Raw genomic sequence first — 113,841 nt, 5'->3', positions numbered from 1 at the left:
AGTGTCTTCGATGAGGTGTCCATGGGTAGCTCGGCTGGTGTTGATGCGGGACGAAGACAGCACGCATGCTGCTCCGGAAGGCGTGATGGATCCCGGTCGCGTCTCCACCATGCGAGCCCATGCTAAGTGCGGCGCTCATCGCCTTCTTGTCCAGAAACGCCAACCTCTGTGCGAGGAGCGCCAAGGCAGGCCGACGCCAACGCGTCGGAGAGCGAGCAGAAACGGGTGATGGACGCGGCGAGCCGCGAGCAGCCGATCAGTGAGGGCTGCGGACCAGCGTATGCGGCTGAACCCCGAATGCCTTTTTGAAGCTTCGACTGAAGTGGGAAAAGTCACTGAAGCCGAAAGACAAGGCTGCCTCCGCCACCTGCCGCACCTGCCCTTCGGTCAACGCCTTGTGGCTTGCGGCAAGGCGCTGCTGCCACAACCAGCGAATTGCCGTCGTGCCGTCGGCGGCAAACAGTCGATTCAGGGTTCGAGGGGCGATATGGTGCGCTTCAGCGATGGCTGTGACATCCAGTTGCGCATCCGCCAAGTGTTCCAACATGTAGCTTTTCACGCGTTGGAGAAGTTGGGCGTGACGGCCCGTCAGAGGCTCAGAGCCCAGCAGTTCGACCTCCAATGCCAGCGCGAGTATGTCGGCCAGGGAAGTAGACAGGCGATGCGTGACCTGACCCCCAGCCATGTCGCCGAGCGCCGCAGCCTCCCGGATCATGCTGGACGCCAGCGCACCGAGCCGGGCGTCACCGGGCAGCAGCCGCGCCGACAACCTTTCAGGAGCCGCGAGCCGAGTGGCCAGCAAAGCTCGCGGCAACTTCACGACAAGCGCGCGATAGTCTGAAGGAAAGTCGAGCTCGAAAGGACGCGACGCATCGTAGAGACCCATGTCACCGGGCTTGAGGCTCGCTTGCCGGCCAGCCTGCCTGACATGCAGCGCGCCTTCCAGCATCAGGCAGAACTGCAGATCGTCACACGAGTCCAGGCGGATGTCGTCTGCCATGCGCGCATAGCTCATGGCGGACGACTCGATTCGGCTCAGTTGGCTGAGTCCCAGCTCCTGCACCTTGAGATGCGCGGAAAAGGGGCGCTCCACTGATCTGACGCACCGAACTGGGACGTACGTACGGCAGACCGTGTCCTCCCAAGCGGAGAACCCATGCGATTCACCTTGAGCGGCGCTGGTGGAGAAAGTGCTGAGCATGATGTCGTCCCAGTAAGACGAGTGAGGAAAGCACTATCTATGCCGGCTGGGATGTCCCTCGAGCACGTAAGTTAGCAGCCCGGTTGAGCTCGAAACCAGACTGGCGTGCACGGGCAACATGATGGCGCATGGAAGCCGACGCTGTACCGAGGTTCTCCCTAACCTCGAGGCATCTTCAAACTTCGGACCGCAGCGTCATGCACACCATCGGATTTTTGTTCAGCCGGCACCCCGACATGTCGCTGGATGAGTTTCACCGGCACTACCGTGATGTTCACGGACCCATTGCCCGCCAGCTGCCGGGCCTGATCGAGTACCGCCAACACCCCGTCCGCGAGACGGGTGTGGGCGACGTGCACTCTCACTCGGGTTGCGGATTCGATGCCCTCTCCATCTTCGTATTCGAGAGCGCCGAGGCCGCCGAGGCCGCATGGAACTCCCCGCAGAACGGGCCGGTGCAAGAGGACACGGTGAAGATGATCAACCTCGACACGATGATCACGCTCCCGATCGTGCTTCGGCCCGTGCTGACCGCGCTGGAGGTTCCGCGGTGACCCGAGCATTCGCTGTTGGGGGCAGCAGCAGGACCCAGCAGACGTCAAGCTCCTCGAGCACAGACACGGCTCGCTATGTGACCCACCGTACGGAGCGAGCATGACCGCAGCACTTCTAGCGAAAGGCTTGTCGAAGCGTTACGGCGGCACCCAGGCGCTGGACGACGTGGGATTCGAGTTGCAGATCGGCGAGGTCCATGGACTCTGCGGAGAAAACGGGGCGGGCAAAAGCACGCTGGTGAAGGTACTCGGCGGATATGTCGTGCCGGACAGCGGCAAGATCGAGATCGGCGGAAAAACCATAAAACTGGGTCAGCGACCGGATCCGTCGCAGATCTCGATCGTTCATCAGGAACTGTCGATCGTTCCACATCTGACCGTCCTCGACAACGTGATGATGGGCGCGCCCGAGGTGGGAACGCTCTACGTGCGTTCTCGGTACCGCGCGGCAGTGCGCAAACAACTCGACGCGGTCGGGCTCACCCACATCGACGTCGACAGGGTGGCATCGACGCTGAGCCTCGCCGAGCAGCAGTTGGTGGAAATCGCACGTGGCGTTGCCCGCGGCGCACGGGTTCTTCTGCTAGACGAACCGACCGCAACCTTGTCCGACGCCGAAATCTCCAAGGTCTTCAAGGTCGTGCGTGCGCTCAAGGAAGGCGGTGCCACCATCGTCATCATCAGCCACCGACTGGACGAGATTTTTGCGCTCACGGACCGAGTCACCGTTTTTCGCAGCGGCCGTCATATCTGGACGCGAAACACGAAGGATGTGGATCCTCCCGAACTCGTCAGGGCGATGATCGGTCGGGACGTCGTGCGGGGCGGGATGCATGCCGCGTCCGGCGCTTCAGCTCGCAAGACGCAGCTGCAGATTCGGGACTGGAGTCTGCGCCGACAGTTTGGATCCTTCAACATGGCGTTCGGTGAGGGCGAAACCGTCGCCATAGTCGGGCAGCTCGGTTCGGGTGCGGACAGCCTGGTCGAATCGCTCGCCGGGTTGCATCCCAGCAGCACTGGGCGCCTGAGCGTGGGAGGCGAACCCTTCCAGCTCCGTACCATCAACGACGCCTACCGCGCCGGCATTGCCTACGTCTCCGAGGATCGTGCCGGAAAGGGAATCTTTCTCGATGCGACGATCGAGGTCAACATCACGGCCCAGGTACTGGATCAACTGAGCCCCGCGGGCGTGATCTCGATCCGGGCCGCACGTGACCGCGCCGCTGAACTTGCCAAAGACTTTCAGATCGATGCGCACCGTCTGTCGCACGACGCGTCAACCCTGTCCGGCGGCAACCAGCAAAAGGTGTCCCTGGCGAAAGCCGTCGCTCTCAAACCCAGGGTCTTGCTGCTCAACGAGCCAACTCGGGGTGTGGACATCGGCGCGCGCAGTGAAATTTACTCACGGCTTCATGCCATGACGGCAGCAGGGATGACACTCATCTTCTACTCGACCGACCTCGAGGAGGTCATGGAGGTCGCGGACCGGGTGATCACCGTCTACAGAGGGGAACTGGTCAACGACCGCCCACGTTCCGGCATCACTGCGGACGACGTGCTGCACGACATTCTTCACGGTCCGGAACGGAGCGCCGCATGAACACCTCAACCTCGCGCACGGTAGCCGCAGCTGTCACCCCGTCATGGCGTCACTGGTTCGGTCCCGCGCATGTCCACGCCAACGCGGTTCGCGCCCTCTGCATCGCATTGTTCGTCGCCGCATGCCTGTGGGTCCCGAACTTTGCGTCCACTTCGAACATCGCTGCCATCCTCTATGCAGCAGCTGCGGTGGGCATGGCCGCGGTCGGACTTGCCGCTGTCACCTTGAGCGGCAATCTTTTCTCACTTTCTCTGGGTGCCACCGCAGCATTTGCGTCGATCGTCTTCGCCGAGGCGCTGGGCTTGGGACCACTGCCGGCGGCGCTGCTCGGGGTTGCCCTCGGGGCGGTCACCGGGGCGATCCAGGGCTTCGTGGTGGGTGTCCTGCGCTGCAATCCCATCATCACTTCGATCGCGATCGCCTCCATGGTGACCGGGGCTGCGTCACTCTGGTCGGGCGGGCGCACCATCATGGGCAACGGGGATGCCTCCTGGCTCGGCAGCGGCGCCCTGTGGCCCGGCCTTCCGTATCAGGCCCTGTTGGTACTGGTCGCTGTGCTGATTCTTGACTACGGCGTGCAGCGCACCCGAATCGGACGTGAGCTGAGGCTCGTCGGCACCAATCGTGCGGCAGCGGAACTGGCTGGTCTGCGCACCCGAACTGCCGTCGTCATGGCCTATGTCCTGTCCGGCGTCACGGCGGCGGCGGCCGGGGTCTTGATCGGCTCGCAATCCGGCACCGGCAATCTGCTGGTGGGGGCCGATCTCGACTTCAGTGCCATCGCCGCGGTCCTGGTCGGGGGGGTGGCGATCAACGGCGGACGAGGACGCGTGGTCGATGCAGCCGTCGGGGCAATCTTCCTGGCGCTTCTGGAAAACATCCTGTTGGTCAACGGCTTCTCCTACGAGGTCCAGCTGATGGTCAAGGGCGCGGCGGTGTTGATCGCTGTCGCATTCAGTGCACTTGCGACGCGCCGTCGCAAATGAAAGCAACCATGAAATCCTTCAGTTCCTCATTCCTGCTGCGGGTCGGCCTCCTGGTGGGCATGACCATCGTATTCAGCATCGCCAGCGAGAGCTTCCTGACATTGGGCAACATGTACGCGCTCGCCCAGGGCTTTGCCCTGCTCGGGCTCGTGACGCTCGGCCTCGCCTTGACGATGATCGCGGGCGAATTCGACTTGAGTGTCGGCGCCGTGGTCGCCGTGGCGGGCCTCGTCATGGTCAAGACTGGGGAGGCCCAGCCACTGCTGGGCATCGCGCTCGCCGTGGGCGCGGGCGTGCTTGTTGGAATCGCGAACAGCATCCTGACGCTGAAGCTTTCGGTGTCCTCGCTGGTCACGACGTTGGGCGTGATGATTCTCCTGCGCGGCGTCGCCGTCTGGATCGAAGGCGGCCAGGTGGTGTCCTATGCCAATTTCGACGCCTCGGACCTGCTTGATTCGAAGATCGCGCAGGTGCTGTCGCCGCGCAGCCTGATCACCTGCGCCGCCTTCGTCGCTTTGGCGGTCCTGCTGCGCTTCACCCGGTTCGGTCGCGACATCTACGCGACCGGTAGTCGTCGAAAGGCTGCTGTGATGAGCGGCGCACGGGTGCCTGCATCCGTGTACATCGTGTTCGGCCTTTCCGGCGGCTTTGCGGCACTCGCAGGCGCGCTCATGTCGATCAGCCTGGCAACCGCTTCAGCTCAGTTCGGCTCAAACCTCCTTCTCCAGGCGGCGACCGCGGCCATCCTGGGCGGCGTCGCCCTGAGCGGAGGCGTAGGAAAGCCAGGCGCTATTGCCGGCGGCGTACTTGTGCTGAGCGTGCTGAACAACGGACTCAGTCTGGTCGGCGCGGCGTCGCCCACGGTCCTGCTCCTGAACGGCGCAGTCCTGCTGCTGGTGGTCCTGATCGACGGCGATCTTCGCAAACTCATCGGCAGCGCCTTGCAGGGTCATCGCGCGCGCCAATCTTCCATCTAGTTTTCATTTACCAGGAGTATTTCCATGAAGTTCAATTCCCCCCTTCGTCTGCTGAGTGCCTTGTTGTGCGCGTCTGGCCTCATTGCGTCCGCGCATGCGGGTGCCAGCGGAAGCAAGGTCATCCTGCTCGGCGCCGACGACGTCTGCGAGTACTGTGCCGTCTACAACGACGCCGCACGCAAGTTCGCGAAGGAAGCAGGCATCGAGCTCGAGGTGGTCACGAACAAGTTCGACCCCGCTCAACAAGCCTCGCAGGTCGATCAGGCCATCGCCAAGAAGCCGGCGGCCATACTGCTGTGGGCCATCGACGGCTCGGCCTTGATTCCCTCCATGCGCAAGATCAAGGCGGCGAAGATCCCGCTTCTTTTGACGGACGTAGAACCCGACAAGAAGTTCCAGGACCTTTGGGTCCACTACAGCGGCGGGGACTACGCCGGCGAGGGTCGCAGCGCAGCCAAGCTGATGGTGGAAGCCTTCAAGGCGAAGGGTCTCGGCACCAGTGGCGACATCGTCATGATCACCGGCATCCTGGGCCAATCGCAATCCATCGATCGCGCGCGCGGCTTCAAGGAAGAACTGGCCAAGATTGCCCCAGGCATCAAGGTGGTCGGAGAGCAACCGGGCAACTGGGACCAGGGCGTCTCCACCACCGCCGCCGCCGGTTTGCTCACCAAGTTTGCGGGCAAGGTCAAGGGCGTGTACGCGCACGAGGACGCCATGATGGCGGGCGCAGTCGTCGCAGCGGAACGCGCCAATCTGAACCCGAGCACGATGGCCATGGTCGGGGTCGGCTGCGAGCCCATCGGCGTGTCCCTGATCAAGAGCGGAAAGATGTACGGGACGGTGAAGCAGTCCCCCATCGACGAGGCCCGCTACGCGATCGATAGCGCCGTCGCACTGCTCGATGGCAAGACGCTTGAGAAGACTCGCTACACCCCCATGCCCGCTGTCACGAGTGCGAACGTCGAGAAGGAATGCCAGCCTTGGCCCGCCCGATAGTTTGGGCTGGGTAACTCGCTCCCTTCCAGAGACGCGCAGCCCCGACTGGGTGGAGGTCTTTCGGGGCCGCGATCTGGTCTAATCGAAGCATGAAAGTGAAGTCACGTCATCGCGAGTTGCTTCGATCGCTGCTGCGAGTTCGGGAGGCGTTGTTGGGACAGTTCTCGGACCTCATGCGAGAGGCCGGCTTGACCGCTCAGCAACTGCGCATTCTGGCTTCGCTCGACAGCGAGGGTGAAATGGAACAGCGTCTTCTGAGTCAGACTTGCGTCATTCCAGGCCCCAGCATGGTGATCATCCTTCGGGGAATGATCAAACAGGACCTGGTCTACAAGAGAGACTTCGACGGTGATCAGCGACGCACGTTGGTCGGCCTTACCGAGAACGGCCGCGCGTTGATGAAAACTGTCAATCCGAAGATGGACGAAGTCTATGCGGCGGTCGGCAAACAAATCCCGCTGAAGAAGCTGCACGAAGCCACTGTCCTCATGGACGAGATCTACGAGCACATCAAGGGTTGACCCGCGCGAACGCGCACGACGGCCCGTTCGTGAATGCGAAGGGACACGACCTGACTATTGGTTGCTCCAGGTTCGACGAACAGTTGAGCAGTCGCCTGTCCGATGCCCGATGAGCTACCGGTCGCGAGCCGCACCGGATGGCTAAACGTTGTTCCAGGCCATCAACTCGACCTTGACGCTCAACCAGTTCCCCTTCACGAAGCTTCCGCCAGCTTCGAACGAACGGTCTGGTCGCCTCCCGCCAAGGGTCGGGAACGACGGTGATGCCACCACAGCCCAGCACCCCGTTCAACGTGCACCGTGTGGCGTCGATCGACGAACTAATCGCCTATGCGGCGGCGAGTCGCTATGTGGTCGAGAAGACGTGTCGGAGGAAGGACTCGAGCTTCCGCAGAAACAGCGTTGGTTGCACCTGCAGGGCTTCCGGCTGAGCGACGAACCCGCGGTGGCCCCGATCTGCTGGACCGAAGTCTACGTGGCCGCCGAATGCGCCGGGGTGGAACGCATGATGGACCGTCAACGCGGGCCGATCTGGCGGCTCATCGAGGACATCTACGGCGAACGGCTGGTCGAAGTCGGGCAGACTCTGCGCGTGCGCGTGGTACCCGCGGCCCTGACAGAAGGCCTGCAGGTCGAACCTGCCTCGAGCGTCGTCGAGGTTCGACGAACCTACAAGACCACTTCCGACAAGGTCGCTGAGGTGTCGGTCAACTTGTACCCCGCCGACAAGTTCAGGTTCAATGCGGCCGATGGCGTCGGCCAGCGGGCTCAGCAGGCGTGCCGCCTGCGCCACCCGGTCCGCCAGGGTCGAGCGCTGCAGCTCCACGCCTTCGCGTGCATAGATCTGGCACAGCCGGTACAGGGGCGTGTGGTCGCAATACTTGTTGACCAGAACGTGTGCGAACAGGCCGCTGCCAGCCACGCATCGATCGATGGGTCGGGTCGGCTCGGCGCAGGCGCCTGTGCTCGAACACGCGCAGCTCGAGCTTGTCGGTGGGCAGCTCGCGCAGCCGGCGGTGGCCCCAGCGGTGCCGGGCGAGGAAGCCGCTGATGGCGAGCATCATTCCAACGTCACGTCCCTCGAGCAGGCTCGCAAGAAGCGCAGGGCGCAACAGCGCACTGGCGTGCGGGAACTGCCGGACCACCTGCCGCGGCGCACCGTGGTGCACACGCCGCACAGCGGTTGTGACTGCGAAGCCTGTGGTCGCGGCCTGCGCGAGATTGGCCAGGACGTCTCGGAGGTGCTGGACTACGAGCCCGGCACCGTGCTGCAAGCCGCGCAAGCGAGCTTGGGACGAACGTGGCGCACGACAGGCACATGCCATCGCCGTCGCTCCATAGCAACTTGACCAGGTCGCCGCGGCGGCCGCGGAAGACGAAGACGTGGCCGGAGTACGGGTCCTCGGTGAGCGCGGTCTGCACCTTGGCTGCCAGCGTGTCCATGCCGCAGCGCATATCGGTCACGCCGCCGGCCAGCCATACCCGGGTGCCAGCGCGCGGGCCGATCATGTGCTCTGGCGCATCGCGCGCAGGACGCTGCACAGGCTGTCTTCGTCGACAGCACCACGCAGGCGCAATTGCGCGCCGGCGAATTCCAGCTCAATGACGCCGCAGCGCGGCGTCGGTCTCGACGGCGGCGGCGTTGGCCCGGTTGAAGTGGCCATCGTCATGACCTCGGCGGCCGGCGCGATCTGCACCGGCGACAGCACCGCCGCCGTCGTGCCGCATGCAGCTCGAATGTGCTCCCTGCGCCACTTGAACAGCATGTTGGCGTTGATGCCGTTGCGCATCGCGATCGCCGACACGGATGCACCCGGCTCCAAGCTCTGTTGCACCAGCTCCTGCTTGAACGCCCGGTCGTGATGCCGCCGGCTTGCATTCTGCGAGTCCTGCTCCCTCTTCATGGTGTGCACCGTCCTGTGAACTGACCCCCAAAACCTGGACGAATCTAGGGAAATGGGATGATCAGGTACACAGACAAACAGAAGCTCGACGCAGTCAAGGCCTATAGGAAGGGAAGTGGCGGCTTGCTCGCGACGGCAGCAGCCTGCGCTCGAAAACATGGCTTCTGGGACTTTCGCACTCTATTTGGTGACACCAGCCAGTGGTGCGAGCAAATACAGTGCCAGAACGCAGAAATAGAGTGCCGAACTGGATTGACTGATCTCCTCGACGCTCGAGGCCGTTGATTTGTCGACTGCAGATTAGGCGCGAGCCGTGCGGTCGCCGCAGGAAGGCCGCCTTGGCTTCCTTCGGGTTCACTTCGAGGAACTTCGTCAGGAGCTGGTAATGTGGACGGCCAGACGTGATCAGCACGTACAAGTCCGGGGGCACCCTTCGGATCCCAGGGAGTTCATCGGGCCGGCTTTGGCAGCCGTTCCGCCGGCCTTTCCGCATTGGCCGAGGCTGTCCAGCGCGTACGCGTCGAAATCGGCGCCGACCGCCTGCTGCACATTTCGCCGCTGAGCGCTCTGCCCGATGACATCGAGCCGCGCAAGACCCGGTAGGCCGTGTTCCAGCGCATCGGCGACGTGCAGCTGCCCGGTATCCTGATGGAAGTCGATGTGGCCACCCAATTCAGCGAAGCGGTCCTCGCCCGCCGTACCGACTCCACCGACGAACTTTTCGCCTTGTACGGCGCACGCCTAGCGCACGGCACCGACAACGACGCCAAGGGCGTCAGCACCATGATTCCCGGGATCGCACCGAAGATGCGATCATCACAACGCGGCCGTTGGCGCGACGAGATGCTGGCGATATCCGGCTCGCACGGACCGCTGACGACATCGTGCTGGCTTGGAACAGGTCCGCGTCGCCGCCTGAAATCCGAGGACGAGGAGCCTGGGCGGCGAGTGAACGCCGCAAGAGGCCTGCGGCTCGAACTTGACGCCCAGTCAGCTGGATTCGAGATAACGCCGCACCAGCGGCACCACGGAGGCCGAGATGGCATGGAATGGGATGTCGGACAGTCCATGCGCACACACGACCTTCATCCGCGACAGCCACGCCGAGAAATGCACGTCGGCCTCCTCTTTGCTCTTCGCCCCCAGATCCACGAATTGGCATAGCTCTCCGACCTCGGCGGGATCCAGTCCGACGCGGGCAAGTTCATTCCTCAGGGAAAGAAGATCACCCGCACGCACTTGGCTCCTTGCAAGAACAGGTGGATTTGGAATCGAGCCGACGGACGTCTCGGAGCTTCCAGATGCCGGTTTCGTCATGAGACCTCCAGAATCTTGTTCATCGCGGCAAGTCTGCTGCCAATTGGCACAACAGTGAACCGGTGCCGACCCTAGCGGTCAGCGCGACCGCCACGTCCGCCGAAATGCTTCGACAACGCCGCGGCCAGCTCGCCCACGATTCCGCGCCGGAACATCAGGACGCACACCATGAAGACGCAGCCCATGACGACCGTGCTCCAGGCGCCGGCACCAGAAAGGTATTTCTGCAACGCCACGACCACGGTCGCGCCCACCACCGGGCCAAGGAGCGTTCCCACGCCGCCGAGCAGCGTCATCAGGATCACCTCGCCCGACGCATGCCAATGGACATCGCCCAGCGTCGCGACCTGGAAGACCAGCGCCTTCGTCGAACCCGCCAGGCCCGACAGCGCGGCGGACAGGACAAAGGCCAGCAGCTTGTAGCGATTGACTTGATACCCCAGCGACATGGCTCGGGCTTCGTTCTCCCGGATCGCGCGCAGCACCTCGCCGAAGGGCGAATGAATGGCTCGATGGATCAAGGCGAAGCCGCCCACCGACACGCACAGCACCAAGTAGTACATGGCGGTATCGCTGGCAAGGTCGATGATGCCGAATAGCTTGCCCCTGGGCACGTTCTGCATGCCATCCTCGCCCCCAGTGTAGGGGGACTGCAGCGCCACGAAGTAGACCAGCTGCGCCAGGGCCAGCGTGACCATCGCGAAGTAGATCCCCTGCCGGCGGATTGCCAGGCCGCCCATCAGGGCGCCCAGCACGGCTGCAGCCAGCACTCCCGCGGCGATCCCCGTTGCCGGGCCCAGGCCAATCGCGCTGCAAAGGTAGGCCGTGACATAGGACGCGCTGCCAAAGAAGGCCGCATGCCCGAAGGACAGCAGCCCGCCGAACCCGAGGAGCAGGTTGAAGGCCGAGGCGAACAGCGCATAGCAGAGCACCTTCATCACAAAGACGGGATAGACGGTTGTCTGGAAGGGCACCGCGAGCGCAAGGAGAACCGCGAACGCCAAAATGAACCAGACCGGCCGGATCGAGGAAGCCGATGCGACGTCGAGCGCGTCCAAGGGCCGATCGACAAGGAGGGACGTCTTCATGTTCATCACGCCGTCTTTCCAAAAAGTCCCGCCGGACGCCACATGAGCACGATGACCATGATGACGAAAATCGTAATGGCCGAGGCCTGCGGGTAGACAATCTTGCCCAGCGCCTCGATCATTCCCAGACCCAGCCCGGTCAACACCGCGCCGCCGATGGAGCCCATGCCGCCGATCACAACGACCGCGAAGACGACGATGATCAGATTTGATCCCATCAAGGGACTGACCTGGAACACCGGGGCCGCCAGCACGCCGGCAAAGCCTGCCAACAGCACGCCGTAACCGTAAGTCAGCGTGATCATCAGGGGCACGTTCACCCCGAAGGCCTTGAGCAGCTTGGGGTTCTCCGTCCCCGCCCGTAGGTAGGCGCCGAGCTTCGTCCTTTCGATGCCCCACCAGGTCAATGCGCACAGACCGAGCGAGGCGAAGACCACCCAGATCCGGTACTTGGGCAGCACCATCCGCAGCTCATCGATGCGCATCGGGCCGGAAAGCGCCTCCGGCACGGCATAGCTTTGGCCGGCCGTGCCATACCACTGGCTAAACAGCCCTTCCAAGACCAGTGCCAAGCCAAAGGTGAACAACAGGCCGTACAGGTGGTCGAGCTTGTACAAGCGGCGCAGCATGCTGGTCTCGACCAGAATGCCGAAAGCGGCCACGACGACTGGCGCGAGCAACAGCGCGAGCCAGTAGTTGATCTGCAGATCCGGCTGACCGATCCAGCCGCCAAGCTGCGTCATGGCGATCCATGCAACGAAGGCGCCGAGCATGTAGAGCGCCCCGTGCGCGAAGTTGATGACGTTCAGCAGGCCAAAGATGATGGCCAGCCCCAGGCTCAACAAGGCGTAGAACGATCCGTTGATCAGTCCCAGCGTGAGTTGGGCCGCCAGAGCCTGAGGGCTCATGCTTATGAGTGCATCCATGGGAAGATTTCTCCGTTCAAGTATTGGTCGGCAGGTGCACTCAGACCGCCAGTAGCGAACCCAGCAGTTCCTGCTTCTCGTCTAGCTCTGCGCGTTGGATCACCTCGATCACCCGCCCCCCCTCGATCACATAGTGCCGGTCGGCGAGCGGCGCTGCGAAGGTGAAGTTCTGCTCCACCAGGACGATCGTGTAGCCCTTGGCTCGCAGATCCACGATCACGTCGGCAAGGCGATCGACGATGACGGGCGCCAATCCTTCGGTGATCTCGTCCAGCAGCAGCAGTCGGGCGCCGGTCAGGAGGATGCGGGCCAGCGCGAGCATCTGCTGCTCACCCCCCGAAAGCCTCGAGGCCGGACTCCTGGCGCGCTCCTTGAGATTGGGAAACATCCGATAGATATCGTCCAGGTGCATGCCACCGTCGCGGATGCGCGGCAGCAACGTCAGGTTCTCTTCGGTGCTGAGGCCGGCGAAGATGCCCCGCTCCTCCGGGCAGTAGCCGATCCCCAGGTGGGCGACGCGATGGTCCGCCTCGGCCATGGCGTCGCGGCCGCCGATCTCGACGATTCCCGCGCGCCTGTCCGTCATGCCGAGGATGGCGCGCAAGGTGGTGGTGCGGCCCGCGCCGTTGCGGCCAAGCAGGGTCACAACCTCGCCTTGCGCAACGTCGAAGTCGATGCCATGCAGCACATGCGATTCCCCATACCAGGCGTTCAGACCGCGGACCTTCAGCATCGCCGGTTTCGAGTGGTTTTCCATGGTGACTCCTAGCGCGCGGACTTGCCCATGTAGGCTTCGACGACCCGCGGATCGCCGGAGACCGCCTGGTAGCTTCCCTCGGCCAGCACCGCGCCGCGCTGCAGGACCGTGATGCGGTCGGCAATGCGGGACACCACGTTCATGTTGTGCTCAACCATGAGGATGGTCCGGTTCTCTGAAACCCGCTTGATCAGGTCCATCACGCGGCCGACGTCTTCGTGGCCCATGCCCTGCGTCGGTTCGTCCAGCAGCAGGAGTTCCGGCTCCAGCGCGAGGGTGGTGGCGATCTCTAGCGCGCGCTTTCTTCCGTACGGCAGCGAGACGGTCTGCGAATCGGCAAACTTCTCGAGGCCCACGTCCTCAAGAAGTTGCATGGCACGCCCGTTGAGCGCGTCGAGGCTTCGGCGCGAGCGCCAGAAACAGAAGGACGAACCCAAACGGCGCTGCAGGGCGATCCGCACGTTCTGCAGCACGGTCATGTGAGGAAACACGGCCGAGATCTGGAACGAGCGCACGATGCCCAGGCGGGCGGTGGCGGCCGGATCGGCGCGCGTGATGTCCTGCCCCTTGAACAGCACCGCCCCCCCCGAGGGGGCCAGAAACTTCGTGAGCAGGTTGAACATGGTGGTCTTGCCGGCGCCGTTCGGCCCGATCAAGGCATGGATGTCCCCGCGCCGAACTTGCAGCGACACTCCGTCCACCGCCACGAAACCCTTGAACTCCTTGCGGAGGCCCCGGGTTTCCAGCAACACTTCGACAGCGGCGGCGGCCATTAGAGCCCCCCCATGCACAGGTACTTGATCTCGAGGTAGTCCTCTATCCCGTACCGCGATCCCTCGCGGCCCAAGCCGCTCTCCTTGATGCCGCCGAAGGGCGCGACCTCGGTCGATATGAGGCCTTCGTTGATCCCCACCATGCCGTATTCGAGCGCCTCTGCCACGCGCCATACCCGCCCGATGTCGCGACCGTAGAAATAGGAGGCCAGGCCGAACTCGGTGTCGTTGGCCATCGCCACCACTTCCTCTTCGGTGCGGAATCGAAAGAGCGGTGCCACGGGGCCGAAGGTCTCTTCCCGGAAGATCTGCATGTCGGGGGTTGCATTGGCGATCACGGTCGGCTCGTAGAAGTTGCCGCCCAGCGCGTGCAGCTTGCCGCCGATCAGCACGCGGCCGCCCTTGCGAGTGGCATCGTCCACATGCTCCTGCACCTTCGCGACCGCCTTGTGGTCGATCAGCGGTCCGATCTGCGTTTTCACATTGGTGCCAGGGCCGACGTGCAGGTCCGCCACGGCCGCCGAGAGCTTTGCCGCAAAGGTCTCGTAGACGCCCTCCTGCACGAACAGGCGGTTGGCGCACACGCATGTCTGGCCGGCGTTGCGAAACTTGGAGACGATCGCCCCCTTCACGGCGGCGTCGAGATCGGCGTCGTCGAAGACGATGAAGGGTGCGTTGCCGCCCAACTCCATTGAGGTCTTCTTCACGGTCTTCGCGCACTGGGCGAGCAGCATCTTGCCGATCTCGGTGGAACCGGTGAAGCTGAGCTTCCGCACGACCGGGTTGGACGTGAGCTCCCCCCCGATCGCGCTGGCTTCCCCAGTGACGCACGAAAGCACGCCCGCGGGCACGCCGGCGCGCTCTGCGAGCACGCACATGGCGAGCGCCGTGAATGGCGTCTGGCTGGCGGGCTTGATGACCATAGTGCAACCGGCGGCGAGCGCCGGTCCGGCCTTGCGCGTGATCATCGCGGCGGGGAAGTTCCAGGGCGTGATCGCCGCGCACACGCCGATCGGTTGCTTGATGACCACGATCCGCTTGTCGGCGGCATGCGCGGGGATGGTGTCGCCGTAGACGCGCTTGCCCTCTTCCGCGAACCATTCGATGAAGGACGCAGCATAGGCGATTTCGCCGCGGCTCTCCACCAGGGGCTTGCCCTGCTCCGCCGTCATCAACGCGGCCAGGTCTTCCTGGTGCGCGATGAGCAATTCGAACCAGCGGCGTAGGATGGCCGCGCGCTCCTTGCCAGTGCGGGCGCTCCACGCGGGTCCGGCGGCCTGCGCGGCATCGATGGCGCGGCGCGTTTCCGCTGCCCCCATCCGGGGCACGCTGCCGAGGGTGCCCCCCGTGGCCGGGTCCGTCACGGCGATGGTCTTGCCATTGTCTGCCGGGGCCCATGCGCCGCCCACGAAGGCTTGCTCGCGCCAGAGGGAAGCGTCTTTCAGTTTCAAGGTCGTCATGTCTTGTTCGGTCGTTTGTGTAAAGGCAGGGCGGCGGATGCGGATCAGGTCGCGGCGCCGGACGCGAGGGCGTCACGCAGCTTGAAGCGCATGATCTTTCCGGAACCGGTGCGCGGGATCGCCTGCACGAATTCGATGGTCTGCGGCACCTTGTAGGCGGACAGCAGTTGCGCGCAGTGCGCGCGGATCGCCTCGGCGTCCGCCGCCTGTCCGTCCCTGAGGACGACACAGGCCACGGGCACTTCGCCCAAGTGCGGATGCGGCATGCCGACCGCCGCGCAGTCGAGCACCGCCGGGTGCGACAAGACCGCGTCTTCCACCTCCGCGGGCGCGATGTTCTGCCCCCCGCGGATGATCAGTTCCTTCAGCCGGCCGGTAATGGTGATGAATCCGTTTTCATCGCTTTCCGCCAAGTCGCCCGTGTGATACCAGCCGTTGGCCAGCGCCTGCGCCGTCTCCATGGGCTTGTTGAAATAGCCCTGCATGACGTTGGGGCCGCGCACGATCAGTTGGCCTTCCGAGCCAAAAGGAACGTCTTTTCCTTCCTGGTCGACGATGCGGGTCGCCAGCCCGGGCAATGGAACGCCACAGGACCCCATCCTGCGCGTGGCGCCGGGACAGTTCAAGGTGACCATGGTCGAGGTCTCGGTGATGCCGTATCCGTCGAGCAGCGGCGTCCCGAAGAAGGCCTCGAAGTCACGGTTGAGCGCCGCAGGCAGGATGGCGCCAGCCGACAGGAAATGGCGAACGCCCTCGACACGCGCCGCACCGCCGGACCGGGCGCCTTCCAGCAGATAGTGGAACATCGTCGGCACGCCCGGCATCAACGTATAGCGTGCGCTCGCCAAGCGCTTCATGACCTCCTGCGTGGAGAACTTCTCCATCAGGAATTCGGTCGCGCCGACCGCCAACACGCCCAACACGCAGAGGTTGAGCGCGTAGGAGTGGAACAGGGGAAGCGGCGAGAGCAGAACGTCGTTCTCATGAAGCCCGGCGATCGGCGCCCACGAGGCCGCCACAACCCACAGCATGCTGTGCTGCGACAGCATCACGCCCTTGGCGCGTCCCGTCGTCCCCGAGGTGTAGACGAGGAAGGCCGTCGCATGGACGTCTTCAGGGTCCCGCGGGTTCGACCGCGCAGCGCTCTGCGCGAGCAGCGCCAGCGACAACTGGTCGGTTGGGTCGTCGCTTCCGGCGACGATGACCCGCGTCAGCGCGGGCAGTTCGCCGCGCAGCCGCTCGATCAGTGGCAGATGGCGGACGCCGACGATGATGGCCTTGCAGCCGGCGTCCTGGAGCCGGTAGCGCACCTCCGCCTCCGCGGCCTCGTGGCTGATGGGCACGCTCACCGCGCCCGCTCGCGCGATGGCCACGCAGGCTAGCACCCAGTCGACTGAGTTGGGCAGCATGATGGCCACCGTGTCACCGGCTTCGATCCCCCTGTCCTGAAGATGGCCTGCGACCGCGGCGCTCTGAGACGCCAGTTGCCCGTACGTCAAGGAAGCGCCAAAAGAATCCTCGAACGCAAGTTTGGTGGGCTGCCGCTCGCCGTGCCGGCGAATCAATGCGCCAATGGGCGCAATCAGATCGGTACGAATCATTGCTGTCTCCTGCCTCGGTCGCTGGTCACTCTCAACTGGGCTTCAGACCATGCTGAAGCCGCCGCTCACGCTAACGACCTGCCCGGTGATCCATCCGCCTTCTTCGGAAGCTAGGAGCACGGCAAGCGGTGCCACATCCTTGGGCTGACCCAGGCGGCGCAGTGGGTAGAGTTTTGTCAGCTTGTCGCGGTTGGCCGTGATGAATTCGGGATCGTGCGCCGTTTCAATCAGGCCAAGGGCCAGGGTGTTCGCCGTCAGCCCAGCGCGGGTCTCTCGCGCAACGGACTTCATCAAGGCAATGTTGCCCGCGCGTGCAGCGGCCGCGATCGCCAATCCCGACTCACCAACGCGAGAAGAATCGCCAACGATCGTGATGATTCGCCCGGCACCGCTTTTCGCCTCGAGGTGCGGCAAAGCCGCGTGGGTGCAATTGATCGTGCCGTAGAGGCAGACGTCGATCTGTCGCTTCCACTCCTCAGGGGTCGAGTCACCGAATCTCTTGCGGATCACCAGGCCCGCATTGTTCACGAGGATGTGGAGTCCACCGAACTCTTCCACCGTCTGGGCGACCATGGCCCTGACGGCCTCGATGTTGGAGATATCACATCCGATGGCAAGTGCCTTGCCCCCCCGCTCGCGGATCTCGGCGACCACCGACTCCGCCCCAGCCTTGGAGCCATGGTAGTTCACCACGACTGCGGCGCCCTCCGCAGCCAGACCCACCGCGATTTCCCGGCCGACGTCGCGCGCACCGCCAGTGACGAGTGCGACCTTGTCTTGAAGTCCCAGTTTCATATTCATTCCTTCGTTGAAGTTGCGAGCGAATCGGCGTGGACGAGCCGGTAGATCCGCTCAGGGGTGATGGGAAGTTCGACGATGTCGACGCCCAAGTGTGAAAGTGCATCCGCGACCGCATTGGCGATCGCGGCCGGCGAGCCGATGGTTCCGCCCTCGCCCATGCCGCGGAAGCCGCCGAGGGTGTTCGGCGCGACGGTGGGCAGGTGGATCAGGTCCAGGTTGGGGACCTCGGGCGCTGACGGAACGAGGTAGTCCACCAAGCTGGCGGTGAGCAGCTGCCCGTCGCCGTCGTAGACCACTTCCTCCAGCAGCGCCGCACCGACGCCCTGGGCCAGCGCGCCACGCGTCTGCCCGGTCACGATCATCGGGTTGATGACGCGGCCGCAGTCCTCGGCGATCACGTAGCGCTGGATGTGGACGGCGTAGGTCTCAGGATCGATCTCGACCTGGACCATATGCGTGGCCGAACTCGTCGTTCCGGTCACGGGGTCGTACATGCGCGTGACGCACAGCTCCTCGCGCGCCTCGGGCGGCAGGCGGCCCATCTGTGAGTAGAGCGCATGCGCCAGTTCCTTGAAGGTCAGCGACGAATCGGAGAGGCGGATGCGGATGACGCCCTCCACGATCTCCAGGTCCTGCGGCGCGGCGTTGAGCAGATGACCGGCCACGCGTAGCATCCGCTCCCGCAGTTCCCGCGCGGCGAGGATGCCGGCGCCGCTGCTGATGACCGCGGTGCGGCTTGCATAGCTCCCGGTCCCGTGAGGCACGGCGGCGCTGTTGCCCGTTACCACCCGTACGTGCTCAATGCGTGCGCCAAGTTCGTCAGCCAGGACCTGCGCCAGCGTGGTTTCGTGCCCCTGCCCATGCGAAGAACATCCGAAGGCCGCGGTAACCGCCCCCGTGGAATCGAGTTGGATGACGCAGGTGTCCGTGCCGGTGTTGATCGGCATTCCGGGCGAGGCGGCAATCCGCGAGCCGATGCCCGACAACTCGGCATAGCAGGCCACGCCGATGCCGACCCAGCGCCCTTCGGCACGGGCCTTAGCCTGCCGCGCGCGTGTCTGCGCATAGTCGAAGCGATCGACGGCCGCCTCCAGGCCTTCCATAAAAGCGGATTGGTCCCACACGATGCCGACCACCGTCCGGTACGGAAACTCTTCTGGCTTCACGAGGTTGCGCCGGCGCATCTCGACGGGATCCAGGCCCGCCTTCGCGGCGGCCATGTCCATGAGCCGCTCCATCACGAAGGTCGACGTGGGCCGCCCGACGCCCCGGTAGGGCCCGCTCGTGGACTTGGGCGTCGTGACGCCGCGCACATGACCTGCGTAGCACGGTACTCGGTAGGGGCCGGGCAGGAAGCTGATCACCTGCACCGGCTCGATGCCGGCCGTCCACGGATAGATGGAGTAGGCCCCGACGTCGCCGATCACCTCCGCGCGCAGGCCGCATATCTGGCCCTCCTCGTCGAAGGCGAGTTCCGCGGCAACCCGTTCGTCGAAGGCTTGGCTGGTCGACAGCAGATCCTCGAGCCGATCGCCGGTCCACTTCACGGCCCGCCCGACCTGCCGCGCAAGCGCGCTGACCAGCATCTCTTCCTGGTAGAGCGAGGTCTTGCCGCCGAAGCCGCCGCCGACGTCCGGCGCGATCACCGTCAGTCGGTTGCCCGGCATGTCTAGCAGGTCCGCCAGAGCGTCGCGGATGATGCCGGGCACCTGGCTGGAGGTATAGAGCGTCAGCGCGTCACGTCCCCGATCGTATTCGGCCAGGTAGCTACGCGGCTCCATCGCCATCGAGGTCTTGCGGTGGAAGCGGAAACGGGCCGACACGCGCATCGGCGCATCGCGGAACGCCGCATCCACCTCGCCCTTGGCGAAGGTCCGCTCCACCAGCACGTTGCTCACCAAGCCAGCATGGAGCAGCGGCGCGCCGGGTTTGCAGGCCTCCTCGGGGTCGGTGCAGGCCGGCAGAGGCTCGTAGTCGACCTCGATCGCGTCTCGGGCATCCTCGGCGAGGTAGCGACTATCGGCCAGCACGGCCACTATCGGTTCGCCGACAAAGCGCACCACCTCGTTCGCGAGGGCATGGATGGGTGTGGGTTGGTAGCCGGCCATCCGCGACGTAGCCAGTGCCGGCTTGACGCCTGCGGCAATGTCACGCCAGACATAGATGCCGCGTACCCCCGGCATGGTCCGCGCCGCCTCGGCGCGCACGGCCAGGATGCGTGCGTGCGGCTGGTCGCTGCGTAGCAGCGCCAAGTGCAGCGCATGGGCATGCGGCAAGTCGTCGACATAGCGCCCGGCGCCGGTGAGCAGGCGGGCGTCCTCGACGCGTCGCACGGGCTTGCCGACGAGCTTGTCACCCGCCTGCGGGCTCAGCCTCGTCTCTGCGTGGTCCGGGCTGGCCAGATCACTCATAGCACTTCGCCCCCTTGCGCAATTCGTCCCACTGTTGCGCATCGTGGCCGAACAAGACCGTCGCGCCCGCAGCCTGGATCTTCCTGATTTCCTGCAGCGACTGGGTGGCCGCGTCCGGGTCCCAGGTGTTGCGCGGCATGATCTCTTGGTCGAGGTTCGCGCGCAGCGCGACCGCGTCGGCGGTCAACAGGAAGCTTCCGTCCCGGTCGAGCCCGACCATAGCGCCGAGCGTACCCGGCGTATGCCCCGGCAGCGGCAACAGCACCAGGCGCCCATCCCCGAACACGTCGCGCTGCGCCTCGATGGCGTCGGTGGGCATCGGGTGCTGCCAGTCTGCCGGGATGTAGCCGCGCTGCACCGCATCCGCGCCCTGCGCCGCCTCCAGTTCCTTCGCGTGGCAGATAACGCTCGCGCTTCGGAAGAACTCGTTGCAGCCGCAGTGGTCTGAATGGAAGTGGGAGTTGACGACCACATCCACGTCATCGGGCGCAAGGCCCAGTTCCGCCAGCCCGGAAATCACGTTCTCGTGGGGCGCACCGATCGGCACCATGGCCTTGGCCATCGTGCCCCATCGCGATGCGGCGTCCTCGACGGTGCTGGGGTGACAGCCCGTGTCGAACAGGACGTTGCCCTGCGCATGGCGCAGCAGAACGCAGGACACCGGCAGGTCGATAGTCTCGGCGCGATCGGCGGCGGGAAGGTAGACGCTCTTGCGCATTCGCAGGCGGCCGCCGTTCAATATGTGCATCTTCATGGGGTTGTCTCCTCGGTGCCCAGTGCGCCATCGGCGGCTGCAGTGCGCAGGGCGTTTCTTGCGGTCACGCAGACCTTGACGGCTTCTACGATGCCTTGGTAGCCGGTGCAGCGACAGAGGTTTCCAGACAGCGCGTCACGAATCTCCTGCTCGGTGTCGAGTGCACACTTCTGCAGGGCGTCCGCGCAGGTGGCCAGCATTCCCGGCGTGCAGAAACCGCACTGCAAGCCGTGGTGTTCGCGAAAAGCCTCCTGCAGCGGGCTCAGCGCGTCGATGGAGCCCATGCTCTCGACAGTACGGATCTCGGTGCCGTTTGCCCGCACAGCCAGCATCAGGCAAGAGCGCACGCTATCGCCGTCGACCATGACGGTGCAGGCGCCGCACACGCCGTGCTCGCAGCCCACGTGGGTGCCCGTCAGGCCGAGCCGCTGACGCAGGAAATCGGACAGCAGCATGCGCGGTTCGACCTCATGTTCTTCCACCTTGCCGTTGACGAGCATCCATACTGGATGCAGCTTCACGCCACGTTCGTTCATGCCAACCTCCTTTCGGTGCGGCCCCGGGCCTTCTGGATACAGCGCCTGACCAGTACCGACGCCAGGTGGCGGCGGAATGCCGGCGACGCATGCAGGTCCTCGCTCGGCTCCAGGCCGCTGCAAGCGGCTTGCACGGCACGCTCCACCACGTCGTCGCCCAGATCGCTTCCCTTGAGCACGTCTTCGGCCTCGTGAGAACGCAGCGGCGTATCCCCCACGCCCATCATCGCTACGCGCGCGTCGCGCACCTTGCCATCGGACACATCGAGCAGCACGCCGGCCGCAGCCAAAGCGAAGTCGCCCGCACGCCGAGAGAATTCCTCGAAGCCCCAGCCGTTGTGGCGCATGCCAGGCAATTCGATGCGCACCACCAGTTCGTCCTCGTCCAACACCGTGGACAAAGGGCCGATGAAGAAGTCGTGCGCCGACACGGATCGCTCGCCGCGCGCCGAACTGATTGCGATCTGTGCGTCCAGCAACCTGACGAGCATCGGCAGCTCTGCCGCGGGATCGGCGTGCGACAGGCTGCCGCCGATGGTTCCGCGATTGCGGATCGCCAGGTGCGCGACATGCCGCATCGTCTCCGGGATCACCGGGAAGCGAGCCGCCACCAGCGCGGAGGTCTCCAACTCGCGATGCCGGGTCAGCGCGCCGATTGACAGGCCGCCATCCTTGCGCTGGCGCACGTAGTCCAGTTCCAGCAGCCGGCTGACGTCGACGATCAGCGCCGGCCGCACCACGCGGAAGTTCAGCATGGGACCCAGGCTCTGGCCGCCGGCCATCACCTTCGCCTCGCCCTTGTTAGCGGCGAGCACCTCGACGGCCTCGGCCACCGAGTCGGGACAACAGTAATCAAAGGGAGCGGGCTTCATATCGATGCCTGCATCTCAGCGGCCCTGGAACCGGGGTGCGCGCTTGTCCGCGAAGGCGGCCCGGCCTTCGCGGTAGTCATCGCTACCAGCGGCTGCCTCGATCTGGCGCTCGGCATGCGCGAGGTCCAACGCCCCGGTGCCCATGGCCATACCGTTGAGCAGCGCCTTGGCGCCGGCGATGCTGAGCGGCGCGTTGCCGGCCAGCGACCTGGCGAAGTCGCGTGCGGCGGCCATCGGGTCGACGGGCACGGAGGGGGAGGCTTCAGCGCCGCGCAGCCGTTGCCACCAACTGGCTGCCTTTGCGCTGCTGCCGCTCACCTGATCCACGAAGCCGTTGAGCAATGCTTCGTCAGCGCTGAAGCGCTGCGCGCCGAAGAGGATTTTCTTGGCCATGGGCAGGCCGACCAGGGACAGGAGTTTTCGCGTACCGCGCACCCCGTAGACTATCGAGAGCCGCGCCGCAGGAATGCCGAAGATCGCCCCCGCGGATGCGTAGCGGAAGTCGCAAGACATGGCTAGGTGCGCGCCGCCGCCCAGGCAATATCCCCGCAGCACCGCGATGGTCGGCTTGCCGATGTCGGCGATGGCGTCGCAGCAGGCGTCCACGGCTACTTCGTAGGCCGTGGCCTGAGCTGCGTCGCCACGCACCTTCTCGAACTCGGGGATGTCTGCACCCGAACAGAAATCATCGCCGGCGCCAGTGAGGATGATTGCGCGCACTTTCGGGTTGCGCGCCAGCGACCCCATGATGGCGGGGAAGGCCTTCCACATGTCATAGGTCATGGCATTGCGACTGCCCGGGCGGTTCAGGGTGACCACCGCGATCTCGTCCGAGATCCAGACCTTCACCTGCTCCGAGGTCAGCACGTCCATGACGGCATCGTTGTGTGCCTCGGTCGACGCGGCGGCTGGTGCGTGGCTGGCCACCGGAACTGGCGCAGCAACCTGCGCCGGACCTGGCTCAGGGGCCACCTGCGCCACCGACGCAGCAGACGGCGCTGCAAGCTCCAGCATGTCCAGGCCACTGCCGGCAGACGCTTGAGATCCATCACCTTTCCGGCCATTGACCTGTTTCGCGAAGAGGTCGAAGAACTCGTCGGCCGACTTCCTGGCGGCCGCATCGATCATTCGCGAGCCCAGTTGCGCGAGTTTGCCGCCCAGGTTGGCCTTCACCGTGTATCTCAGCAGCGTCAGTTGCGGCTCGAACGCCTCCAGAGAAACGCTGATGTCGGCCTTCGCGAAGCCGGCCGCTCCACCAGACCCCTCGCCCGTCAAGGTGTAGCTGCGTGGCGCCTGGATGTCGGACAGCGTCACCTTGCCGGTAAACCGCGCCTTGATCGGCCCTACCTTGCTCACCACCGTCGCGCTGAACGCATTGTCGGCAGTGCGCTCCAGCGCTTCGCACCCGGGAATGCTCGCCTGCAGAACCATGGGATCGTTCAACGCATCCCAGACGGTCTCACGCGAGGCCTTGATCCGCGCTTCGCCTAACATCTCCATGTGACTACCTCGTACCTAGCAAATAGTTCAAGTGGCTCATCCCGCGATGGCCTGAAGGACCGCGCGGACTTCGTCCGGAATGGGAACCGGTCGACTGGTTGCGCGGTCGACATAGACGTGAACGAACTGGCCGACCGCCGACGCTTGGTCCGCCTCGTTGCGGAACAGCGCGATCTCGTACCGCACGCTGCTGCGACCCAGTTGCGCGACCTTTATGCCCACGTGGACGTCGTCGGGAAAACCGATAGAGGAAAAGAAGGTGCATTGGGTCTCTATGACCAGTCCGACGATCTCGCTCTTCGCAATGTCGAGCACCCCGTTCGCAATGAGATGACGATTGACGGCACTGTCGAAGAACGCGTAGTACACGACGTTGTTCATGTGCCCGTAGGAATCGTTGTCGCCCCACCTCGTGGGCATACAGGCAAGACTTCGATATGCAGCCCGAGACGTCGGGGCCTTCTTCTCGCTCACAGGACCTCCGAATAGATGGCAGCGGCATCACGCTCGGTGAGTTCCCGCGGATTGTTGACAAGAAGCCGCGTCTGCTTCATCGCATCCGATGCGAGCGCGCCAACGTGTTCCGACCTGATGCCGACGTCGCGAAGCGTGACGGGCAAGCCAACCGACGCCGCCAGTGCGCCGACATAGTCAACAAACGCTTCGGCTTTCTGTGCCTCGCTTCCCTGGACGCCTGGCCGAACGATCTCGACGAGATCGGCATACTGCTTTTGCGCGGCCGGCAGATTGAACCTGGCCACCGCCGGGAGCACCAGTGCGTTCGACAGACCGTGAGGCACATGGAACTGCGCGCCGATCGGGTAGGCCAGCGCGTGCACGGCGGCGACTGGCGCATTGGCGAAGGCAATGCCGGCCAAGCAAGCGCCCAGAAGCATGTCTTCTCTAGCCTGCAAGTCCTTGCCGTCCTCGCACGCCTTGTGCAGTGAGCGAGAGAGCAGCCGCAGCGCGTCCTTAGCCAAGCAGTCGGAAATCGGATTCTTCAATCGCTTGCTCGTGTACGCCTCGATGGCATGGACCATGGCGTCGATGCCCGTGGCTGCCGTGACGTGAGGCGGCAAACCCAGCGTCAATTCAGCATCGAGCAACGCCAGGTCGGGCAACAGAACAGGAGAGACAACGCCCTTTTTCTCACCTTTCCCGGTTGTCACGATGGAAATAGGGGTCACTTCGGAGCCGGTGCCTGCGGTCGTCGGCACCAGGATCAGCCGCAGCCGCGGTCCCTTTGCCAGGCCGATACCGTAGACCTCGGAAAGACTCTCGCCACTGGACGCTAGAAGCGCGGCGAGCTTCGCCACATCCATCGAGCTACCCCCTCCAAATCCGATGACGCAATCGGCGTTCGCCGATCTGGCCGCGGCAGCCGTTGCGTGGATCACGGTCTCCGGCGGATCGGCCTGCACGTCGCAGAACAGCGCGGCCGGAATGCCCGCCTTGTCGAATCCGTTCAGCGTCGGCTGAAGGATTCCTGACCGCAGCAGACCTGCGTCGGTAACGATCAGGACGGACCGGCATTCCATTGCCGCCACCTTGTCAGCAAGCCTGACGGCGCCGCCGCGGGAGACGCTAAGCGTCCGACCTGTTGAGAACTCAAAATCTTGCATAGTGCGCTGCCCTCTCGTTCCTTGCATTATTAGACCGACTAGCCGATCATGCAAGCACAATTTGCCGACCGACCGTCTTCTGAGCGACACAGGTAGACTGTCATGACGCCCTCTTCAACTGCTGGATGCTTCTCGCCACCTCATGGCTCCATCGACCGCTCTCAAACCAACCAAGCGCCCCGCCCGTCACGCACAGCGAGCTACTTCTCGTGTGAGGGCCAGTCCAACGGAACGCAATTGTTCTGTTGGTCGCACTATTGATGTCATTGGCGATGGGTGGAGCTTCATGGTTCTGCGGGAGTGCTATTTCGGTGTGAAGCGCTTCGAACAATTCAAGGACATCCTCGGACTTCCGCGTACTACGCTCTCCGACCGGCTTCGCAAGCTCACAGCCATGGGCTTGTTGCGGCAAGTGCAGTACACGGACAAGCCTCCGCGCTTCGAGTACCACCTCACGCGGGTCGGCATAGATCTGTATCCGGTCATGCTGGCGTTGATGAGTTTTGGCGACAAGTGGCTCGGTGGGCGCAAGAAAAAGCCACTCCAGCTGATCCATCGCACTTGCGAACATCCCTGCAGTGCAATCGTCGTCTGCTCGGAATGCCGAGTGGAGATACTTCCAAGCCGGGTCAGTTATCGAGACGGGCCCGGCGCTGGAACAAGCACCATCCGAGTGGAACGCAAGAGCCGTCGTTCGGCCGACCCAACTGCGCTCGAGCGCCGGCGTCCAAGTTCGGTGGCCCGCGCGCTTCAAGTAATCGGCGATCGCTGGAGCTTTATGATCATTCGTGAGGCCTTCTTCCGCGTCCGCCGCTTCGACGATCTGCAAAGCGGCCTCGGGATCGCGCCCAACATCCTCACCGATCGTCTCAATCGCTTGGTGGCAGACGGCGTCTTTCGACGGGTCCAGTATCAAATCGGCCCCGATCGTTACGAGTATCGGTTTACGGAGAAGGGCCGGGATCTCTTCGGATCCATGATCGCCATGCTCCACTGGGGCGACCGATGGCTGTCCGGCGGGAAGCCGCCCCTGATCCTCACGCATCTCGACTGCGGAAAGGACTTCGATCCGACGGTCGCCTGCGATCAGTGTCGCGAGGCGATCAACGCCCACAGCATGCGCTATGCGATGAACTACCAAGACCCGAAGCCCCCGGAATGAAAAGGCTTGGATCTTGCCCGCCCCATGCACAACCGGCAGCGGGTGAGGGCAATCGGATCACTTCTTAACGAACGGACAGGTGCTTTCCGCCAGCGGACGGAACGCCGTGTCCGCGGGGATCGTCGCGACGAGCTTGTAGTAGTCCCAAGCGTACTTCGATTCGGAAGGCTTCTTGACCTGATAGACGTACATGTCGTGAACCATCCGGCCATCTTCCCTGATCCGACCGTTAGTGGCGAAGAAGTCGTTGATTGGCATTTCCTTCATCTTCGCCATTACGGCAGTTGCCTCGTCCGTGCCCGCGGCCTGGATTGCGTTCAGGTAGTGGATGGTCGAAGAATAGTCGCCCGCATCGCCCATGTTCGGCATGCGCTTCATTCGATCGAAGAAGCGCTTGGCAAACGCGCGAGTCTTCTCATCACGGTCCCAATAGAATGCCGTCGTCAGGAGCATGCCCTGTGCGGTGTTCAAGCCCAGCGCGTTCACGTCTGTGATCCAGACCAGCAGGCCGGCAATCGTCTGGTTGCCGGTTCCCAAGCCGAATTCGTGCGCGGACTTCACGGCATTGACGAATGTCGTACCCGAGCCAGCAATTGCAACTACCTTTGCCTTGGAGTCCTGCGCACGCAGCAGGAAGGACGAGTGGTCGCTGGTGTCGACTGGATAGCGCACGCTGCCGAGTACCTTTCCGTTGCGACCCTTCACCACCGCGGACGCGTCTGCTTCCAGGGCATGGCCAAAGGCATAGTCCGCTGTAAGGAAGTACCATGAGTCCGCGCCCTTGTCCATCAAAGCGCGCGCAGTTCCATTGGCAAGCGCATACGTGTCATAGGAATAGTGGATGCTGTTGGGCGTGCATCCGTCGCCTGTCAGCCGCGAGGAGCCGGAGCCATTGATGATTGCAATGCGGTTGCGTTCCTTCGCGACGTTGGCCACGCCCAGCGCGATCGCCGAGTTGATCAGGTTGTTGACCATGTCCACCTTCTGCGTGTCGAACCATTCGCGGGCCTTGGAAAGGGCCACGTCGGGCTTGTTCAGATGGTCGGCGGAAATCACTTCGACCGGTTTGCCGAGGACTTTGCCGCCGAAGTCCTCCACAGCCATCTGAACCGCCGTGACTGACCCCTTTCCTCCTTCATGGGAGAACTGGCCCGACATATCGGTCAAAACGCCGATGCGCACGACGTCATCGGAAATCTTGCCTTGCGCGTGAGCGCCGCTGAAGAGCATCCCGCCGAACGCGGTCAGGCTGCACGCCAATAGTGTGGAAACTTTCATGTTCACCTCAGGGTTTGCGATTTGGGGGAAGGCCCGTTGAGGAGCCCTAGTGCATCCAGCTATGCAACTTACTATGTTAGTCCAGTTATGCAAGTAAGCATTGGTGATTTCCCGAGTTGCAAGGCACCGCACCCCGTTGCGCCATTCGGACAGCTCAGGCGAAGGTGCCCCAGATTGGCTTGACGATCCCGGGACGCAGAAAGGTCAGATGGAAATGAACGCATCGACCTCCACGCTCCCGCCGCGCGGCAGCCGCGGCATCCAGGGAGCTCAGATTTGGGAAGCGGCAGACGCGCTGCTGGTGCACCAGGGCCTACGCCCGACCACCGAGCGCGTGCGCGAGAAGACTAATGGGTGACCCACCGGGTCAAAGTTCAACCGGTGCCGACACGTAGAGGTTGCTCATGCGAGGGGTGCGCGAGAGTGGTGGAGCGATGCGTCCGGAGGCGACGGCGCATTGTCGCTGGAGGGAGGTCGCTCACCGCGCCCTGCCTGTCCATTCGCAGCGCTTCTGCGGCAACTTGCCGCGGAAGCTCTCACCGGGGTCGATTTGATTTCGGTGTCAAAACTGACGGTTCGCATCTCCAGCAACGGCGCGGGGTCGGTTTGCTAAGTCGTTGATTTCGCGAGCATTGCTGTTCACTTCTTTGCGGCGTATCGTCTGCGCCCCTAAATCACGAAGGAGCGCCGCGATGCAAGGCTGGCAGTCGTCCTACCTGGGCCTGCGCGACATGCCCGGTGAGCTCAGCGAGTTCGAGCTGCAGACGTTCTTCAGCTTCAGCCGTACTGAGCTCGACTTGATTGCTCGTCGGCGCAGCGACAGCCTCAAGCTGGGCTTGGCGCTGCACATCGGCTTCGCCCGCATGACCGGACGGCCGCTGAACAGCGTACGTATCGTGCCCCCTGCCCTGCTTCGCCACCTTGGCCGAGAGCTGGACATCGCCGCCCCGGATTTGGTATCTCTGCGCGCGCTGTACGCCCGCGGACGCACCTTGTTCGACCACCAGCACCAAGCTTGCGAGTGCCTGGGATTCAAGTGGATGACCGAGCACCAGCGCCGAGCCTTGGTGCGGGTCCTGCGAGACGAGGTCGCGCATTGCTCGGACCGCGAGCGGCTCCTGGTCCTTTCCAGGCAGTGGCTCTACGACCATCGCCTGCTCATCGTGCACGACCGCGTGATCCGCGCCATGGTGGCGGCCGCCCTGGTCGAACTCGAAGCATCGACTGGCGAGGCCATCATGACAACAGTGCCCGCCGAGAATCGCAAGCGCTGGACCTCGGCATTGAACACGCCGCGTCCGGACGGCGAGCACTGCCAGAGCTGGCTGTGGAGCACGCCGGCAAGGCATTCCACGCGCCAGATCACCGAGGTCCTGGAAAGGATCGCGTTCCTGACCGACCTCGGCGTCGATCGACATCTGGGCGATCTCAACGACGTTCTGGTGCGCCGCTACGCCAGGCGCATGGCCGGGCGGCCCCCATCGGTCAGTGCCAGGATCAAGGAGCCGGCCCGCACGCTGGAGCTCAGCTGCTTCCTGCGCTACTGCCTGCTCACGGCGACCGACCAGATCATCTTCATGTTCCAGCGTCGAGTGGCCGACCTGTGGCACCACTGTGCCGACGGTGTCGCGTCCGTGGATTGGGCGCGTCAGTACCAGGAATTGCTGCAGGAGCTCTCCGAGCTCGCGGACCATGACGCCGTGCCAGATACCGAACTGCGTTCACGCCTGCGCGAAATCGTCGCTGCCAAGTGCGCTCAGCGCCCGCCGAGTCGAGCATCGGTCATACGGCAACTCCTGATCGATGCCATCGCGCCGGTGCGTTCGCTGCTGGTGGGGGTCAGCCGCTTGCCTTGGCAGGCCACCGGCGAGCACCCGGCACTTGATGCGCTGAACACGCTTCGAGCCGGGTACGCCGCCGGCATCAAGCGACTTCCAAGCGAAGTCACGGCCCTACGACTGGGAGCCGCCTGGCGCGCGAGTATCGCCGACCCTGACCGCGAGCGTGCCTTCAGGGCGCTAGAGGTCGCCACCCTGCTCGCTTTGCGTCGGGCGGTGCGAAACGGCTCGGTCTGGATCGAACACTCGCTGAGCTTTCGCGGCCGCGAACGGCTGTTCCTGTCCGAGGAGCGTTGGCAGGCCGAAGCGCCGCGTCACTACGCCAGGCTGCAACTGCCGGCCAAAGCCAGCGAGTTTCTCGTACCGCTACTTGCCCGTATGCTCATTGGTATCGACGCGGTTGCGGCCGCCGCGCGTTCGGGTGATCTGCGAGTCGACGACGAGCTGCATCTGGCGTCGTTGGCTGCCGACGAAGATGACCCCCAAGTGGTAAGACTGCGCACCCAGCTCGACCAGCGCATCGGTGAGTCGCAGTTGCCCGAGGTCATCCTGGCCGTGGACGCCCAGGTGCGCTTCAGCTGGATCATGCTCGGGCGCGAGCCGAGAACGGCGCAGGAACTGCTGATGACCTATGCCGGCATCCTCGCACACGGCACCAGCCTCACGGCAGCCGAGTGCGCGCGCATGATCCCGCAGTTGTCGGCCACCAGCATTCGCCAAGCCATGCGCTGGGCCGGCGACGAGCGTCGACTGGCACGGGCCTGCCAGGCGGTGCTGGAGTTCATGCAGCGCCACCCCATCGCGGCGACCTGGGGCCGAACCGACCTGGCCTCCTCGGACATGATGAGCCTGGAGACCAGTCGGCGCGTGTGGCAGGCACGCCAGGACCCGCGGCGCCAGGTGGCGTCCATTGGCGTGTACAGCTACGTGCAGGACCGATGGGGAATCTTCCATGCGCAGCCGATCGTGCTCAATGAACGCCAGGCGGGCGCCGCCATCGAAGGCGTCATTCGACAGGAACGGATCGAGACGTCTCAGCTCGCTGTTGACACGCACGGTTTCACCGACTTCGCGATGGCGCTGTCCCGACTTCTGGGCTTCGACCTGTGTCCAAGGCTCAGGGAAATCAAGCAACGGCATCTCTTCGTCCCGCGGGGTACGAAGGTTCCGCGCGAGATTGCCGCCGTGTGTCAGGCCAGTGTGGACACCACGCTCATTGAAGCCCATTGGGACGGCCTGGTGCACCTGGCCGCCTCGGTGATGCTGGGCCATGCCAGCGCAGTGACCGCGTTGGCAAGATTCGGCTCGGCAGCCCGAGGAGACCCGATCTATGACGCCGGCGTGCAACTGGGCAAGCTGCTCAGGACGGTGTTTCTGGCCGACTACTTTGTCAACGCCGCCTTCCGGCGCGAGCTGCGACGGGTGCTCAACCGCGGCGAGTCGGTCAACGCGCTCAAGCGCGCGATCTATGTCGGCCGCGTCACGCCGGCACAGGCCCGGCGCACTGACGAGATGCAAGCCGTGGCCGACGCACTTAGCCTGTTGGCCAACATCGTGATGGCCTGGAACACGGCGCAGATGCAGGCGGTGGTGGACCGCTGGGCCAACCGGCGTCAGATCGTGCCGCCCGAACTGATGGGACGCATCGCGCCCACGCGTCTGGAGGGCATCAATCTGCGAGGCGTGTTCCGCTTCCCCGTCGAGCGCTACGCCGCGCAGCTCCTACCGTCACAAAGTGCAGGCAAAACAAGGGCCAGTGGCTGAATTCGGCCGCTGAACGATGCGCTTTGCGGGGCGATTCGAGGGGTAGCAGAAAGTTGTGCAGTGACAAGCACTTGCGAGCGCCAGCACCTCGGAACCCGCGCCAATGCTGGTCGGTCGATGCGTCACTTTTTGCACTGAAATCAAATCGACCCCAGGTGGGGCCGTCGATCCAGTCAGCGCGCATCCGGGGCCTGGCCGCAAAGTTTTTCGGCGCCAACGCGGCGGATTGGATCGGGCTTCGCCAGCGGGGCCGGGCACGGGACCGGCTCGATGCCTTCTACCGGGCAAACAGCGTCGCGACGCCGGAATGGGCAACGAAGCTCGATCGGGCGATCACATGAGAGCCGACGTACGTCTACCGCGGCCGGTACAGCGGCTGGGGATTCGCGCGTCTCAGCCGAGCCTCCTCGAAGGCGTCGAGGATCTGTCGAGTCTCCGGGGAGGCCTGGATCGGGTCGTTCGAGCGAAGGATCCGCAGCGCCATGTTGAGGTCTGTGTACCCATCGTCGAAATACACGGTCGGTTTGCCCGCGGCAAAGGAGCCGAATTCGTCCAGCGTCCGGTAGGCCTGGATGTTCCACCTCAGTCTGATCAGTTCCCTGCCCACGAAGTTCTCCGCGATCGAGGCGGCGTTGGCCGGCTTCGTGTTGGCTCGCCGACGCGGGAGTCCGGCGGCGCGCCGTTCGTCGGCCTTCTCCTTGCTGGCGTCGACCTTGAGCTGGATCATTTCGCGGTCCTTGAATGCAGCGGCCGCAGTGCCCGGCTGGACGTGGCCGGCCTCGTGAAGCAACACGGAGGTCAGGAAGTAGTCGCGATCGATCGTCAGGCGCGCCGTGCCCGTCGAGTTGAGTGCCACCCAAGCGGCGAGGAACCTCGGATCCACGAAGGCACAGTAGCAAGCCGCGGGCACCGCAGGCGGCGCGGCGGCGGCCTCCAACACGGACTGGCGGACTCGACCAGGTAGAGGGTCACGGTGTCTGAACCGCCCTATTCGAGGAGAATTCCTCGTCGATCTGGTGGACCGCTCCAGCCGACCACGCGACTTCGAATGAGACTTTTCACGTGCAGGGTACCCAGTAGAAAAATCATGCCGCTTCCACACGAGCCGTTCCGGAACTCGAATGCACCGTGTAGCGCCAGGACCGCCTCCTCGTCGCATTCAATCGCATCGTTCCTTGTTCAACTCGATGCGCGGCTTGCATCGTGACTCCTGATTGGGATCAAGCGCCGAGGCGCTTTTTCTCCCCGTGGTCGAGGGGTACGTGTGCGAGCAGAGCGACGTGCGATGACGGTGGTTCGGCGACGGATTCTGCGTGATGGCCAAGCAGCGCATCACTGCAATCGGCCGGGCATCGATTTCCCGATGCAGCTGCGAAGCAGCCACATTCTCTCGGCTCTAAATACACGCGGGCGTAGCGCAAGAGTCGGTTATGGTACGCCCCGTTTGTGACCAGAACGGAGAGCAACGACCCGTGATTTTTCATGCATCCAACGGGCTCACTTTCGGCAGCACGCCGACGTCATTGACCGACGCGCCGCACCTGGCACAAACGCATTGCGAGCGGTCGTTTCGAAATGTGCTGTGAGACATCGCTAGATAACTGGCTCAAGTGCCATCGCCGTGCCGTCCGCCGGCGAGCCGTCCCGCGCTTTTTGCATTCCAAAGAAAGAGCTTCTACATCATGTTCCGTACCCTGCTCAAGTCCAAGATCCACCGTGTTGCCGTCACCGACTGCGAACTGCACTACGAGGGCTCCTGTGCCATCGACGAAGACCTGCTCGACGCGGCTGGCATGGCCGAGAACGAGCAGGTCCACATCTGGAACATCAACAACGGCGAGCGCTTCATCACCTACGCGATCCGCGGCGAGCGCGGCACCGGCATCATCTCGGTCAACGGCTCGGCCGCGCGGCGGGCGGCCGTGGGCGACCTGATCATCATCGCGGCCTTCGGCCTCGTGCCCGAGGCGCAGGTGGCGGCGCATCGGCCGAAGCTGGTCTTCGTCGACCACGCCAACCGCATCCAGGAAGAGCGCACGCACATCCCCGTGCAGGCGGCCTCCGGCGAAGCCGTCGCGGCCTGATGCCGAGCGCAGCGGGCCTCGGCATGACATCGCCAACCCCGGCCGATGCGGCCACCTACGGCACCCAGCCAGCCCCCGGCCTCGCCGCCGGCAACGCACGCGGCCGATCGATAACTTCCAAATCCGGTCAGGGAAGAGAGGAACTGCACCCCGATGAATCGCCCACATGCGCACAACGTCGGCGCCAATGAAGCCTGGCAGCAGCGCAGCCTGCGCAGCGTCTGGCACCCCTGCACCCAGATGCAGCGCGCCGCGACGGTCCCGCCGCTGCCGATCGCGCGTGGCGAGGGCCCATGGCTCATCGACCATGAAGGGCATCGCTACTTCGACGCTACCAGTTCGTGGTGGGTCAATCTGTTCGGCCATGCGGATGCGCGCATCAACGCAGCCTTGAAGGACCAGCTCGACCGCTTGCCGCACGTGATGTTGGCCGGCTGCACCCACGCTCCGGCGGTGGAGCTGGCCGAGCGGCTGTCGGCTCTGACCGGCGGTGTGCTCGGCCATTGCTTCTTTGCCAGCGACGGCGCCTCGGCGGTCGAGATCGCGCTCAAGATGAGTTTCCACCACTGGCGCAACCTTGGGCGTTCGGACAAGCGGGAGTTCGTCTGCCTGCGCCAGGGCTACCACGGCGAGACGCTGGGCGCCCTGGCGGTCACCGACGTGGCGGTGTTCCGCGATGCCTACGATCCGCTGCTCATGCGGGCGCACCAGGTGATGTCGCCCGACGCCCGCCAGGCCGGGCCCGGCGAGACAGCGGCAGACGTGGCCACGCGGGCCGCCGCTGAGTTGGAGGCGCTGTTCGAGGCTCGCCACGAACACATCGCCGCTCTGATCATCGAACCGCTGGTACAGGGCGCTGCCGGCATGGCCATGCACGACCCGGCCTATCTGCGCACGGTGCGAGCGCTATGCGACCGCTACGAAGTGAGCCTGATCGCCGACGAGATCGCGGTGGGCTGCGGGCGCACCGGGACCTTCTTCGCCTGCGAGCAGGCCGGGATCTGGCCCGATTTCGTGTGCCTGTCCAAGGGGATCAGCGGCGGCATGCTGCCGTTGTCGCTGGTGATGACGCGCGACCATATCTACGAGGCCTTTCTCGACGACGACGTGGCGCGCGGTTTCCTGCACTCGCACTCCTACACCGGCAATGCGCTGGCCTGCCGGGCGGCGCTGGCGGTGCTCGACCGCTTCGAAGAGGACGCCGTCCTGCAGCGCAACCACCAGCGCGCCGTGGCATTGACTTCGGCGCTCGCGCCTCTGCAGAACGATCCGCGCGTCGAGCACTTCCGCCAGCGCGGGATGATCTGGGCCTTCGATGTGCGGGAGAGTTTCGTCGGTGAGCGATTTGCCGAGCGTTTCCACCTCGCCGGCCGCGCGCGCGAGCTGCTGATCCGCCCGATCGGCCGTACCGTCTACCTGATGCCGCCCTACGTGCTGGACGATGAGCTGGCAGCCTGGCTCGCGCAACGCGTGATGGCCACGCTGGACGCCACGGCCGACATCGAGAATGCCCATGCTGATCGAACACCTGAACCACCAACTGCGTGAGCGCGAGGCCCAGGCGCTGCGAAGGCAGCGCCGCACGACCGAGTCGCCCTGCGCGCCGCACCAGCGGGTTTCCGGACGCGACATGCTGGCCTTCTGCAGCAACGACTACCTGGGGCTGGCGAACCATCCGGCCCTGATCGAGGCGCTGGCCGAAGGCGCGCGCCGCTATGGAGCCGGTAGCGGCGCGTCGCATTTGATCAGCGGTCATTCACGCGCCCATGTGTTGCTCGAGGACGAACTCGCGCGATGGCTTTCGCCCTGCATCCCAGAGGCGCGCGCGCTGAGCTTCTGCACCGGCTACATGGCGAACCTGGCGCTACTCACCGCCTTGGGCGATGCGAGCGCGACGATCTTCGCCGACAAGCTCAACCATGCTTCGCTGGTCGACGGCGCGCTGCTGGCCAAGGCGCCGCTGCAGCGCTTCCCCCACGGCCGGCTCGACCTGCTCGCCAACCAGCTCGGGCGCTGCAGCACGCCGATCAAGCTGATCGTGACCGATGCCGTGTTCAGCATGGACGGCGACCTGGCCGACCTGCCGGCCCTTTTGGCGCTGGCCGAGGCGCACGACGCCTGGCTGGTCATCGACGATGCGCATGGCTTCGGCGTGCTGGGCAACGACGGCAGCGGCAGCCTGTCGCACTTCGGCCTGCGCAGCGAGCGCCTCATCTGCATGGGCACGCTGGGCAAGGCCGTGGGCCTGGGCGGGGCCTTCGTGGCCGCCCACCCGAGCGTGATCGACTGGCTGGTGCAGTCGGCGCGCAGCTACGTCTACACCACGGCGGCGCCACCGGCGATCGCGCATGCCGTGCTCACCAGTCTGCGTTTGATTGCTGGCAACGAGGGCGAAGCGCGGCGCGCCCGATTGGCGCAATCGATCGCCATGCTGCGCGATGGCCTCACGACATTGGTGCAGCAATACCCCGGTCTCGGCTGGCGCTTGACAGATTCCGCCACCGCAATCCAGCCGCTGATCGTTGGCGACAACGCCGCGGCGTTGGACCTCGCGGCAGGGCTCGACGCGCAGGGCCTGTGGGTGCCGGCGATCCGCCCACCGACGGTGCCCGTGGGCACCGCCCGACTGCGTATCACGCTGAGCGCCGCGCACACGCCGAAGGATGTGCAGGCGCTCCTCGATGGCTTGGCGCAGGCCGCTGGGACGCTGCAATGAGTTCCGCTGCGATGCGGGGTTGCTTCGTGACCGGCACCGACACCGAGGTCGGCAAGACACGCGTCAGTGCCGCGCTGCTACACTGGCTCGGCGCGCAGGGGCTGCGCTGTGCCGGCTACAAGCCCGTGGCGGCCGGCACCGAGGTGATCGGTGGCGAAGACGTCAACGACGACGTGCGCGCGCTGCGCGATGCGAGCTCGGTGGCGTTGACCGATGCCGACGTCGGGCCCCTCCAGTTCAAGGCTGCTTGCGCACCGCACATCGCGGCAGCGCTCGAAGGCCGCACCATCGAGCGTGCCTTTCTGCTGCGAGGTGCCCTGGCGCTCGCGACGCGCGCCGAGCAACTGGTCGTCGAGGGCGTGGGCGGCTTCTGTGTGCCGCTTGGGCCGAATTTCGACAGCGCCGACTTCGCCATGGACCTGGACTTTCCGGTCGTGCTGGTGGTCGGCTTGCGGCTCGGCTGCATCAACCATGCGCTGCTCACGGCCGAGGCCATCCATGCACGCGGTTTGAGACTGGCAGGCTGGGTCGCAAACACGGTCGATCCGGCGATGCTGTACCGCGCCGACAACCTCGCCACCCTTCGCCAAGAACTGCGACGGCGCCACCAGGCGCCTTGCCTGGGCATGGTCCCCAGGCTGACCGGCCCTGACCCTGCGGCCGTGGCGGTCCACCTCGACGATGCGGCGCTGCGAACGCTGTTCGAGCTGCCCTGAGAGCAAGTGTGAGCATGGCGCGATCTGCAACCACGATGGCCACCCTTGTGACCGGTGGCTGGCTATTCTGGCTCGAAGAGACCCTCCCTGAAAGACGACATGATCACCACATCCACTTCCACGACAACATCCACCGTTTCCCTGTCATCGTTGCGTGGCGCGACGTCGCGCAACGCGCCGCGCATCGATCAGCGATGGCTTGTCGCAGACATCGAGGCGCTCTACGCATTGCCGTTCATGGATCTGCTGTTTCGTGCGCAGCAGGTTCATCGCGAACACTTCGATGCCAATGAGGTGCAGCTGTCAACCCTGCTGTCGATCAAGACCGGTGGCTGCGCGGAGGACTGCGGCTACTGCCCGCAGTCCGCGCACTTCGACACCGGCGTCGAGGCCAGCAAGCTGATGCCTCTGGCGGAGGTGGTCGAAGCGGCGCAGGCCGCTAAAGCGCAAGGGGCCACGCGCTTCTGCATGGGCGCGGCCTGGCGCAGTCCGAAGGCGCGTGACATGGAAAAGGTGACCGACATGGTGCGCGAGGTGCGCGCGCTGGGCCTGGAGACCTGCATGACGCTCGGCATGCTCGAAGCGGAACAGGCCCAGGCCCTGAAGGATGCGGGGCTCGACTACTACAACCACAACCTGGACAGCGCCCCCGAGTTCTACGGCAACGTCATCAGCACCCGCACCTACCAGGACCGGCTCGATACGCTGGCCCGCGTGCGCGACGTGGGCATCAACGTCTGCTGCGGCGGCATCGTGGGCATGGGCGAGAGCCGCGCCCAGCGCGCCGGTCTGATCGCCCAATTGGCCAATCTCGAGCCCTATCCCGAGTCGGTGCCGATCAACAACCTGGTGCAGGTAGAGGGCACACCGCTGGCCGGCACCGAGCCACTCGACCCCTTCGAATTCGTGCGCACGATCGCCGTGTCGCGCATCACGATGCCGACCACGATGGTGCGGCTGTCGGCCGGGCGCGAGCAGATGGACGAGGCGCTGCAGGCGCTGTGCTTTGCCGCCGGCGCCAATTCGATCTTCTACGGCGACAAGCTGCTGACCACGAGCAACCCGCAGGCCGAGCGCGACCGGGCGCTGTTCGACCGGCTGGGGCTGAAGGCCCAGGGCCAACGATGAGCGCGGTGCTGGCGCCCCCGCCGAGCCCGCTCGGCCGCCCGATCATCGACGCGGCGTTCCGCGCCGATCCCTATCCGACCTACGCCGCGCTGCGCGAGGCCGGGCCGATCCACTGGAGCGACGAGTTCTTCGGCGGCGCGTGGCTTCTGACCCGCCATGCCGATGTCGAGACGGTGCTTCGCGACGCCGTGCGGTTCTCGGCCCAGCGCACCGGCGGCTGGGTGATGCAAAGCCTGGCCGCGCGCGGCGAGTTGAAGGATTTCCAGCAGCTCTTCGCGCGGGCGATGCTGTTCGTCGACGCGCCGGACCATACGCGCATCCGCGGCGTGCTCAATGCAGGCTTTCGCAGCGACGTCCTGCAACAGTTCGCGCCGGCCATCGAGCGCCGCGTCGATGCCCTGCTCGACGCCGTGGATGCCGACGCGGGCTTCGACTTCATGCAGGCACTGGCGCGGCCGCTGCCGGCCGAGGTGATGGCGATGCTGATGGACATCCCCGCGGCCGATCACGGCGACTTCATCGCCTGGTCCGACGATCTGGCGACCTTCATCGGTGCGCCCCTGCCCTCGCTCGAGCAAGCCCGGCGCGCTCGCACCAGCCTGCTGGCGATGACCGGCTACTTCGAACACCTCGTGCCGCAGCGCCGGCGCACCCCGGGCGACGATCTCGTGCGCCGGTTGCTGCGGGCCGAGGCGGCCGGCGACATCCAGCCCGGCGCCGAGCTGCTCGCCCAATGCGCGATGCTGCTGTTCGCCGGCCACGAGACCACGCGCAACCTGCTGGGCAACGGGCTCCAGGCGCTGCTCGCCAATCCCGACCAATGGCAGCGCCTGCAGCACGAGTCCGCGTTGCTGCCGGGTGCGGTGCGCGAACTGCTTCGCTTCGACAGCCCGGTGCAGTACACCGGCCGCCGCGTGGCGGCCGATCTGGTGCTGCACGGTCGACAGCTGCGCCGCGGCGACCTGGTGGTCGCGCTCATCGCCTCTGCCAACCGCGATCGGGTGCGCTACCCAGAAGCCGATCGCCTGGACATCGCGCGCCGCCCCGGCGGCTTGTTGTCGTTCGGCGCCGGACCGCATGTGTGCATCGGCGCCAGCCTGACGCTGATGGAGGCTCAGATCGTCTTTGATCGCCTGCTGCATCGGTTCCCGCATCTGCGCCTGGTCGACGCGCAGCCGCGCTGGAGCGGCAATGCGGTGTACCGAGGGCTCAGCGCGCTGCCGGTACGTCAGTCTCCGGCCACCGGTCTGCGCATCAGCATGCCGCGCCGATAGGTCTCGGCAATGAGCATGCGCGGGCCCTCGGGTGTCACGATGCAGTACGTGCGCGACGCGTCGGAGTCAGGGAGTCCACCGACCGCGCCCCAGAGCCGTTCGTACAGCACCGGCGCCGCATCGAGGAACGAGCGGCGCACCCACAGGCGCGACAGCAGATGACCGATCGGCATCGCGCCGGCCTCGAGGTCGCGCCGCACATCCTCCGGCAGGCCCTCGAGTGCGATGTACGACAGGTTGTCCATCAACACCTGGCCATGAGCAGCGAGGCAGGTGATCCGCTCGATAAAGCTCGCGCCCGGAAGCACTGCACGCACTTCGGCGGGCACCGCCTGCACGATGCGCTGCTCCAGCACATGCAGCGAAACCGGACCGCCGGCGATGGTTTCGCACAGCCGGGTGGTCGATCCGTCCTGCGCCAGCAGCAGGCGCAGCATGTCGCGGGCGTGTTCTGCCCGCGCGGGCGCATCGGATGGTTGGTGAAAGCGTAGACGCTCAAGCGCTTGGTATTCGAATGAAGACATGATCGAAATTGAAGTGACGATTCGCCCCGTGGCACTGCCGGACGGCCCACGCGGCACGATGGCGCGGTTGCGCGGCGAGGGACGTTTCGCGCTGCTCGAAAGCGCGCTGCCCATGCCGCGCCAGGCCCACTGGTCCTACATCGCCGGACCGGCGCTGGCCACACTGTACACAGACGAGACCACGACCCGGCTCGAACGCGACGGCCGCGAGATTGCGTGCTGGGCCGATCCCTTCGAAGCGCTGGCGGCGGTCGCCGCTGGGGAACCCGACAGCGTCCGCCTCGAGGGCGACTGTCCCGAAGGCATGGACTTCGTCGGTGGCTGGGTAGGCGTGCTGGGCTACGACCTCGCACGCCATGTCGAGCGGCTGCCTGAACAGGCCCTGCAGGACCCGGTCCTGCCCCGGCAATGGTGGATTGCGGTGGACCAGGTGCTGGGGTTCCACCATCCGAGCGGGCAGTGGTGGGAGGCCACGGTCCGCGGCCCCGCGGAGCGTTGGCCCTGGACCCGCGCCGGGCGGGCAGAGGCCTGGGCGCGGACCATCGAGTGCGCAAGCGGGCCGCTGCCCGAACGCGGTCAGTGGAAGGCCGGATCGCTCAGTCTGCGCACATCGCGCGCGCAGTTCGAACGCGGCGTGGAAACCATCCGCGAGGCCATCGTCCGCGGCGAAGTGCTTCAGGTCAACCTGACGCGGCGCGAAGATCGGGCCTTCGAGGGCGACACCTGGGCCCTGTACGAAGATCTGGTGTCTGCGCATCCGGCGCCCTTCGCGGCCTACCTCGAAGGGCCGGGCTTCGTGATCGCGAGTTGCTCGCCCGAGCGATTCCTTCACCGGAGGGGCGACCGGCTCGAGGCGCGTCCGATCAAGGGAACTGCAGCGCGAGGTATCGGAGGGACCGAGGACGCCGCTCGACGTCAGCAACTGGCGGCGAGCGTCAAGGATCGCGCGGAGAACGTGATGATCGTCGACCTGATGCGCAACGATCTCGGGCGCGTGGCCGTGACCGGCAGCGTCGAGGTGCCCGAGTTATTCGCCCTGGAGCCTTATGCCAGCGTGTGGCAGATGGTGTCGACCGTGCGTGCGCGACTGCGCCCCGACTGCGACGTGGCGCAACTGCTGCGCGCCTGCTGGCCGCCTGGGTCGATGACCGGTGCGCCGAAGATTAAGGCGATGGAGATCATCGAGGGGCTCGAGACCCTGCGCCGCGGTTGGTATGCCGGCTCCATTGGCTATCTGGACTGCCGCGGCAACATGGACCTGTCGGTCGTCATCCGCACGGCGATTGTTGCCGGCGGGCGCGTGATGGTGCAGTTGGGCGGAGGCATCGTCGCGGACTCCGAACCCGCGGCCGAATGGGCGGAGACGGTGGGCAAGGGGCTTCGCATCGTCGAGACGCTGGAACGGGGCTCTGAAGCAGCAGGTACAGGATGAGTCCACATCGCAGAACGACTCTGTGCGACTTCACATGAAGGACACAGCAGCGTCTCCAGGCGTGGCAGGAAGCAGAAGTCGGTGCCGTCGTTGGGAAGGTGGCCTTCGCCTTCCGGATGCAGAACGCCGTCGAAGTCGAGGAAGAGCAGCATCAACGCGGCCCCCTTCCTTCGACGAGTGGCCAGGCCAGATGGGAGCCCATGTCCACGCCGAAGGCCCGGAAGGGTGCGCCCGCCGGCATCAGGCCGTCGCGCACGTAATCGATTGCGCGGTGGTGGTGCCCATGGACAGCAAGCGTTGCCCCTATGGCGGTCGCTAGGTCGCTGATCGCCGCAAAGCCGTTGTGACGCATGGACGGCGCCGCCGCCGGCGCCTCATGCGACACGAGAACATCGGCCTTCAAACCGATCATCGCCTTGTATTCGTCGAGAAAGATGGTGGAATGGTGCTTGCGAGCGATGCCGCCGCGCCATGGGCCCTCCGCGGTTCCTCCTCGTGTCACATAGTGCAGCATGTCCGCGCGGGAGCGGAACGGCGCGTTCGCCTCTGGCTCGTCCGGATTCCAGACCTTGCCCCGGAAGACCCCGCCCAGGCCCGCGACTCGGTACCCGGCGATCGCGACCACTCGGCCGTGCAGGTTCCGATCAGCCAGCTCCGAGCCCCACAGGTTGTCGTAGTCGACGTCCGAGTCGGTGTCGTGATTGCCGTGAATGAACCAGATCTGCGTGAGATCGCGGATCGACTGGAGCTCGATCTGGAGGGGACGGCGCGCCTGGACGTCGCCGAGCAGCACGATCGCTTCGGGGCGATACCGCTGCACCGCAGCGATGATGGGCTTGAAGTCCCCATGCGGATCCCCGAAGAACATCAGCTTCGGCGATGCGATTCTGGAACTGGCCTGGTGAAGGGACTGTTGCGAACGGGACATCTGGGCTCCTGGATGGAGCCGAAATGATCAGCTCCTCAAGACTGGGGATGGGGGAGTGACGACGTTGCGGTCGCTATCTCGTGCGGTGATGTCGGAGTCGAGGCAGACCCCCACACGCGCGCGCCTGTGCCGGTTGCGACACATTGGATGGCCTGCGAAAGACTGCTGCTGGCCCGATCTGTGCCATCGGCTTCAAGCGCACCGCCTCATCGCGAGCTGCAATTGCCCGCGTGGCGTTCTACGGCGACAAGGCGAGCATCTGCCGGCCGGTGACCAAGGCACAACTACGCCTGTAGCGCATACACCCCATCCGGCCACTGGTCCGCCTGAGCGCGATCCAGTACGTTGCCGATCCGGCTTGCCAGTTCGAGGGTCCTGTGGCCGGTGTCAGCTTCACTTTCCGAAGCGAGACTTTCGGCCGTCAGCGTTGCCAAGCCCTTGGTGAGGTCGATCGACCCCGACGTCCCGACTTCCTGCGCAGCCAACAACCAGAGGAACACGCGCACCACTTCACCCTCTTCGAAAGCCGCACCGACGCCCAGTTGGAGCCAGTCAACGACGCTGGGGCTCAGTCCCATTCCGAGCAGCGCGCCGTAAGTTTGGGGCCACTCACCCCGATCGTGAATCAGGAGCCACTCCTTCACGCCCGCCGGCGTCCACCCACGGTCATCCTTTGCGGATGACCAGTACATCGGATTGCGACGCAGCTCGACCAGTTTGAGCTTCGCAATTTTCTTGGCGTCGAGTGGAGGAGGGATCTTTTCGCGGTCCTCGCTGGCCGAGCCGGGCCCGGCCGCCCTCCTCAGGAACGTCGGAATCTCGAAGTCGTCCATGCGATCGGACACGGCCCGGGCCGCAACGACGCGGTTGGTGCGCCAGATGGAGGGCACCGACATAGACTCGTACGACATCGAAGCCGAGGACCTGTCCATCGGCGCAGAGATCGACCTTGCTACACTGAGCTTTGCGGATCCCACCCCGCCCCACCCGGCCGGCACCATCTGCCGCACCTTGTTCAGTTCCGGCATGTCGAGAGCCTTTTCATCTACGGCGCGCTCATGCACCAGCAAGAAGTTCGTCTGGGCCGAGATCAATTGATAGCGCACCGCCAAGTCGGTCATCTCAGCTCGGTGCGCGACTTCGTCTTTCGCTTCCAGCGCCTTGATGCGCTCCGCCGCGACCACGCGCCCGAGCAATCCGTCGTCAGCGAATGGTTGGCTCAGACTGACTTGTCCAATCTCCTGAGTGACACCGTCCGCGCGCGTTCCACGCAATGTCGCCTGGCCCGTCGTTCCAGTCGGCAGCAGCGCAAACACACTCACCGTGTCTGCATCAAATACGGCATTGTTGAGCGGTGACACCCACGCTGGGATCACGCCACTCGGCCATTCGATCTGCACCCCCGTCAGCCGCGGCGAACGCAGCCGGGCAAACATGCGCATCACCGCAGGCTCCACTGCCTCGCCCGCAGCCACGAAGTCGCACGCCCCACCAGTCGCCTCGGCGAGCCGACGCAAATGACTCTCCGCAGAACTGCTGCCCACTCCCACCACGAACAACCGATGCCCGGAAACCCGGGCCGCCTCGATCGTGCCGTCAATGTCGCTGATCTGCCCATCGGTCACCAGCAACACATCCGCCCCAGCTGCAGATTTCAATTGGAAGGTTGACGCCAGCGCGCTCTCCATCTCCGTCCCCCCCAGGTCAGCCTCCAGGAAACCAACCCACCGCTGCGCTGCCAGCCTGGTAGCCTCGGTCACAGGCCACAGCCCTCGTGAACGATGAGACACCGTGCTTCCAAAGCGCGACAGCGAGAACTTGTCCTCGGGTGACAGCTGCGACACCACGGCCTGTAACGCCTGCTTCGCCGCCTCGATGCTGTCCCCAGCCATGGAGCCTGAACAATCCACGAGCATCTTGGCCGTCACTTGACGAGGTGCATCCGCCTCGATCCGAGCATCAAAGCTCGCCAGCACCGCCACCATGTCCGGCTGCCTCCCGTCCAGCGCCTGCAGACCCACCGCGTCATGGGCAAGGCGATCCACCACCAGCACGAAGTCGCGATCCAGGGCCCCTTTTCGAGCAAGCGCCACGGTCAGGACGCCGTCGTCGATGGACATGGCCGTCGGATGGCTGGGTGATGCCACGCGTCCCTTGGCCAGATCTCCATGCAGGCGCAGATGGATCTCGAAGGGATACTCAGCCGAGATGTCGGTGTCAGGCACCTGATGCGGGCGAAGTCGACCGTGTTTGACCGGATCGCCATAGCGAGGCGCGATCACCGTGGGCACCAGCACGCGCAGCGCGCGCTGCTCATAGGAGAGCACCTGCGTGTAGCGTAGCGTGACCACGCAAGCCTCTTTGGCGGCCAGGTTGCCCAGGTTCAGGCTGTAGCTGTGTTCCTCGTTTCTCTCGAGCATGATCGCCGCGTCGCCTTCCGACAGCGCTGCCTCGTACTTCGCCTCGGCGTTCTTCTTCTCCACGACGGAGCCGGCCAGAAGCTTGTCCCCCAGCATCACATCGACGCCCAGAAGTACCGCACCCCACGGCAGCGGAAAGCTGTACACGACTTCCAGATTCGAATCCGTCGGATTTCTGAACCGCTGCTCGACCTTCATCTCCAGCAGCACCCCGCGCAGGTCCCCCTCTGCGCGCACCCCCTCGAGTGCGACCGGTTCACCTCCGAAGCTCTGCAGGCATGCTGTCGCCACGTTCTTCATTCGACCTCTCGTCATGACTTGTTCTCTTTCCGATCGCTGTGGGTGATCCGCGCATAGAGCGCCATCACCCCTTTCACAAAGCCGCGCACCTGTTCAGGCGACAGTTCTGCCCTGCCGGGCTCGATCACCACTTCCACCCCATCCGCCACGGTGAGATGGCTCATCACCTCGATCGCGCCTGCGACGCGCGGCCGCGGCGCCACTGGCGCCTCGTCGCCTTTCAGGAGCTCCCGGATACGGTCCAAGGACACGCCCGACGCGGTCCATTTCTTTATGAGCAGGAGCTGTTCGAGATGCCGCGCGCCATATCGGGCGGCTCGCGTTTCGCCTTCGGGCCGATCCACTAGCCCCAGCTGGACGTAGTAGCGAACCGTCCGCGGCGGCAGATCGACCAGCACGCACAACTGCGCCAGGGAGTATTCCGGCGATGTCCCTATGTCACTCATGCTTCGCACCGAAGATGGCTTGGCAACGCGCCAACCGTTCTTCCCGAGTGTTCGGCGTGCGTCACGTGCGCTAAGAGTGGATCTGCAACCCAGGATCGTTCGCCATACCAGGTCCCCTCCTGATGGCGATTCGCGGCCAGCAAGGGCGCAGAACGCCGCTGATACGGCGTAGGCGTGCAGAGCCGGACCTGGTCTCTGACAGACCCTGCGCGCGGCAAGTTGTCCCCGCAGGAATCGCTCTCGAACCGGCACGCCATGACCGCCTCGTCGTTCATTGTTGTCATTGCAAGTGCTCCAGTTGCTGGATCCGGACAGCCCTGGTCGACCTCTTCGAGATCGCGGCGGGCTTGCATGGAGATTATTATAACACTATGACTGTCTTAATGAAGTGTAGCAATACACAGCCTCATACGCACCTGCCAGCTGGATCGTCGGTCTGGGCGGACTGGCGTTGAAGCGGCGGCGGTCGGTGGCGTAGAAGCAGGGTCGGTCAACGCTTGCTGGCCTTTTCGCGTTTTGATGTCTGTATCACGTTGGATGCTGAAGGACTTCGGACTATGGGCACACTCGGCTGGATGGCGTTGGCGCTAGGCTTGGGCGGCGGCATCGCTTTCTTGCGTCATTGGATCGGCAAGGAGATCGATCGCGGCAGCGTCGTTCACTAGGCCGGCGACTCGCGGATCGCGCGGAGGGGTTCTTCGCAACAAGCCGGTCTGGCCGCACGGATCGATCAAAGGACAACGAGGCACGCGGCGCGTTTGCTTCGACAGCGCCAAATGGCCTGGATCGGTGGCGACCATTCCATCACGCGCTCGCCTTGATACGGGCGTACAAAGCATGGCTGGGTCAGCCTCTTGATGTGCTGGTAGCTGTGCACGCCTTCGGCGATGGCGCGCGCGCAGGCGCTGTCCACCAGGCGGCGTGGGTAGCGTTCGGCCAGCCCGACGATACCCTGGAGCTTGCGCTGCCCTACCCGCCCCTCCATGGCGAACAGCATCTCGCACAGCCGCTTGGCGTCGGGGCCGATGGCTTTAGCCCGCCCGAGGATGCGGCGCGTCTCGCGTGACGGGTTGAAGACTCGTTCCTCCAGCGGCAGCACGACCGTGGACGGCTACGCTGCCTCGCATCGCGCGGTGCGGGAGTTGCCTGGGCACAACCCACGCTGGAAGGACACTCGGCTGCGATCGTCTTGATACTTAGGCAATATGGTCGAGCAGGAAATTCATCGCAACCCGACCGGCCCGCTCCTGCCAGAATGCCTTCATGCCCTCCCCGAATACAGCCCCCGCCCCGCTGAATCGGCAAGACCCGCGTCCGATACAGGACGCGACCAGATTCGGTCGCGAATCATCGGATCAGGAACGCGAGCCTGCCAGCCGTTTCGGCGCGGCGGCCAACATCATCGATCGCCTTGACCTCCGGCCGCTGCACTTGCGGCAGCGTCGGCCGTGGTGGAGGTTCTGGTAGTCGCAGCGCTGGCGTCACGCCAGCCGACCTCACCATTGTCAAGCACCACGGTCGAGATGTAACGGGCGCGTGCAGTTCTTCGGTGCCGTCAACGCATACAAATGGCGTATTGATGTGGCTACGCCGATGCGTGAGAATTTTCCGATGCACTCCCTGGACAACGATGAACTGGCAGCCATGGCTCTCGCGTGGCGCGCTCGAGCATGCCAAGGGGAGCCTGGCGCCTGCGACGTAGCGCAGCGGATGGAGGTCGAGTTGGCGCGCCGCCTTGGCGCGACGACGACCCTAGCGATGCCACTCGAGTTCGAGCCACCGCCAATTCGGCAATGGTGGCGCCGCTGGTAGTCGGCAGGGCGTTCTCTTGCTGGCACTTGCGCATCGCAGAGATTCAGACTGAGTCCTTGATCAGATAGAGGTTTCACCTGGCTCTCCTTGACGCCCGCAGGGCCTCTCGATGTTGCTCCGACGGCAACCCAATGGCGCAACAACCTCAGTTCGCGATCATGCCAATGTGCCGATGAAAAGTATGTCCCTTGGGATTGAGCGCGACGCGGAGCATCCAAAGAAACGCGGCTTGCGCCGCGCGGTCAAAGTAGATCGGCAGGTGGATAAACTCCAGGCCAGCGAATGAGAAGATGCTTTCTGATCGATTCATCTTCAGACGACTTTGTCGCCAACTTTCATGATGCCAAGCGATAAACTCCCTCAACTTCAAAGGTTCAAGACTCAATGACGAAGTCCTACGTGCAACTCAAATCCGCCATCGCCAAACTCGAAAAAGAAGCGGCTGTGCTCCGTGAAGCAGAGACGACAAAGGTAGTTGCGCAAATCAAGGAGTCGATTGCCACGTTTGGCCTGACGGTCGAGCAGCTCTTTGGCCGTGGCGCCAAGGCATCGAAGCCAGCCTCCAGCAAGGCCCTCGGCGGTAGCAAGGCAGTGCGCAAGGGCGCAGGTGTCCCCAAGTATCGCCACCCCAAATCGGGCAAGACCTGGACGGGCTTTGGCAAGGCTCCCGGATGGATTGCCACGGCTCGCAACCGTGACAAGTTTCTCATCGACCAATCTGGCCTCGTTGGAGCACCTTCGGCCGAAAAGGCCGTGGCGCCTGTCGCTGCAGTGGCAGAAAAAGCCCCGTGAGGCCCGCATAGCAGTGAAGACATCGAGGCGCGCCAAGAAGGGTGCTGCCGCTTCCGTCGCAGTTGCCGAAACGAAGGCCGAAAAGCCGGCCGTGAAGAAGGCTGCAACCAGGAAGAGCGCTCCTTCGAAAAAGGCCGCGCCATCAAAGAAGGCGGCGGCCGCCCCCAAGGCTGCAAAGGGTGCCTCGAAGGCGACCAAGCCACAAGCTGCTGCCAAGACCCGCAGCCCGCGCACGTCCACGAACGCGACGGCGCCTGTGGTGACCTCCGCCACGGCGGAGACTGCCGCAGTCTCGAGCTGATCACGCCATTGGCCTTCTTCGGCCGAAGAAACCACACGAATGGGGCGCTCTGCGGCCCATTCGCCTTTTGGTGCACCATTGCGCTGAGCGAAGACTGAAGAACCTCGCATCCGGCTCGCGCCAGGCCGTGACCTGACTGCTGCGATCCGGCTTGAGCGGCGGGCGGCATTGGACCAATTTCCCTTTGTCAAAATATGAAGGTGCGTGTATCCGGCCTGGCGCTCGACCCGCGGTCAAGTTGATCTGGTCGCGATCTTGGCTGGCAGAAAGTTGCGGCAACGAAGCTACCCCGCGCCTGCCGACGGAGTGAGGATGCGCTGTGCGACAGTCAGGCTCTTCGCGACTTCGTAGCCATCGACCTGTCGCGCGAGTCGGTGGCATCGCGTGATTGGCCTTCGCGAAGAGACGCACGAGCCTGCCGCAACAAATTTCGCGTGAAACTTTGCGATTCTCGATCGTCGAGATAACATCTCGCTTTCACTTTCTTCGCGACGTCCTTGGACTTGTCGCCGCACGGCATCCGCCGTTTATCAAGCTCTCCCGGTTCGTATTGGTGCGCCCCTCGCGCGCCGCCGGCGTGTGCTTTGGAAAACGCGATGGATGCAACACACCTCACCCACGTCTGGAATAGATCGCAACGGGCGGATTCTGAAACCGACGGGCGACTGACCGGCGACCCACTGGATCCAGACACGATCCGACCCCCTCCCCCGACCAAGCCCGCATCTCAGATGCAGGACCTCTTCGATGTCTCCGTTCTGGACGGCGAACAGCACCGCCGCCAGATCACCGTCTTTCGACAGAAGGACCTCGACGGTCTCGCCGCCAGCGCGGGCGCAACGACCTCTGGGGACGACCATTCGACGCGGCTGAAGGCGACCCTGCGACACTTGCGGTCCACAGGCGGAAAGCGCCCGCTTGCCGATCCCCCCGATCATTGGGAAGTCAAGGTCGCGGACCTGCTTCAGCGGTTCCCTAACTTTCGACAAGTGATCGAAGAAGCCATCGCGCCTTCCCTCGCCATCGCGAGCCAAGGCGGCTACGTGCGTCCGCCGCCTGTTCTGCTCGTGGGCCCACCCGGCTGCGGCAAAAGCTACTTTGCCCAGACCGTCGCGAACATGCTCGGGGTGCCCCTTGTCAAACAGGACATGTCCACTGCGACCACGTCCTGTGTCTTGAGCGGTTTGGCGCCGTACTGGGGCAACTCGTCGCCCGGCGAAGTCTTCAAGACCTTGGCCTTCGGCCGGGGAGGCACGGCAGCCGTGGCCAATCCCTGCTTCTTCCTCGACGAGATCGACAAGGTCGCCGGGGATCATCGGTACGACCCGCTTGCGCCCTTGTATTCGCTTCTCGAGATCGAGTCCGCGACGCAGTATGAAGATGAGGCACTGCCGGGCCTACGCATGGACGCCTCGCACATTCGCTGGCTGCTGACGGCCAACGACGCCTCTGCCATCCCCGGACCGATCCTGAGCCGCCTCCTGGTGTTTCGGATCCAGATGCCAGACGCCCACGAATTGCGGGTCCTGAATCGAAGGATCTTCGAAGCCTTCGTCGAGAGTTCGGGACTGCCGAGTTTCAGTTCAAGGCTACCCCGTGGTTTGGACGCGCAATTCCTGGGACTCGGTCCCCGGGAATTCAAGACCCGTTGCGCGATGGCAATCGGCAAGGCCATCCGAGCGGGGCGGCAAGCGGTCTTCGCGCAAGACTTTGCCATGCCTGTGGCGCAGGCCAAGAAACGTATCGGATTCGTGTGAGGCAAGTGGGCCCCACATTGCGCCGACTCGATACCGCCATTTCCATGCCGACATCCTCTGGCCCAGATGATCGATCTGCGCCACCCGCTGGCGATGCTGGCCAAGCAAGCCGTGGAGCCTGCCATTGGGCACCTCAAGCACGACAACGGCATGGACCGGTGCTGGCTGAAGGGGGTATCGTCCGCGACGAGTTCAAAGGCGTAGGCCGTCGGGCGGCAAGCTCGGGAACGACCCCTCTGATCGACGTAGATTTGAGGGTTCGTTGGCTGGCGGTGCCCTGGCGCCGGCCTGGCACGGCGAATGGCATGCGCGAAAATTCGGGTGCAATAGCCGAAGAGTCGGCGGACGGCCCCTCCGTTGAACGACCCCACTGGGAGCCAAGCCCCAGACTACCCACAACGTTCAGATCGCGCGGCAGTCCTTGAACTTCACCACAAGTGCCGGGGGCGCATCGTCGTAGGCCTCGTTGCCTGCGTACTTCCCGATCAACTTCCCGCTGTTGTATTTGCCGGTGCCGGTCAGACATTCAGCAAAAAGCCCTTTCTTGCGATCGACATCCATGAAACCGGTCTGTTTGCGTGGTGCCTTTGCCTTGAACGCAACCTCTCGGCCAATGAATGCATCCTCCTCTCCGTCGCCCTTCATGATGATTTTCACGAGCGGCTGAAACTCCATGGGGGCAGCAGATTTTGCCTTCGGTGTTGGAGGAATCTCGGGCGTCAGCGCGGGCACCGGACCCGACGTCACAAAAGGCCGAGGGGGCGTGGATTGAGCGTTCGTTGCCGGCGGCATGACACACCCGCCGATGATCGCCGTGGCAGGGAGCAAAATGGCGAAGCCAATCGAGCGAATGGCCGAAATGCCGCGGAAGTTTTTCTTCATTTGCTTCACGTTTGTGCGTAGTTGGGATGGACGGAGTTTCTCCAATCGATGCCAATGCACAAAATATCGGGAAGAAAAGCGCTTCGCAGGATCTGCGGTGGCCTGACGCGCGGCCAGGAGGATCCCGCTGCCGCAGATGAAATGCAGTCTGACCACTCGGGCGGCCAGGTGGGCCCGAACGATGCCCGAGACTGAGCGTTCGTCGGTCGAGGGCTGTGTAATGCTTGGCTCACAGGTGCGTGCCGACGGCTCGGCCGTTTCCCGCGATGTTGCGGATCTGGGCTATTTGCGCAAGCGCACCATGCACATGGTGCTCCGACGTTTGCGCGCACGTCTCCACCCTCGCGGTGTCTGGATGGACACAATCAATGTGTGCACCAGAGCCCAATGGCGTACGTCGCAACGATTCCTTTGCAAAGGACGCCGTCGCTTCTTACGTCAGTTCCTTGATCGTGGACAGTGGAAGGAACAGCGTAGCGGGCGTGCTTGGCATCACCATGAATCCATGGTGCCGGTAGAAGGCAGCGGCAGCGTCATCTTTCGCGTCCACCACCAAGGCATAGGCGGCGATCTCTGCGCGCGCTGCCCGCCTCAGCGCATCGGCCAGCAGGGCAGCCCCTAAGCCCGCGCCTTTCCACTTTGTTGCGACAGCCAGTCTCCCCATGCGCACGACGGGTACAGACGGATAGCGGGGCAGCTTCTTTCCTGTGGCCGCAGGAAGGTCTTCGAGAAGGACGCTTGAAGACGCTAAGGTGTAGTAGCCCGCGATGCGTTGATCTTCGTCACTGGCTACCGCCACGAAGCAGGCGGTAATGCGACGGCGAACGTCCTGTGTAGCCTGCTGCCGAAGATAGCGATTCAGTGCCTCCGAATCGCTGTCGAAGCTGGCGCGGTCATGCGAAGAATCCAGCAATGCCACGCGAAATGGCGCAGCTTTGCTCATTCGTCACGCAGTAGCTTGCGATGGCGGGTGAACGCGCGCTTCATGGCAGGGGCAGCCTTCGGAGGAGACAGCAACGCCTGGGCAAAGCATTTCTGGTCGGCCATCGAAAGGCGGATCACCTCGGCTTGGGTGATGGCGTTCTGTGCGGCATCCTGCACTGCGGCGACCACGAAGTCTGTCATGGTGCGCCCTTGCAGTTCGGACGCGCGCTTGAGCATGGCATGCAGGTCGGTGCTGATGCGGGCTTCCAGGCGGGCGGTAGTGGCGGATGTCATGGCGGTTTCCCAGTGCGGATGCCGATTGTACGGCATATTGCCGGAAGACATCTCCGGGCCTACGTCCGGTGTGCAGCGGGCTGAGGCCGCCCTGCCTTGATCAGCGACGAAGCTCAGCTGCGCGGACGAACGCGGCGGGGCTGTCCTTCGAGCAATTTCTCCGCTTAGGCGGCAGGAGATACACCGCCGCGAACAATAATATACTAACGGACTAGAAGTTCACGAATAGAGAAAGCCCCCCACAGCGCCATGCCTGCTCTCACACGCCTCCAACGCTTTGCCATCAAGCCGAGTGCCGTTAGTATATTTTCACCATGCCCACCCTGTCCCTTTTCGAAGAAGCCCCAGCCCAGCAGGGGCTGAGCAATGCCTTCGAGCATTGGCTTTCCGACGAACGCCATGCCGGCGCCCTGCGACAGCCCGGATCAATCGCGGTGTATCGCGAAATGTGGCGCGGCTTCCAGGGCTGGTGCTTGACCCAGTCGCCGCCTGTCACGCTCGAGTCGTTGGCTGTGCAAGATCTGCAGGCCTTCCAGGCGGCCCGCCTCGGCAAGAAAAGCCCTGACCTTTCCCTCACCCCCCGGCACGCGCTTCGGCTGATGCGTCTGATCGACTGGGTGCTTCGCCATCGGGCCGCGCAGTCCGACGTTCCCCCAAACACGGCAGCTTCGGACTGGCTCGCGGAGAACCCACACGTGCGTTATGCCGACGCAGCCAGCGGCGATCCCTTGCCGGAAGTTCTTTCGGTGGCCGAAGCCAGGCACCTGATCGCGTTCCTGTCCAATGCGCGTCCTCGCCCTGGCGCCAGCGCTGCACGCCGCGATGCCCATGCGGCGTTCACGTGGCAGGAACTGCGCAATTGCGCGGCGGTCGCGCTGCACCTGGGTGGCGGGCTGACGCCCGCAGAGGTGCGCGCGCTCACGCTGAGTTCGCCGATCTCGCGAGGCGGCCGCACGCGCGATCGGCCCTGGAAGATTTCAATCCCGGCCAATGGAAATTCGCCGGCGCGCGAGACGCCGATCGCGCCCTGGGCCGGCGAGCTTCTGCAGCACTGGCTCCAAATTCGCTCGGAACGGAGGATTCCAGGCGACATGCTCTTCCCGTCGACGGCAACCGGCAAGCCCTGGAGCAAACAATCCCACTACGCGGCAACCAGGCAACTGCTCGCGCAGGCCGGTCTCGATGGCAACGAAGGTGGAACTTTCAAACTCCGACACACCTTCGCGGTGCGCCAACTGCGACGCGGAACGGCGCCTGGCGAAGTGGCGCGCTGGTTAGGGGTTGAAGTCGCCGTCATGGAGCGCTACCAGCACGTCGTGATCGGCCCCGTGGACGTGGTCTGAGGGCGACGGTTCGACCACCAAGTCAACGCTGGCTTCCGCCATTGGCAAGCTGGACGCTGCGACGCCGGCGCCCAAAGCAACGGCGAAGAAGGCCAAGCGTTTTGGCGCCGGCGCATTCTTGACCCAGATGCCGGCACTGGGCTGACCCATCCCGTCACTGCGCAACCCCGGTACTCGCAATGATTTCCAACGCCCGCCCATGGGTCAGTGAAATTCCGGCGAATGGGTCCGTTCTCGACCGGCCGCAAAAGGATCGGTGCGATTCGATCATATTGGCGCAAGACCCATTCACATAAATGCCTGTTGAGGTCATCAACTCAATGACCATCTTACGTAAGTACTCAAGTCAGCGCAAATTACCTTGTTTCGAGCTTGGAGTGGCAGAATCACTCGCAGCGAAGGAGATACTTCGCACCTGACTACGAAAGCAAGCAATGGCAAAAAGCTACCAGCAGATACAGAAGCAGATCGAGCAGCTCCAGCGCCAGGCCGACGCGTTGCGTGACAGCGAGATCAACGGCGTTGTTGATCGCATCAAGGTCGCGATTGCTCACTATGGGCTGACCGCCGCTCATTTGGGCCTTGACTCCGCGTCGAGCAAAGCGACCAGGAAGAAGTCTTCGAAGTCCTCGGCACAGTTCAGCGATGGCGCGGGCAATGTCTGGTCGGGCCGTGGCCCACGTCCGCGTTGGCTTCGTGATGCGCTGGCTGCGGGCAGATCGATTGACGAGTTCCGGGCAGGATCAAGCACCAAGTCGAAGTTGGCTTCCGCAATTGACAAGCTGGAAGCTGCGAAGCCGGCCGTCAAAGCGACTGTGAAGAAGGCCAAGCGCGCGCCTTCGAAGGTGCACTATAGCGATGGCGCTGGCAATTCGTGGACCGGCCGCGGTCCGAAGCCCCGTTGGCTGAAGGCTCAACTGGACAGTGGAAAATCGCTTCAGAATTTCGCGAAGCAGGTCTAAGGACCATTGAAGCCGGGCGTATCCTCATCGGCTTGCCTCTCACGTCGGGCCACGCAGGCTTCGCTTACTTGCATCTCATCGAGATGCTCTCGGCATAGCTTCGCCACCGAGTGCAAAGTGCCTGAGATGCTCGGCTCCAGATTTGTGGAGTTCGGGGGGATCGATCACTGACGCGCGATGCCATTGCGTCAGATCACAGCAATGCACTCGCTGCAGGTCTCGCACATGGTCACTGGCCGCAGCTCGGTCGCCAACCGCGAGGCCGGGGCCCCTCACCACCGGAGGCGCCTTTTTCTTTGGTCGTCTGATTCTCGCCACGTTTTTCTTGCTGCGACTCAATCCGCGTAGCAAGATGCGGCTCGCATTCAAAGACATCCTTCATGTTCACATCGATTCACCTGTTGAACCACAACTCCGCCTCAATGCGCGCAGTTGAGTCTTCAATGGGGCTTGCTGTCATGATCGACTGTCCACTTGCTTTTTTCTGTCCAGAGGCATTTCGGCCTCCTTTGATACGCAGCGCCTTCGCTGCAGTTTGACCTGTACTCCGTAGCCGAGTGAGCGCGCCGTTGCGCCCACGTTGGCCCATGACTACGTCATGGGTCTTGTCACGGACGTGCAGAGCATCCAACCACAAAGGAGAGCCTCATGAGCAAGTTCGAACAGAAAACCCAAGAGTCCCAGCACGTTCCGGAATTCAGCGCGGCACAGAAGCCCGCGCGCATCCCCCACGGCGGCGAGCAGCACCTTCCCGCACCTCCAACACCGAAACCGTCCACCCGTACCGACGCGCCGATCTATCTCGGACTGGACTTCGACGGCGTCCTGCATTCGGTCTTTGCGGGTCCGCGCAAGCAACACTGCACCGACCTTGGCGCGGGCCTGCTGTCGCCCGTCCAATTCATTCGCGATGTGAATGTCGTCCACGATCCCGAGTGGTGTGGCCGCCTCTTTGACCGTGCAGATCTTCTGTCGGACTGCCTGGACGGCTTCCATCGCGAGGTGAGGATCGTCATTGCAACCTCTTGGCGTAGCAAGCTCTCGACGGACACGATGCGGGAACTATTGCCCTCGAGTCTCCGCAAGCGAGTAGTCGACTCCCTCGATAGCTGCGAAGAGCAAGACCACAACGGCGAGTGCATCTCGGGCGTCCGCGGCCGGCTGATGGAACGATGGGTCGCGATCAACGATCCCGGAGCCGATTGGCTCGCACTCGACGACGTCGACGAACTCTGGGCTGAGCACATGCTGCGACTGGTGCAGACGCCTCCGATGGGCGTGAACCTCGACGCGATCGACCGGCTCCGAGTCGCGCTTGCGGCCAGCCGAGCGTGAATGCCGCAGTCGCGCCGAGACGATTGAGCCGTGCCGCTTGATCCGCTCGTCCACCTGAGCTGTCGGGGCGAAGCGAGGGCTTCGGGCGATTCGGTCGACGCGTCTCCGGGCTCGCGGTCCAGGTGCCGCTTGGCCGGTTGACGCGCATCGCGCCCCTCCCCTTCCACGATTCGGCAAGAGATGCGCCGTTGCGACACGACACGGCATCCGATGCCGGCTATGAACCTGAAAGGTTCCATCCCCCAATGCACTGGTTGATCGTGGTGACGTTCCTGGGCGGCAGCGCGTGGGGCCCGGCGGTGACAATGACAGCGACGCCAAGCGCAGAGGCGTGTCGCGAATTGAGCCATGCGGTCGCCGCAAGCATCGTCCAGGCAGCGAAGACCAACATGATCGGCATCACACCGGACCTGGTTGATGACCATGGTGCCAAGCTGGTGGTACGGGGCGAACGAGAGGTGGCGCGAATCGCCTGCAGTTCGGAGCCTGGACGGTTGCGCTAGAGCGGACCGAGACGACAGGTCTCCAGTCCGCCACCTCGGCAGAATGAAGCCTGACGGTCAGCGCCCCCGCTTAGCCCTATTGGCTTGCTCTTGCGCTGCCTCACCAGTGAGCTTTAGCACCGCTGCGGCAAATGCTTGCCGAGTGAACACATCAGACTCGACGACGGTCAAGAAGATGTGTGTGATCAACTCTCGGAGGTCTCGCTCGAAAGCGTCCTCAAGTCGCAGTCTCGACGTCACGTAGCCGACGTACTCGTAAAGGCAGACCAGCACATACTTGAATGATGCCCCTGAGAGCTTGTAGCTGCTGACTTCGCAGAACTCCCTGAACCTGCGGTGGGCAGGCGGAACGGCCCTTTCTGCCAGCCAAAATGCGTCGCCGAGCGTGGCCCCTGCGACGCGATAGGGCTTGCTGTGCGCGAGCGCGCGAATGATCAAGATTTCTTCGGCGTCGCCCTTGCGCGCAACACCTTCGGTCGGCAGGAACATGTCATCCAGGCACCTCAGCATGGACCGCTCGTCGACGTCCGCGGAGTCGCTGCGCCGATCCCAGTACGCGAGCCCGATCGTTACTTCGGCATCGTCCAGGGCATCGGCGGCCGCGCGAGGCGCATGCTTGAGCGCTTCGATCGCGGCCCTCAGTTCCCTCGCCACAGCCTGCAGCACCGGCTCGAATGGAGGGGGAACAACGGATTTCATGCAGCTACTCGCCGCGATGCTCTCGCAATGATGTTCTTTGGCGACATCTTGGGCGTCGGCAGTGGGCATTGGTTCGATCATTTCTTTGTCAATTTGCTTCATCATATTTAGGTAAGTCCGAACGTGGAGAATTTCAACTCAGCGAGTGCGCGGGCGTGAAAAAGTAGGAGAGCCGCCGGGCCCGGACGCGCCAGTTTCGGGTCGACGCAGGAAGTCCTTCGCACTCGCCGCCAATGCCGCGCGAGAGGCCATCGCCAAGTCATGATCGGCGGATGCAATCATTTCGATCGCTCGTTGCCCGATACCAGAAGCTTGAAAGTCTGCGCCCACAAATTGCCCAGAACCCGGACTTGGTCTTGCAACGCGGAGGTGAGGTCCAGATGATGCACCTTCGCCTCGTCGCACCGGGCGCGCGTCTGCCTTATCAGGTCGAGTTGCTTTTTCATTCGCTCCGTCAGAGCTTTCCACTCCGTCGCGTCCGGCTTGCGTGGGTTCGATTGATTCATTGGCTTCATCTCCTCTTTTTTTGGATGCAGCTCGAAGCTGCGTTGGTGACTCGGATGGGATGGTCAAAAACGTCAAAAGATCTTGCCCGGCTGTGACCGGCAATAGTTCGGCCATGCGGAACCCCGATTCTTCGGCGTGGTACCCGTCGGACGCCCGCAACCTGGTCGGCCTCTGGCGAGGCTTGGCGTAGTGGGTGCGGTAGTACGCAGCGCGGGCCTCGACTTCCTGTTCGAACGCTGCTCGAGCCGTGAGCGCCCTCTTCGCGTCGACGACGTTGCCCTCGGGTTCATGGTCTGCACCCGGACTTGCGCGGCGAGTCGCATGTCGCCCCGGCCGCGACCGCGCCCGCAGCGGGTCGAGTCCCCTGCCCCACCCGTTCGCATAGTTGTGCGCATCGCAGAGATAGCCGACAGCCTTCGTCCAACCCGGCGGGAACGGATTGAAACTTCGACCGGTTGCCAGATCCACCCGAGGCATCAGGAGGTGCACATGGCGTGCGATCAGGCCACCCGGCAAGAGGGATTGATGCTCGACGTGGTACGCGCACTGAAATTTCTCAGGGACGCCGGCGTACACCCACCCATGCAGGTCATCGAGCACCGCCTGGACTTGCTCCGGCGTCGGCTCGTCCGGAAAGAAGTTGACGACAGCGGATGCGTACCTGAGCTGGAACTGGTCGATCGCATCCGCAACGCCGGCGACCTGGATGGGGTCGCCGCGCTTGGCCGCAACGCCATGCCGCAGACGCCCCTTCGAATCACGCACCCCTTGCAGGTAGATCGCTGCATCCGCTGCGCACCCAGTGCCGACCGGTGAGACCGTGATCAGCATGGCCGCCCCCCCTGCCCTGCGAACGGCTGACCTTGGCGGCTCGCAGGCTTGGCCTTCGGGGAAGGCAGACCGTATTCCTCGACCTCGCGACACCGCAGCGGTGAGAGTGCGCGGCTCGCCTCGGCCTCGATGGCCCGGAGGACGGTCAACACGGCAGCTAGATCGACCGTCGACTGGCTGTGCTTGCAGTGTTGGAGGCTGCGCCACAGAGCCTCGAGGAGATTTCCGACAACGGCGACCTCCGCAACCAGGGCCGGGTCCTCCGGCATATAGGACCGACGCCTGACCGGCGGCTTGCGCGGCGACGGACGTCCGCTTGCAACAGTCGACTCGCCCGCCAAGCGCTGCCGAAGCAGCTCGCTCACTGAAACGCCCGCGCGGGCCGCTTCGGCTCGCACCAGCGCTTCGCGCTCGGGCGAAATGCGGAACGACAGCATGCTCGGCCTAGCCATGGCGCCGCTCTTTCCGCACGCGGGCCGACACGACGCCCACTTGCGTGTCAGACAGGTATCCTTGCACGCCCGGCGACCGACAGTTTTGTTCACCGCAAACGACCCGATGTCGAAGAGAAACTCTGGCGGTTTTACTCGCCGTCGAATCCGGAATATCGATTTCCAAACGACCCGAGAAGCCGCGAACTGATCGTTCGAGTGAGTGGATTTCTTGCGAATCAACGCTCACGCAGCATCGGGCACGGGTGCCCCTTGACTGTGATGGAATGCACTCGCGCGCCGGCAAGTTCCTCTGAAAAACGCGTGCGCCAGACGGCAGGTCGCATTCGATCTCGCGCGGACCTGGCTGCCGATTGACCCAGGACGAATCGCCTCCCGACATCACTCGCCCCTTTCCTTTTCCGGAGTTAGGGCATCCATGAGCTCCTCGAAGAGCTGTTCCAGACTTCTCGTGGTTGCGTTGGCATCGGATGGCCCCGCAAGGTCGATGGAGGGAGTGGGCGCCGTGGCGTCTGCGTGCTTGCCCGTTTCATCGGCAGAACTGGCGTCTATCCTGGCTGAAACGTCGAGAGATGGATGAGTCTTGGAAGAGGTCATACCTCTCAATCTATCAGCGAATACGAATCAAATTTCCAAAGATCGGGTCGCCTTCGACTTTTTTCCAAGGCATTCTGGAAGCGAGCCATCGAAAATACGCGACCACACGCCTCTCTTAAAAAAACATCGTTCTCTATGTGGTATGGAGTTGATTCTGAGTGGAGGTGCGCACTGCTTTCCCCCAGGGGCTGACCTGTGAATCGGCGCCGCAGGCCTGTGTGACAGGAGCTTTTGACAAGTCTGTGACCCGAGTCGCGTGGGGCGTCGATGCCCATGGCGCGTGGCTTCACGTGCCGAACTGTGACGTCATTCCCCTGCTGTCACACGCGAGGTAATGCTGCCTCCGGGGCTGTCTTGCTACAGAAGCTACGCCTTTGCTTCGGGAAATGACTCGAAGTCCTACCATTTTGCCGCCCTGTCTTCTCACACAGCTGCGGCGTTCGGCTTGGTCTCTGCATGAGTTTGCATCTCGATTTGCATGACGTTTGCACGGGCTTTACTGACGTAAGTCCTTGTCAGCACTCGACAAGCGTATGCAATTTCGATACTGCTTTCTGCAACGAATCGACAAGAATCAGCGCAGGAGGACGCTCTCCGACGTCTCCGCCGCTCTCAAAACCATCCAAGGACATAAAGGTTGGATGAAGTAAAGGTTGGACGACTGAGATAAATATTAAAGGTGGAGTGATGAAAATCGCATCGATTCTGATGGACGACCGCAGTCTTCCGCGTCAAAGAAAGACTTAATCGAAAAGTTCTCATGTCCTGAATGCTCAGAAATCTTCAAGGAGGCACTTGTGCAGAGTCTCGAGAGCCGCCAGTTACTGAGGATATGAAATATTTCAGAACCTCATCAAAAACCCTCCAATCGCTGGCTCGCTTGGGCCGATATGAAGACGTCGCAGGGTTTCTTGTCTTGGCGCGACATGCGGATGGCAGGGCACTGGGAAGCTTTGCCCCGTATAGGCTGAGCGGTGCAGGTGTCAATGCGATTCACGAGAAGTCCGGAGTCAGCGAGGTGGTGGCGCGAGAAGTCATAGCACGGCTGACTTCGGCTGGATTCATTCGGTCCGCGTCCGAGGAAGCAAAAAAAATCTCTCCTCGCGCTCGATGGGAGATCGTTCAACAGGAGCTCGACCTCGCACTTCCGCACGCGTTTGTCGACGGTCCCGCGCCGCCGAATGCGACGCCTCTATCGTTTCTTCGCCGGGTCCGCGGGTCCACTGAAGCTCTCAAGCCTTCCCAGTTGTTGCGGAAGACAGGCGAAGATGCGCTGCGCTTGGACATGCTGATGGTCATTCTGTCCATCTTTTGCGCGACGGAGATGAACAAGTTCGGTGGAACGTCACCGAGGATTGCGCACCGTAGTTGGGCTATCCAAAGTCAAATCCCTGCGGCGGATTGTCCTGGGGTAGTGCGATGGAGCGCCATGCCCACCGGCGAATGGGACGCTCCGTATCTCGCGGTAGCGTCCGATTGGTTGCCTCATATCGACCCCAAAGAGGTGCTCCATGCGGAGCGAATCGGTCAGGCATGGAAGAGCATCGCTGCCGCCGGTCTGGTGTACGAAGCAGTGGTTCTTTTCGATGATGACCCCCTCACGAGCAGCGCTGCGCGCTTGCTGATGACAGTGAGAGTCAACGATTTTCACGCGGGATCGAATCAGAAAATGGGCGATCCGTCGTTTCTTCGTGAAGACCTTGGGCACGGCTTCTACACGCAGGCGAAGAAGGGTCAGCCTTCCCTTGAGTCGATGTGGGTGGATTTGCCCCGTGACCGCGGCCACCTCGTCGGTATTGCGCGACCACGATTGCGCGCGAGTAACCCAGACGCCGGGGCTTGGTTAGATCAAGAAAAAGAGGCGATTGATGAGAGCTTGGCACGCCTGGAAGTGATGAAGGCACATGCGTTTTTTCGTGAAGTGGTGTAGCAGACGCTCGCGATAGGCCGGGCATCGCTTCGCTTCGACCGAACATCTACACGTTCTTCTGGGCCTCATTCATGCTTGAATGGCGGGGCGAAGATCGAGCATCCACTCGTTCGGCGTCTTCGTACCGACTCTTTCTCTCACATGCCCGCGACTCCCTGCGCGAGCGCGAAATCGAGTAAGCCCCTGTCCGACGGCTCCTCCGGCCAAGTGATCTTTGCGAGCCATCGGTGAAATGTAGTTGCCGCAATCCGACTGCCAGGACCATCGCGGCGCCAGGCGCGTGCTATTGGCGCCGCGATTTCCCCCAGCCGTTCGGTCTCGAACCGGGACCGCATCTCAGACTGCATTGGTTCAGGCATTTCGAGATAAAGGGCCTTCGCCTTCTGCATACGGTCGTGCTCCCATAGTTCTCGGATCCGATGCATGCGTTCTCCCCCCGTCAACGCGGCTGCAGGCCGCGCTGACGGGGGGAGAGACAAGGCGGCAGGGGGGATGGGCCCCTTGACGCCCGCGTAGCCCTTCTTCAGGGCATCTTTGAAGTACGCAGCCGGCGACTTCAGTACAGGCAGCGACTGGTTGCGCAGTCGTTGCTCGACATGTTCCAGCGTACCCCGCAGTTGCCCTTCATCGGTACTCGCATAGAGGTCCTGTGCTTCGTCCTGCTTCATTCCAAGCGCGATCAGTTTGCCGACCAGTTCCAGATCGAAGACATTCCGGCTCGGATCGTCGGCCGCGCCAAGACGTTGTTGGACCTTGGGAACGACCCTGAACTGGATCTCTTCGATGCGTCGGCCACGCTTGTGCTCGATAAGCTCGAGGCTGAAGTCCTCGCACAACGCCTCGATCTCCGCGAGGGCCTTGCTGATGACGTCGCGTTTGAGAAACCTGTAGTCGACTTCAGTAATGTCGCTGCGACCGGTCAGGACGGCAGCCCACCACAACACGTCCTCTCGCATCGACAGTCGACTGGGGGACGTGAGGTAGCGCGCTCCGATCTCGTAGAGCACCGCGGCTGGATAGCTGCGCATCTGTCCGCTGATCTCGAGCAGGACGCGAGTGTACTGGTGAGGCTTGACGAGGCGCTCTCGGATCTCGTCCGGATAGCGCCAGGTAACCATGCAAGGTCGTCCACGCCCCTGCTCTTCAATGGTTACGGTTCCTAACAGTTGCGAGGATACCCAGCGCTTCAATGCGCTGCCGCTAGTCGACCATTCGATCGTCGTGGCCTGCATGTCGCGCAGGTGAGATTTCAGGAGTTCGGTGTTGTTGGAGTTGAAGCGGGCGTCACCGATCAACTCGCTGAGAGCCAACCTATAGACGGGTTCGTCGACCCCTTGGCGTTGCGAGTGGTACAGCAGCGCGTTGTAAATGCGTCGCGACAACAGAGTCAGGCGGCCCCGCTTTGGGCGGATGGCGATGGCTTCGTTCGCCTTTGCGATGCTTTGGTCTTCAGGGACCGCAGCGGGCTTAGGTGGCGGCCGTGTTACCTCGCCCTCTTCCATAACTACTCTCAAAGGAAAAATTTAACTTCACATGATGCCGCCTTCTTGTGAATCGGTCAAATCACAGTTCTTTATCTCTTGAGATATTGATAGAAAACACTTGGGAGATTTGAAGAGTTGACGATGCGGATTCTTCTTGGCTGACAAGGACTTGCGTGAAGTAGTGTGAGATCGAATGGGCTTCAATGTGAGTGCGGTTGGGGTTTGATGTGAGAACGTATGGGGTTCTGAGCCCCTAAATGTGAGCGCGGGTGGGGTTTAACGTGAGTGGACAAGGGGTTCGGGCAGTCGGATCGTGGGAATGCCCCACTCCGACGACGATTTAGCCTCAACAAGCGCGCAAATTGGGCCGGATGGAGGTCTCCGACACCGCGCCCAGGCCCCGTAGACTAGGCGGCCCTAGCTCGGTTTCCCAACCATTCTCACATTTCGCGCGGCATCGGACGCGAAAGCTCATGCGAATCTTGTTCATTCTACGGTTTCTCATAGAATGGCCGAATTCCGTTGAATGAGGCCCCTTCTTTATGGCATTGCCCGCTCCTGCGGTGGCTGGAAACCTGGTTTCCACAGCCCCCCTTATCCCCCCCCTGCCCTCCCCGGTTCGCCCGCGTATCGACATGCCTCGGATCGCGGCGCTCGCGACACGTGCAGGCTCGATGGTGGAGCAAATCCGAGGCAGGCTACTCGCGCCAGAGACGAGAAAGATCGCACCCACCTACTCGACCGCGCAACTGGCGGCTCTGTGTGGAGTTGACAAGGCTCATGTGGCCTATCGGATTACGAAGGAGGACTTGCCATCGGGGCGACTCACGCCCGCTGGTGGGAAGCGGATTTTCGAACTGAACGAACTGCGCGCTTGGACCCGGACCTATCGCGCCGACAAGATGCGCCCGGCCGGCAAGAAGGCGTTCACCATCGCCGTGGGAAATTTCAAGGGGGGCGTCGCCAAGACCACCACTGCGATGGTGCTGGCGCAAGGGCTGAGCTTGCGTGGTCATCGAGTGCTTGCCATCGATACAGATCCGCAGGGGTCGCTAACGACCCTGCACGGTCTGCTACCCGAGGCCGAGATCAGTGAAGACATGACGATCGCGCCGCTTTGCGATGGCTCTGAATCGGACATTCGCTATGCGATCCGCTCGACCTACTGGGATGGTCTGGACCTCGTCGCCGCCGCCCCGTTTCTTTTCTCGGCCGAATTCGCGCTCCCTGCGCGCCAAATGCAGGAGCCGGGCGCCAAGTTCTGGGACGTGCTCAATATGGGCCTGGAAAGCGTACGAGATCTCTATGACGTAATCGTGATCGACACCCCGCCTTCTCTTTCGTACGTCACGATCAACGCGCTGTGGGCGTCGAATGGCATCATCGTTCCGGTACCGCCGTCGGGCTTGGACTTCGCGTCCTCCGCGCAGTTCTGGTCGTTGCTGGCCGACCTGGGTGGCAACCTCGATGCACAGAGCGGGGACCGCGCGGGCAAGGACTTCGACTTCTTGCACGTGCTGCTGAGCCGTGTGGACCCGAGCGACCCAGCCACACCGGCAGTGCGACAGTGGATCCAGGCAACCTATGGTGAATACACGCTGCCTGTGGAGATTCCCAAGACCAGCGTAACCAGTAACAAGGCGGCCGAATTCGCGACCGTTTACGACGTGCAGAAGTACGAGGGCGCCGCCAAGACCTACAAGCGTGCTGCGGACGCATACGACTCGTTCGTCGAACTTGTCGAGCAATCTGTCGCCAGTGCTTGGCAAGATAAGGAGCCGGTGAAATGAACGGCGACTTCCGCGGTATGGCCGCCGGAATGGGCGCGCGCGAGATCCTCGATGGAAACCGGGTTTCCACGGCAGCCGGCGTGGACGCTAGGGGAGCCTGCTGCGCTGGCCTGCGGATAGATTTGCCGCGCCGGTTCGCGGCTGGCAGTGGAAACATGGTTTCCACTGAGTTGCCGCCAAGCCCGGAGTGGAAACCTGGTTTCCACTCCGCTCGGCGTGTATTGCCGCTCGCCCGAGACGTGCGGCTGGATTGGGATTTGCCCCATCGCAGGGCTTTTTCTGGAAACCAGGTTTCCACACAAACGGAGGTTAGACATGGCTAGTACCCGCAAGCGTCTTGAAGCACTGACCGCTGGGCTGTCAATTCCAGAAGTTCTGCCGGCTGCGGCGCCGAGTGCTCCTCCCGCCGCGCCGTCGGCCGTCCTTCCGGGCGCCGCCCCGCCGGTGGAAACCAGGTTTCCACCGGCCCAGATCGGGCATTCTGCGCCGCGCACAGGACCTGGCCAGATGCTGGCGTTTCGCGGTCAGATGCAGGCCCGTGAAGGCGAATTGTCCACGTTGCGCGAGCGCCTGCGCCAGTTCGAAGGCTCGACTCCAACTCGAAAGCTCAACACGGCGAGCATTCAACCCACACGCTGGGCGAACCGCCACGAAGCATCTTTCGAGAGTGCGGATTTCGCGAGGTTGATTGCTGACATTGGGGAAGCCGGTGGCAACGTCCAGCCCATTCTCGTGCGGCCAGTTGCGAACCAAGCTGACCGTTACGAGCTGGTCTTCGGCCATCGACGCCATCGCGCGTGTCAGATGCTCGGTATCGAGGTGCTGGCCGCGATCTGGCTTGACGAGTTGGGGGATGCTGAGCTGTTTGCGGCGATGGATCGAGAGAATCGGGAGCGCGCCGATCTGTCGGTTTACGAGCAGGGCCTGATGTACCAGCGTGCGCTCGACGAGAAACTTTTTACCAGTGAGCGCAAGCTCTCAGAGAAGCTGGGTGTAAGCCACACTTGGGTTGCTAAGGCGTTGACAGTCGCGGAATTGCCCCCGGCTGTGGTCGAGTGCTTTCGCAGCCCGCTGGAAATCCAGCACCGGCATGCGGCGCAACTCAAGGTCGGTCTCGAGAAAGATCGCCGCGGAGTGCTCAAGAAGGCGGAGAAGGTACGAGGCCTGAAGCTGGCGCCGACTGAGGTGGTGGCCCGCTTGCTGGGTCTCGATCTGAATGCGAAGTCGGAGAAGATCGCGATCCGCGGCGATGGGAAGGCGCTTGGGTCGTGCCAGCGTGGCGTGAATGGCTCGGTGACGCTCAGCCTATTGCCGAGCGCGATGAATGACGTGCCGCCTGAGGTGCTATCCACCTCGATCTCGGAGGCCCTGAGCAAGCTCCGGGCGTTGGGATAGGGGGCTTGCGGTGCTGCAATTGAGGGCGTGGGCAACTTGCAGTTGCGGCTTGTGACCCCCCTCACATCGCGCCTTTGTCAATATTGGCAAGTCATGATGCTCGCGAGTCGAGGTTGCCGGCGAGGTGGTGCGTGCGCGCCTCCAGTCGCCCTTCAACCTTGCAACCACGGGACAGGGCAGGGCGGACCGACGGGGTTCAGACAACTTCTATGGAATGGGAAGACGAATGACGTCGAGCACGTCACCCTTGTTTGCGAGGCCACGATGGTCGGGCCAAGCATTTCGTAGTGTGCACCCACTCCACTTGAGAGATGTGTGACCTCTGGAAGCCAGCAATGTCCTGAAATACCAACGATCCGCCGCGTGCCACACACTTCTCCGCATCGAAAAACTCCAACAAAATCAACAAGTTGGAAATATCTCCTCCCGGATCCTCGTGGAGAACATCGAAAAATCGCATTGATGATAATTAGATTTATCATCGTCGCGTCCGGGTGCCTGTCGCGCCTGGGGTTTCCTCCCCGAGGGCGGCCACATCGCCCGGCGCATCCGTCCAATGTCCAGCTTTTAATCGGCAGTCCTGATGACTGAGAGAACTTTTGCCACCACCCCGGAACTCGGCCACTTCGAGGATGAAGAACTCGAGCGCCTGGCCGCGTCATGGCGCGCCCAGGCCCTCAGAGGACATAAGGAAGCCAACGGGATCGCCCATGCACTCGAGGCCGAACTGCGCCGCCGATTGCAGACGAGTCAGCTGACACACCGTCCGCCGGAACCCGCGGCGCCACCGCCGCCGTGGTGGAAAGTGTGGGCACCCGGGCGAACGACGCTCACCTGAAGGCGCGCCCGTTGAAAAAGTCTCCCACGCCCCGCAAGCTCCACAGCGGCCATTTCGCCTTCATGCGGGCCCTGGCCCAGGGGCTCGATGAGCGCGCGAGCTGGGATCGGTACCTGAGATCGGAAAGCGATCCCGTGGACCAGAGAGCCGTACGCCGAACAGTCTCTTGGATCCGGGGCGAATTTGCCGCCGCCGCCAAGCGGGAGAAAAAGCCGGGGACCGCCCGGCTGATCCTGCTCGACCCGCAACGATTCACGGCGGCACCCAAGCAGCCAACGCTGGCCGAGTTCGCGCTGGCTCAGGGCCTGGAAGAGTTTTCGGAAGCGGAGCAGCTCGAGGCCTACGAAGAGGCCTACCCGCCACGCGGCAAGAGAAACGGAAGCGGCAGCGAAAGCGGGGGAGGGCAGGGCGGCTCGGCCACCACGCGCCGCGGACGCGTCATCGAGCGGCAGCTGGAAGCGCTGCGCTGGCTCCAGGGTCTGGTCGCTCAGGACCCACGGCCAGGTGACCGGGTAGGCGCCTGGCTGAATCCGCTGGTCGCCGTGCGCCTCGAGCGCGCTGGCCTGTTGACTTTGTTCGATCTGGTGGAGCGAATCAATGGCACCGGTGCGCGCTGGTGGGTTCAAGTCCCAGGCGTGGGCGAGCTCAAGGCGGCACGCATCGTCGAATGGCTTCACGCCCACGAGGCGGTGCTGGGTCTGCGGGTCGGTGCGCACGCGGCCCAGCGGCGCTCGGCGTTGACCCTGGATTCATTGGCTCAAGTGATGCCGGCGGCGACGGCGCTCCGGCCGTTCGAGAAATTCCTGGTGCCAGCGGAGCTCGATGGCTCCGCCGGTCAGTTCCGTGCCCCCGCGGACAAGTGCCTGCTCGGGGCGCGCAACGACCATGCGGCCATCAGTGCCTGGTTGGCGTCAAAGGGAAAAGGGACTCAGGATGGTGAGCTGTCTGCGACGCAGCGCGCCTATCGCAAGGAGGCGGAGCGCTTGCTGCTGTGGGCGGTCCTCGAAAGGAAAAAGGCCCTGTCGTCGTTAGCGGTCGAGGACGCGACGGCGTTCAAGACTTTCCTAGGCCACCCGCCGGCGGCCTGGTGCGGGCCCCGGCATCGCCAGCGCTGGTCGCCGCACTGGCGACCATTTGAAGGACCGCCGTCGCCGGCGGCAATTCGGCATTCGCTCGGCATCCTGAGAAGCCTGTTTGCCTTCTGGATCAGCCAGGGCTACGTGACGGGGAACCCGTTCGCGGCGGTTGCGCAGCCGAACCTGTCGCAGCGGCCTCTGGGGTCTAGCCGGACCTTGACCTTCGCCCAGTGGACCCACATCGACGCGCTGTTGGAAGACCATGTCGATACGGAGCCTCGCCGTCGACTTCGACGCGGCATGCGCTGGCTGTATGCGACCGGGCTGCGCTTGGCCGAAATCTCTCGTGTGAAGTGCGAGGATCTCGAAGAGCTCGAGTACCGCACGATCGACGGATCGATGGCGACCGATTGGATGCTGGCGGTGGTGGGGAAGGGCGGGCGAGCCCGACAAGTGCCGGTGCCACACGAACTCGTCGACGAGCTGGGGCAGGAGTTGGCCCGTCATGGGCTCAAGCGCGGGGTTGGCGCGGCGAGCAATCGGGGCGTCCCTGTGTTGGCCCGCTTCGATGCCAAGTTGGAGCGGCCGGTCGCCTGGTCGGCTTCGGGGCTTTACCAAGCGATCAAGGCATTTCTGACGCAGGCGGCCGACAGCGTCGGAGGGGAGGATGGGAAGCGACTCCGAAAGGCCAGTACCCATTGGCTTCGCCACTGTATCCCGCACCCGTCTATCACCAGTTCTCGGCCGGCGGGGCCACCGCACGAGGAGGTCGCCCAAGTCCACCGGACATGGTCCTGACCGCCCTGGAGATTCTTGAGGAATGCCAGGAGTTTGTCATCGGGCCTGTATCGGCCGACGCTGCCGCCAGGTAGCGTGGCGGTGAAGCAGACCGAGGAGGCTTTTGGCATCGAGCGCGCCACGGTTCGATGCCTACTCGGACGTGCCCTGCGCGCGCACCTGTCTGGCAAGCTATGACCTGACGCACTATCCGGAAGATACCGGGCTGGCCTTCACGGAGTTCTTCTTCCCCCGCGCGTTTGGCTCCGGTTTACGACTTGAGGATTCGGCGGCAGCGATCTGGAACGAGTTCATCGGAGCCCATGCTGCGGCCCAATTGCACGAACCGGCCGAGATCGCGATGGACTACTTCACTCGTGCGGTCGAGTTCGCTCTGATCAACGGTCCGCAGTGGGACAGCCTGGCCCTCGAGCTAGGCGCGTCCCATTGGGAGCGGGCCGTGCGCGAGTCAGGCTACGTGGTGGCTCAACGCACGGTGCACCTTCAGGCATAGCGATGGTGCTGCCCATTCTCGTGATCGATGCGTCTATGAAGGCGGCGTTCGACAACCGTGGCCGGCGCAAAGCATCCCCGAGGCAACGAAGGTTGCGTCGCACTGAACAGCAGCGGGTGCGCCCGGTCCCCGTTGTGCTTGTTCAAGCCGCTGATGCTCCTCAGGTATTAAGCCAGCGCGAGGAATCGATTCAGTTCTGGCGCGGGTTGCTTGGTCTCGCGGACGGCGATGGCATCGACGTGATCGATGGGTCTGCTGCGCTGTCCATCGCCAGCTGCGACAGCCAGGTTGAACAACTCCTCGCAAGCGCTGAATGGCTTATGCGACGTCGGCTTCGCCAATCGTGGGGTGCGCTCCGACCATGGGATCGCCACGCCATCCTGCATGCCGTGCATGGCTTCGATCCGTCAAGGCCGATCATCGAGGTGACGGAAGCTCAGAAGCGCGGCGTCGCCTGGCTGCTTGCGGCAATGCATTGGAATGGTTGTCGGCATCCGGCGGCGCTGCGCTGCGAGCCGTTGCATCCACCAACAGGTCTGGTTCGTTGGCTCAGCATGTTCGAGGTCGGCCGGCAGATTGAATGCGCGGGTGAGATCCAGGTGGCGCTGGTGAGGCGGATGGCGGCCGTCGAGCGACAAAGTCAATGGTTGATTGACGAAATGCTGCGTCGCGGGTCGGGCGTCGCGCTGCTGCCCGAGCTGCTGCGATAGGGCCGGCGGACTGCGTTGTGGGTCGATCTCGAAGCGAAGCGCTGCAGCACGCGCTAGGATTGCTCCGAGGCCAAACATCCGTCCGCTCAGGGGACCTCCATGATCCAGATCCGCGACATCGACCACCTCGTCCTGCGCGTCACCGACCTGCCGGGCATGCTGCGTTTCTATTGCGACGGCCTCGGCTGCCAGGTCGAGCGGCAGCGCGACGACATCGGCTTGACGCAGCTGCGGGCCGGACGCTCTATGCTCGATCTCGTTCCGATCGATGGCGCTCTGGGGCGCGCGGGCGGTGCGCCGGCGGGCGAAGAGGGCCGCAATCTCGACCACTTCTGCTTCCGCGTCGAGCCCTTCGACGAAAAGGCGATCCGCGGCCATTTGTCGGCGCTGGGCATCGATGCTGGCCCCGTTGAGTCGCGTTTCGGGGCGGAGGGCGAGGGGCCATCGATCTACCTACGCGACCCTGAGGGCAACGTCGTCGAGCTCAAGGGCCCGCCCTATCGATGATCTATTTGGAGGCAGCCGCGATCATCTCCAGCGTTTGCTCGCGGATTCGCGCAAGCCAACGCCACGCTACCGTAGCGGTCCGTTGGTGGCTTCGTAAGCACCACGCCGCGAGCCAGCAGCTGCTCGTAGCTGGCCGTGCAGTCGGTCTCGTTCAGTTCAGTAGGCCTTGGCTTGCTCTCGGGCGATTTGACTGACGCCGCGAGCTGGTGGCCAGATGGAACGCGGCATGTACAAGGCTGGGTTCGACCTCTTTTCGCCTACAACACTTGCCCAACCGTGAGTCGTCTCTACGTCTCCCGAAGTCGCACCCCTGTCTCCCGACAGGAGCGCTGTAGCTGGAGGGAAGAAGCGTTGAGATGAGGCGCATTTCCGGAAGCGCTGTCAAAAGTCGCCCGCCGGGGCTACCAGAGCTTCCACCACGCCCGACGTTCGCGCATGTGCAGGGGCCGAAGCGGTTGGCCGGTGTTGGCGTTCTTAGATCCCGCTAGTCATATTCAAAGATGCTGCTAGTGACTCGTATCGATAAGTCATTGATTTGTCGAAGGAATTGCAGATCTTTCGGCGTGATGCTGGATGTGGTGGAACGGCAACACTGGCAAACGTGTGTGCTTTGTTCTTGCAAGTGCGCCTCCAATGCTCTTGAATCTTGCAAGTGGAGCCATGACCAGCGAATTCGAGCTCTCCGAACGTGCCGCCCAGATTGCTCGGGTGTTGCGCCCGCTTGGCCGCAGTGCCATGTCGATGGAGCAGGCACAAAGCGCAGGCAGGTTGCTGGGTATGCACTGGACCACGGTGTACCGACTTCGCAAGAGGTTCCTGGAGGATCCGGTCGCGACATCCGTATCGGCCAAGGCGCCGGGGCCGGAATTCGGCGACAAGAGACTTGATCCTGAAGTTGAGGAGGTCATCCGAGACACTTTGACCCGATGGCTGCCGCGACAGCGAGATCTGGCTCATCCGCAGCTGGATCTCACACTTCGGATTCGAGCACGGTGCACTCGGGCCGGGCTGACGCCGCCATCGCGCAGCACGGTTGCGCGTCGGTGGGCTCAACATCGGCAAGCGGAAGCCGCGCAATTGGCGAATGCACCGGGCACGCAGATTCTGCCCGGACATCTGGTTGCTGAAGAGCCCTTGGAGCTGATCCAGATCGACCACACCCAGTCCGACCTGGTCGTCGTGGACGAGCATTGGCGCCAACCGATCGGCCGTCCGTGGATCACGGTGGCGATTGATATTGCCACTCGTTGTGTCGTCGGGGTCTATATCGCCATGGAGCGGCCGAGTGCTGCCACGGTCGCATTGTTGCTGACCCGAGTGGCGTTGCCGAAGGCGGCCTGGCTGGCCAGCATTGGCGTCGAGACGAACTGGCCGATGCACGGGCTGCCCAAGGCATTGCACCTGGACAACGCCGCCGAGTTCAGGAGCAGGGCGCTTCGTACCGGCTGCGCTCAGTACGGGATCGAACTGGTCTATCGGCCGGTGGGGCGACCACACTTCGGCGGGCACGTTGAGCGGTTGAACCGCACGTTGATGGAGCGCCTTCGCGGCTTGCCCGGCGCGACGGGTGGTTCGACCGACGGCCGCAAGGAAAGAAGATCCGAAGAGCGGGCGGCACTCACATTGGCAGAGTACGAGCGGTGGATGGTGCTGGAGATTGCGCAGCGATACCACCACAGTCCGCATCGGGGACTTCAAGACGCTACGCCTGCGGGAGTCTGGCAGGCGCTGACCAGCACATCGCAGCCGCGGCAGTTGTCCGCCGATCCGGAGCAGGCGTTGCGCTTTGTTGTGCAGTTCCTGCCCATCAAACTAAGAACCATCCAGCGTGATGGCTTGACCGTTTTTCACATCCGGTTTTGGCACCCCGTGTTCGCGGCATGGCGGGAGACGCGCAAGGAGGTGATCGTGCGCTATCACCCCGAGGACCTGTCCCGGGTGTTCGTCACTACTGACAAGAAGACCTACTTCGAGGCGCGCTGCGCCGACCTGCGGCGGCCGCGCATCTCGCTGTGGGAGCAGCGTCATGCGCTGAAGCTGATGAAGACGCAGGGTCAAAGGAACGCCTCGGAAGCCTTGATCTTCAAGACCATCGAGCAGCAACGTCAATTGGTCGCGCGGGCCAAGGCGGATACCCGAGCCTCTCGCCGTGCAGGACCCAAACCGGCAAAGCTGCTGCCGGCCGATCCATCCGCATTTGGCAGGCCTGCGGAAGGTGACGCGACTGTGGACTACAGCAAGCCCGCAGAGCCATACGACGTGGAAATTTGGTGAGGCCAACCCATGAACACCGTCGCTCTTGCACACCTCACCCCCGCAGTACGGGCTCAAGCGCTACTGCCCGATGACGAACGTGTTCGCGCCATGCAGCGCGATCGATGGGTGGGCTACCCGCGGGCCGTGGAAGCACGCCAGCGTCTCGAGCGCTTGCTGGGGATGCCAGAGCGAGAACGAATGCCCTGCATGGTCATTCACGGCGAGTCCAACATTGGCAAGACGTTGATCGTTCGCAAGTTCCAGCGCGAGCATCCCACGACATTCGACGACGCGCGCGGGGTCGAACGACGCAAGATCGTAGCGATGCAGATGCCGGCGACGCCCGAGCAGCATCGGTTCTACAGCGCGCTGCTGTTCGAACTCGGTGCGCCCCACAGCACGAGTGCCGGCCTATCGACGCTGGAGCGCTTGTCGCGAGACCTGCTGCGCCGGATCGCGCCGAGGATGTTGGTGGTGGACGAGGTGCACACCTTTTGGCAGGCAGCTACCGCGAGCAACGCGCGTCGCTCAACCTGCTGAAGTATCTGGCGAACGATCTGCGCCTGAGCATTGTCTTGGTCGGCACAAATGATGCGCCAATTGCCCTGCAGACCGATGCACAGATGAGCAGTCGCTTCACTGCCTTCGAGGTCCCGCGCTGGCGTGAGAACGACGAGTTCCGGCGCTTCCTTGCTGCCTTCGGAAAATTGCTTCCCTTGCGCAAGGAATCGGAACTGACGGAGCGGGCGGTCGTGCAGTTCATCCTGGCGGCCAGTGCGGGGCTGACTGGGGAGGTGGTTCGCCTCCTCAACGAAGCGGCCGAACTGGCCATCCGTGACTGTTCGGAGAGCGTCTCACTGGCGCATCTGGAGTATGCGGCAAAGGTGTCTGCTTGAACTGCCCCCGTGGCCGGTTGCGCCGAGGCCGTTTCCGGAGGAGGCGATGGGCAGTTGGCTGGGGCGGGTCGCTGCGCGCTACCGGATGGGAGTTGGGGAGCTATCCGACGAGTACGGGCTCGAATTGAACACCAAGGCGGCCCGCGCGGGATGGCTCGCATTGCCGGCGGTGCAGGAAGCGACGCTCGCTCATCTGGCGCGCCTGGCTCGAATAGACGAGGGTCGTTTACAGGAAATCCAAACGCCGAATGACGTCCCGGTCACGCGGTGTGTCCAGCTGTATTGCGCACATTGCCTGTTTGTGAACCCAATCGATGTGGCCGCTCCGAGGTGGAAGCGCGCGTGGCTCGACACCGAGATCCCGACGTGTGAGGTTCATGGCACGCCGCTGGCTGCCATCCCCTCAAGCGCGTTGCGCCGTTGCCGGAACTTCGATCAGGTTCTCAGGGTAGTGGGTCGACTCGAGTTCGAGCGCGCAAGGGACCACAGAAATGACCTGCACTAGCGGTATCTCTGCGCATACTAGCAGCAAATAAGAACGCCAACAGCTGCAGCAGCCACCACAGCGACAGGCCGACCGCGATCGCGGCGAGGAGCAACACGAACTCGTAGTTGTTGAAGCGAAGGCCGTTGATCTCGGAACTGCCCAGCAAGCCGTAAGGCGCGCTCGCCGGGTATGCCGAAGTGCCCCAGATGAACTGCATCACGTCGTCCAGCACCAGCAGCAGGGCATACGTTGCCAGTGCCAGCGACACTTCGTCCCGTCCGCGCAGACGACGCAACACGCCGCGCTCCAGGACCAGGCCCATCACGACACCCGCCACCACCGCCGTGCCGAGCTGGATCGCGAAGGCGGCGAAGGAGGGCGGCCGGTCGGCGAACCAGTAGCCCATCGCCGTCGCAGCCACATAGGCGCCGATAGCGTAGAGATTGCCGTGCGCCATGTTGAGGACTTTCATCACGCCGAAGATCAGGGTCAGCCCGGCGGCCACGAGAAAGAGCCAGGCGCCGTAGATCAGGCCGTCGATGAGGATGGTGAGCAGTGTCGACATGAGGAAGTCAGCGAAGACTCAGACTCACTTGGCTGCGACGCCGCCGTCGCACTTGCGTCCAGTCATCCCGCCCGCAAGCCAGGTCTCGCTCTTCACGCCCTCGGGCGGGTTCACGCATTCCGCCGGAAAGCGCATCGCGTTGCGCACGGACACCGTCTTCTTCTCCGCGTCAAAGAACGCCTCGCCGACCGCCATGTCCTGGATCGCCTGGTTCCGATCCGGGCCCTGGTGCTGGAAGTCGGCAGCCGTCGGCCCTTGGGTGTCGGCGCGGGCGGGCTGGCCATCCTCTCGGCAATCGACGAGGAGGAGCGCCTGGAAATCATCGAACGCGTGGCGCCGAGCCTTCCTGCCTTCGGCAAGCTGACGGCGTACGATTTGGCGGAAGCCTGCACGCAGGCGCGGGCCGAGGGCGCGGCCGTCATCCAGAACCGGGTGAGCCTGGGCGTGCGTGCGGTGGGCGTTGCGTTTCGCGATTCGATGGGGCACGCGGTGGGCGCGCTGAGCGTGGCCGCCTTGACCCAGCGCCTGAATCAGCGGCGCACGCAGCAGATCAGCGAAATGCTGCGCAGGGCGACAAAGGATGTCGAAGTCTTGATGCGCAAGCGCAGCAGGCCTTAGCCCACCGGCCTGTTTGCGCTTCGCGCTAGAAGGAGGGCCGAGGGCGCACGCAAAATTCGATTGAATACGATGAGAAGGCGCGACCGTCATACAGAAGGGCGCGGACGCTCCACGGGGGCTACTTCGTCAAGCCGACGATGTTCGTCGACACGTTCGAGAGCATGCGCGTTGTGTCCGAGAAGGTCTTCGGCCCTGTGGTGGTCTGCATGCCTTTCAATGATGTCGAAGATGTCGCACGACAGTCCAACGACGCGCCTCACGGGCTCGGGGCATTTTTCGGCCGCGCATCGCCTGGCGCCTCGCACTCAGGCGGGCATGGTCTGGGTGAACACCCACCACATGCTCGACAGCAATCTGCCGTTGGGCGGCTACAAGCAATCAGGCGTGGGTCATGAACTCGGCCCTCGGTCGGGCGGCTTTCGAAAGCTTCACGGCGCAAAAAAAAGCGTGTGCATGCCATCTGAGAGGCGGTGCGACTTCGCGTTGCCAGACGTGGGGCGTGGCGGATGCACGCTTCCTGTCGCTTGGCGTTGAGGGACTGCGGACGCATCCATGACACGTGGGCCGTCATCGCCGCTATCGAGGGGAGGCCAATCGCACGTATCGACGCGCCGATCTGGATGGCGGCAGGCTCGTTCTCGAGCGTGAGTTTGCGCGGCATCGAAGAACCCTGCGCTCTGCGGCCCGCCAGACATCCACGGCATTCACGTGGCCTCCGACTGGCCCGCGTTGCTGTTTCATCTGCATGGCCTCGCACGGGAAGCACTAACGAACAGGTCGACCTTGGATCTGGCGACTGGCAAGAGCGATCCATACAAGGAGAAGTACGATCGCTCCAGCGTGTAGGCGAAAGAGCGTCGAGGGCGTCCAACTCAATGCATGCCTTGCGAACCTCCATCCGTTTCACCGGCGCAAGTTGCGAAATCTCGATGGGCTGCTGCCGAAAGCAGTCGTGAACGCTTTTGTGAAGTTGGGGATATCGTTGAATCCCCAGCGCGCTGCAATGGCCGAAACAAGGCGTGTGTCGGCCGGGTTCGCTAAATCCTGCGCGCAGTGCCGCAGCCGCTCGCCGCGGATCCAGGCCGCGGCCGTGGTGTCTTCGCCGGTGAATGCCTTGTGCACATATCGCACCGACACGCCAAACCGCCGGGCGATGTTGCCCACGGACAAGTCGGGGTCGTCCAGGGAACTGGACGCAAAAGCCTTCACCGCGCGCACGAAAGATGCATTGCAGGTCTGCATGTCTTCCGCCTGACTGCTGCGCAGGGGACGGTGGTCACCGCTCGCACGGGCAATCAATTCGCACAGGTGGCCGCACAGGTGCTCGTGCAGATCGTCGAGAGACTCCGGCTGCAATTCGTCCCCGGCTTCGTATAGGGCGCGCATGTACTGCACCGCCAACCGTCCGATACCGCGATTGCCGTCGATCGGGCGTGCGGTCAGCGCGTTCGGCGCGCTCACCAGTGGCATCAATCGATCACGCGGTATGCGAATGGACAACAGTTCGAAGGGGCCGTCGAACCTGAGCAAGTAGGGACGCGCGATGTCCACGACGCTAAAAAAGCCGGTGCCGACGCGCGCGTCCCGGTGGCCCTGGCGCACGTAGCCCTCGCCCCGGAGTTGCAGGTTCACGAACAGACGATCTTGCGGGTCGATGCGTATGTGCGAGAAGTCGCGGGACACGGTTTGCGGAGCCGACGTGATGTGCGCAACGTTGCACTCGCCCAATCGCTGGATGGTGGCGCTACTCGAGAAGCCGGCGCCAAGGCCGGTGGAGCGCGGGTCGAGTGCGGCGAAGGCCTCATAGACCACTTCTCGCCAGTAGGCGAACTGTTGCTGCACGGGGAGCGTCTCCGTTGACAAGATCTGCAAGAGGTTCTCCAGCAAGACAAAAACCATGGGGGCCGTTCACGGGTGAGTCAGCATAGCCACGCATGCACACAAACACAATGATGCATGCACGAAAACACAACTGGAAGCGTCAGCCTCGATCGAAGATAGAGGCCATTCCCGCACCATATTTCATTCCACCGAAAGGCATGCAATGGCGATCGACTTCAGCCTCACCCCCGAACAGCGACAACTGCAGTTGTCGGCCCGCCGTTTCGCCGCAGATGTGCTGTCAGGCGTGGGGCCGGCCATGCAGCATCTTGCGACTCCGCGCGAACGCTTCCAGGCGACACGCCCGATGTACGAGGCTCTCGTACGCGAGGGCTTCATGCGGCGCCTAGTGCCCCAGCCCTTCGGTGGGGCTGGAACGGGCATGATCGACATGGCGATTGTGACGGAGGAGTTCTACGCGGTGGATGTCAACGTTTCGTTGACGATGCTTGCCAACCTGCTGGGACTTACTCCGATTTTTATGGCCGGCTCGCCGGCGCAGCAACAGCAGTTCATTTCGCCCTTCCTGCAGGCTCATGGCGCTCCGTTGGCCGCATTGGCGAACAGCGAGCCCGGTGGCAGTGCCAACTTTGCAGCGCCATCGCCCGGCGAAGGTACGCGCACCGTCGCGAGGCTGGAGGGCGACGAGTGGGTGATCGATGGCGCCAAGCAATGGGTATCCAGCGCCACCGGCTGGGAAGGGGATGGCGCAGATGTGCTGTCTGTCGTCTGCCGCACCGATGCGCCGGATGCGCCTCATGGATCCATTTCCATCATTGCTGTACCCAAGGGCAGCCAGGGCATCGTGACCGTCCGCGATCTAGATGCCTTGGGGCACCGAGGACACCTCACGCCACACTTTCGGCTGCAGGGCGTGAGAGTGCCTCGCGACAACCTGATCGGGCCAGTGGGTGGCGGCCAGCAGATCGTGGAGGGCAGCTTCACTGGCACGGCCGCGCTGGTGGGCATCATGGGCGTGGCGCTGATGCGCGCTGCGTTCGACTTCGCCCTGAACTTCGCCAAGACCGAGCGCCGTGGCGGTGTCTTGCCCATCATTGAGCACCAGGCAGTAGGGTACGCGCTGGCCGATGCCAAGACCAAGTTGGAAGCCGCGCGCTACCTGGGATGGCGAGCATGCCACGCAATGGACCAGATGGCACCCGGCGGGCCAGAGCTGGCCTTGCAGTCGAAGATCTTCGGGTCTGAAGCGGCCGTGTCAGTCATCACGCGCTTGATGCAGGTCGTGGGTGTCGACAGCTATTCCCACGATCTCCCTCTGGCTGGCCTGTTGCAGGACGCGATTGCACTGCCGCTGTTCGATGGTGGGAACATGGGTGTTCGCCGGAGGCAACTTCACGGGATCTTGAAGGATGATCAGTACAACAGCCTGACGGCCGCTGGCACCGCTTGATTCGTTCTTTGGCCGGCCGCGCATTCGCAAGCGGCACAGGCCCTTTCTACCAATGCCTCTTTTCCGTAAAAAAAAGTGACGATCAAGAAATACCAGAACATCCTGAACGGCAGTGGCGTTGATTCGCCTCATAGTTTCGAATCTAAGAACCCGGCCACCGGCGAAACGCTCGGCCTGGTTCCCCACTCCACTGCGGAGCAGGTGGCCCAGGCGGTGGCTTCCGCGCGCGCTGCACAGCCCGCCTGGGCGGCAAGGCCGGACGACGAACGCAAGTCAATGGTGGCTCGCGTGGCCGACATGATCAGCGAGAACGCGCAGGATCTGGCAAGGTGGGTGACCCGTGAGCAGGGCAAGCCGTTGGGGGGGGTGGGTGCGGGAGAGATTCCTGGCGCACTGTTCGAGATCGCAGCATGCGAGGCGTGGACGCGTGTGCCGGCCGGCCTCGAGCTGCCGATCGAAGTCGTGTTCGAAGACGACACGCGGAGAGACGAACTGCACCGGACTCCCTATGGCGTCGTCGCCGCCATTGCGCCGTGGAACTGGCCGCTGATGATCGCCATTTGGCAGATCATTCCGGCCATTCGTGCAGGCAATACGGTCGTGCTCAAACCCTCCGAATACACCAGCATCGGCACGCTGGAACTGGCGCGCGTGATAAGTGCCGTGTTGCCACCCGGCGTGCTCAACACCGTCACCGGCCTGGGTGCTGTGGGATCGGCCCTTGTGGAAAATCCCGACGTCGACAAGATCATGTTCACGGGGTCCACGGCCACTGGCATCAAGATCGCCGCGGCAGCAGCACGCAACCTGACGCCGTCGACCCTGGAGCTGGGCGGCAACGACCCTGCCATCGTGCTGCCCGACGCCGACCCACATGCCATCGCAATGGGGCTGTTCTGGGGCGCGTTTATTAACATGGGCCAGACCTGCGCCTGTGCCAAACGCGTGTACGTGCACGAGAGCCTGCACGACGCATTGGTCGCGGAGCTCAAAGTCCTCGTCGAGGCGATGCCCATGGGCAACGGCATGGAGCCGAGCATCGCGATGGGGCCCATCCAGAATGCGATGCAGTTCGAAAAAGTCGTGGCGCTCGTCGACAGTGCTCGCGCCGCTGGAGCCACCATCGTCACCGGAGGCCAAGCTCCCGGGACCGCGGGGTACTTCTACCCTTTAACCTTGGTGACCGACATCCAGGACGGCGCCGATCTTGTCGACGAAGAGCAATTCGGCCCGGCGTTGCCAATCATCAAGTACCGCGATATCGATCTTGCGGTTGCCAGTGCCAACCGCCTCGGAGCGGGACTGGGGGCCTCTGTCTGGTCGGCCGATACCGGGCACGCGATGGCCGTGGCCAAACGTATCCAGGCAGGCACGGTGTGGATTAACCAGCATGGGGCTGTGCATCCCATGGTGCCGTTCGGGGGCGTCAAGGGATCGGGATGGGGGGTGGAGTTCGGGGTCGACGGCCTCAAGTCAGTCACTCAAACGAGAGTTATCAGCTTAAAGAAGTAGCTCCGCAGCACAAATTCCGAGCAAGCCATGCGTACGCCGCCAAGGCCGATCCGAATGCTCGCGCCTGCATATGGTTGTCGCAGGCGACACACAGGCAAAGCCATCGATTTCGCCAGCCCTGTGGTCGAATTCGAATTTTTCAAGCTGGCGACCAGCATGGAGCAACCGATATGGTTCTTTCGACACGCACAGGGGGTGAAATACCTCCAACGGGCATTGACACGCCTCCAGCCTCCAATGGATCGGCAAGAGCGGCGCAACCCCAATCGCACGCCATCGACATGGACAGCACTGCGCGTAACATTGTCGGCAGTCTGTTCGATCTCTGGGCAACTGCATTCAACGACGAGGATCCCGCAGCGGTGGCACAACTGTTCTCGGCGGACGCCCTGTTCCAGGGCTTGGGTCCGAAGGTATACATCGGACCCACGGAGATCCAAGGCTATTACGAGCGAGTTCCCAAGGGAGTACGCGTCAAGGTGGATGACCGGGATTTGCATGCACGATCGGTCCTGAGTAAGGGAGTAGCAGGCTTCGTCCGCGTCTTGTTCATCGAAGCTTCAGGCGGTGAACGTACCGTCAGCGTGTCAATTACGGCCCAACAGGAGGGTATCCGTTGGATGATTAAGCAGTACCACGCCTCCGAAACTCGATGAGTCTTCTTCGGGTGATTGGCTGTAGATGAATACCTGCCTGTCTGATCTTTTCATTCGTCAGACCGCGCACTCTCGAACGGGGAATCTCCCGCCCATGTGTAGTCAAGCCGATACCGTCATCGTGACTGTCGGCAAGCCTTAGTTATTTTTAGTCAGTGGCGAATGGCTCAAGCCGGGCGCATGTGTGAATGAATTTGGAATCAAACGGGTCATCGGATCTGATGGAACAGTCGAACTGATCGGCGACGTTGAATTCGAGGGCGCGCGGGCCGTCGCGGGGCGATCACCTCTGTCCCTGGTGGGGCGGAGCCGATGACGATAGCGTCATTTCTCAGCAACACGCCTGAAGCCGTCACGCGCCGCATCGAAACAGAGCGTGCGCAACTGGATTGAGCTATCCGGACCAAGGAAGGCGTCGGCGATCGTGGCTTCGCTAATCCATGCACGAGCGTGCTTCACCGGAAACTGGCTGCTCACGATCGTCGGCGCGTTCCCGCGCGGTCGTCGATCGCTTGCATCAGGTCGGCGCGGGTCGGGCCGTCCAGGGCTGCCAGTCCCCCAGTCATCCCGCGGCAGCACGTCGGTACGAGCCACTGCTGCGAGCCAGCGGCGGAAGCCACCGTCGCCACTGCGATTGATGCCGCGACGAAACCGTGTCCGATAGACGGAAACTTGCACCTCAAGTCTTTGCGAACTTCGCGAGAATGAAATGGAGGCACGGATTGATCTCCAAACCGGAACCATTCCCAGCAAGAAGCAATCCAGGAAATTGCGACTCGTTTCCCGAGTTCGATCGAGAAAGATAAAGAGATGAATACCTGAATCCGTGAGCTCAAGAGCGAAACTGGCTCACCCTGCGGGTGCGTTTTCTTCAAGGTAGTTCGGTAAACGCGAGACAGGTGTGGGGCGTTGATCGTGCTGTCGCAAACGCAGTACCTGAGTTCTTCCAATGCGCCCCTTCATCGTCAGGCAACTCAACTACGACCTCAGCGGCAAGCTTCTTGCCGTCAAGCGTGTGACGGAAAACGCAGGCAAGAGAACGGCAGGCGTCGACGGCAAGATCTGGTCGACACCGATGTCCAAGTTGAAGGCGACGCAGTCGCTGACGCACAGGGGCTACCAACCGCTGCCGCTGCGGCGCGTGTATATCCCGAAGAGCAACGGAAAAAATCGCCCCTTGGGCATTCCTTCCATGCTCGATCGGGCAATGCAGGCGTTGTGGCTTCTGGCGCTGAGCCCCGTTGCAGAAACCACGGCCGATCCGAACTCGTACGGCTTCCGGCCACGGCGCTCGACGGCCGACGCCATCGAGCAATGCTTCAATGCACTCGCTAAGCGGGAGTCCGCCCAGTGGGTGCTAGTGGGCCGTATCGATTGAATCGGGAGTAATTCGCCGTGTTGGGTCGAAGTACTTCCACTTCACGGACTTGGGTTGCTCGTTGTATTTGCGGATGTAGCGCATGAGCTTTCTCTTGAGATCGGGCACCGAGGTGAACACGCCGCGCGCGATCACGTCACGCTCGATCTTGGCGAACCACAGTTCAACCTGGTTGAGCCACGACGAGTAGGTCGGCGTGAAGTGCATATGGAGGTTCGGGTGCTCACTCAGGAATGCGTCGACCTGCTTGGTTTTGTGCGCCGAGAGGTTGTCGGCGATGACATGAATCTCCTTGCCGCGCGGCTGATTGGCCACGATGTCGGTCAGGAAGGCCACGAACTCGGCCGAAGTGTGGCGCGTGGCAGTCTTGCCCAGCACTTCACCGGTCTTGGTATTGAAGGCCGCGTACAGCGAGAGCGTTCCATGTCTGAAGTACTCAAAGCCATGGCGCTCGGCGCGCCCCGGCGTCAGCGGCAGCACCTGGTCTTTGCGGTCGAGCGCCTGGATCGCCGTCTTCTCGTCGACGCTGAACACGGCCGCTATCAGAGGCAAGCTTGATTGCAGCGACAGCTATATCGACCGCTGGCTAGAGGGCGACATTCGCGGCTGTTTCGACAACATCAGTCATTCGTGGCTGTTGGAGAACGTCCCGATGGACCGGGTGATTCTGCGCAAGTGGTTGCAGGCTGGATTCGTGGACAAAGGTGTGTTGTTCCCCACCGAAGCCGGAACGCCGCAAGGCGGGATCGCTTCGCCAGTGCTGGCCAATCTGGCACTGGATGGTCTGGAGGACGCGGTGCGTTCGGCCCTCGGCCGGAGCAAGAACGCGCGCCAACCAGCCAAGGCGCATGTCTTCCGCTATGCGGACGACTTCATCGTGACCGGCGCAAGTCGGGAATTGCTGGAGCAGCGGGTCAAACCGGCCGTGGAGGAATTCCTCTCGGTACGGGGCCTGCAACTGGCGCCCGAGAAGACGCACATCACGAATATCTCCCGAGGGTTCGACTTCCTCGGGCAGAACGTGCGCAAGTACGGGAATAAGCTTCTGATCAAGCCGGCGCGCAAGAGCGTCCAGGCGCTCCTGAACAAAATAGGCGAAGTGCTGGGGAATAACAAGGCCGCCACGCAGGCCCAGGTGATCACGCTGCTCAACCCGATTCTTCGGGGGTGGGCGATGTACCACCGGCATGTCGTGGCCGCTGCGACCTTCTCACGGATCGATCATCTCGTGTGGTCCAAGCTGTGGGGGTGGGCCAGCCGAGTCAACTCGCTGAGCAGATCGCCGATGACAGTGTTGCTCCACCCAGGCAGATCCTCCAGGAACGCCATGGCTTGGCTGCGCACGGTCGATGCCTTCAACGGCAGCACGACACCGAACTCGCTGAGCAACCCGCGAATCCGGTTGATGGTTGCCGTGCGTTGGTCGACGAATCCCTGGCGCACGCGATGCACGCTCAGTTGCGATTGCTGCCCCAGGTTTTTGATTAGCACGAATCTCATATTCGGCCGTTGCACTGCTTCGCAGATCGCCGCCGCGTCGGCGGCGTCATTCTTGCCGCGCTTGCCAGACAGTCGATACGGGCTGACGAACTTCGGTGCCATGAGGCGCACCGTGTGACCATGGGCCATGAACTGGCGCGCCCAGTGGTGCGCACCAGAGCAAGCTTCCATGCCGATCACGCAGGGTGGCAGCGACGCGATCAACTCAAGCAACTTGGTGCGTGCCACATTGGGACGTACGGCCTCGGGCTTGCCGGCTTCGTTGATTGCGTGGACAGCGAAAACGGACTTGGCGAGATCAATGCCAACGTACAAAATGGTCATGGGGCTTCCCCTTTCCGAGTGAGTTGATGGAGCTTCGCAACCCCATCGTGACACTCTGTTGCCGGCAGCCGCAATACGCAGCGGCTTGATCGGGACGGGGAAGCATCTTTCATTCCGTATGCCAGTGGCGATAGCCAGATCGAACAGGGTATCAGCAAGGCTGGCAACCGAAGGGCCCGAACTCTGCTAGTGGAACTGGCGTGGGGCTGGTTGCGCCTGCAACCAGGCAGTGCGATCGTCCGCTGGTTCAACAAGCGCTTCGCGGGCGAGGGTGCACGCATGCGTCGGGTGGGTATCGTGGCCCTGGCAAGGCGTCTGGCCATTGCCCTGTGGCATTTCCTGCAAGACGGCGAGATACCGGCCGGTGCGCAACTGAAGGTTGTCCAGGCCTGATGCCCTGGCGCCGCATCACTTATTGAGCCTAAACGAACATCATGATCGAAGGTCGAAGCGCCCGTGCAACCGCAGGGTCACGTCTCTGTCGTGACCGGTTTTGCAGATGGGGCGCCTCGCCAAGCGGGAAACTGCCAGCGCGCCTGGCGCGCATGCAGCATGAGGTGCCGGGTTCACGGACCCGCACGGATAGAAGCTCGTCCGGGCACGGACTCGGACTTCCATCGGTTCCCGACCTTCGATCGCTCAGTTTTGACAATCGGCCGCCATGAAGGGCCTTGACATTCCAACCCTCATAGAAGAGCGGTTGCCATGTTCGACCGCCGCGGCCGCGTCATCCAGCCATCGACAGGCATGACCCCGAGCCACGTCAACAAACTCATCACCGCATCGAAAGTCCTGGTTGCCTGCACGGGCGTTCAACTCGCGCGCTGAGCCGGACCAATCCCATTCACTCAGAAACCCAGATGACAGACATCCTCTTCGAATCCGGCCATATCGAGGCCATATCGGATCGCTCGAACTCAAGAACCGCATCGTCATGGCACCGATGACACGCTCGCTGTCGCCCGGCGGCGTACCGGGCGCCGACGTGGCCGCCTACTACCGCAAGCGCGCGGAAGGCGGCGTCGGCCTCATCGTGACCGAGGGAACCTCGGTGCCGCACTGGAGCGCCTCCGACGATGCGGCAGCGCCCCGTTTCTACGGCGACGACGCGCTGGCTGGCTGGAAGCACGTGGTCAACGAAGTCCATGCGGCGGGCAGCAAGATCGTGCCGCAGCTCTGGCATGTCGGGCAGCTCGTCAAGGAGGCTGACGGCACGTCGCGCGGACACCTGGTCGGCCCGTCGGGCATGACCGGCGGCTTCGGCATCATGCCCAGGCGCATGGACGAACCGGCGACGCAGCAGGAGATCGACGAGGTGATCGACGCCTACGCCACAGCGGCACTCTCCGCGAAAGCGCTCGGCTTCGACGGCGTCGAGCTGCATGGTGGCCATGGCTACTTTCTCGACCAGTTCTTCTGGGCGGAATCCAATCTGCGCACGGATCGTTACGGTGGTAGCGTGGCCGACCGGACCCGGCTGGCCGTCGAGATCGTCCAGGAGATCAAGCACCGCACCGGCATGGCTTTTCCGGTCGTGATGCGCTTCTCGCAATTCAAGCTGCACGACTTCATCGCCAAGCCGTTCTCGACGCCCGCCGATCTGGAGGCATTTCTTCGACCACTCGTCGACGCGGGTGTCGATGCCTTCCACGCGTCACAGCGGCGGTTCTGGGAAGGTGAATTCGGCACCGACCTCAATCTCGCGGGCTGGGCCCGAATGCTCTCGGATAAGCCGGCCATCACCGTTGGCTCGGTGACACTCAAGCGCGACCTCATGGAAAGCCAGGAAGGCCCCGGCAGCGAAGCGGCCAACAATCTTCCCCGACTCCGCGAGATGATGGCGCGCGGCGACTTCGATTTCGTGGCTGTGGGCCGGGCACTCATCGCGAATCCGACCTGGCCGCAGAAGGTGCGCAGCGGTCAGCCGATGGTGTCTTTTGAGGCCAGCGCGCTGGCGAAACTCGACTGAAAGGACTCGACATGGAAATCGGCATCGACAGTTTTGCGGCAACCATTCCCGACCCGGCGACGGGCCTCATGGTGTCCGCGACCGACCGGATGGATGCCCTGCTGGCAGAAGTAGAAACTGCCGACCGCGTCGGGCTCGACGTGTTCGGCATCGGCGAACACCACCGCAAGGAATTCCTCGATTCAGCGCCTGTCGTCATCCTGGCGGCGGCGGCAGCCCGCACCCAGCGCATCCGGCGAGCGCCGTCACGGTATTGAGCGCAGCCGACCCGGTGCGCATTTTCCAGGAGTTCGCCACCATCGACCTCACCGCCAAAGGGCGTGCCGAGATCGTCGTCAGCCGTGGCTCGTTCGGCGAGGCCTATCCATTGGCCGGCCTTGCCATGGAGGACTACGACGACCTGTTTGCGGAGAAGCTCGACCTTCTCCTGAAACTGCGCGCCGACACCCACGTCACCTGGCGCGGCCGCTTCCGGCCATCGCTCCATGGCCAGGGCGTGTTCCCTCGGCCGCACGAGGCCAAGCTGCCGATCTGGCTCGGCGTCGGCGGCACGCCGCAGTCGTTCGTCCGCGCCGGCACGCTCGGCTTGCCCTTGATGGTGGCGACCATCGGCGGCAGCTTCAACCGCTTCCGCCCGCTGGTGGACCTCTACCGGGAAGCGGGCCGCAAGGCCGGCCATGCGCCGAAGGCGCTCAAGGTCGGTGTCCATGCGATGGGCTTCGTCGGCGACAGCGACCGCGGCGCCCGGGATGCGTTCTTTTCCGGATGGGCGCACATGTTCACGGAGATCGGTCGCGAGCACGGCAATCGGCGGCCTTTCCTGCATCCCGATCCAGATATGCATCCGCGATTCTGGAGACGGCCGCGATACAGCGTTCCATCGAAGTGCTCGGGGCGCCGGAGCGCGAGGTCACGTCTTGAAGGCGGTGCCAAGCACGGGCTGGAAGCCGAAGCGCGTGATCTCCTGGGCCATGACTTCTGCGATCCACTTCCGGCGCTTGACATCCATCCGGTTCTTGATGGCCGCGACACTGATGGCCGCAAAACTCGACTGTGTGACTTGGAACGCCTTGCCCACGCCAATGACGCCAGGTGTAATTATCCCCTCGGTAGTCGAAACGCCTTGCTGAGATGTTCGAGCAGCAATCTCAAGCAGCTTCAACGCCGAGATTCCTTTGGCCTCGTACTCGTCCTTGTGGCGCTTGTACAGCTCCTTCACCTCCTCCGGGCTCATCAACGCCATCAGAGCCTGCCCCGCCGTGCCCAGTCCCAGCAAGCGTGTGGCGCCCACGATGGAGGTGAAGGTCTTGATGGGGAACGGCCCCTCTTCGCGGTGGAGCGTGTGGCCGTAGTCCCCGTTCCGCACAACCAGATAGATCGTGTCTTCCGTCAGACGCGCCAGTGCCTGCATTGCTGGCTGGATGGCATCCAGGAGCGGAGCGCGGCTCATCGCCGCGAGGCCCAGTTGCATCGATTCGAGGCCGAGGCGATAGCGCTTGCGTTCATCGCGCTGTACGAAGCCCGCCTGCACTAGACTGGCCGCGATGCGGTGGGCAGTTGCCCTTTCCAACCGTGTTGCATCGACGATTTCTGGGACCGAGAGACCATGCGGATGTGCAGCGGCGATCAATTTAAGCAACGTTAGCGCGCGGGCGACCGATTGGGTGCCTCCGATCGCCTTTTCCGAATCCTTCATATCCAAGCCTTCAAGAATTTAGATCGACGCAGAACCGAGTCTCCAAGACCCGCAATGCGCATTTCGAGCGGATGTTAGCGCGCGGGACCTCGGGCTCGAGTGCTCGAGCGATGCCTTCAACAAGCGGACAGCGGTAGCAGACGCTCCATGCCGCATCGGCCGCCCGCGCATGGGCATGGTTTACCCTGCTTTGCCCATATTGTGAGATGTCGAGTGCAAAGCGGTTCGACGGGTGGCGCTCGAACGGTAAAAACCAGCTCCAGACCACATGGAGATGGCAAATTCAGAAGTATCGAGCTGCGTGAGCGCAGCCTCCTAAATTGCACAGCGTCCGCTCGGAGATTTGAATGCGATCGACAAAGCTCTTTTCCTCACTTTCAATTCGCGGACTCTCGCTGAACAATCGGGTAGTCGCCTCGCCGATGTGGCAGTACGCAGGCCAGAATTTCGAGCCAAACGATTGGCACCTGATGAACATGGGTCGCTTGGCAGGCGGCGGCGCCGGCCTGGTGTTCCAAGAGGGCACGACGGTCGAACGGCGCGGCTGCGGCACGCTCGGCGACATCGGCTTGTGGCACGACGATTGCATGCCACTTTACAGGCGAATGGTGGCGTTGGTGAAGGCCTGCGGCTCAGTGCCCGGAATCCAGTTGATGCACGCGGGGCCGAAGGCTCGCCAGCTTCCGCCCACTACAGGGCGGGGCCCGTTGGAGCGGTCGGCCGCGATTGTTGACTGGGACAGCTGGGAGCCAATCGGGCCGAGCGCAATCTCGCTCAACGACAACCTGCCGATCCCTCGAGCGATGACGATGGTCGACATCGCAAGTGTGACCGAGGCCTTCATTTCTTCGGCTCGGCGCGCGGATTCGGCGGGCTACGAGGTGCTGGAGATTCACGCCGCACATGGCTATTTGTTGCATGCCTTCCTCTCTCCATTGACCAACAAGCGCACAGATGCGTATGGCGGTAGTTTCGAGGGCCGCGTTCGGCTCGTGATGGAAGTGGTCGACGGGGTCCGCACGGTGTGGCCCCAAGAGAAACCGCTGTTCATCCGGCTGTCTTGTATAGACGGACCGGCCGAGGGTTGGTCGATCGAGGACACGTTCAAGCTGGTGCGACTGCTGCGTCAACATGGCGTCGATCTTGTTGACTGCTCCTCGGGCGGCATCATCGGAAACCCCCTGCCCACGCAATCCGCCCGCTACGGCTACCAGGCCCCTTTCGCCGAGGCAGTGCGTCAGGAGACTGGGGCGCTAACGTCGGCCGTGGGCCTGATTGTCGATCCAAGGCACGCTGAGCAGTTGCTCGCGGAGCAAAAGGCCGATCTGATATTCATCGGCCGCGAGCTCATCTACAACCCCAACTGGCCCATGGATGCCGCACGAAAGCTGGGCGACCCCAAAGGCTTCAGTGTGATGCCGCATAGGGGGGCCTATTGGCTCGAGCGACGGGCCAGCAGCATGCCCGATTTTCTTCCTTCGACCTACTACCAGCGTGAAACACCATGAACCATGTATCTCCTCGAATTGCTGTAGTCACCGGTGCCGCTCGGGGGATCGGCCTGGCAGTGGCGCAGCGCTTGTCAGCTGACGGACTGCGCGTGGCGCTCGTGGATCGCGACGAAGCAGAATTGGCCAAGGTGGCCACGATGCTTCCTGCAGCGCGCATCGCTTGCGTCACCGCGGATCTCGCCGATCCCGAGGCGCCCCGCACGATCGCGCAGGAGGTCGCCCGCCTGCTCGGGACCCCCACCATCCTGGTGAACAACGCGGGCATCGCGCCCAAGCATGACGGCCGTGCTTGGTCGGTCACAGAAACCTCTCTTGAGGAATGGCAGCGCGTGATGAACGTGAACCTCACATCAGCCATGTTGATGTGCCAGGCTTTACTGCCCGGCATGCAGAAGGAGGGCTTCGGCCGGGTCGTCAACGTCTCCTCCAGCGCCGGACGCACCGCCGCGGTGCTGAACGGGCCGTCTTACATGTGCTCCAAGGCCGGCATGCTGGCCCTGTCACGCCACGTGGCCCAGCACTATGGAAAGGATGGCATTACCTCGAACACCGTCGCGCTGGGGCGCGTCATCACGCCACTGGCTTTGCTGTGGACCCTCGAACAGGAAGAGGCCTACAACAAGAGGAATCCCGTTGGACGGTCGGGGCGCGCCGAAGAAGTGGCCGACGCGGTGGCGTATTTTGTCGGAGAACTGGCCGGCTTCACGAACGGGACAGTCCTGGACATCAACGGCGGCGCCTTCATGGCGTGACAAATTGAAGTTGCTAGCAACAGAATCGCATCCTGGGACGTCGGTCGCGCACGAACTGTTGACCGTTCGATCGGTCACCATGAAGTTCGGCGGCATCGTGGCCCTTAAGAATTTGAGCTTTGGAATGAAGGCGCGGAGCATTTACGGCCTCATCGGGCCCAATGGCGCAGGGAAGACGACGCTGTTCAATTGCCTGAGTCGGCTCTATGACTGCGCCGACGGCGAGATCGTCTTCAACGGACGCCCCATCACCCGACTGCCGACCCACGCAATCGCGGGTCTTGGCATCGGCCGCACCTTCCAGAATCTCGCGATGTTCCAAAGCCTGTCGGTGCGCGAGAACATCATGATGGGCGCCTTCTCGCGCTCGTCGACGGGGTTCTTCGGCGCTGCGCTGCGCTCGCGGCACAGCGCCCGGGAAGAACGTGAGCTACGTGTGCGTGCCGACGAGCTCGTGGACTTGCTCGATCTTCGGGGCGTGGCCGATCGTCCAGTGAATGAACTGCCTTTCGGCATTCAGAAGCGGGTCGAGTTTGCGCGCGCACTGGCCGCGCGGCCGAGCCTGCTGCTGCTCGATGAGCCCGCGGCGGGTCTGAATCATGAGGAACTCACCGATCTCGCGACTGTGATCAGAACCACGCGCGACGTGCTGGGCATCGCGGTTCTCCTGGTCGAACATCACATGGCGTTGGTCATGGGACTGTGCGACCACGTGGTCGTCATGAACTTCGGCCAGAAGATTGCCGAAGGCACTCCCGCTCAAGTCCAGGCCGACCCAGCGGTTTTGGACGCCTATCTCGGAGCATCGCGACAGTGAATCAGCTCCACACTTCGACATCCAATGATGTTCCTGCGTTGCTCGAACTTCGCGGCGTGGACGCCTTCTACGAAAACACGCAGGCGCTGTATGGCGTCGACCTCTGGGTGAGAGAAGGGACGGTGACGGCATTGCTCGGGGCCAACGGCGCGGGCAAGACGACGACGCTGCGCGCCGTCTGCGGAAGTATCCGTCGCCGTGGCTCGCTGCGGTTCGACAACGCGCCGATCCATGACGTCGCTACCGAGGATCTGGCAAGGTCCGGCATCGCCCATGTCGCCGACGGTCGAGGCACCTTCCTTCAGTTGTCGGTGGACGAGAACCTGCGTCTGGGCGCCTATTCGCGAAGAGACAAGCGTGCGACTGCGCAGGACATCGAGGTGGCGTACCAACGCTTCCCCCGCCTCAAGGAGCGGCGTCACCAGCAGGCGGGAACCTTGTCGGGCGGCGAGCAGCAAATGCTTGCCATCAGCCGCGCGCTCATGATGCGACCGCGCCTGCTGCTGCTCGACGAGCCCTCCTTCGGCGTGGCGCCTCGAGTCGTTTCGGAAATATTCGAAGTGCTCCAGTCCGTCAGGAACGAGCAGCGCGTGAGCATGCTACTGGTCGAACAGGACGCCTCGCTCGCGCTCCAATTCGCGGACTTCGCCTTCCTGCTGGAGTCTGGGCGTGTCATCTTGAGCGGCACAGCAGCCATGTTGTCAAACAACGAGCTCATCCAGCGCTCCTACCTGGGCTGCTAAACAGCCCAGCCGCCAACGCCACGAAGAAAGAGACAAGAAGAAATGAACGGCCTACTCAACCAATTGTTCTCCGGCTTGGTGTCCGGCGCGATTTATGGGCTGATGGCGCTGGCGCTGGTGATGATCTACCAGGCATCGCGCCACATCAACTTCGCGCAGGGCGAGATGGCGACATTCAGCACCTTGTTCGCCTGGTGGCTGATGGCCGCTGGATTTTCCTACTTTGCGGCCTTCGCGCTCACCCTCATCGCATCCTTCGTTGGCGGCGTCGTCATCCAGCGTTTCGTGCTGCGCGCGTTCGATCGTTCGACTGATCTGACCAACGTCGTGGTGTTCGTGGCGTTGATGGTGATCTTCAATGCGATGTCCGGATGGATCTTCGGCCACGAAGTGAAGACGTTTCCTTCACCATTCCCCAAGGACGCCTGGTACGCGTCCAGGTGGCTACCGGCGCACGGCGTGGGCGCCCTCGCGGTGCTATCGGCTATCGTGGTGGCGCTCTATCTCTTCCTGGGCCGGTCGCGGGTTGGTCTGGCGATGCGCGCCGCAGCCTACAACCCCGCGTCTGCCCGCGCAGTGGGGATTCGTGTGCCGTGGATGCTCGGACTAGGCTGGGGCTTAGCCGCGTCCATCGGGGCCACGGCGGGCATGCTCATCGCACCTATCGTGTTTCTGGACACCCACATGATGAGCGGTGTCCTGCTGTATGCATTCGCCGGCGCCTTGCTTGGCGGGATCGACAGTCCCTGGGGCGCCGTCGCGGGCGGGCTGTTAGTGGGTCTTGTCGAAAACCTGCTGGGTGCCTACGTCATAGGAACCGATCTGAAGCTTACCTTTGCTTTGATCCTGATCGTCGCAACACTCATCCTGCGGCCTGGGGGACTGTTCGGCAAAGCGATCAGATCCAGGGTGTGACTTTGTTAATCGACCGAGTTTCAAAAGGAGTTTCGATGTCTATGACGCCTGTGTTGCGACGATGGACGCTGGTTGCTGCGATCGCTTGTCTGGCCGTCGTTCCATTCATCGCGTCCGGATACCTGATCTTCCAGGCGACCATGATCCTCATATACGCCTGTGCCGTGCTGGGCTTGAACCTGCTGATGGGCTACAACGGACAGATCTCACTGGGCCATGGTGCCTTCTTCGCCACCGGCGCCTACTGCATGGCAATAGGTGTAGTGCAACTGCAGATTCCCTACGGCTTGGCCCTGCCGCTGGCGGTGCTGGTCAGCTTCGCCGTTGGTCTGGCTGTGGGCTACCCGGCATTGCGCCTCGGCGGAATCTACCTGGCGCTCGCGACGTTCGCGCTGGCTGTTGCACTGCCGCAGTTACTGAAGAACCGCGCCATAGAGCCATGGACTGGCGGTGTTCAAGGCACCGTTGTCGAGAAGCCGTTGCCGCCGTTTGACCTGCCGTCCTGGGGCATCGTGCTGGATCAGGACCGCTGGATGTTTCTGATGGCGCTCGCCGCATTTGTGCTGGTTTTCTGGCTGGCGCAGAACCTCGTGCACGGGCGCATGGGCCGGGCGCTGGTGGCGATCCGGGACCATCCCACGGCGGCGGCGGCAATGGGCGTCAATCTCGCCTCGGTGAAGACGATCATGTTCGGAATATCGGCCGCATGCACCGGCGGCGCGGGCGCGCTGGCCGCGATCGCCGTGGGCTATGTGGCACCAGACGGCTTCCCAGGGATGCTGTCCATCACATTCCTGGTCGGCGCAGTCTTCGGCGGCGTTAGCTCCATCTACGGCGCGCTCTTCGGTGGCTTGTTCATCCTGCTGGTTCCAAACGTCGCCGAGCAGCTGTCCAAGTCGGCGCCTGCGGCCGTCTACGGGGTGCTGCTCATCGTGCTCATGGCGGCCATGCCCACCGGCGTGGCCGGGGCAGTGCGCATGCTTGCAGGACGCCTGGGCTTTCGCTCGAAGCAATAGATGCGAGCGCCGCAGGTCAGCGCTCGGGATTAACCCTCAATTGCCCACACTGTGAGCTGCCCTATGAACGATCGAGACAAAAAGGCGCAGACCGACGGAATATCGCGATGCATTCAGCAATGTTCTCCACGACTCGCAGTTCAGCACAATGTTAAGGTTGACCACAAATGAACTTCCATACTCTTCTAACGTCCACTGTCGTGATATTGCTTGGCTTCGCACAGGTGCCCGCGCATGCACAGAAGAATTACGGTCCTGGTGTGACCGACACCGAAATAAAGATCGGCAATACAGCCGCCTATTCTGGACCGGCCTCTGTCTACTCTGTGGGTGCCAAGGCCATCAAATCCTATTTCGACAAGATCAACGACGAAGGTGGCATCAACGGTCGAAAGCTGAATTTCATCTCGCTTGACGACGGATTCAATCCCGCCAAGACCGTTGAGCAGACGCGCAAGCTGGTAGAGGTGGACCAGGTTCTGATGGTGGTACAGCCGCTGGGGACCGCGCCGGTGACCGCCGTGCACAAATACATGAACAGCAAGAAGGTGCCACAGCTTTTCGTCGGCTCCGGAGCGAGCAAATGGGGCGACCCGCGCAATTACCCATGGACGATGGGCTTCATTCCAGACTATGTGACCGAAGCGAAGATCGTGGCGAAGTACATCGCCAAGCACAAGCCCGATGGAAAGATTGGCGTGCTGTATCAGAACGATGACCTGGGACGCGACTTCAACCGGGGCCTTGCGGAAGGGCTCGGAGCCAGGGCGGCCACTATGCTGGTGGCGAAGGTGAGCTACGAAATCACCGATCCAACGGTGGACAGCCAGATCGTGGCTCTGAAGGACGCCGGCGTCGATGTGCTGGTGACTGCTGCGTTGGGGAAGTTCGCCTCACAGTCCATCAAGAAGGTGAATGAACTAGGTTGGCGCCCGATGCACTACCTGATCAATGCGTCCAGTTCCGTTGGCTCAGTCCTCAAGCCTGCAGGACTGGGAAATTCCGTGGGCATCATCAGCAGCAGCTACATGAAGGATCCGAGCGATCCGCAGTGGCAGAAGACCAAGGAGTTAGAGGATTATATGGCCTGGATGAAACGCTATTACCCGGCCGCCGATCCCAACGACTGGCTCGTGGCATGGGGGTACTCGGCAGCGCAAGCCACTGTGGAGGTAGTCCGCAAGGCAGGGAATGAGCTGACTCGCGAGAACATCATGAAGCAGGCCGCGAACCTCGATCTTGCTTTGCCGATGCTGCTTCCCGGCATCCGGGTCAAGACGTCCCCGGACGATTACTTCCCGATCGATCAGATGAAGATCATGACTTTCAACGGTACAACCTGGGAACTCGCGGGAGAGATCTTCCAGCGCTGAAGCGGCAACGACGTGCGGAACGGTATCGACCGATATTCTTGAAGGGCGTGTTTGCCCACCGGTAGGAAGGTGTAGGTTATGAAAGAGCTGGCTGGTGATCTTGCATTCCCGGAGGGTCCGGTGGCGCTGGACGACGGCTCCGTGCTCGTGGTGGAGGTCGCGGGGCAGACGCTCAAGCGGGTCTGTCCGGATGGCCGAATCCAAGTTGTCGCCGCGCTCGAGGGCGGCCCCAACGGTGCCGCCCTCGGCCCGGATGGCGCGTGCTGGGTGTGCAACAACGGGGGGATGAGCTGGCTCCGGGATCCGGTTCACGGAATGCGCCCGCATGGGCTGCCAGAAGGCGAGCCGAACGGATTCATTCAGCGCGTCGATCTTCAGACCGGTCGCAACGAGGTCGTCTACACGGAGGTCGACGGGCGTCCATTGAATGCGCCAAATGACCTGGTGTTCGACCGCCATGGAGGTTTCTACTTCACCGATTTCGGCAAGGTGCGTGCGTCGCAGCGGCGCCGAGACTATGGGGCGGTCTATTACGCGAAGTCGGACGGAAGCACCATTCATGAGGTGGCTTATCCGATCGTCTCTCCCAACGGCATCGGCCTGTCTCCCGATGAAACAACGTTGTACGTGGCGGACACCGAACCCGGTCGGCTCTGGGCGTTTGCTATCTGCGCTCCCGGGCAAGTCGAGAAGCTTCCGTGGCCTTCGCCGCACGGCGGCCGCGTGCTCCATGCGTCCGGTGGCGGAACGCAGTTGGTGCGGTTCGATTCCCTGGCCGTCGATGAAGCGGGAAACGTCAATGTCGCGACGCTGATCCAAGGCGGTATCACCGTTGTGTCCGCCGATGGAGCCACTGCCAGTCGAATCCCGCTGCCCGATCCCATGACGACAAACCTTTGCTTCGGCGGACCCGGCATGAGGACCGCCTTCGTCACGCTGGCAGGTGCCGGAAAGGTTGTGGCTATCGACTGGGAACATGCCGGTCTGCGCCTGAACTTCGCGGCGTAGTCCCCACGCCCCGTCGGCCGGTCCGCGAAGCAGTCGCGCAACGCAATCTCCATTGCAAATTCATTTAGGCGGCTATAACGCACGCCGTCTTCGTTCAGTCGGATCCGCTGCGCAGATAGAACTGTCTCGTCGCGCAGTCGCGCCATTTGCAGCCGGCCGTGAAGCCGCACGCCAACGACCGTCGACCTCGCCTGAGATATGAGCAGACTGCAGGTGTACGGCCCCCCTGTATCTGGCGCTGCTCAGTGAACTGCGCTACCCAGACAAGCTGGACTTCAGCGTATTCAGCACAAAAGCCCCGTGGCATCGAGGACCGCATCGCCCGCAGAGGCATCGTGCGCGATGGCCGACTTGGGCGTGAGCTCTGGGTCGTGAAGCGCAAACCTGCGTGGGTGGTCGCCTCTGGCAGGCTGTCCAGTCGATGTGAGCGCCGCATCGCCAAATGCGTCGCATCTGTCATCGCTGGCCTGTTGGGTCATCTCCCTGCGATCACTTTCACGATGTCGTTAGCCGCCCAAAGAGCATCGCATCGAAAAGCCGTTACGGATTTCTTCGCACGTCGAAGGACGCTTCACGGTTCTGGAAACGAAGTCCCCCGTATTTACCCGAGTTTGCTCACATTGTGCGCATCGGCCACATTCGAGAAGGCTTGGTTCGCACTCCCACCGTAGCCTTCAGTCATGGCGTCAAAACACAGAGAGAAGGACGAAATGGATTACCAGGGTATCGACATTGAAGATCAGGGCCGGGTTCGACGCATATGGTTGAACCGTGCTGAAGCGGCCAATGCACAGACCTTGCGGATGCTCCACGAACTTGACGACGCTGTGGCCCTCGCCGCACGCGACGACAGTGTGCGGGTGGTCGTACTGGCGGGACGTGGGAATCACTTTTCAGCCGGGCACGACTTGAAGGAGGCGCAGGCCGAGCGTTCGCATTTCACCGCCGAAGAACGCTTTCTCTACGAGGAAAAGCACTACCTGAACTACTGCCTCAATATCTGGTACTGCGAGAAGCCGGTCATCGCGCAAGTCCAGGGCGCCTGCGTCGCTGGCGGCTTCACACTTGCCAGCATGAGCGACCTGATTCTGGCGTCCGACGATGCCTACTTCTGGGACCCTGTGACTCACTCCATGGGCCTGGCCGCGACCGAACTTCTGTTCCAGCCTTGGGTCATGGGGCTGCGGCATGCGAAGGAATTCTTGATGACCGGCGAGCGGATCACGGCGGCGGAGGCCTATCGGATCGGTATGGTCAACCGGGTACACCCGCGCGCCGAACTCGACGAGCGAACGATGGCTTTCGCGCAGCGCGTCGCCAAGGCGCCATCCTTCGCGATGAGGTCGCTCAAGAAATCGTTGAACGCCACCTACGACCTCCAGGGGTTTCGCAACGCCATCCAGGCGCATTTTGAGCGCCATCAGATCACGCATTCCTCCTCCGAGTTCGCGCGGATCCGCGACGACGGCATGGCACGACTGATCGAATCGAACAAGCAAAAATCGGGGGCCATCCGTGAAAGCTGAGCGCCATCTCGACACGCACCCAGCCGCAGCCCACGACACGAACGCGGGCATGCGCAAGCTTTTCGACCCACAATCCATCGCCATCATCGGCGCGACCGGCGATCGTCGGCGGATTGGCGGCATCGCGCTGGATCACCTGGTGGCATTTGAGTACGCCGGAAGCATCTATCCAATCAATCCGAAGTACGAGGCGTTGTTCGGCCTGCCCTGCTATCCCGACATCGAGTCGGTGCCAAATACACCGGACCTCGTCGTGCTTTCGGTGGCGGCCGCCAGCGTGCTGCCGGCGCTGGAACGCTGCCACGCGCGCGGAGTGGCAGCGGCCATCGTCTATGCATCGGGTTTTGCCGAGGAGAGTGCGGCTGGCGCCGCGCTGCAGGATGAACTTGTAAGATTCGCAAGAAGAACGGGAATGGTGGTGAGCGGGCCGAACTGCATGGGGCACGCGAATCTGCGCACGCGCGCGATCACCGCCTTCGCCACGCTATTCAAGGACTATCCACCCCCCGCCGAAGCACTTGCTGCGAAGGACGACACTGGGTATGCAGCCGTGGTGACGCAAAGCGGGAACCTGTGCGGGATGCTCTACGCACTCGGCTGCGAGCGCGGCGTCCGGTTCAAGCACTTCGTCAACACCGGCAACGAGGCCTGCCTCGAGTTCTCGGAATATCTGTCTTACCTCGCCGACGAGCCGGATACTCGCACGATCATCGGATACATCGAAGGTCTTCGCGACGGCGCGCGCTTCATCGACGCCGCGCGGCGCCTGCGCGCCAACGGCAAGGCGCTGATCGTCATCAAGGTCGGTGACACCGAGAAGGGCGCGCAGGCGGCGCTCTCGCACACGGCCGCCCTCTCCGGCAACCAAGCAGTCTACGACGCCGCCTTCCGGCAACTGGGCGTGATGCGTGCTACAGACCCGTCGCATCTGGTCGACATCGCGTATCTGGCGCGCTTCAGCGCACGAAGCGCCGGCCGGCGAGTCGCTGTCGCCTCGATTTCGGGCGCTATGGGCGCGCTGTTAACCGATCTTCTTGTTGCCCGCGGACTCGATGTCCCGACCCTGCCGGATGCACTGCAAGCAGAGCTGAAGAGCCGTGCGCCGACGATCGGCATGCTGGCCAATCCGATCGATCTGACTGCCCAAATCTTCGACCAAGCCGGCGTTGCCACCGCAGTGATCGGCTCCCTGGCCCAGACGGAGGCGGTGGATGCTGTGGTCATCTACGCGACCGGGTTCCTGCTAGATCGAATCGCCGATGAAGCGATCGCGGTGGCGCGGAGCAGCGGTCGGCTCATCGTGGCGATCGACAGCGGTCGTGCAACCTGCCGCGAAGCGCTGCAGCACGCCGGGATTCCCGTATTCACCGACGTGGCGCGCTGTGTCGCCGCGCTAGGCACTTATCTGCACTGGCGAGCGTTCCAGTCGACGGACGCTGCGCCGGTCATCCCGCCGTCGCAAGACGTGTCCGGGTCGGTCTCGGTCCCGGGCATTGAACGCGACGCCGACGAGCACCAGACAAAGCGTTGGCTGGCCGGGCACGGGGTGCCGGTGGTGGCTGAAGCGGTGGTCGCGGACGTTGAATCGGCGGTCAGGTTCGCGCAGGGCTCCAGCATGCCGCTGGCCGTGAAGATTCTGAGCCCCGACATCGCCCACAAGACCGAAGCCGGAGGGGTGCGGCTGGGCGTTCAGGGCGAGGCTGGCATGCGCGAAGCGTTCGCCGCCGTGCACGACGGCGCGCGGCGCAGCCATCCGGACGCCAAGATCAACGGCGTGCTGCTGCAGCCCATGGAGTCGGGGATATGCGAATTGATCGTCGGCGTCACGCGCGACCCGGTCTTCGGCCTGGCGATGACGGTCGGGCTGGGCGGCATCTTCACCGAGCTTTTTCGCGACGTGACGCATCGACTGCTCCCGGTCGACGAGTCCACCGCGCGTGAAATGCTTCGGGAGCTCAAGGCCTACCCGCTGATGACCGGGTTCAGAGGCAAACCCGCAGCCGATATCGATGCGGCATGCCGCGCGATCGCCGCGGTTTCGCGTGCAGCGCTGGCGCTTGGGCCGGCATGCGGCGAGCTTGAGATCAATCCGTTGCTGGTACGCCAGGTGGGCATGGGTGCCGTGGCACTCGATGCGCTTCTTCTGACCGCTCAGACTGCACCGGCTGCCGAGCCAGAGCCTGTTTAAGCGCGCCAGTGTCTGCGACTCTCGCCCAGTACTCCACACCCGCGTCCCTTCATCAACTTTGAACCGAAAGCACACCATGGGTCAACTCTTCAATTCTGAACACGAGGAAATGCGCCGAAGCGTCCGCCGCTTCGTTCAGCAGGAACTCGACCCCTTCGCTGATGCGTGGGAAGAAGCCGGCGCGGCGCCGCTTCATGAAGTGTTCGCCAAAGCCGGGCAACTCGGTCTGCTCGGCATCAACAAGCCGCCCGAGTACGGCGGGCTTGGTCTCGACTTCTCGTGGGTGATCGTCGTCGCTGAAGAACTGGGGCGCGCCCACGCAGGCGGCATTCCGTTCGCGATCGGCGCGCACGCCTCGGCCATCCCTGCGCTCGCGAACTATGGTACGGATGAACTGCGCCAGGAGTTCCTAGCGCCGGCCATCCAGGGCGATGCGGTCGCGTGTATCGGAGTGAGCGAAGAAACCGCAGGCTCCGACGTGTCAGGAATCAAGACCACGGCACGCAAGGATGGGGGCGACTGGGTCATCAACGGCTCGAAGATGTGGATCACCAGTGCGCCCCAAGGCGACTGGATCAGCCTGCTGGCCAACACCTCCGCAGAAGGCGGCCCGTATCACAACAAATCCCTGATCGTCGTGCCCATGAACACGCCGGGAGTGAGCGTCGGGGCCCCACTCCGCAAGCTGGGCATGCACTGCTCCGACACCGCGCCAGTCTTCTTTGACAACGTGCGGGTCCCCTTGCGCCACCTGATCGGCGAAGAGGGAAAGGGATTCGCCTACCAGATGGAGCAGTTCCAGCACGAGCGGCTGTGGGGCTGCGTGCGCACCCTGTCGGGACTCGATGAGGCGATCCGACTGACGGTCGAGTACACCGGCACCCGGCGCGCGTTCGGAAAGACGCTGTTGGAGAACCAGGTCATCTATCACCGCCTGGCCGACTACCAGTCGCAGATCGAGTGCGTCAGGTCGCTGGCGTATCGCGCCGTCGACGCGATGGTCGCCGGAGAGGACGTAACACGCTTAGCGTCGATCGCCAAGTACATGGCGGGAAAGCTGGCGCTAGAGTTGCCTTCGGGCTGCGCCCAGTATTTCGGTGGCCAAGGTTACATGTGGGAAAACCGCATCACCCGGCTGCTGCGCGACCTGCGCATCGTTGCGGTTGGCGGCGGCGCCAACGAAGTCATGCTCGAGGTCATCGCCAAGGAACTCGGCTGGATCAACCGCAGGCGAACCGAACGCGCGTGACGTCCAAGGATGGAGACCACAATGCAGAACAATCACACACCGACGCCGAGCGGCAGGAGACTCGCACTGAAAGCTGCCGGCACCGTCATGCTGTCGGCCATCGCGGCCGGCGCGCAAACCCGAACACATGCACAAGTCAACGGTGCCTTCCCTGATCGTGCAGCCCGTCTGATCCTGCCCTATCCGCCCGGCGGGTCCACGGACACCATCGCCCGCCTCATCACGCAGGAGCTGGCTAGCGAATGGAAGCAGCCAATGATTGTCGACAACCGGCCGGGCGCGAGCGGAATGATCGGCACGGAAATGGCGGCCAAGGCGGCGCCCGATGGCTACACAGCGCTGTTCGCCATCACGCAGCACATCCAGAATCCCCTGCTGTATGTGAAGGTGCCCTACGACCCGGTCAAGGACTTCGTTCCGGTCACACGCATTCTCACGGTGCCCACCGCGCTGGCTGTCTCGGCCGATTTGCCGGTTCGCAACGCGCAGGAGCTCCTTGCCTTGATCCGCTCGCAGCCAGGACGGCACAGCTATGGCTCCACAGGCATCGCCTCCACCTCGCACATCTACGGCAGCCTCCTCGACAAGACGGCAAAGCTCAACGCGGTTCATGTCGCGTACAAGGGTGCCGGGCCGATGCTGAGCGACTTGCTGGGACGGCAGATCACTTTCACGATCGTGGACATCGGCTCGCTGAGCCAACAGGTGAAAACCGGGAAACTCAAACTGCTGGCCGTCTCCGGGACCCAACGTGTCGAGGCTTTCCGGGACGTCCCGACCTTTGCGGAGGCAGGCATGCGAGACTTCGAGACAGTGAGCTGGATGGGCATCTTCCTGCCTGCCGGAACACCACGAGCGATTCGAGACAAATGGGCAACGTCGCTACAACGCTATCTTGGAAGCCCGGAATTCGCCAGCAGGATCGCGGTCATCGGCATGACGCCCAACCCTTCGGGTCCGGCCGACTTTTCCGCACAGATCGCCCGCGAGGTAGCGCTCTGGCGAAACCTGATCTCCATCGCGCAGGTCAAGGCTGAGTAGGCACCGTGATCGGCCACATTGCGGTTGCGACCGCGCCAAACCTGCGTCGATATGGAATCTGGTCGAGGAACCTCGGTCTGCTCAACCATGAAAGCGTAGTTGCAGACGGCCGAGCCTCCACACAGCTGCCTTTCACACGAGTTGGCCGTTGGGTGGTTCCGTCTGTGGCGCGACGCCTCGTACTACGAGATTTTGACTTCTGGAGGTGCGAAGGGGAAGGCTGCGGCGATCCAGCTTCGATACACGCCGGCGGGAGGTTCACAGGCATCAGGGCCCAGTTCCCGGGTCAACGTGCGTCGTGCCTGAAGCACCACAGGGAGGTAGACCATGCGGCCATCGAGTTGAACGGCGCGCCACCCGACGCTGCATCGGCAGCGACGACGCGTTGGGCCCATGCGAGCTCATCTTCCGAGGGCATCATGACTTTGGCTGCAAAAGCCGTGGTCGTGCGCAAGGCCCGGCAGGTCACGTTCGCCTTTCGACAGCCGCGAGAGCACCGCGGCTAAGCGTAAACGCAGGCGGTACCGGTGCAGGCTCCATCCCGTCTGGCTTTCTGAAGCTCCGTGCGAGGTTAAATGCGGAGACAGCCGAGAGTCCGGACAGGCCGGCCGCAACATGATCGACGCGGCCCAGCGCCAGGATACCGTCCACCATGGCAAAGCCCATCTCTCGTCGTGTCTGCGCACTGCCCGCGTGCAGGGCTGGCATGCCGGCCATCGCATTGAAGCCATCGATTGGCTCCATGAGGTAGAACGCGGCGCCCAATACGTTCTCGTCCGCGCAGGCGGCGATGAGGCCCGGGTGCGGCACGCCGCTGCCTGACAACGCACCGAGCACACGGGCTTCGCGCCGCATTGTTTCGTTGCTGTTGGCGGGGTCGATTTGATTTCGGTGCAAAAAGTGACGCATCGACCGAACCGTTGCGCACCGCCCGGCGCAGAGCGAGCAGGGTGGCGACCTCCAGCGCCCTGAAGGCACGCTCGCGGTCAGGGTCGGCGATAGCTGCGCGCCAGGCAACTCCCAGTCGTGGGGCCGTGACTTCGCTGGGAAGCCGCTTGATGCCGGCGGCGTACCCGCCTCGAAGCGTGTTCAGTGCCTCGGGTGCCGGATGCTCGCCGGTGGCCTGCCAAGGCAAGCGGCTCACACCTGCCAGCAGAGAACGCACCGGCGCGATGGCGTCGATCAGGTGTTGCCGGATGACTGACGCCCGACTCGGTGAGCGCTGAGCGCTCTTGGCAGCGACGATCTCACGAAGGCGTGAGCGCAGTTCGGCATCTGGCACGGCATCATGGCTTGCGAGCTCGGAGAGCTCCTGCAGCAGCTCCTGGTACTGCCGCGACCAATCCACGGACGCGACACCGTCGGCACAGTGGCGCCACAGGTCGGCCACGCGGCGCTGGAACATGAAGATGATCTGGTCGGTCGCCGTGAGCAGGCAGTAGCGCAGGAAGCAGCTGAGCTCCAGCGTGCGTGCCGGCTCCTTGATCCTGGCACTGACCGATGGGGGCCGCCCGGCCATGCGCCGGGCGTAGCGTCGCACCAGCACATCGTTGAGATCCTCCAGATGTCGATCGATCCCGAGGTCGGTCAGGAACGCGATCCTTTCCAGGACTTCGGTGATTTGGCGCGTGGAATGCCTTGCCGGCGCGCTCCACAGCCAGCTCTGGCAGTGCTCGCCGTCTGGACGCGGCGTGTCCAATGCCGATATCCAACGCTTGCGAGTCTCGGTAGGCACCGATGTCATGATGGCTTGGCCGGTCGATGCTTCGAGTTCGACCAGGGAGGCGGCCACCATGGCGCGGATCACGCGGTCGTGCACGATGAGCAGGCGATGGTCGTACAGCCACTGCCTGGCAAGGACCAGGAGGCGATCGCGGTCCGAGCAATGCGCGACCTCGTCCCGCAGGACCCGCACCAATGCTCGGCGCTGATGCTCGGTCATCCACTTGAATCCCAGGCACTCGCAGGCTTGGTGCTGGTGGTCGAACAGGGTGCGTCCGCGGGCGTACAGCGCGCGCAGAGACACCAGATCCGGGGTGGCGATATCCAGCTCCCGGCCAAGGTGGCGAAGCAGGGCAGGGGGCACGATCCGCACGCTGTTCAGCGGCCGTCCTGTCATGCGGGCGAAGCCGATGTGAAGCGCCAAGCCCAGCTTCAGGCTGTCGCTGCGCCTGCGCGCGATCAAGTCGAGCTCGGCGCGGCTGAAGCTGAAGAACGTCTGCAGCTCAAACTCGCTGAGTTCGCCGGGCATGTCGCGCAGGCCCAGGTAGGACGTCTGCCAACCTTGCATTGCCGCGCTCCTTTGCCGTTCAGGGGGGCGCAGACGATACGCCGCAAAGGAGTGAACAGCAATGCTCGAGAAATCAACGACTTAGCGAACTGACCCCGCGCCGTTGTTGCTGGAGATGCGAACCGTCACTTTTTGCACCGAAAACAAATCGACCCCTTGGCGCGCTGATGCAGGGGCGGGCGGCGGAGCACAAATTGGCGGGCGCCGCGACGGAACTTGAGCAAAATATTCTGTGTGCCGCCGGTCAGCTGCGCCGCATCCAAAACCGGGCCCTGTTCCAGGTCCTGAGCGTCCATCCAGTCGGCCAGAGCCCCCATGTCTACGGGTTGGGCAGACGATTCGATCTTCATGACGAGGCTTGTGCGAGCGTGTCACCATACTTGGCCAGCGCACGCTCCCGCGCCGAGGGCAAGTGATAGGCCGGAAACAGGGACTCGCTGGGCGCGTAGTCGCGCAGCACCTGCTTTGCCACGGTGACCTTGTGTACTTCGGTCGGGCCGTCGGCCAGCCCCATAGCGAACGACTGGATCAGGTGTTCGGTGAACGGCATTTCATTCGAATAACCGTGCGCTCCGTGCAGGTGCAATGCTCGCGCGGTCACGTCGTGCAGCACCTTGGGCATCAGCGCCTTGATGGCGGCAATGTCCTTGCGCACCTTGCGGTAATCCTGGTGCTTGTCGATCAGCCAGGCGGTGCGCAGCACCAGCAGCCTGAATTGCTCGATTTCCGCCAGATCGGTGGCCGCGCCGCCGCGCCCGAAGTAATGACCACCTTCCATGGTTGCGAGTTGCACCAAGATGCAGTGCACTGCGCCAAGCGCAAGATCCGGTTGATCGTTGTTGGCGGAACGGGCCGCGGCAAGTATCCTCGGCAGCTGTATCGCTCGCTGTAGATGCTCTCGAGCACCTCAATGGCACTGAGGTCGACGCTGTCTTTGGTTGGGGCGCCTGCATTGCGCATTGCTTCGTCCCTTACGCGAAGACCGGCTTGCGCTTGGCGACGAAGGCCGCAACAGCCTCACGATGGTCTTCGGTCATGTGGGCGATGGCCTGATAGGCGGCCGACATCTCGAGCAGGGCATCGAGTGTGGCGCGTTCGCCCTCGCGCAGCAGTCGCTTGGTCATGCGCAGAACGCCGCCTGGGTTGGCTGCGATCCGTTCTGCCAGCTTCAGGCTTTCGCCAATGAGATTCCCGTGCGGCACCACCCGTGAGACCAAGCCGATGGCGAGGGCCTCCTGCGCACTCAGGGTATCGCCGGTGAAGGCCATCTCGGAGGCGCGGGACATGCCTACCACCCGAGGCAGCAGCCAAGCGCCGCCATCGCCAGGGACAATTCCAACCTTCACGAAGCTCTCGGCGAATGTCGCCAATTCGGACGCGATCCGGATATCGCACATGCAGGTCAGATCGAGCCCTGCACCTATGGCCGGGCCATTGATCGCGCACACCACTGGCACATCCAGTTGGTAGAGCGCCCTGGGCAAGCGCTGGATGCCATTGCGATACTCCTCCCGTATGGCTTCTGGCGGGATTGCGTCGCGCTCATAGCGCTGCATGTCCTTGACGTTGCCGCCGGAGCTGAACACCGGGCCCGCCCCCGTGAGTACCACAACGCGGATGCTGCGGTCGCGCGCAATCTGTGCGCAGGCCTCGACGAACTCGTCGACGGCAGTATTGCCGGTCAGCGCGTTGCGCGTCTCCGGTTGGCTCATGGTGAGGATTAGGATCGCGCCTTGGCGCTCGGACTGGAGAAAATTCATGTGTGCTCCTTCATGATGGCCAGGGCGACGCTTGACGAGGCGTCGGTCGTGGCGCGGATCAGTTCCAGCGAAAGCCTGTCTGGTCGGTCGAGCAGCGCCGCGCCCAGCACGTCCTGCCACCAGGCCTCCGACCCTGCTGCCTGGCGCCAGGCGTGCAACCGTCGGGTGAACAGCTGCAGGTCGAACTCCTCGGTGAAACCGATGGCGCCGTGGATCGAATGGCTGAGAGCAGCAACCTCGAGGGCCGCCTCGCCGGTGCGGGCTTTCGCCACTGCAATGCGCAAGGGGTCCGGCCGGTCCCCGCTGCAGCCGAGCTGCGCGGCCATGCGCGCGGCAGACACATGCTCGGCGATCACGCTCAACTGGTGCTGTATGGCCTGGAACTTGCCGATCTGCCGACCGAACTGCTGACGCTCGTTGGCGAACGCCAAGGTGCGCGTGAAGACTTCGCCCAGCGCACCGGCCAGCTGCACGGCAAGTACGCTGGCGTGCAATTCACGCAGGTTGGCCGTGAGTCGTACTTCTGCGCCCGTTCGTTGCACAGCTGTCGGCCAAGCGAGGCGTGCGTCCAGTTTGGCAACCGCTTCGCCTTGAACGGCCGCATCAGCCGGCAGCAGCACGGCGCTGGTGTTTCCAGTGGCAACGAGCACCCAGTTCGCGGTTCGACCGCAAGTGACCGCGTCGCAAACCAGCTCGCCGTCGGGCATGTATCGACCGGTAGCCAGCGCAACACTGCCACCGGGGCGCGGTTGGCCGGTCTGCGCGATCAAGGCGCGCGCGACCATCGTCTCGGCCAGCGGAACCGGCACGACGAATGCGCCGCACATTTCGATCAGCTCGAAAGCCTGGATCAGGCTCAAGCCCGCGCCACCGTCTTCTTCGGTTAGCAGGACGTCGGCGAAGCCCGAGGATTCGACAGCCTCCCAGAGGCCTTCGGCCGAGCCGCCCGCCTCGATCGCGCGCACCACTGTCGGATTGCAGTTGTCGGAAAGAATGCCACGGAGGGCATCGGTGTAGATCTCTTCCATCGTGATTGGGGCTCTCGGTTGATGCGGAGTCGCTTGCCTCAGCGAAGGCCGAGGCCGCGGGCAATCATTCCGCGCAGGATGTCTCTGGTGCCCCCGCGCAGTGAAAATGAGGGCGCGACCTGCGTGACATAGTCCAGGGTGCGCAGCAACTCCAGCGGCACCTCTCCCGGTGCGCGCCCATAGAGGTCATCGGCGATGGCCGCAGGAATCAACTGTTCCACACCGGTGCCCAGATCCTTCACCAGGGCAGCCTCCACAATCGGGCTGCCGCCCTGCGCGACCTTCTCCGTGACGGCTAGCGACATGGCGCGCAGCGGCGCGAGCTGGGAGACGATCCTGCCTGCCAGGCGAAGCGCCGAGGGTGTGCGGCCGGCATTGGTGCGCACGAAGGCCAGCCACTCGTCGAACAGGACGATGCTCGAGTAGAGCCGCTCCGGGCCACTGCGCTCGAAGGCGAGCTCGGCGGTCACCTGCTCCCAGCCTCTTCCCTCTTCGCCGATGAGCGCATCCGGCGCGAGTGCAACGTTGTCGAAGAAAACCTCGCAGAAGTGCGAATCGCCCGAAAGATCGGTGATCGGGCGCACTGTTACCCCGGGCAGTCTCAGGTCGACGATCACTTGGGACAAGCCCTTGTGGCGATCCTGCGGCTCGCCCGAGGTGCGCACCAGCGCGATCATGTACTGGCAGTGGTGGGCATTGGTGGTCCAGATCTTCTGGCCGTTGAGCGTCCAACCGCCTGGGTTCCGCTCGGCGCGGGTGCGTACGCTCGCCAGATCCGAGCCGGCGCTCGGCTCGCTCATGCCGATGCAGAAGAAGGATTCGCCGCGACAGATCGGGGGCAGGTAGAAGCGCTTTTGCGCCTCGGTGCCGTACTTCAGGATCAGTGGTCCGCTCTGACGGTCGGCAATCCAGTGCGAACCCACTGGCGCTCCGAAGTTGAGGAACTCTTCCACCAAGACGTAACGTGCGAAAGCACTTCGGCCACCGCCGCCGTAGTCCTTCGGCAGGGTGATGCCCAGCCAGCCGCGGCGACCCAGTTCGCGACTGAACTCGCTGTCGTAACCTGACCAGGACTTCGCGCGCACGTGCGCTGGTACTCGCCTCATCGCTTCGTCGAGGAAGGCCCGCACCTCCACGCGCAATGTCTCGTCTTCCGGCGGAATCGCCGTCATCGTTAATGAACTCAAGGCATTCATGCGGCCACTTTTTCTTTCATCAATTCATGCGGGCGCCCTGGCGTCCCGCCGAAAACCTCGGCAGGCGAGCCGGTCTGGCGGGTCGCGTCGCTGTCGGGGGCTTGGACCTCGATGACCTCGGCACCGTCTTTGGGTCTCCTGGCACCCATTCTGCAAAACAATGCCCGACACGTCCAATATCAATTTCAAGCTCTGTGATACCGTTCGGGAATCATGGATCCTCGTCAGCTTCGCCACTTCGTTGCCCTCGCCGAGACGCTGAACTTTCACCGGGCGGCCGAACGGCTGCACATGGCGCAGCCACCTCTTTCCGCCGCGATCCGCAGGCTGGAGGCACAGGTCGGCGTGCCGCTTTTCGAGCGCAATCGTCGCGGCACCGAGCTCACCGCCGCGGGAGCCGCGGCGCTGGACCACGCCCGACGTGCCGTCTTCCACGGGGAGCAGTTCATGCTGGCCGCGCGCGCTGCTGCCCGCGGCGAGGCCGGTTCGCTGCGAGTGGGCTTCGTCGGTTCGGCGACCTATTCCCTGATGCCGCGCGTGCTGCCGCGGTTTCGGGAGCGATTTCCCGGTGTGCAGTTGCAGCTGTCCGAATCGACAACCGCGCGCATTGTGGAAATGGTGGAGGCGGGCGAGCTGGACGTGGGCTTGGTGCGGTTCCCGATTGGCCGCGCCTGCCGGGCGCGGATCTGTCCCGCCGAGCGGGATGTCTTCATAGCCGCGCTGCCGGTTCACCATCGCCTGGCGCGACGGCGGCGACTGGCACTGGGCGACCTCGCGGGCGACCCATTCGTGATGTACAGCGCGAGTGCTGTGCCCGGTCTGCACGCGGCCGCACTGCTGGCCTGTCAGCAGGCGGGCTTTGTCCCCGATGTGCAGCAGGAGGCAGTGCAGGTGCAGACATTGGTGAGCCTGGTCGCGAGCGGCCTGGGGGTGGCATTGGTGCCGTCGGTGGCGGCGCGCCACGAGACCCGCCAGCTGGCCTTCAAGCCTTTGGCCGGCGCCGGCGCGCTCACTCCGATCGGCCTGGCCACGGCGCTGCCGCCGGGTGGCGCTACTCCCGCGGCGCAGCGGTTTCATGAATGTGTGATCGAGCCCGAGGCCCAGAAGCGGATGCCGGCATGAAAGCGGTACAAAGGTCAATGACGCGGCGCCTGGAAGACGCGCTGCGGCGCGATAGCGCAAGTGTTCACCGGCCGCTGAGGAGGGGTCGGAAACTCGTTCTGATCACGCGCTCAACTTCGTCGCTTTCGACGAGGCAGGCAGTGGCGCCCCTGCGCCAAGATGGCGGCATGACCGGCAGGCCATCGTGGCCCACCCCCTCTGGCGATCGGGATGACGTGCACACGCGCTGCCGCAGTGTTGCGTGTCCATCGCGCTGCGCCTAAAGGGCTCACCTCCGTGAGTCCGGAGGGTTGACGGTTCCGTACGCTTTCCAAGGAACAACGAGGAGGAATAAATGATACTGACCCAATCCTTGCACAAGGGCCGGCGCGAGAAGCCCGACGAGATGGCCGTGGGCTTCGGTGTAACGCGCCTGAGCTTCGGCCAATTCACGGACCGCGTGTCCCGACTGGGCGCAGCGCTGCGGGGGCTCGACATGGGGCCGGGCGACCGCGTCGGCATGATGAGCTTCAACTCGCACCGGTTCGTGGAGTTCTTCTTCGGTGTGTGGTGGGGCGGCGGTGTGATCAACCCGGTCAATATCCGCTGGAACCCGAAGGAAGTCGCGTACTCGCTCGACGACTGTGACACGCGCATCCTGTTGGTGGACGATGCCTTTGCGCCGCTGGCGGCCGACCTGCGCTCGCTGTCGACCTCGCTTCGCACGGTGATCTACTGCGGCGATGGCCCGGTACCTGAAGGCATGCTGGGCTACGAGGCCTTGCTTGAAGAAAGCACGCCTTGCGAAGATGCACCGCACAGCGCCGACGAACTCGCCGCCGTCATGTACACCGGCGGCACGACGGGCCTCCCCAAGGGCGTGATGCTCACACATGGCAACCTCTACATCGATGCGCTGGGTTCAATCGCGACGTTGCCGCGCACGTCCGAGAAGCCCGCCGTGGTGATCACGGCCCCGATGTTCCACGTGGCCGGCTGCTCGCTCTCGATCCAGGCCATGGTGCGTCTCGCACCCCAGCACGTTCTGCCGATGTTCGACGAGCTGGCGATCCTGCAGGTCATCGAGTCGTCGCGCGCGACCGAGATCTTTCTGGTGCCGACCATGATCAAGCGTCTGATCGAACATCCGCGTTTTGCGGAGTTCGACCTGTCGAGTCTCGACCTGGTGCGCTACGGCGCCGCACCTATCGACGTGCCGCTGCTGGAGAAGGCCATGCTGGCCTTGCCGCGCGCCGGCTTTCTGCAGGCCTACGGCATGACCGAGCTTGCACCCACAGTGGCGGTGCTGCAGCCGCACTGCCACCTGCCAGGCCCCGATCGCGAGCGGCTGCTGCGCTCTACTGGCACACCGCTGCCCATGGCCGAGATTCGCATCGTCGATGGCGACGACAAGGAGGTTCCGACCGGCCAGATCGGCGAGATCGTGGCCCGCGGGCCGATGGTCATGCGCGGCTACTGGAACAAGCCCAAGGAAACTGAAGAGGCCTTGCGCGGGGGCTGGATGCACACCGGCGACGGTGGCTATGTAGATGCCCAAGGCTTCCTGTTCGTGGTCGATCGCATCAAGGACATGATCGTCACCGGAGGCGAGAACGTGTATTCGGCCGAGGTCGAAAACGCCATCGCGCAGTTGCCTCAGGTGCTGATGTCTGCGGTGATCGGCGTGCCCGACGACAAGTGGGGCGAGCGCGTGCATGCTGTGGTGGTGCTGCGCCCCGGCGCGGCGCTCGAAGCCGAGGCGCTGATCGCCCATTGCCGCAGCCAGATCGCGGCCTACAAGTCGCCGCGCAGCGTGGAGTTTCGCGATACGCTGCCGCTGTCGGCTGCGGGAAAGCTGCAGAAGTTCCAGTTGCGCGACCCCTTCTGGGCGGGTCGCCAGCGGCGCATCAACTGACCGGGCGCCAAGCCATTCGGGAAAGAGAAGACAGTCGGCGCCTCAACGGATCAAGCTGAACTTTCGTGCGATGGCTACCGCCTGCGTGCGGCTTTTCGCATCCAGCTTCATGTTGATGCTGCGCAGGTGCGTCCGCACGGTGCTGTCCGAGACGAAGAGCTTATCGGCCATGGCATTGTTCGAGTAGCCTTCTGCCAGCAGTTGCAGCACGCGAAGCTCCTTGCGCGTGAGCGGCTCCTTGCTGGTTTCGCCGGTCAGGGCATCTACATTCGGCATGGCCAGGGGGCCCAGGACCTGCAGCAGACGCTGCAGGTATTCGGTGAGGATCGGGTCGCCGCGAGCGTAAGTCGCTGCTTGCTGAGCCGCAGTTGCGTAGCGCTGCACCAACGGGCCCACCGCCGGCCCCTCGTCGAGGATCAGCCGGATGAAGCCCTCCTGGCTCGCGGTCTGCAGCACGACGCCGATTCCCTCGATCGCTGCGCCCATGTCGCCCGTGCGCTGCAGCGCCAGCGCATGCAGCACGCGCAGCTTCAGCACACGGCGGTTTCGGGCGGTCGCCTGCGCTGCATGCAGTTCGGCATTGAGTATGGTGAGCGCAGCGCGCGGGTCACCAAAGCTGATTTCCCAGCGTGCGCGCGCGAGTGCGAGGTATTCGAGGTCGTGCGCTGGCAAGCGCTGGCGGCGCTCGCGCTCCCACAGCGCGGGGTCGCCGGCACTTGCGAGTTCGTCGCGCGAGGCGGCGCTGTTGCCCTGCAGCAGCAGAACGCGAGAGCGTTCCAGTTTCGCTCCGGCCACGACGCGCGGCAGTTGGCGGTTGTGACCGAGGTTCTCGAGCTCGGTGAGTGCCTGGAAGGCCGCGTCGATGTCGCCGGTGTAGAAGGCGATCCGCGAGCGCATCACGTGGCTCAAAATCATGTGGTCGGGCAAGCCCACGTCGCGTGCCAGCGGCAAGTAGACGTTGAGCAGATGGTCGGCCTGCAGCAGTTGGTTGGTCTCGTACACGACGTCCGCGTACAGCACGCCGGCCCAGGCATTGCCATGGCTGTGGTTGTACGAAACCGCATGCGTCGTGTCGACAGCCATGCGAAAGCGAGCCGTTGCCTGCCGCAGCCGGCCGCTGCGCAGGTCGAGCATGCCCTCCAGCGATTCGGTGTACATGCGGTTGAAGGTGCTGCTGCCCTGGTTACCGCGCGCCGCGTCGAGTAGCCGCTGCGACTCGTGCTGGTCGCCTACGACCGAGATGATGTGCGCCATGGCATTGAGCAGCGTACTGTCGGCAAAGGGCAGGCCGGTGGGCAGGCGAGCCAGGCTTTCGCGACCGGCCTCGTAAGCCTCGTTAAAACGGTCCTGCATGGCCAGCAGCAGCGGGGTCAGCGCATGGGCGCTGGCGCGCACTTCGGGAATGCTGCTCTCGGCGCAGCCCGAGCGCTCGAGCTTCTTCATCGCGTCCAAAGGGCCATAGGTAAGACAGGCGGCCCACAGCGCGATCAGTTGCAGGAATGGGTAGTCGCGCAACTGGTGTTCGGGAATCGCCGAAAACCAGCGCGACAGCATGCGTGTGCGGCCCTGTTCGAGAAACTCCTCGGCAGAGCTGTCGAGCAGCGTCAGCGCATGCGGATGGTCGCCACCCTCGATCGCGTGATCGATCGCCGGCACCGGGCGGCCCTGCAATTCGTACCAGCCCGACGCCGCGAGATGCAGACGGGCCACTTCGTCGGGAAGCTCGCGCGCCAGCCGCGCGCGCAGAAAATCGGCGAACAGGCTGTGGTAACGCCACGCCGGCACGTCGCCGGCCACAGGCGTGATGAACAGGTTGGAGGCGGCCAGCTGATCCAGGATGGCAGCGCAGTCGACGCGCGGGTTCAGCATTTGGCAAGCCGAGGCGTCGAATTGTCGCAGGATGCTGGTGCGCAACAGGAAGTCCTGGATCTCGCGCGGCTGAAGTGCAAGCACATCTTCGGCCAGGTAGTCGGCCACCGCGCGGTCCGAACCCGAGAAACGTTCGACAAAGCCGGTTTCCAGGCCGTGTCGCTCCAGCGCCATCGACGCCAGCCAGATCGCTGCGACCCAGCCCTCGGTCTTGCGGTGCAGCTGCGTCAGCATGTCGGTGGGCAACGCCTGGTTGGCTCGCTTGCCGAAGAAGGCACTGGTCTCCTCCACGTTGAAGCGCAGGCGGTCGGTGTCGAGCTCCATCAACTGGCCGCGTGCGCGCAGCCGGCCCACGCCCAGACCGGGCAGGCTGCGTGAGCCGATCACGATGCGGCCGCAGCGCGGCAGGTGGTCGATGACCTCGCGGACCAGGCCCAGCACCGCGGGCTCCTGCACCGCCTCAAAGTCGTCGAGGAACAGCGCAAAGGGCGAGTCGTGCGCGGCGAGCGCGGCCACTGCATCGAAGGGCGCATTGGCCGGTGGCTCGTCAATGCCCAGGCGCTGTACGGCTTCGCCCAGGTACAGGAGAAAGCACGAGAGGTCGTTGTCGGTGCGCTCGAGCGTGAGCCAGGCGGTGGCCACACCATCGGCCTCCATGCGCTGGCGGCTTTGCGCCATGGCAGTGGTCTTGCCAAAGCCCGCAGGTGCCCGTACCAGAACCAGCTTCACTGTCGCTGCCGCAATCTGCTCGCTGATCTCGGTGCGCAGCACATGCGTGACGGCGACTGCAGGAGGGGTGAGCTTGGTTTCGACGATCCGGAAAGAGGTTTGGGGCATTGCGGGCAACGTTGAAAAGATAAACCAAGGGGATACGCGAGTGAACCTGCGCATCCAGAAACGGTATTTGTCTTCTGCGGTGCAGTACGTCAGGCGCCGATGGCCGGGCTGCCCGTGCGAGGAATTCCCGTCGGTTCCGACGATTTCGCGCTGCAATTATGCTTCTTAAACTGGGTGCCGAAAAACGAAAAAGCTCTTGCGGTCCGATGCGATAGGGCTTGAGCACAGCGCCATGACCAACGTACTTCCATATGACCACGTGCGCACGCCGCGCGGTAACAGCCGAATGGTTGCCGAATGCCGCGAGAGGTTAGAAGTCGCCAGGCGGTTCATCTCATGACAGCCGGAGAAGCCGGCGCGTCAGTTGCCCAACGC

At 63.4% G+C, this 113,841-nt stretch carries 102 protein-coding genes and 11 pseudogenes (1 of these 113 only partly in view); 62 read left to right on the top strand and 51 right to left on the bottom strand.

Annotated features, from left to right (window positions below; translation table 11 throughout):
* Positions 1-23, bottom strand: the beginning of a protein-coding gene (locus QTI68_RS33605) for an arginase family protein (RefSeq protein ID WP_286528059.1). 859 nt of this gene lie to the left of the window's left edge; 23 of the gene's 882 nt are visible here — the first part of the coding sequence; the start codon lies at positions 21-23; its stop codon lies off the left edge, out of view.
* Between the two features lie 233 nt (positions 24-256).
* A complete protein-coding gene (locus QTI68_RS33600; RefSeq protein ID WP_286528056.1) occupies positions 257-1,201 on the bottom strand; it encodes an AraC-like ligand-binding domain-containing protein in 945 nt (314 codons plus the stop codon).
* Between the two features lie 197 nt (positions 1,202-1,398).
* On the opposite strand from QTI68_RS33600, the gene QTI68_RS33595 reads away from it, so the two are divergent.
* From QTI68_RS33595 to QTI68_RS40230, 7 genes and pseudogenes are all read left to right on the top strand, one after another.
* The gene (locus tag QTI68_RS33595; protein WP_286528053.1) at positions 1,399-1,755 is read left to right on the top strand and encodes an EthD domain-containing protein; all 357 of its coding nucleotides are present in this window, start codon (positions 1,399-1,401) and stop codon (positions 1,753-1,755) included.
* 100 nt (positions 1,756-1,855) lie between these two features.
* The gene (locus tag QTI68_RS33590) at positions 1,856-3,355 is read left to right on the top strand and encodes a sugar ABC transporter ATP-binding protein (protein WP_286528051.1); all 1,500 of its coding nucleotides are present in this window, start codon (positions 1,856-1,858) and stop codon (positions 3,353-3,355) included.
* Positions 3,352-4,341: an ABC transporter permease gene (locus QTI68_RS33585; RefSeq protein ID WP_286528048.1), complete on the top strand. Its 990-nt coding sequence runs from the start codon at positions 3,352-3,354 to the stop codon at positions 4,339-4,341. Before QTI68_RS33590 ends, QTI68_RS33585 begins: the two co-directional genes overlap by 4 nt.
* Before the next feature lie 8 nt (positions 4,342-4,349).
* On the top strand, positions 4,350-5,318 hold the full coding sequence (locus QTI68_RS33580; RefSeq protein WP_286528045.1) for an ABC transporter permease: 969 nt from the start codon (positions 4,350-4,352) through the stop codon (positions 5,316-5,318).
* Between the two features lie 24 nt (positions 5,319-5,342).
* Complete coding sequence (locus tag QTI68_RS33575) at positions 5,343-6,317, top strand: sugar ABC transporter substrate-binding protein (protein ID WP_286528042.1); 975 nt, start codon at positions 5,343-5,345, stop codon at positions 6,315-6,317.
* Between the two features lie 89 nt (positions 6,318-6,406).
* Positions 6,407-6,838: a MarR family transcriptional regulator gene (locus QTI68_RS33570; RefSeq protein ID WP_286528041.1), complete on the top strand. Its 432-nt coding sequence runs from the start codon at positions 6,407-6,409 to the stop codon at positions 6,836-6,838.
* Positions 6,839-7,202: 364 nt separating this feature from the next.
* Positions 7,203-7,514 (top strand): annotated as a pseudogene (locus tag QTI68_RS40230) (hypothetical protein); the annotation flags it as partial.
* A 66-nt stretch (positions 7,515-7,580) separates the two neighbouring features.
* Here the strand turns inward: QTI68_RS40230 and QTI68_RS33565 are convergent.
* The 3 genes and pseudogenes from QTI68_RS33565 to tnpA all read right to left on the bottom strand — a co-directional run.
* A pseudogene (locus QTI68_RS33565) lies at positions 7,581-7,784 on the bottom strand (IS66 family transposase); the annotation flags it as partial.
* 125 nt (positions 7,785-7,909) lie between these two features.
* Complete coding sequence (gene tnpB, locus QTI68_RS40225; protein WP_353506460.1) at positions 7,910-8,281, bottom strand: IS66 family insertion sequence element accessory protein TnpB; 372 nt, start codon at positions 8,279-8,281, stop codon at positions 7,910-7,912.
* A 62-nt stretch (positions 8,282-8,343) separates the two neighbouring features.
* On the bottom strand, positions 8,344-8,742 hold the full coding sequence (gene tnpA / locus QTI68_RS33550; protein ID WP_286528039.1) for an IS66-like element accessory protein TnpA: 399 nt from the start codon (positions 8,740-8,742) through the stop codon (positions 8,344-8,346).
* 606 nt (positions 8,743-9,348) lie between these two features.
* Between tnpA and QTI68_RS33545 the strand changes: the two genes are divergently transcribed.
* Positions 9,349-9,906, top strand: coding sequence for a hypothetical protein (locus QTI68_RS33545; protein ID WP_286528037.1), 558 nt, complete (start codon positions 9,349-9,351; stop codon positions 9,904-9,906).
* A gap of 224 nt (positions 9,907-10,130) precedes the next feature.
* Here the strand turns inward: QTI68_RS33545 and QTI68_RS33540 are convergent, their stop codons facing one another.
* From QTI68_RS33540 to QTI68_RS33475, 14 genes are read right to left on the bottom strand one after another with little or no spacing between them, the layout of a single operon-like run.
* Complete coding sequence (locus QTI68_RS33540) at positions 10,131-11,147, bottom strand: branched-chain amino acid ABC transporter permease (RefSeq protein WP_503011783.1); 1,017 nt, start codon at positions 11,145-11,147, stop codon at positions 10,131-10,133.
* Between the two features lie 5 nt (positions 11,148-11,152).
* Positions 11,153-12,073, bottom strand: a complete 921-nt coding sequence (locus tag QTI68_RS33535) for a branched-chain amino acid ABC transporter permease (protein WP_286528033.1) — start codon at positions 12,071-12,073, stop codon at positions 11,153-11,155.
* A 40-nt stretch (positions 12,074-12,113) separates the two neighbouring features.
* Positions 12,114-12,830, bottom strand: a complete 717-nt coding sequence (locus QTI68_RS33530) for an ABC transporter ATP-binding protein (protein ID WP_286528030.1) — start codon at positions 12,828-12,830, stop codon at positions 12,114-12,116.
* A gap of 8 nt (positions 12,831-12,838) precedes the next feature.
* Entirely contained in the window at positions 12,839-13,603 is a 765-nt protein-coding gene (locus QTI68_RS33525; protein WP_286528027.1) for an ABC transporter ATP-binding protein, read from the bottom strand.
* The gene (gabD, locus tag QTI68_RS33520; RefSeq protein ID WP_286528025.1) at positions 13,603-15,063 is read right to left on the bottom strand and encodes an NADP-dependent succinate-semialdehyde dehydrogenase; all 1,461 of its coding nucleotides are present in this window, start codon (positions 15,061-15,063) and stop codon (positions 13,603-13,605) included. The genes QTI68_RS33525 and gabD overlap by 1 nt, the downstream gene beginning before the upstream one ends.
* 44 nt (positions 15,064-15,107) lie before the next feature.
* On the bottom strand, positions 15,108-16,664 hold the full coding sequence (locus QTI68_RS33515) for a class I adenylate-forming enzyme family protein (RefSeq protein ID WP_286528022.1): 1,557 nt from the start codon (positions 16,662-16,664) through the stop codon (positions 15,108-15,110).
* Positions 16,665-16,706: 42 nt separating this feature from the next.
* Complete coding sequence (locus QTI68_RS33510) at positions 16,707-17,459, bottom strand: SDR family NAD(P)-dependent oxidoreductase (RefSeq protein ID WP_286528019.1); 753 nt, start codon at positions 17,457-17,459, stop codon at positions 16,707-16,709.
* A gap of 2 nt (positions 17,460-17,461) precedes the next feature.
* Complete coding sequence (locus QTI68_RS33505; protein WP_286528018.1) at positions 17,462-19,876, bottom strand: xanthine dehydrogenase family protein molybdopterin-binding subunit; 2,415 nt, start codon at positions 19,874-19,876, stop codon at positions 17,462-17,464.
* The gene (locus tag QTI68_RS33500; RefSeq protein WP_286528013.1) at positions 19,869-20,630 is read right to left on the bottom strand and encodes an N-acyl homoserine lactonase family protein; all 762 of its coding nucleotides are present in this window, start codon (positions 20,628-20,630) and stop codon (positions 19,869-19,871) included. The genes QTI68_RS33505 and QTI68_RS33500 overlap by 8 nt, the downstream gene beginning before the upstream one ends.
* The gene (locus tag QTI68_RS33495) at positions 20,627-21,166 is read right to left on the bottom strand and encodes a (2Fe-2S)-binding protein (protein WP_503011777.1); all 540 of its coding nucleotides are present in this window, start codon (positions 21,164-21,166) and stop codon (positions 20,627-20,629) included. The genes QTI68_RS33500 and QTI68_RS33495 overlap by 4 nt, the downstream gene beginning before the upstream one ends.
* Positions 21,163-22,038, bottom strand: coding sequence for an FAD binding domain-containing protein (locus QTI68_RS33490; protein ID WP_286528010.1), 876 nt, complete (start codon positions 22,036-22,038; stop codon positions 21,163-21,165). Before QTI68_RS33490 ends, QTI68_RS33495 begins: the two co-directional genes overlap by 4 nt.
* 15 nt (positions 22,039-22,053) lie before the next feature.
* A complete protein-coding gene (locus QTI68_RS33485) occupies positions 22,054-23,538 on the bottom strand; it encodes an enoyl-CoA hydratase-related protein (RefSeq protein ID WP_286528007.1) in 1,485 nt (494 codons plus the stop codon).
* 36 nt (positions 23,539-23,574) lie between these two features.
* A complete protein-coding gene (locus tag QTI68_RS33480; RefSeq protein ID WP_286528175.1) occupies positions 23,575-23,958 on the bottom strand; it encodes an acyl-CoA thioesterase in 384 nt (127 codons plus the stop codon).
* Positions 23,959-24,008: 50 nt separating this feature from the next.
* A complete protein-coding gene (locus QTI68_RS33475) occupies positions 24,009-25,160 on the bottom strand; it encodes an iron-containing alcohol dehydrogenase (protein ID WP_286528004.1) in 1,152 nt (383 codons plus the stop codon).
* 211 nt (positions 25,161-25,371) lie between these two features.
* Between QTI68_RS33475 and QTI68_RS33470 the strand changes: the two genes are divergently transcribed.
* Positions 25,372-26,322 carry a winged helix-turn-helix transcriptional regulator gene (locus QTI68_RS33470; protein WP_503011782.1) on the top strand — a complete coding sequence of 317 codons (951 nt, stop codon included), beginning with the start codon at positions 25,372-25,374 and terminating at the stop codon, positions 26,320-26,322.
* Positions 26,323-26,379: 57 nt separating this feature from the next.
* On the opposite strand, the gene QTI68_RS33465 is transcribed toward QTI68_RS33470, so the two are convergent.
* Positions 26,380-27,600: an ABC transporter substrate-binding protein gene (locus QTI68_RS33465; protein WP_286527999.1), complete on the bottom strand. Its 1,221-nt coding sequence runs from the start codon at positions 27,598-27,600 to the stop codon at positions 26,380-26,382.
* Between the two features lie 208 nt (positions 27,601-27,808).
* Between QTI68_RS33465 and QTI68_RS33460 the strand changes: the two genes are divergently transcribed.
* Positions 27,809-27,958 carry a hypothetical protein gene (locus QTI68_RS33460; protein ID WP_286527997.1) on the top strand — a complete coding sequence of 50 codons (150 nt, stop codon included), beginning with the start codon at positions 27,809-27,811 and terminating at the stop codon, positions 27,956-27,958.
* 334 nt (positions 27,959-28,292) lie between these two features.
* A complete protein-coding gene (locus tag QTI68_RS33455) occupies positions 28,293-31,202 on the top strand; it encodes a Tn3 family transposase (RefSeq protein ID WP_286527995.1) in 2,910 nt (969 codons plus the stop codon).
* Positions 31,203-31,557: 355 nt separating this feature from the next.
* Here the strand turns inward: QTI68_RS33455 and QTI68_RS33450 are convergent, their stop codons facing one another.
* Entirely contained in the window at positions 31,558-32,142 is a 585-nt protein-coding gene (locus tag QTI68_RS33450; RefSeq protein ID WP_286527993.1) for a hypothetical protein, read from the bottom strand.
* Between the two features lie 742 nt (positions 32,143-32,884).
* Here QTI68_RS33450 and panD point away from each other — a divergent pair.
* The 6 genes from panD (at position 32,885) to QTI68_RS33420 (ending at position 39,120) form a co-directional block, all read left to right on the top strand.
* A complete protein-coding gene (gene panD, locus QTI68_RS33445) occupies positions 32,885-33,286 on the top strand; it encodes an aspartate 1-decarboxylase (RefSeq protein ID WP_286527991.1) in 402 nt (133 codons plus the stop codon).
* 153 nt (positions 33,287-33,439) lie between these two features.
* Positions 33,440-34,834, top strand: coding sequence for an adenosylmethionine--8-amino-7-oxononanoate transaminase (gene bioA / locus QTI68_RS33440; protein ID WP_286527989.1), 1,395 nt, complete (start codon positions 33,440-33,442; stop codon positions 34,832-34,834).
* A complete protein-coding gene (gene bioF, locus QTI68_RS33435) occupies positions 34,800-36,002 on the top strand; it encodes an 8-amino-7-oxononanoate synthase (RefSeq protein ID WP_286527987.1) in 1,203 nt (400 codons plus the stop codon). Before bioA ends, bioF begins: the two co-directional genes overlap by 35 nt.
* Positions 35,999-36,718: a dethiobiotin synthase gene (gene bioD / locus QTI68_RS33430; protein WP_286527980.1), complete on the top strand. Its 720-nt coding sequence runs from the start codon at positions 35,999-36,001 to the stop codon at positions 36,716-36,718. The genes bioF and bioD overlap by 4 nt, the downstream gene beginning before the upstream one ends.
* Positions 36,719-36,817: 99 nt before the next feature.
* Positions 36,818-37,846 (top strand): biotin synthase BioB, encoded by a 1,029-nt coding sequence (gene bioB, locus QTI68_RS33425; RefSeq protein ID WP_286527978.1) that lies wholly within the window; start codon positions 36,818-36,820, stop codon positions 37,844-37,846.
* Positions 37,843-39,120 (top strand): cytochrome P450, encoded by a 1,278-nt coding sequence (locus tag QTI68_RS33420; RefSeq protein ID WP_286527976.1) that lies wholly within the window; start codon positions 37,843-37,845, stop codon positions 39,118-39,120. The genes bioB and QTI68_RS33420 overlap by 4 nt, the downstream gene beginning before the upstream one ends.
* On the opposite strand, the gene QTI68_RS33415 is transcribed toward QTI68_RS33420, so the two are convergent.
* Entirely contained in the window at positions 39,075-39,644 is a 570-nt protein-coding gene (locus tag QTI68_RS33415; protein WP_286527974.1) for a chorismate--pyruvate lyase family protein, read from the bottom strand. The two genes, QTI68_RS33420 and QTI68_RS33415, sit on opposite strands and share 46 nt — an antisense overlap.
* On the opposite strand from QTI68_RS33415, the gene pabB reads away from it, so the two are divergent.
* Positions 39,643-41,076, top strand: coding sequence for an aminodeoxychorismate synthase component I (pabB, locus tag QTI68_RS33410; RefSeq protein WP_286527973.1), 1,434 nt, complete (start codon positions 39,643-39,645; stop codon positions 41,074-41,076). The genes QTI68_RS33415 and pabB overlap by 2 nt on opposite strands.
* Positions 41,077-41,227: 151 nt before the next feature.
* On the opposite strand, the gene QTI68_RS33405 is transcribed toward pabB, so the two are convergent.
* The 5 genes and pseudogenes from QTI68_RS33405 to QTI68_RS33385 all read right to left on the bottom strand — a co-directional run bounded on the left by QTI68_RS33405 (position 41,228) and on the right by QTI68_RS33385 (position 47,367).
* Entirely contained in the window at positions 41,228-42,004 is a 777-nt protein-coding gene (locus tag QTI68_RS33405; RefSeq protein WP_286527972.1) for a metallophosphoesterase family protein, read from the bottom strand.
* A 284-nt stretch (positions 42,005-42,288) separates the two neighbouring features.
* Positions 42,289-44,724 (bottom strand): VIT and vWA domain-containing protein, encoded by a 2,436-nt coding sequence (locus tag QTI68_RS40360; protein WP_503011776.1) that lies wholly within the window; start codon positions 44,722-44,724, stop codon positions 42,289-42,291.
* An 11-nt stretch (positions 44,725-44,735) separates the two neighbouring features.
* On the bottom strand, positions 44,736-45,170 hold the full coding sequence (locus QTI68_RS33395; protein ID WP_286527969.1) for a helix-turn-helix domain-containing protein: 435 nt from the start codon (positions 45,168-45,170) through the stop codon (positions 44,736-44,738).
* Positions 45,171-46,011: 841 nt separating this feature from the next.
* Positions 46,012-46,281, bottom strand: a pseudogene (locus QTI68_RS33390) (IS21 family transposase); the annotation flags it as partial.
* A gap of 846 nt (positions 46,282-47,127) precedes the next feature.
* Positions 47,128-47,367, bottom strand: a complete 240-nt coding sequence (locus tag QTI68_RS33385) for a hypothetical protein (protein WP_286527966.1) — start codon at positions 47,365-47,367, stop codon at positions 47,128-47,130.
* On the opposite strand from QTI68_RS33385, the gene QTI68_RS33380 reads away from it, so the two are divergent.
* On the top strand, positions 47,367-47,774 hold the full coding sequence (locus QTI68_RS33380; protein WP_286527964.1) for an H-NS histone family protein: 408 nt from the start codon (positions 47,367-47,369) through the stop codon (positions 47,772-47,774). The genes QTI68_RS33385 and QTI68_RS33380 overlap by 1 nt on opposite strands.
* A 1,032-nt stretch (positions 47,775-48,806) precedes the next feature.
* Complete coding sequence (locus QTI68_RS33375) at positions 48,807-49,832, top strand: AAA family ATPase (protein WP_286527962.1); 1,026 nt, start codon at positions 48,807-48,809, stop codon at positions 49,830-49,832.
* Between the two features lie 402 nt (positions 49,833-50,234).
* Here QTI68_RS33375 and QTI68_RS33370 read toward each other — a convergent pair whose 3' ends face one another.
* The 3 genes from QTI68_RS33370 to QTI68_RS33360 form a co-directional block, all read right to left on the bottom strand.
* Positions 50,235-50,714: a hypothetical protein gene (locus tag QTI68_RS33370; protein WP_286527960.1), complete on the bottom strand. Its 480-nt coding sequence runs from the start codon at positions 50,712-50,714 to the stop codon at positions 50,235-50,237.
* A gap of 433 nt (positions 50,715-51,147) precedes the next feature.
* A complete protein-coding gene (locus tag QTI68_RS33365) occupies positions 51,148-51,657 on the bottom strand; it encodes a GNAT family N-acetyltransferase (protein ID WP_286527958.1) in 510 nt (169 codons plus the stop codon).
* Entirely contained in the window at positions 51,654-51,932 is a 279-nt protein-coding gene (locus QTI68_RS33360) for a type II toxin-antitoxin system TacA family antitoxin (protein ID WP_286527956.1), read from the bottom strand. Before QTI68_RS33360 ends, QTI68_RS33365 begins: the two co-directional genes overlap by 4 nt.
* Before the next feature lie 314 nt (positions 51,933-52,246).
* Here QTI68_RS33360 and QTI68_RS33355 point away from each other — a divergent pair, with 314 nt between their 5' ends.
* From QTI68_RS33355 to QTI68_RS33340, 4 genes are all read left to right on the top strand, one after another.
* Positions 52,247-53,275, top strand: a complete 1,029-nt coding sequence (locus QTI68_RS33355; protein WP_286527954.1) for a tyrosine-type recombinase/integrase — start codon at positions 52,247-52,249, stop codon at positions 53,273-53,275.
* Positions 53,276-53,709: 434 nt separating this feature from the next.
* Positions 53,710-54,237 carry an H-NS family nucleoid-associated regulatory protein gene (locus QTI68_RS33350; protein ID WP_286527952.1) on the top strand — a complete coding sequence of 176 codons (528 nt, stop codon included), beginning with the start codon at positions 53,710-53,712 and terminating at the stop codon, positions 54,235-54,237.
* A gap of 648 nt (positions 54,238-54,885) precedes the next feature.
* Positions 54,886-55,572: an HAD domain-containing protein gene (locus QTI68_RS33345; protein WP_286527951.1), complete on the top strand. Its 687-nt coding sequence runs from the start codon at positions 54,886-54,888 to the stop codon at positions 55,570-55,572.
* A gap of 245 nt (positions 55,573-55,817) precedes the next feature.
* Positions 55,818-56,075 (top strand): hypothetical protein, encoded by a 258-nt coding sequence (locus QTI68_RS33340; RefSeq protein WP_286527950.1) that lies wholly within the window; start codon positions 55,818-55,820, stop codon positions 56,073-56,075.
* Between the two features lie 57 nt (positions 56,076-56,132).
* Here QTI68_RS33340 and QTI68_RS33335 read toward each other — a convergent pair whose 3' ends face one another.
* Complete coding sequence (locus QTI68_RS33335; RefSeq protein WP_286527949.1) at positions 56,133-56,879, bottom strand: hypothetical protein; 747 nt, start codon at positions 56,877-56,879, stop codon at positions 56,133-56,135.
* Between the two features lie 173 nt (positions 56,880-57,052).
* Positions 57,053-57,280: a hypothetical protein gene (locus QTI68_RS33330; RefSeq protein ID WP_286527946.1), complete on the bottom strand. Its 228-nt coding sequence runs from the start codon at positions 57,278-57,280 to the stop codon at positions 57,053-57,055.
* A gap of 490 nt (positions 57,281-57,770) precedes the next feature.
* Here QTI68_RS33330 and QTI68_RS33325 point away from each other — a divergent pair, with 490 nt between their 5' ends.
* On the top strand, positions 57,771-58,097 hold the full coding sequence (locus QTI68_RS33325) for a hypothetical protein (protein ID WP_286527943.1): 327 nt from the start codon (positions 57,771-57,773) through the stop codon (positions 58,095-58,097).
* 8 nt (positions 58,098-58,105) lie between these two features.
* On the opposite strand, the gene QTI68_RS33320 is transcribed toward QTI68_RS33325, so the two are convergent.
* Together QTI68_RS33320 and QTI68_RS33315 are read right to left on the bottom strand one after the other, a co-directional pair.
* A complete protein-coding gene (locus QTI68_RS33320) occupies positions 58,106-58,549 on the bottom strand; it encodes a hypothetical protein (protein ID WP_286527942.1) in 444 nt (147 codons plus the stop codon).
* Between the two features lie 396 nt (positions 58,550-58,945).
* Positions 58,946-59,161, bottom strand: a complete 216-nt coding sequence (locus tag QTI68_RS33315; RefSeq protein ID WP_286527940.1) for a hypothetical protein — start codon at positions 59,159-59,161, stop codon at positions 58,946-58,948.
* A gap of 1,429 nt (positions 59,162-60,590) precedes the next feature.
* Here QTI68_RS33315 and QTI68_RS33310 point away from each other — a divergent pair.
* Positions 60,591-61,091, top strand: coding sequence for a hypothetical protein (locus QTI68_RS33310; protein ID WP_286527938.1), 501 nt, complete (start codon positions 60,591-60,593; stop codon positions 61,089-61,091).
* Between the two features lie 137 nt (positions 61,092-61,228).
* Here QTI68_RS33310 and QTI68_RS33305 read toward each other — a convergent pair whose 3' ends face one another.
* Entirely contained in the window at positions 61,229-62,593 is a 1,365-nt protein-coding gene (locus tag QTI68_RS33305) for a replication initiation protein (protein WP_286527936.1), read from the bottom strand.
* A 617-nt stretch (positions 62,594-63,210) separates the two neighbouring features.
* On the opposite strand from QTI68_RS33305, the gene QTI68_RS33300 reads away from it, so the two are divergent.
* The 9 genes and pseudogenes from QTI68_RS33300 to QTI68_RS40215 all read left to right on the top strand — a co-directional run bounded on the left by QTI68_RS33300 (position 63,211) and on the right by QTI68_RS40215 (position 73,839).
* On the top strand, positions 63,211-64,365 hold the full coding sequence (locus tag QTI68_RS33300) for an AAA family ATPase (RefSeq protein ID WP_286527934.1): 1,155 nt from the start codon (positions 63,211-63,213) through the stop codon (positions 64,363-64,365).
* A 315-nt stretch (positions 64,366-64,680) separates the two neighbouring features.
* The gene (locus QTI68_RS33295) at positions 64,681-65,760 is read left to right on the top strand and encodes a ParB/RepB/Spo0J family partition protein (protein ID WP_286527933.1); all 1,080 of its coding nucleotides are present in this window, start codon (positions 64,681-64,683) and stop codon (positions 65,758-65,760) included.
* An 849-nt stretch (positions 65,761-66,609) separates the two neighbouring features.
* Positions 66,610-68,472, top strand: a complete 1,863-nt coding sequence (locus tag QTI68_RS33290; protein WP_286527931.1) for a site-specific integrase — start codon at positions 66,610-66,612, stop codon at positions 68,470-68,472.
* Between the two features lie 103 nt (positions 68,473-68,575).
* Positions 68,576-68,965 carry a hypothetical protein gene (locus tag QTI68_RS33285; RefSeq protein WP_286527929.1) on the top strand — a complete coding sequence of 130 codons (390 nt, stop codon included), beginning with the start codon at positions 68,576-68,578 and terminating at the stop codon, positions 68,963-68,965.
* A gap of 2 nt (positions 68,966-68,967) precedes the next feature.
* On the top strand, positions 68,968-69,675 hold the full coding sequence (locus QTI68_RS33280) for a hypothetical protein (RefSeq protein WP_286527927.1): 708 nt from the start codon (positions 68,968-68,970) through the stop codon (positions 69,673-69,675).
* A gap of 99 nt (positions 69,676-69,774) precedes the next feature.
* Complete coding sequence (locus tag QTI68_RS33275; protein WP_286527925.1) at positions 69,775-70,182, top strand: VOC family protein; 408 nt, start codon at positions 69,775-69,777, stop codon at positions 70,180-70,182.
* Between the two features lie 660 nt (positions 70,183-70,842).
* Positions 70,843-72,456, top strand: coding sequence for a TnsB C-terminal domain-containing protein (locus QTI68_RS33270; protein WP_286527898.1), 1,614 nt, complete (start codon positions 70,843-70,845; stop codon positions 72,454-72,456).
* Positions 72,457-72,465: 9 nt separating this feature from the next.
* A pseudogene (locus tag QTI68_RS40220) lies at positions 72,466-73,334 on the top strand (TniB family NTP-binding protein).
* A complete protein-coding gene (locus QTI68_RS40215) occupies positions 73,312-73,839 on the top strand; it encodes a TniQ family protein (RefSeq protein WP_353506458.1) in 528 nt (175 codons plus the stop codon). The pseudogene QTI68_RS40220 and the gene QTI68_RS40215 overlap by 23 nt, the downstream one beginning before the upstream one ends.
* On the opposite strand, the gene QTI68_RS33255 is transcribed toward QTI68_RS40215, so the two are convergent.
* Both QTI68_RS33255 and QTI68_RS33250 read right to left on the bottom strand, forming a co-directional pair.
* Positions 73,778-74,386, bottom strand: coding sequence for an ABC transporter permease subunit (locus QTI68_RS33255; RefSeq protein ID WP_286527891.1), 609 nt, complete (start codon positions 74,384-74,386; stop codon positions 73,778-73,780). The genes QTI68_RS40215 and QTI68_RS33255 overlap by 62 nt on opposite strands.
* 24 nt (positions 74,387-74,410) lie before the next feature.
* Positions 74,411-74,581, bottom strand: a complete 171-nt coding sequence (locus QTI68_RS33250) for a hypothetical protein (protein WP_286527889.1) — start codon at positions 74,579-74,581, stop codon at positions 74,411-74,413.
* A gap of 33 nt (positions 74,582-74,614) precedes the next feature.
* On the opposite strand from QTI68_RS33250, the gene QTI68_RS33245 reads away from it, so the two are divergent.
* The 3 genes from QTI68_RS33245 to QTI68_RS33235 all read left to right on the top strand — a co-directional run bounded on the left by QTI68_RS33245 (position 74,615) and on the right by QTI68_RS33235 (position 75,538).
* Positions 74,615-75,004, top strand: coding sequence for an IclR family transcriptional regulator domain-containing protein (locus tag QTI68_RS33245; RefSeq protein ID WP_286527886.1), 390 nt, complete (start codon positions 74,615-74,617; stop codon positions 75,002-75,004).
* 137 nt (positions 75,005-75,141) lie between these two features.
* Positions 75,142-75,399: an aldehyde dehydrogenase family protein gene (locus QTI68_RS33240; RefSeq protein ID WP_286527884.1), complete on the top strand. Its 258-nt coding sequence runs from the start codon at positions 75,142-75,144 to the stop codon at positions 75,397-75,399.
* Positions 75,320-75,538 carry a hypothetical protein gene (locus tag QTI68_RS33235; RefSeq protein WP_286527881.1) on the top strand — a complete coding sequence of 73 codons (219 nt, stop codon included), beginning with the start codon at positions 75,320-75,322 and terminating at the stop codon, positions 75,536-75,538. Before QTI68_RS33240 ends, QTI68_RS33235 begins: the two co-directional genes overlap by 80 nt.
* Before the next feature lie 369 nt (positions 75,539-75,907).
* Here the strand turns inward: QTI68_RS33235 and QTI68_RS33230 are convergent, their stop codons facing one another.
* A complete protein-coding gene (locus QTI68_RS33230) occupies positions 75,908-76,846 on the bottom strand; it encodes an AraC-like ligand-binding domain-containing protein (RefSeq protein ID WP_286527878.1) in 939 nt (312 codons plus the stop codon).
* A gap of 202 nt (positions 76,847-77,048) precedes the next feature.
* On the opposite strand from QTI68_RS33230, the gene QTI68_RS33225 reads away from it, so the two are divergent.
* The 3 genes from QTI68_RS33225 to QTI68_RS33215 all read left to right on the top strand — a co-directional run bounded on the left by QTI68_RS33225 (position 77,049) and on the right by QTI68_RS33215 (position 80,464).
* Positions 77,049-78,296 carry an acyl-CoA dehydrogenase family protein gene (locus QTI68_RS33225; protein WP_286527875.1) on the top strand — a complete coding sequence of 416 codons (1,248 nt, stop codon included), beginning with the start codon at positions 77,049-77,051 and terminating at the stop codon, positions 78,294-78,296.
* A gap of 75 nt (positions 78,297-78,371) precedes the next feature.
* Positions 78,372-79,808, top strand: coding sequence for an aldehyde dehydrogenase family protein (locus QTI68_RS33220; protein ID WP_286527872.1), 1,437 nt, complete (start codon positions 78,372-78,374; stop codon positions 79,806-79,808).
* A gap of 281 nt (positions 79,809-80,089) precedes the next feature.
* Positions 80,090-80,464: a nuclear transport factor 2 family protein gene (locus QTI68_RS33215; RefSeq protein WP_286527871.1), complete on the top strand. Its 375-nt coding sequence runs from the start codon at positions 80,090-80,092 to the stop codon at positions 80,462-80,464.
* A 324-nt stretch (positions 80,465-80,788) separates the two neighbouring features.
* Here the strand turns inward: QTI68_RS33215 and QTI68_RS33210 are convergent, their stop codons facing one another.
* Entirely contained in the window at positions 80,789-81,142 is a 354-nt protein-coding gene (locus QTI68_RS33210; RefSeq protein WP_286527869.1) for an ATP-binding protein, read from the bottom strand.
* 289 nt (positions 81,143-81,431) lie between these two features.
* Here QTI68_RS33210 and QTI68_RS33205 point away from each other — a divergent pair.
* A pseudogene (locus QTI68_RS33205) lies at positions 81,432-81,824 on the top strand (reverse transcriptase N-terminal domain-containing protein); the annotation flags it as partial.
* Here QTI68_RS33205 and QTI68_RS33200 read toward each other — a convergent pair.
* Positions 81,822-82,391: pseudogene (locus QTI68_RS33200) on the bottom strand (IS630 family transposase); the annotation flags it as partial. The pseudogenes QTI68_RS33205 and QTI68_RS33200 sit on opposite strands and share 3 nt — an antisense overlap.
* Between QTI68_RS33200 and QTI68_RS33195 the strand changes: the two are divergent.
* A pseudogene (locus QTI68_RS33195) lies at positions 82,330-83,043 on the top strand (reverse transcriptase domain-containing protein); the annotation flags it as partial. The pseudogenes QTI68_RS33200 and QTI68_RS33195 sit on opposite strands and share 62 nt — an antisense overlap.
* Before the next feature lie 53 nt (positions 83,044-83,096).
* Here the strand turns inward: QTI68_RS33195 and QTI68_RS33190 are convergent.
* Positions 83,097-83,666, bottom strand: a pseudogene (locus QTI68_RS33190) (IS110 family RNA-guided transposase); the annotation flags it as partial.
* 114 nt (positions 83,667-83,780) lie between these two features.
* Between QTI68_RS33190 and QTI68_RS33185 the strand changes: the two are divergent.
* The 5 genes and pseudogenes from QTI68_RS33185 to QTI68_RS40355 form a co-directional block, all read left to right on the top strand.
* Positions 83,781-84,059: pseudogene (locus QTI68_RS33185) on the top strand (transposase); the annotation flags it as partial.
* A gap of 312 nt (positions 84,060-84,371) precedes the next feature.
* Positions 84,372-84,494 carry a hypothetical protein gene (locus QTI68_RS33180; protein WP_286527867.1) on the top strand — a complete coding sequence of 41 codons (123 nt, stop codon included), beginning with the start codon at positions 84,372-84,374 and terminating at the stop codon, positions 84,492-84,494.
* Positions 84,495-84,546: 52 nt separating this feature from the next.
* Positions 84,547-85,635: an oxidoreductase gene (locus tag QTI68_RS33175; protein WP_286528172.1), complete on the top strand. Its 1,089-nt coding sequence runs from the start codon at positions 84,547-84,549 to the stop codon at positions 85,633-85,635.
* Between the two features lie 11 nt (positions 85,636-85,646).
* Positions 85,647-85,892, top strand: coding sequence for an LLM class flavin-dependent oxidoreductase (locus tag QTI68_RS33170; protein WP_286527865.1), 246 nt, complete (start codon positions 85,647-85,649; stop codon positions 85,890-85,892).
* A 14-nt stretch (positions 85,893-85,906) separates the two neighbouring features.
* A pseudogene (locus QTI68_RS40355) lies at positions 85,907-86,380 on the top strand (LLM class flavin-dependent oxidoreductase); the annotation flags it as partial.
* A 165-nt stretch (positions 86,381-86,545) separates the two neighbouring features.
* Here the strand turns inward: QTI68_RS40355 and QTI68_RS40350 are convergent.
* The gene (locus QTI68_RS40350) at positions 86,546-87,331 is read right to left on the bottom strand and encodes an IclR family transcriptional regulator (protein ID WP_503011781.1); all 786 of its coding nucleotides are present in this window, start codon (positions 87,329-87,331) and stop codon (positions 86,546-86,548) included.
* A gap of 347 nt (positions 87,332-87,678) precedes the next feature.
* Here QTI68_RS40350 and QTI68_RS33160 point away from each other — a divergent pair, with 347 nt between their 5' ends.
* The 12 genes from QTI68_RS33160 (at position 87,679) to QTI68_RS33100 (ending at position 101,470) form a co-directional block, all read left to right on the top strand.
* On the top strand, positions 87,679-88,839 hold the full coding sequence (locus tag QTI68_RS33160) for an NADH:flavin oxidoreductase/NADH oxidase (protein WP_286527861.1): 1,161 nt from the start codon (positions 87,679-87,681) through the stop codon (positions 88,837-88,839).
* Positions 88,836-89,594 carry an SDR family NAD(P)-dependent oxidoreductase gene (locus QTI68_RS33155; protein ID WP_286527858.1) on the top strand — a complete coding sequence of 253 codons (759 nt, stop codon included), beginning with the start codon at positions 88,836-88,838 and terminating at the stop codon, positions 89,592-89,594. Before QTI68_RS33160 ends, QTI68_RS33155 begins: the two co-directional genes overlap by 4 nt.
* A gap of 79 nt (positions 89,595-89,673) precedes the next feature.
* A complete protein-coding gene (locus QTI68_RS33150; protein ID WP_286527857.1) occupies positions 89,674-90,411 on the top strand; it encodes an ABC transporter ATP-binding protein in 738 nt (245 codons plus the stop codon).
* Positions 90,408-91,154 (top strand): ABC transporter ATP-binding protein, encoded by a 747-nt coding sequence (locus QTI68_RS33145; RefSeq protein WP_286527855.1) that lies wholly within the window; start codon positions 90,408-90,410, stop codon positions 91,152-91,154. The genes QTI68_RS33150 and QTI68_RS33145 overlap by 4 nt, the downstream gene beginning before the upstream one ends.
* 42 nt (positions 91,155-91,196) lie before the next feature.
* Positions 91,197-92,069 carry a branched-chain amino acid ABC transporter permease gene (locus QTI68_RS33140; RefSeq protein ID WP_286527851.1) on the top strand — a complete coding sequence of 291 codons (873 nt, stop codon included), beginning with the start codon at positions 91,197-91,199 and terminating at the stop codon, positions 92,067-92,069.
* Positions 92,070-92,104: 35 nt separating this feature from the next.
* The gene (locus QTI68_RS33135) at positions 92,105-93,085 is read left to right on the top strand and encodes a branched-chain amino acid ABC transporter permease (RefSeq protein WP_286527848.1); all 981 of its coding nucleotides are present in this window, start codon (positions 92,105-92,107) and stop codon (positions 93,083-93,085) included.
* Between the two features lie 167 nt (positions 93,086-93,252).
* The gene (locus QTI68_RS33130) at positions 93,253-94,458 is read left to right on the top strand and encodes an ABC transporter substrate-binding protein (RefSeq protein ID WP_286527845.1); all 1,206 of its coding nucleotides are present in this window, start codon (positions 93,253-93,255) and stop codon (positions 94,456-94,458) included.
* 78 nt (positions 94,459-94,536) lie between these two features.
* Entirely contained in the window at positions 94,537-95,466 is a 930-nt protein-coding gene (locus tag QTI68_RS33125) for an SMP-30/gluconolactonase/LRE family protein (protein ID WP_286527842.1), read from the top strand.
* A 710-nt stretch (positions 95,467-96,176) separates the two neighbouring features.
* On the top strand, positions 96,177-96,992 hold the full coding sequence (locus QTI68_RS33115; RefSeq protein ID WP_286527841.1) for an enoyl-CoA hydratase: 816 nt from the start codon (positions 96,177-96,179) through the stop codon (positions 96,990-96,992).
* A gap of 49 nt (positions 96,993-97,041) precedes the next feature.
* Entirely contained in the window at positions 97,042-99,180 is a 2,139-nt protein-coding gene (locus QTI68_RS33110; protein ID WP_286527839.1) for an acetate--CoA ligase family protein, read from the top strand.
* A gap of 76 nt (positions 99,181-99,256) precedes the next feature.
* Positions 99,257-100,429, top strand: a complete 1,173-nt coding sequence (locus tag QTI68_RS33105; protein WP_286527837.1) for an acyl-CoA dehydrogenase family protein — start codon at positions 99,257-99,259, stop codon at positions 100,427-100,429.
* Between the two features lie 21 nt (positions 100,430-100,450).
* Positions 100,451-101,470, top strand: a complete 1,020-nt coding sequence (locus tag QTI68_RS33100; RefSeq protein ID WP_286527835.1) for a Bug family tripartite tricarboxylate transporter substrate binding protein — start codon at positions 100,451-100,453, stop codon at positions 101,468-101,470.
* A gap of 465 nt (positions 101,471-101,935) precedes the next feature.
* Here the strand turns inward: QTI68_RS33100 and QTI68_RS33095 are convergent, their stop codons facing one another.
* From QTI68_RS33095 to QTI68_RS33060, 8 genes and pseudogenes are all read right to left on the bottom strand, one after another.
* Positions 101,936-102,325, bottom strand: coding sequence for a phosphotransferase (locus QTI68_RS33095; RefSeq protein WP_286527832.1), 390 nt, complete (start codon positions 102,323-102,325; stop codon positions 101,936-101,938).
* 55 nt (positions 102,326-102,380) lie between these two features.
* Positions 102,381-103,760: pseudogene (locus tag QTI68_RS33090) on the bottom strand (DUF4158 domain-containing protein); the annotation flags it as partial.
* Positions 103,761-103,885: 125 nt separating this feature from the next.
* Positions 103,886-104,110 (bottom strand): hypothetical protein, encoded by a 225-nt coding sequence (locus QTI68_RS33085; protein WP_286527830.1) that lies wholly within the window; start codon positions 104,108-104,110, stop codon positions 103,886-103,888.
* A complete protein-coding gene (locus tag QTI68_RS33080; RefSeq protein ID WP_503011780.1) occupies positions 104,107-104,553 on the bottom strand; it encodes an acyl-CoA dehydrogenase family protein in 447 nt (148 codons plus the stop codon). The genes QTI68_RS33085 and QTI68_RS33080 overlap by 4 nt, the downstream gene beginning before the upstream one ends.
* Complete coding sequence (locus QTI68_RS33075) at positions 104,442-104,720, bottom strand: nitroreductase family protein (RefSeq protein WP_503011774.1); 279 nt, start codon at positions 104,718-104,720, stop codon at positions 104,442-104,444. Before QTI68_RS33075 ends, QTI68_RS33080 begins: the two co-directional genes overlap by 112 nt.
* 11 nt (positions 104,721-104,731) lie before the next feature.
* Positions 104,732-105,520, bottom strand: coding sequence for a crotonase/enoyl-CoA hydratase family protein (locus QTI68_RS33070; RefSeq protein ID WP_286527826.1), 789 nt, complete (start codon positions 105,518-105,520; stop codon positions 104,732-104,734).
* A complete protein-coding gene (locus QTI68_RS33065) occupies positions 105,517-106,548 on the bottom strand; it encodes an acyl-CoA dehydrogenase family protein (RefSeq protein WP_286527824.1) in 1,032 nt (343 codons plus the stop codon). Before QTI68_RS33065 ends, QTI68_RS33070 begins: the two co-directional genes overlap by 4 nt.
* A 38-nt stretch (positions 106,549-106,586) precedes the next feature.
* Complete coding sequence (locus QTI68_RS33060) at positions 106,587-107,744, bottom strand: acyl-CoA dehydrogenase family protein (RefSeq protein ID WP_286527822.1); 1,158 nt, start codon at positions 107,742-107,744, stop codon at positions 106,587-106,589.
* Between the two features lie 213 nt (positions 107,745-107,957).
* Here QTI68_RS33060 and QTI68_RS33055 point away from each other — a divergent pair, with 213 nt between their 5' ends.
* Positions 107,958-108,866, top strand: a complete 909-nt coding sequence (locus QTI68_RS33055) for a LysR family transcriptional regulator (protein WP_286527820.1) — start codon at positions 107,958-107,960, stop codon at positions 108,864-108,866.
* 334 nt (positions 108,867-109,200) lie between these two features.
* Positions 109,201-110,760: a long-chain-fatty-acid--CoA ligase gene (locus QTI68_RS33050; RefSeq protein WP_286527818.1), complete on the top strand. Its 1,560-nt coding sequence runs from the start codon at positions 109,201-109,203 to the stop codon at positions 110,758-110,760.
* A 42-nt stretch (positions 110,761-110,802) separates the two neighbouring features.
* Here the strand turns inward: QTI68_RS33050 and QTI68_RS33045 are convergent, their stop codons facing one another.
* A complete protein-coding gene (locus tag QTI68_RS33045; protein WP_503011779.1) occupies positions 110,803-113,466 on the bottom strand; it encodes a winged helix-turn-helix domain-containing protein in 2,664 nt (887 codons plus the stop codon).
* Positions 113,467-113,841 lie beyond the last annotated feature (375 nt).

The organism is Variovorax sp. J31P207 (assembly GCF_030316965.1).
Classification (GTDB): Bacteria; Pseudomonadota; Gammaproteobacteria; order Burkholderiales; family Burkholderiaceae_C; genus Variovorax; species Variovorax ginsengisoli_B.
This window is presented reverse-complemented; position numbering and strand designations above follow the sequence as displayed.

Bases quoted from the DNA above. Each gene is read 5' to 3' on its own strand.
- QTI68_RS33600 (WP_286528056.1), bottom strand. From the start codon at position 1,201: ATGCTCAGCACTTTCTCCACCAGCGCCGCTCAAGGTGAATCGCATGGG.
- QTI68_RS33595 (WP_286528053.1), top strand. From the start codon at position 1,399: ATGCACACCATCGGATTTTTGTTCAGCCGGCACCCCGACATGTCGCTG.
- QTI68_RS33590 (WP_286528051.1), top strand. From the start codon at position 1,856: ATGACCGCAGCACTTCTAGCGAAAGGCTTGTCGAAGCGTTACGGCGGC.
- QTI68_RS33585 (WP_286528048.1), top strand. From the start codon at position 3,352: ATGAACACCTCAACCTCGCGCACGGTAGCCGCAGCTGTCACCCCGTCA.
- QTI68_RS33580 (WP_286528045.1), top strand. From the start codon at position 4,350: ATGAAATCCTTCAGTTCCTCATTCCTGCTGCGGGTCGGCCTCCTGGTG.
- QTI68_RS33575 (WP_286528042.1), top strand. From the start codon at position 5,343: ATGAAGTTCAATTCCCCCCTTCGTCTGCTGAGTGCCTTGTTGTGCGCG.
- QTI68_RS33570 (WP_286528041.1), top strand. From the start codon at position 6,407: ATGAAAGTGAAGTCACGTCATCGCGAGTTGCTTCGATCGCTGCTGCGA.
- tnpB (WP_353506460.1), bottom strand. From the start codon at position 8,281: ATGGACACGCTGGCAGCCAAGGTGCAGACCGCGCTCACCGAGGACCCG.
- tnpA (WP_286528039.1), bottom strand. From the start codon at position 8,742: ATGAAGAGGGAGCAGGACTCGCAGAATGCAAGCCGGCGGCATCACGAC.
- QTI68_RS33540 (WP_503011783.1), bottom strand. From the start codon at position 11,147: ATGAAGACGTCCCTCCTTGTCGATCGGCCCTTGGACGCGCTCGACGTC.
- QTI68_RS33535 (WP_286528033.1), bottom strand. From the start codon at position 12,073: ATGGATGCACTCATAAGCATGAGCCCTCAGGCTCTGGCGGCCCAACTC.
- QTI68_RS33530 (WP_286528030.1), bottom strand. From the start codon at position 12,830: ATGGAAAACCACTCGAAACCGGCGATGCTGAAGGTCCGCGGTCTGAAC.
- QTI68_RS33525 (WP_286528027.1), bottom strand. From the start codon at position 13,603: ATGGCCGCCGCCGCTGTCGAAGTGTTGCTGGAAACCCGGGGCCTCCGC.
- gabD (WP_286528025.1), bottom strand. From the start codon at position 15,063: ATGACGACCTTGAAACTGAAAGACGCTTCCCTCTGGCGCGAGCAAGCC.
- QTI68_RS33515 (WP_286528022.1), bottom strand. From the start codon at position 16,664: ATGATTCGTACCGATCTGATTGCGCCCATTGGCGCATTGATTCGCCGG.
- QTI68_RS33510 (WP_286528019.1), bottom strand. From the start codon at position 17,459: ATGAAACTGGGACTTCAAGACAAGGTCGCACTCGTCACTGGCGGTGCG.
- QTI68_RS33505 (WP_286528018.1), bottom strand. From the start codon at position 19,876: ATGAGTGATCTGGCCAGCCCGGACCACGCAGAGACGAGGCTGAGCCCG.
- QTI68_RS33500 (WP_286528013.1), bottom strand. From the start codon at position 20,630: ATGAAGATGCACATATTGAACGGCGGCCGCCTGCGAATGCGCAAGAGC.
- QTI68_RS33495 (WP_503011777.1), bottom strand. From the start codon at position 21,166: ATGAACGAACGTGGCGTGAAGCTGCATCCAGTATGGATGCTCGTCAAC.
- QTI68_RS33490 (WP_286528010.1), bottom strand. From the start codon at position 22,038: ATGAAGCCCGCTCCCTTTGATTACTGTTGTCCCGACTCGGTGGCCGAG.
- QTI68_RS33485 (WP_286528007.1), bottom strand. From the start codon at position 23,538: ATGGAGATGTTAGGCGAAGCGCGGATCAAGGCCTCGCGTGAGACCGTC.
- QTI68_RS33480 (WP_286528175.1), bottom strand. From the start codon at position 23,958: ATGCCCACGAGGTGGGGCGACAACGATTCCTACGGGCACATGAACAAC.
- QTI68_RS33475 (WP_286528004.1), bottom strand. From the start codon at position 25,160: ATGCAAGATTTTGAGTTCTCAACAGGTCGGACGCTTAGCGTCTCCCGC.
- QTI68_RS33465 (WP_286527999.1), bottom strand. From the start codon at position 27,600: ATGAAAGTTTCCACACTATTGGCGTGCAGCCTGACCGCGTTCGGCGGG.
- QTI68_RS33460 (WP_286527997.1), top strand. From the start codon at position 27,809: ATGGAAATGAACGCATCGACCTCCACGCTCCCGCCGCGCGGCAGCCGC.
- QTI68_RS33455 (WP_286527995.1), top strand. From the start codon at position 28,293: ATGCAAGGCTGGCAGTCGTCCTACCTGGGCCTGCGCGACATGCCCGGT.
- panD (WP_286527991.1), top strand. From the start codon at position 32,885: ATGTTCCGTACCCTGCTCAAGTCCAAGATCCACCGTGTTGCCGTCACC.
- bioA (WP_286527989.1), top strand. From the start codon at position 33,440: ATGAATCGCCCACATGCGCACAACGTCGGCGCCAATGAAGCCTGGCAG.
- bioF (WP_286527987.1), top strand. From the start codon at position 34,800: ATGCTGATCGAACACCTGAACCACCAACTGCGTGAGCGCGAGGCCCAG.
- bioD (WP_286527980.1), top strand. From the start codon at position 35,999: ATGAGTTCCGCTGCGATGCGGGGTTGCTTCGTGACCGGCACCGACACC.
- bioB (WP_286527978.1), top strand. From the start codon at position 36,818: ATGATCACCACATCCACTTCCACGACAACATCCACCGTTTCCCTGTCA.
- QTI68_RS33420 (WP_286527976.1), top strand. From the start codon at position 37,843: ATGAGCGCGGTGCTGGCGCCCCCGCCGAGCCCGCTCGGCCGCCCGATC.
- pabB (WP_286527973.1), top strand. From the start codon at position 39,643: ATGATCGAAATTGAAGTGACGATTCGCCCCGTGGCACTGCCGGACGGC.
- QTI68_RS33415 (WP_286527974.1), bottom strand. From the start codon at position 39,644: ATGTCTTCATTCGAATACCAAGCGCTTGAGCGTCTACGCTTTCACCAA.
- QTI68_RS33405 (WP_286527972.1), bottom strand. From the start codon at position 42,004: ATGTCCCGTTCGCAACAGTCCCTTCACCAGGCCAGTTCCAGAATCGCA.
- QTI68_RS40360 (WP_503011776.1), bottom strand. From the start codon at position 44,724: ATGAAGAACGTGGCGACAGCATGCCTGCAGAGCTTCGGAGGTGAACCG.
- QTI68_RS33395 (WP_286527969.1), bottom strand. From the start codon at position 45,170: ATGAGTGACATAGGGACATCGCCGGAATACTCCCTGGCGCAGTTGTGC.
- QTI68_RS33380 (WP_286527964.1), top strand. From the start codon at position 47,367: ATGACGAAGTCCTACGTGCAACTCAAATCCGCCATCGCCAAACTCGAA.
- QTI68_RS33375 (WP_286527962.1), top strand. From the start codon at position 48,807: ATGCAGGACCTCTTCGATGTCTCCGTTCTGGACGGCGAACAGCACCGC.
- QTI68_RS33370 (WP_286527960.1), bottom strand. From the start codon at position 50,714: ATGAAGAAAAACTTCCGCGGCATTTCGGCCATTCGCTCGATTGGCTTC.
- QTI68_RS33365 (WP_286527958.1), bottom strand. From the start codon at position 51,657: ATGAGCAAAGCTGCGCCATTTCGCGTGGCATTGCTGGATTCTTCGCAT.
- QTI68_RS33360 (WP_286527956.1), bottom strand. From the start codon at position 51,932: ATGACATCCGCCACTACCGCCCGCCTGGAAGCCCGCATCAGCACCGAC.
- QTI68_RS33355 (WP_286527954.1), top strand. From the start codon at position 52,247: ATGCCCACCCTGTCCCTTTTCGAAGAAGCCCCAGCCCAGCAGGGGCTG.
- QTI68_RS33350 (WP_286527952.1), top strand. From the start codon at position 53,710: ATGGCAAAAAGCTACCAGCAGATACAGAAGCAGATCGAGCAGCTCCAG.
- QTI68_RS33345 (WP_286527951.1), top strand. From the start codon at position 54,886: ATGAGCAAGTTCGAACAGAAAACCCAAGAGTCCCAGCACGTTCCGGAA.
- QTI68_RS33340 (WP_286527950.1), top strand. From the start codon at position 55,818: ATGCACTGGTTGATCGTGGTGACGTTCCTGGGCGGCAGCGCGTGGGGC.
- QTI68_RS33335 (WP_286527949.1), bottom strand. From the start codon at position 56,879: ATGATGAAGCAAATTGACAAAGAAATGATCGAACCAATGCCCACTGCC.
- QTI68_RS33330 (WP_286527946.1), bottom strand. From the start codon at position 57,280: ATGAATCAATCGAACCCACGCAAGCCGGACGCGACGGAGTGGAAAGCT.
- QTI68_RS33325 (WP_286527943.1), top strand. From the start codon at position 57,771: ATGGCGTGCGATCAGGCCACCCGGCAAGAGGGATTGATGCTCGACGTG.
- QTI68_RS33320 (WP_286527942.1), bottom strand. From the start codon at position 58,549: ATGCTGTCGTTCCGCATTTCGCCCGAGCGCGAAGCGCTGGTGCGAGCC.
- QTI68_RS33315 (WP_286527940.1), bottom strand. From the start codon at position 59,161: ATGACCTCTTCCAAGACTCATCCATCTCTCGACGTTTCAGCCAGGATA.
- QTI68_RS33310 (WP_286527938.1), top strand. From the start codon at position 60,591: ATGCCCACCGGCGAATGGGACGCTCCGTATCTCGCGGTAGCGTCCGAT.
- QTI68_RS33305 (WP_286527936.1), bottom strand. From the start codon at position 62,593: ATGGAAGAGGGCGAGGTAACACGGCCGCCACCTAAGCCCGCTGCGGTC.
- QTI68_RS33300 (WP_286527934.1), top strand. From the start codon at position 63,211: ATGCCTCGGATCGCGGCGCTCGCGACACGTGCAGGCTCGATGGTGGAG.
- QTI68_RS33295 (WP_286527933.1), top strand. From the start codon at position 64,681: ATGGCTAGTACCCGCAAGCGTCTTGAAGCACTGACCGCTGGGCTGTCA.
- QTI68_RS33280 (WP_286527927.1), top strand. From the start codon at position 68,968: ATGGTGCTGCCCATTCTCGTGATCGATGCGTCTATGAAGGCGGCGTTC.
- QTI68_RS33275 (WP_286527925.1), top strand. From the start codon at position 69,775: ATGATCCAGATCCGCGACATCGACCACCTCGTCCTGCGCGTCACCGAC.
- QTI68_RS33270 (WP_286527898.1), top strand. From the start codon at position 70,843: ATGACCAGCGAATTCGAGCTCTCCGAACGTGCCGCCCAGATTGCTCGG.
- QTI68_RS40215 (WP_353506458.1), top strand. From the start codon at position 73,312: ATGCGGCAAAGGTGTCTGCTTGAACTGCCCCCGTGGCCGGTTGCGCCG.
- QTI68_RS33255 (WP_286527891.1), bottom strand. From the start codon at position 74,386: ATGTCGACACTGCTCACCATCCTCATCGACGGCCTGATCTACGGCGCC.
- QTI68_RS33250 (WP_286527889.1), bottom strand. From the start codon at position 74,581: ATGGCGGTCGGCGAGGCGTTCTTTGACGCGGAGAAGAAGACGGTGTCC.
- QTI68_RS33240 (WP_286527884.1), top strand. From the start codon at position 75,142: ATGTTCGTCGACACGTTCGAGAGCATGCGCGTTGTGTCCGAGAAGGTC.
- QTI68_RS33235 (WP_286527881.1), top strand. From the start codon at position 75,320: ATGGTCTGGGTGAACACCCACCACATGCTCGACAGCAATCTGCCGTTG.
- QTI68_RS33225 (WP_286527875.1), top strand. From the start codon at position 77,049: ATGGCGATCGACTTCAGCCTCACCCCCGAACAGCGACAACTGCAGTTG.
- QTI68_RS33215 (WP_286527871.1), top strand. From the start codon at position 80,090: ATGGACAGCACTGCGCGTAACATTGTCGGCAGTCTGTTCGATCTCTGG.
- QTI68_RS33180 (WP_286527867.1), top strand. From the start codon at position 84,372: ATGTTCGACCGCCGCGGCCGCGTCATCCAGCCATCGACAGGCATGACC.
- QTI68_RS33170 (WP_286527865.1), top strand. From the start codon at position 85,647: ATGGAAATCGGCATCGACAGTTTTGCGGCAACCATTCCCGACCCGGCG.
- QTI68_RS40350 (WP_503011781.1), bottom strand. From the start codon at position 87,331: ATGAAGGATTCGGAAAAGGCGATCGGAGGCACCCAATCGGTCGCCCGC.
- QTI68_RS33160 (WP_286527861.1), top strand. From the start codon at position 87,679: ATGCGATCGACAAAGCTCTTTTCCTCACTTTCAATTCGCGGACTCTCG.
- QTI68_RS33155 (WP_286527858.1), top strand. From the start codon at position 88,836: ATGAACCATGTATCTCCTCGAATTGCTGTAGTCACCGGTGCCGCTCGG.
- QTI68_RS33150 (WP_286527857.1), top strand. From the start codon at position 89,674: ATGAAGTTCGGCGGCATCGTGGCCCTTAAGAATTTGAGCTTTGGAATG.
- QTI68_RS33140 (WP_286527851.1), top strand. From the start codon at position 91,197: ATGAACGGCCTACTCAACCAATTGTTCTCCGGCTTGGTGTCCGGCGCG.
- QTI68_RS33135 (WP_286527848.1), top strand. From the start codon at position 92,105: ATGTCTATGACGCCTGTGTTGCGACGATGGACGCTGGTTGCTGCGATC.
- QTI68_RS33130 (WP_286527845.1), top strand. From the start codon at position 93,253: ATGAACTTCCATACTCTTCTAACGTCCACTGTCGTGATATTGCTTGGC.
- QTI68_RS33125 (WP_286527842.1), top strand. From the start codon at position 94,537: ATGAAAGAGCTGGCTGGTGATCTTGCATTCCCGGAGGGTCCGGTGGCG.
- QTI68_RS33115 (WP_286527841.1), top strand. From the start codon at position 96,177: ATGGATTACCAGGGTATCGACATTGAAGATCAGGGCCGGGTTCGACGC.
- QTI68_RS33110 (WP_286527839.1), top strand. From the start codon at position 97,042: ATGCGCAAGCTTTTCGACCCACAATCCATCGCCATCATCGGCGCGACC.
- QTI68_RS33105 (WP_286527837.1), top strand. From the start codon at position 99,257: ATGGGTCAACTCTTCAATTCTGAACACGAGGAAATGCGCCGAAGCGTC.
- QTI68_RS33100 (WP_286527835.1), top strand. From the start codon at position 100,451: ATGCAGAACAATCACACACCGACGCCGAGCGGCAGGAGACTCGCACTG.
- QTI68_RS33095 (WP_286527832.1), bottom strand. From the start codon at position 102,325: ATGCGGCGCGAAGCCCGTGTGCTCGGTGCGTTGTCAGGCAGCGGCGTG.
- QTI68_RS33085 (WP_286527830.1), bottom strand. From the start codon at position 104,110: ATGAAGATCGAATCGTCTGCCCAACCCGTAGACATGGGGGCTCTGGCC.
- QTI68_RS33075 (WP_503011774.1), bottom strand. From the start codon at position 104,720: ATGCGCAATGCAGGCGCCCCAACCAAAGACAGCGTCGACCTCAGTGCC.
- QTI68_RS33070 (WP_286527826.1), bottom strand. From the start codon at position 105,520: ATGAATTTTCTCCAGTCCGAGCGCCAAGGCGCGATCCTAATCCTCACC.
- QTI68_RS33065 (WP_286527824.1), bottom strand. From the start codon at position 106,548: ATGGAAGAGATCTACACCGATGCCCTCCGTGGCATTCTTTCCGACAAC.
- QTI68_RS33060 (WP_286527822.1), bottom strand. From the start codon at position 107,744: ATGAATGCCTTGAGTTCATTAACGATGACGGCGATTCCGCCGGAAGAC.
- QTI68_RS33055 (WP_286527820.1), top strand. From the start codon at position 107,958: ATGGATCCTCGTCAGCTTCGCCACTTCGTTGCCCTCGCCGAGACGCTG.
- QTI68_RS33050 (WP_286527818.1), top strand. From the start codon at position 109,201: ATGATACTGACCCAATCCTTGCACAAGGGCCGGCGCGAGAAGCCCGAC.
- QTI68_RS33045 (WP_503011779.1), bottom strand. From the start codon at position 113,466: ATGCCCCAAACCTCTTTCCGGATCGTCGAAACCAAGCTCACCCCTCCT.